This is a genomic window from Pseudoxanthomonas composti, from assembly GCF_004122095.1.
GTDB classification, from domain to species: domain Bacteria; phylum Pseudomonadota; class Gammaproteobacteria; order Xanthomonadales; family Xanthomonadaceae; genus Pseudoxanthomonas_A; species Pseudoxanthomonas_A composti.
The window spans coordinates 1-114603 of the sequence record NZ_SAWZ01000006.1 but is presented as its reverse complement, the minus strand read 5'-3'; the positions used below and the strand labels follow the sequence as shown (position 1 = coordinate 114603).

General features: G+C 69.2%; 94 protein-coding genes, 1 other RNA gene and 1 pseudogene. 40 read left to right on the top strand and 56 right to left on the bottom strand.

All coding sequences use genetic code 11. The annotated features are described in order from the left end of the window. Nucleotides 1–274 precede the first annotated feature (274 nt). The 3 genes from EPA99_RS12495 to ybaL all read left to right on the top strand — a co-directional run bounded on the left by EPA99_RS12495 (nucleotide 275) and on the right by ybaL (nucleotide 4118). Nucleotides 275–1102, top strand: a complete 828-nt coding sequence (locus EPA99_RS12495; RefSeq protein ID WP_129471565.1) for an AraC family transcriptional regulator — start codon at nucleotides 275–277, stop codon at nucleotides 1100–1102. 110 nt (nucleotides 1103–1212) lie between these two features. After that, a complete protein-coding gene (locus EPA99_RS12490; protein WP_129471564.1) occupies nucleotides 1213–2160 on the top strand; it encodes a DMT family transporter in 948 nt (315 codons plus the stop codon). 224 nt (nucleotides 2161–2384) lie between these two features. Further along, nucleotides 2385–4118 (top strand): YbaL family putative K(+) efflux transporter, encoded by a 1734-nt coding sequence (gene ybaL, locus EPA99_RS12485; RefSeq protein WP_129471702.1) that lies wholly within the window; start codon nucleotides 2385–2387, stop codon nucleotides 4116–4118. A 515-nt stretch (nucleotides 4119–4633) separates the two neighbouring features. Here the strand turns inward: ybaL and EPA99_RS12480 are convergent. Beyond that, nucleotides 4634–5509 (bottom strand): AraC family transcriptional regulator, encoded by an 876-nt coding sequence (locus EPA99_RS12480; protein WP_129471563.1) that lies wholly within the window; start codon nucleotides 5507–5509, stop codon nucleotides 4634–4636. A 101-nt stretch (nucleotides 5510–5610) separates the two neighbouring features. Continuing rightward, a complete protein-coding gene (clpB, locus tag EPA99_RS12475) occupies nucleotides 5611–8196 on the bottom strand; it encodes an ATP-dependent chaperone ClpB (RefSeq protein WP_129471562.1) in 2586 nt (861 codons plus the stop codon). 167 nt (nucleotides 8197–8363) lie between these two features. Here clpB and EPA99_RS12470 point away from each other — a divergent pair. After that, nucleotides 8364–8624, top strand: a pseudogene (locus EPA99_RS12470) (GIY-YIG nuclease family protein); the annotation flags it as partial. Between the two features lie 91 nt (nucleotides 8625–8715). On the opposite strand, the gene EPA99_RS12465 reads toward EPA99_RS12470, so the two are convergent. From EPA99_RS12465 to EPA99_RS12455, 3 genes are all read right to left on the bottom strand, one after another. Then, nucleotides 8716–8934, bottom strand: coding sequence for a polyprenyl synthetase (locus EPA99_RS12465; RefSeq protein WP_164978647.1), 219 nt, complete (start codon nucleotides 8932–8934; stop codon nucleotides 8716–8718). A 115-nt stretch (nucleotides 8935–9049) separates the two neighbouring features. Continuing rightward, a complete protein-coding gene (locus EPA99_RS12460) occupies nucleotides 9050–10117 on the bottom strand; it encodes a zinc-binding metallopeptidase family protein (protein ID WP_129471560.1) in 1068 nt (355 codons plus the stop codon). Nucleotides 10118–10126: 9 nt separating this feature from the next. Continuing rightward, nucleotides 10127–10924, bottom strand: coding sequence for a transglutaminase domain-containing protein (locus tag EPA99_RS12455; RefSeq protein WP_129471559.1), 798 nt, complete (start codon nucleotides 10922–10924; stop codon nucleotides 10127–10129). Between the two features lie 164 nt (nucleotides 10925–11088). On the opposite strand from EPA99_RS12455, the gene EPA99_RS12450 reads away from it, so the two are divergent. Beyond that, a complete protein-coding gene (locus EPA99_RS12450; protein ID WP_129471558.1) occupies nucleotides 11089–11796 on the top strand; it encodes a glutathione S-transferase in 708 nt (235 codons plus the stop codon). An 8-nt stretch (nucleotides 11797–11804) separates the two neighbouring features. Here the strand turns inward: EPA99_RS12450 and EPA99_RS12445 are convergent, their stop codons facing one another. Then, entirely contained in the window at nucleotides 11805–12617 is an 813-nt protein-coding gene (locus EPA99_RS12445) for a DUF3014 domain-containing protein (protein ID WP_129471557.1), read from the bottom strand. Nucleotides 12618–12788: 171 nt separating this feature from the next. On the opposite strand from EPA99_RS12445, the gene ilvA reads away from it, so the two are divergent. The 3 genes from ilvA to EPA99_RS12430 all read left to right on the top strand — a co-directional run bounded on the left by ilvA (nucleotide 12789) and on the right by EPA99_RS12430 (nucleotide 15753). Beyond that, nucleotides 12789–14333, top strand: coding sequence for a threonine ammonia-lyase, biosynthetic (ilvA, locus tag EPA99_RS12440; protein WP_129471556.1), 1545 nt, complete (start codon nucleotides 12789–12791; stop codon nucleotides 14331–14333). Nucleotides 14334–14446: 113 nt separating this feature from the next. Next, complete coding sequence (locus EPA99_RS12435; RefSeq protein WP_129471555.1) at nucleotides 14447–15142, top strand: response regulator transcription factor; 696 nt, start codon at nucleotides 14447–14449, stop codon at nucleotides 15140–15142. A 131-nt stretch (nucleotides 15143–15273) separates the two neighbouring features. Beyond that, nucleotides 15274–15753: a hypothetical protein gene (locus EPA99_RS12430; RefSeq protein ID WP_129471554.1), complete on the top strand. Its 480-nt coding sequence runs from the start codon at nucleotides 15274–15276 to the stop codon at nucleotides 15751–15753. Between the two features lie 185 nt (nucleotides 15754–15938). On the opposite strand, the gene tkt is transcribed toward EPA99_RS12430, so the two are convergent. The 13 genes from tkt to EPA99_RS12365 all read right to left on the bottom strand — a co-directional run bounded on the left by tkt (nucleotide 15939) and on the right by EPA99_RS12365 (nucleotide 31504). Then, nucleotides 15939–17948, bottom strand: a complete 2010-nt coding sequence (gene tkt, locus EPA99_RS12425) for a transketolase (RefSeq protein ID WP_129471553.1) — start codon at nucleotides 17946–17948, stop codon at nucleotides 15939–15941. A gap of 113 nt (nucleotides 17949–18061) precedes the next feature. Beyond that, on the bottom strand, nucleotides 18062–19381 hold the full coding sequence (locus EPA99_RS12420) for a dicarboxylate/amino acid:cation symporter (RefSeq protein WP_129471552.1): 1320 nt from the start codon (nucleotides 19379–19381) through the stop codon (nucleotides 18062–18064). A 90-nt stretch (nucleotides 19382–19471) separates the two neighbouring features. After that, nucleotides 19472–21181, bottom strand: a complete 1710-nt coding sequence (locus EPA99_RS12415) for a BatD family protein (protein WP_129471551.1) — start codon at nucleotides 21179–21181, stop codon at nucleotides 19472–19474. 2 nt (nucleotides 21182–21183) lie between these two features. Next, nucleotides 21184–22917, bottom strand: a complete 1734-nt coding sequence (locus tag EPA99_RS12410; protein WP_129471550.1) for a tetratricopeptide repeat protein — start codon at nucleotides 22915–22917, stop codon at nucleotides 21184–21186. After that, nucleotides 22914–23999, bottom strand: coding sequence for a vWA domain-containing protein (locus EPA99_RS12405; RefSeq protein WP_129471549.1), 1086 nt, complete (start codon nucleotides 23997–23999; stop codon nucleotides 22914–22916). The genes EPA99_RS12410 and EPA99_RS12405 overlap by 4 nt, the downstream gene beginning before the upstream one ends. Next, entirely contained in the window at nucleotides 23996–24454 is a 459-nt protein-coding gene (locus EPA99_RS12400; protein ID WP_129471548.1) for a DUF4381 domain-containing protein, read from the bottom strand. The genes EPA99_RS12405 and EPA99_RS12400 overlap by 4 nt, the downstream gene beginning before the upstream one ends. Next, nucleotides 24451–25314, bottom strand: coding sequence for a DUF58 domain-containing protein (locus EPA99_RS12395; protein WP_338325389.1), 864 nt, complete (start codon nucleotides 25312–25314; stop codon nucleotides 24451–24453). Before EPA99_RS12395 ends, EPA99_RS12400 begins: the two co-directional genes overlap by 4 nt. Nucleotides 25315–25505: 191 nt before the next feature. After that, the gene (locus EPA99_RS12390; RefSeq protein ID WP_129471547.1) at nucleotides 25506–26510 is read right to left on the bottom strand and encodes an AAA family ATPase; all 1005 of its coding nucleotides are present in this window, start codon (nucleotides 26508–26510) and stop codon (nucleotides 25506–25508) included. A 135-nt stretch (nucleotides 26511–26645) separates the two neighbouring features. After that, entirely contained in the window at nucleotides 26646–28520 is a 1875-nt protein-coding gene (locus EPA99_RS12385) for a type IV pilus secretin PilQ (RefSeq protein ID WP_241688378.1), read from the bottom strand. Between the two features lie 14 nt (nucleotides 28521–28534). After that, on the bottom strand, nucleotides 28535–29041 hold the full coding sequence (locus EPA99_RS12380; protein ID WP_425479206.1) for a pilus assembly protein PilP: 507 nt from the start codon (nucleotides 29039–29041) through the stop codon (nucleotides 28535–28537). A gap of 32 nt (nucleotides 29042–29073) precedes the next feature. Continuing rightward, the gene (locus EPA99_RS12375) at nucleotides 29074–29742 is read right to left on the bottom strand and encodes a type IV pilus inner membrane component PilO (protein ID WP_129471544.1); all 669 of its coding nucleotides are present in this window, start codon (nucleotides 29740–29742) and stop codon (nucleotides 29074–29076) included. After that, entirely contained in the window at nucleotides 29739–30446 is a 708-nt protein-coding gene (locus EPA99_RS12370; RefSeq protein ID WP_129471543.1) for a PilN domain-containing protein, read from the bottom strand. Before EPA99_RS12370 ends, EPA99_RS12375 begins: the two co-directional genes overlap by 4 nt. Then, a complete protein-coding gene (locus EPA99_RS12365) occupies nucleotides 30446–31504 on the bottom strand; it encodes a pilus assembly protein PilM (RefSeq protein WP_129471542.1) in 1059 nt (352 codons plus the stop codon). The genes EPA99_RS12370 and EPA99_RS12365 overlap by 1 nt, the downstream gene beginning before the upstream one ends. 228 nt (nucleotides 31505–31732) lie before the next feature. Between EPA99_RS12365 and EPA99_RS12360 the strand changes: the two genes are divergently transcribed. The 6 genes from EPA99_RS12360 (at nucleotide 31733) to EPA99_RS12335 (ending at nucleotide 38948) form a co-directional block, all read left to right on the top strand. Further along, nucleotides 31733–34150, top strand: coding sequence for a penicillin-binding protein 1A (locus EPA99_RS12360; RefSeq protein ID WP_129471541.1), 2418 nt, complete (start codon nucleotides 31733–31735; stop codon nucleotides 34148–34150). Between the two features lie 204 nt (nucleotides 34151–34354). Further along, nucleotides 34355–34999 carry a hypothetical protein gene (locus tag EPA99_RS12355; RefSeq protein ID WP_129471540.1) on the top strand — a complete coding sequence of 215 codons (645 nt, stop codon included), beginning with the start codon at nucleotides 34355–34357 and terminating at the stop codon, nucleotides 34997–34999. A gap of 89 nt (nucleotides 35000–35088) precedes the next feature. After that, a complete protein-coding gene (locus EPA99_RS12350) occupies nucleotides 35089–35586 on the top strand; it encodes a MarR family winged helix-turn-helix transcriptional regulator (protein ID WP_129471539.1) in 498 nt (165 codons plus the stop codon). Then, nucleotides 35586–37745 (top strand): FUSC family protein, encoded by a 2160-nt coding sequence (locus tag EPA99_RS12345; protein ID WP_129471538.1) that lies wholly within the window; start codon nucleotides 35586–35588, stop codon nucleotides 37743–37745. The genes EPA99_RS12350 and EPA99_RS12345 overlap by 1 nt, the downstream gene beginning before the upstream one ends. After that, nucleotides 37732–37935: a DUF1656 domain-containing protein gene (locus tag EPA99_RS12340; RefSeq protein WP_129471537.1), complete on the top strand. Its 204-nt coding sequence runs from the start codon at nucleotides 37732–37734 to the stop codon at nucleotides 37933–37935. The genes EPA99_RS12345 and EPA99_RS12340 overlap by 14 nt, the downstream gene beginning before the upstream one ends. 8 nt (nucleotides 37936–37943) lie before the next feature. After that, nucleotides 37944–38948: an HlyD family secretion protein gene (locus tag EPA99_RS12335; RefSeq protein ID WP_129471536.1), complete on the top strand. Its 1005-nt coding sequence runs from the start codon at nucleotides 37944–37946 to the stop codon at nucleotides 38946–38948. Nucleotides 38949–39026: 78 nt separating this feature from the next. Here the strand turns inward: EPA99_RS12335 and EPA99_RS12330 are convergent, their stop codons facing one another. The 10 genes from EPA99_RS12330 to gmk form a co-directional block, all read right to left on the bottom strand. Continuing rightward, nucleotides 39027–40445, bottom strand: a complete 1419-nt coding sequence (locus EPA99_RS12330; RefSeq protein ID WP_206733753.1) for a M16 family metallopeptidase — start codon at nucleotides 40443–40445, stop codon at nucleotides 39027–39029. An 11-nt stretch (nucleotides 40446–40456) separates the two neighbouring features. After that, nucleotides 40457–41845, bottom strand: a complete 1389-nt coding sequence (locus tag EPA99_RS12325; protein ID WP_129471535.1) for a M16 family metallopeptidase — start codon at nucleotides 41843–41845, stop codon at nucleotides 40457–40459. A gap of 159 nt (nucleotides 41846–42004) precedes the next feature. Beyond that, on the bottom strand, nucleotides 42005–43285 hold the full coding sequence (locus EPA99_RS12320) for a citrate synthase (RefSeq protein ID WP_129471534.1): 1281 nt from the start codon (nucleotides 43283–43285) through the stop codon (nucleotides 42005–42007). A gap of 266 nt (nucleotides 43286–43551) precedes the next feature. Then, nucleotides 43552–43794 (bottom strand): type B 50S ribosomal protein L31, encoded by a 243-nt coding sequence (locus tag EPA99_RS12315; protein ID WP_129471533.1) that lies wholly within the window; start codon nucleotides 43792–43794, stop codon nucleotides 43552–43554. Between the two features lie 85 nt (nucleotides 43795–43879). Beyond that, a complete protein-coding gene (locus EPA99_RS12310; RefSeq protein WP_129471532.1) occupies nucleotides 43880–44815 on the bottom strand; it encodes a nucleoside hydrolase in 936 nt (311 codons plus the stop codon). Between the two features lie 141 nt (nucleotides 44816–44956). Continuing rightward, nucleotides 44957–47059 carry an ATP-dependent DNA helicase RecG gene (recG, locus tag EPA99_RS12305; protein ID WP_129471531.1) on the bottom strand — a complete coding sequence of 701 codons (2103 nt, stop codon included), beginning with the start codon at nucleotides 47057–47059 and terminating at the stop codon, nucleotides 44957–44959. Between the two features lie 94 nt (nucleotides 47060–47153). Then, complete coding sequence (locus EPA99_RS12300; RefSeq protein ID WP_129471530.1) at nucleotides 47154–47534, bottom strand: RidA family protein; 381 nt, start codon at nucleotides 47532–47534, stop codon at nucleotides 47154–47156. A 63-nt stretch (nucleotides 47535–47597) separates the two neighbouring features. Beyond that, a complete protein-coding gene (locus EPA99_RS12295; protein ID WP_129471529.1) occupies nucleotides 47598–49766 on the bottom strand; it encodes a RelA/SpoT family protein in 2169 nt (722 codons plus the stop codon). A 163-nt stretch (nucleotides 49767–49929) separates the two neighbouring features. After that, a complete protein-coding gene (rpoZ, locus tag EPA99_RS12290) occupies nucleotides 49930–50229 on the bottom strand; it encodes a DNA-directed RNA polymerase subunit omega (RefSeq protein ID WP_129471528.1) in 300 nt (99 codons plus the stop codon). A gap of 186 nt (nucleotides 50230–50415) precedes the next feature. Further along, the gene (gene gmk, locus EPA99_RS12285; protein ID WP_129471527.1) at nucleotides 50416–51030 is read right to left on the bottom strand and encodes a guanylate kinase; all 615 of its coding nucleotides are present in this window, start codon (nucleotides 51028–51030) and stop codon (nucleotides 50416–50418) included. Between the two features lie 210 nt (nucleotides 51031–51240). On the opposite strand from gmk, the gene EPA99_RS12280 reads away from it, so the two are divergent. Next, nucleotides 51241–51951, top strand: coding sequence for a response regulator transcription factor (locus EPA99_RS12280; protein ID WP_129471526.1), 711 nt, complete (start codon nucleotides 51241–51243; stop codon nucleotides 51949–51951). A 45-nt stretch (nucleotides 51952–51996) separates the two neighbouring features. Here the strand turns inward: EPA99_RS12280 and EPA99_RS12275 are convergent, their stop codons facing one another. Continuing rightward, nucleotides 51997–53346, bottom strand: coding sequence for a sensor histidine kinase (locus EPA99_RS12275; protein WP_129471525.1), 1350 nt, complete (start codon nucleotides 53344–53346; stop codon nucleotides 51997–51999). A gap of 210 nt (nucleotides 53347–53556) precedes the next feature. On the opposite strand from EPA99_RS12275, the gene EPA99_RS12270 reads away from it, so the two are divergent. From EPA99_RS12270 to EPA99_RS12255, 4 genes are all read left to right on the top strand, one after another. Beyond that, entirely contained in the window at nucleotides 53557–55881 is a 2325-nt protein-coding gene (locus EPA99_RS12270; RefSeq protein WP_129471524.1) for a YadA family autotransporter adhesin, read from the top strand. 65 nt (nucleotides 55882–55946) lie between these two features. Next, nucleotides 55947–57836 (top strand): S8 family peptidase, encoded by a 1890-nt coding sequence (locus EPA99_RS12265; RefSeq protein WP_129471523.1) that lies wholly within the window; start codon nucleotides 55947–55949, stop codon nucleotides 57834–57836. A gap of 509 nt (nucleotides 57837–58345) precedes the next feature. Next, on the top strand, nucleotides 58346–60859 hold the full coding sequence (locus EPA99_RS12260; protein ID WP_129471522.1) for a TonB-dependent receptor: 2514 nt from the start codon (nucleotides 58346–58348) through the stop codon (nucleotides 60857–60859). A gap of 102 nt (nucleotides 60860–60961) precedes the next feature. Beyond that, a complete protein-coding gene (locus EPA99_RS12255) occupies nucleotides 60962–63034 on the top strand; it encodes a hypothetical protein (RefSeq protein WP_241688377.1) in 2073 nt (690 codons plus the stop codon). A gap of 99 nt (nucleotides 63035–63133) precedes the next feature. Here EPA99_RS12255 and EPA99_RS12250 read toward each other — a convergent pair whose 3' ends face one another. Further along, on the bottom strand, nucleotides 63134–63994 hold the full coding sequence (locus EPA99_RS12250; protein ID WP_129471521.1) for a YicC/YloC family endoribonuclease: 861 nt from the start codon (nucleotides 63992–63994) through the stop codon (nucleotides 63134–63136). Between the two features lie 110 nt (nucleotides 63995–64104). Here EPA99_RS12250 and rph point away from each other — a divergent pair, with 110 nt between their 5' ends. The 7 genes from rph to pepQ all read left to right on the top strand — a co-directional run bounded on the left by rph (nucleotide 64105) and on the right by pepQ (nucleotide 71250). Continuing rightward, nucleotides 64105–64830, top strand: coding sequence for a ribonuclease PH (rph, locus tag EPA99_RS12245; RefSeq protein ID WP_129471520.1), 726 nt, complete (start codon nucleotides 64105–64107; stop codon nucleotides 64828–64830). A gap of 6 nt (nucleotides 64831–64836) precedes the next feature. Further along, on the top strand, nucleotides 64837–65232 hold the full coding sequence (locus EPA99_RS12240; RefSeq protein ID WP_129471519.1) for a VOC family protein: 396 nt from the start codon (nucleotides 64837–64839) through the stop codon (nucleotides 65230–65232). Beyond that, nucleotides 65229–65843 carry an RdgB/HAM1 family non-canonical purine NTP pyrophosphatase gene (gene rdgB / locus EPA99_RS12235; protein WP_129471518.1) on the top strand — a complete coding sequence of 205 codons (615 nt, stop codon included), beginning with the start codon at nucleotides 65229–65231 and terminating at the stop codon, nucleotides 65841–65843. Before EPA99_RS12240 ends, rdgB begins: the two co-directional genes overlap by 4 nt. 35 nt (nucleotides 65844–65878) lie before the next feature. Further along, nucleotides 65879–67123 carry a radical SAM family heme chaperone HemW gene (gene hemW / locus EPA99_RS12230; RefSeq protein WP_129471517.1) on the top strand — a complete coding sequence of 415 codons (1245 nt, stop codon included), beginning with the start codon at nucleotides 65879–65881 and terminating at the stop codon, nucleotides 67121–67123. Nucleotides 67124–67228: 105 nt separating this feature from the next. Then, on the top strand, nucleotides 67229–69514 hold the full coding sequence (locus EPA99_RS12225; RefSeq protein ID WP_241688376.1) for a DUF1631 domain-containing protein: 2286 nt from the start codon (nucleotides 67229–67231) through the stop codon (nucleotides 69512–69514). Next, a complete protein-coding gene (locus tag EPA99_RS12220) occupies nucleotides 69511–69858 on the top strand; it encodes a PilZ domain-containing protein (RefSeq protein WP_129471516.1) in 348 nt (115 codons plus the stop codon). Before EPA99_RS12225 ends, EPA99_RS12220 begins: the two co-directional genes overlap by 4 nt. A 66-nt stretch (nucleotides 69859–69924) precedes the next feature. Then, entirely contained in the window at nucleotides 69925–71250 is a 1326-nt protein-coding gene (gene pepQ, locus EPA99_RS12215) for a Xaa-Pro dipeptidase (RefSeq protein WP_164978646.1), read from the top strand. 106 nt (nucleotides 71251–71356) lie between these two features. On the opposite strand, the gene EPA99_RS12210 is transcribed toward pepQ, so the two are convergent. Together EPA99_RS12210 and EPA99_RS12205 are read right to left on the bottom strand one after the other, a co-directional pair. Further along, nucleotides 71357–72688 carry an aminopeptidase P N-terminal domain-containing protein gene (locus tag EPA99_RS12210; protein WP_129471515.1) on the bottom strand — a complete coding sequence of 444 codons (1332 nt, stop codon included), beginning with the start codon at nucleotides 72686–72688 and terminating at the stop codon, nucleotides 71357–71359. Continuing rightward, the gene (locus tag EPA99_RS12205; RefSeq protein WP_129471514.1) at nucleotides 72688–73230 is read right to left on the bottom strand and encodes a UPF0149 family protein; all 543 of its coding nucleotides are present in this window, start codon (nucleotides 73228–73230) and stop codon (nucleotides 72688–72690) included. Before EPA99_RS12205 ends, EPA99_RS12210 begins: the two co-directional genes overlap by 1 nt. A gap of 137 nt (nucleotides 73231–73367) precedes the next feature. On the opposite strand from EPA99_RS12205, the gene EPA99_RS12200 reads away from it, so the two are divergent. The 7 genes from EPA99_RS12200 (at nucleotide 73368) to rpiA (ending at nucleotide 78323) form a co-directional block, all read left to right on the top strand. Then, the gene (locus EPA99_RS12200) at nucleotides 73368–75638 is read left to right on the top strand and encodes a putative bifunctional diguanylate cyclase/phosphodiesterase (RefSeq protein WP_129471513.1); all 2271 of its coding nucleotides are present in this window, start codon (nucleotides 73368–73370) and stop codon (nucleotides 75636–75638) included. 5 nt (nucleotides 75639–75643) lie between these two features. After that, the gene (locus EPA99_RS12195) at nucleotides 75644–75865 is read left to right on the top strand and encodes a TIGR02449 family protein (protein WP_129471512.1); all 222 of its coding nucleotides are present in this window, start codon (nucleotides 75644–75646) and stop codon (nucleotides 75863–75865) included. After that, nucleotides 75862–76161, top strand: a complete 300-nt coding sequence (locus EPA99_RS12190) for a cell division protein ZapA (protein WP_129471511.1) — start codon at nucleotides 75862–75864, stop codon at nucleotides 76159–76161. Before EPA99_RS12195 ends, EPA99_RS12190 begins: the two co-directional genes overlap by 4 nt. A gap of 109 nt (nucleotides 76162–76270) precedes the next feature. Continuing rightward, nucleotides 76271–76454: non-coding RNA, 6S RNA (ssrS, locus tag EPA99_RS12185), on the top strand. A 54-nt stretch (nucleotides 76455–76508) separates the two neighbouring features. Next, the gene (locus EPA99_RS12180) at nucleotides 76509–77096 is read left to right on the top strand and encodes a 5-formyltetrahydrofolate cyclo-ligase (RefSeq protein ID WP_129471510.1); all 588 of its coding nucleotides are present in this window, start codon (nucleotides 76509–76511) and stop codon (nucleotides 77094–77096) included. Further along, entirely contained in the window at nucleotides 77093–77572 is a 480-nt protein-coding gene (locus EPA99_RS12175) for an EVE domain-containing protein (RefSeq protein ID WP_129471509.1), read from the top strand. Before EPA99_RS12180 ends, EPA99_RS12175 begins: the two co-directional genes overlap by 4 nt. A gap of 103 nt (nucleotides 77573–77675) precedes the next feature. Then, on the top strand, nucleotides 77676–78323 hold the full coding sequence (gene rpiA / locus EPA99_RS12170; protein ID WP_129471508.1) for a ribose-5-phosphate isomerase RpiA: 648 nt from the start codon (nucleotides 77676–77678) through the stop codon (nucleotides 78321–78323). A gap of 201 nt (nucleotides 78324–78524) precedes the next feature. Here rpiA and EPA99_RS12165 read toward each other — a convergent pair whose 3' ends face one another. After that, nucleotides 78525–78908, bottom strand: coding sequence for a helix-turn-helix domain-containing protein (locus EPA99_RS12165; protein WP_129471507.1), 384 nt, complete (start codon nucleotides 78906–78908; stop codon nucleotides 78525–78527). Between the two features lie 82 nt (nucleotides 78909–78990). Here EPA99_RS12165 and EPA99_RS12160 point away from each other — a divergent pair, with 82 nt between their 5' ends. From EPA99_RS12160 to EPA99_RS12145, 4 genes are all read left to right on the top strand, one after another. Then, the gene (locus EPA99_RS12160) at nucleotides 78991–80889 is read left to right on the top strand and encodes a DNA methyltransferase (RefSeq protein ID WP_129471506.1); all 1899 of its coding nucleotides are present in this window, start codon (nucleotides 78991–78993) and stop codon (nucleotides 80887–80889) included. Next, nucleotides 80886–83834: a DEAD/DEAH box helicase gene (locus EPA99_RS12155; protein ID WP_129471505.1), complete on the top strand. Its 2949-nt coding sequence runs from the start codon at nucleotides 80886–80888 to the stop codon at nucleotides 83832–83834. Before EPA99_RS12160 ends, EPA99_RS12155 begins: the two co-directional genes overlap by 4 nt. Nucleotides 83835–83916: 82 nt before the next feature. Next, entirely contained in the window at nucleotides 83917–84363 is a 447-nt protein-coding gene (locus tag EPA99_RS12150; RefSeq protein ID WP_129471504.1) for a DUF192 domain-containing protein, read from the top strand. Nucleotides 84364–84411: 48 nt separating this feature from the next. After that, nucleotides 84412–85257, top strand: a complete 846-nt coding sequence (locus EPA99_RS12145; protein ID WP_129471503.1) for a SirB1 family protein — start codon at nucleotides 84412–84414, stop codon at nucleotides 85255–85257. A 34-nt stretch (nucleotides 85258–85291) separates the two neighbouring features. Here the strand turns inward: EPA99_RS12145 and waaA are convergent, their stop codons facing one another. Next, a complete protein-coding gene (gene waaA, locus EPA99_RS12140; RefSeq protein WP_129471502.1) occupies nucleotides 85292–86581 on the bottom strand; it encodes a lipid IV(A) 3-deoxy-D-manno-octulosonic acid transferase in 1290 nt (429 codons plus the stop codon). Nucleotides 86582–86639: 58 nt separating this feature from the next. On the opposite strand from waaA, the gene lpxL reads away from it, so the two are divergent. Next, nucleotides 86640–87575: an LpxL/LpxP family Kdo(2)-lipid IV(A) lauroyl/palmitoleoyl acyltransferase gene (lpxL, locus tag EPA99_RS12135; protein ID WP_129471501.1), complete on the top strand. Its 936-nt coding sequence runs from the start codon at nucleotides 86640–86642 to the stop codon at nucleotides 87573–87575. A gap of 467 nt (nucleotides 87576–88042) precedes the next feature. Here the strand turns inward: lpxL and EPA99_RS12130 are convergent, their stop codons facing one another. The 6 genes from EPA99_RS12130 to EPA99_RS12105 form a co-directional block, all read right to left on the bottom strand. Continuing rightward, nucleotides 88043–88942 (bottom strand): lysophospholipid acyltransferase family protein, encoded by a 900-nt coding sequence (locus EPA99_RS12130; protein WP_129471500.1) that lies wholly within the window; start codon nucleotides 88940–88942, stop codon nucleotides 88043–88045. Next, nucleotides 88929–90263 carry an O-antigen ligase family protein gene (locus EPA99_RS12125; protein ID WP_425479201.1) on the bottom strand — a complete coding sequence of 445 codons (1335 nt, stop codon included), beginning with the start codon at nucleotides 90261–90263 and terminating at the stop codon, nucleotides 88929–88931. The genes EPA99_RS12130 and EPA99_RS12125 overlap by 14 nt, the downstream gene beginning before the upstream one ends. Next, nucleotides 90244–91365, bottom strand: a complete 1122-nt coding sequence (locus EPA99_RS12120) for a glycosyltransferase (RefSeq protein ID WP_129471498.1) — start codon at nucleotides 91363–91365, stop codon at nucleotides 90244–90246. Before EPA99_RS12120 ends, EPA99_RS12125 begins: the two co-directional genes overlap by 20 nt. A 27-nt stretch (nucleotides 91366–91392) precedes the next feature. Beyond that, the gene (locus EPA99_RS12115; RefSeq protein WP_129471497.1) at nucleotides 91393–91587 is read right to left on the bottom strand and encodes a zinc-finger domain-containing protein; all 195 of its coding nucleotides are present in this window, start codon (nucleotides 91585–91587) and stop codon (nucleotides 91393–91395) included. 502 nt (nucleotides 91588–92089) lie between these two features. Next, nucleotides 92090–92809 carry a YceI family protein gene (locus tag EPA99_RS12110; RefSeq protein WP_129471496.1) on the bottom strand — a complete coding sequence of 240 codons (720 nt, stop codon included), beginning with the start codon at nucleotides 92807–92809 and terminating at the stop codon, nucleotides 92090–92092. A gap of 61 nt (nucleotides 92810–92870) precedes the next feature. Then, nucleotides 92871–93461, bottom strand: coding sequence for a malonic semialdehyde reductase (locus EPA99_RS12105; protein WP_129471495.1), 591 nt, complete (start codon nucleotides 93459–93461; stop codon nucleotides 92871–92873). 68 nt (nucleotides 93462–93529) lie between these two features. On the opposite strand from EPA99_RS12105, the gene EPA99_RS12100 reads away from it, so the two are divergent. Beyond that, nucleotides 93530–94537, top strand: a complete 1008-nt coding sequence (locus tag EPA99_RS12100) for a mitochondrial fission ELM1 family protein (protein WP_129471494.1) — start codon at nucleotides 93530–93532, stop codon at nucleotides 94535–94537. Nucleotides 94538–94555: 18 nt separating this feature from the next. Here the strand turns inward: EPA99_RS12100 and glnE are convergent, their stop codons facing one another. The 12 genes from glnE to EPA99_RS12040 form a co-directional block, all read right to left on the bottom strand. Continuing rightward, nucleotides 94556–97375, bottom strand: a complete 2820-nt coding sequence (glnE, locus tag EPA99_RS12095) for a bifunctional [glutamate--ammonia ligase]-adenylyl-L-tyrosine phosphorylase/[glutamate--ammonia-ligase] adenylyltransferase (RefSeq protein WP_241688375.1) — start codon at nucleotides 97373–97375, stop codon at nucleotides 94556–94558. A 140-nt stretch (nucleotides 97376–97515) separates the two neighbouring features. Next, nucleotides 97516–98340, bottom strand: coding sequence for a DUF4349 domain-containing protein (locus EPA99_RS12090; protein ID WP_241688374.1), 825 nt, complete (start codon nucleotides 98338–98340; stop codon nucleotides 97516–97518). A 292-nt stretch (nucleotides 98341–98632) separates the two neighbouring features. Beyond that, nucleotides 98633–99349: a lipoyl(octanoyl) transferase LipB gene (gene lipB / locus EPA99_RS12085; protein WP_129471491.1), complete on the bottom strand. Its 717-nt coding sequence runs from the start codon at nucleotides 99347–99349 to the stop codon at nucleotides 98633–98635. Further along, nucleotides 99337–99615 carry a DUF493 family protein gene (locus EPA99_RS12080; protein ID WP_129471490.1) on the bottom strand — a complete coding sequence of 93 codons (279 nt, stop codon included), beginning with the start codon at nucleotides 99613–99615 and terminating at the stop codon, nucleotides 99337–99339. Before EPA99_RS12080 ends, lipB begins: the two co-directional genes overlap by 13 nt. Nucleotides 99616–99722: 107 nt before the next feature. Beyond that, nucleotides 99723–100922: a D-alanyl-D-alanine carboxypeptidase family protein gene (locus tag EPA99_RS12075; RefSeq protein WP_129471489.1), complete on the bottom strand. Its 1200-nt coding sequence runs from the start codon at nucleotides 100920–100922 to the stop codon at nucleotides 99723–99725. A gap of 171 nt (nucleotides 100923–101093) precedes the next feature. Next, a complete protein-coding gene (locus EPA99_RS12070) occupies nucleotides 101094–102458 on the bottom strand; it encodes a septal ring lytic transglycosylase RlpA family protein (RefSeq protein ID WP_129471488.1) in 1365 nt (454 codons plus the stop codon). After that, nucleotides 102455–103612: a lytic murein transglycosylase B gene (gene mltB / locus EPA99_RS12065; RefSeq protein WP_129471487.1), complete on the bottom strand. Its 1158-nt coding sequence runs from the start codon at nucleotides 103610–103612 to the stop codon at nucleotides 102455–102457. The genes EPA99_RS12070 and mltB overlap by 4 nt, the downstream gene beginning before the upstream one ends. Before the next feature lie 249 nt (nucleotides 103613–103861). Then, nucleotides 103862–104968, bottom strand: a complete 1107-nt coding sequence (gene rodA / locus EPA99_RS12060; protein ID WP_129471486.1) for a rod shape-determining protein RodA — start codon at nucleotides 104966–104968, stop codon at nucleotides 103862–103864. Next, the gene (gene mrdA / locus EPA99_RS12055; RefSeq protein WP_129471485.1) at nucleotides 104965–106971 is read right to left on the bottom strand and encodes a penicillin-binding protein 2; all 2007 of its coding nucleotides are present in this window, start codon (nucleotides 106969–106971) and stop codon (nucleotides 104965–104967) included. Before mrdA ends, rodA begins: the two co-directional genes overlap by 4 nt. Nucleotides 106972–106977: 6 nt before the next feature. Further along, nucleotides 106978–107457: a rod shape-determining protein MreD gene (gene mreD, locus EPA99_RS12050; protein ID WP_129471484.1), complete on the bottom strand. Its 480-nt coding sequence runs from the start codon at nucleotides 107455–107457 to the stop codon at nucleotides 106978–106980. Further along, nucleotides 107454–108458: a rod shape-determining protein MreC gene (gene mreC, locus EPA99_RS12045; RefSeq protein ID WP_129471483.1), complete on the bottom strand. Its 1005-nt coding sequence runs from the start codon at nucleotides 108456–108458 to the stop codon at nucleotides 107454–107456. The genes mreD and mreC overlap by 4 nt, the downstream gene beginning before the upstream one ends. A gap of 140 nt (nucleotides 108459–108598) precedes the next feature. Next, on the bottom strand, nucleotides 108599–109645 hold the full coding sequence (locus EPA99_RS12040; RefSeq protein WP_129471482.1) for a rod shape-determining protein: 1047 nt from the start codon (nucleotides 109643–109645) through the stop codon (nucleotides 108599–108601). Between the two features lie 276 nt (nucleotides 109646–109921). Here EPA99_RS12040 and EPA99_RS12035 point away from each other — a divergent pair, with 276 nt between their 5' ends. After that, nucleotides 109922–110854 carry a carbohydrate kinase family protein gene (locus EPA99_RS12035; RefSeq protein ID WP_129471481.1) on the top strand — a complete coding sequence of 311 codons (933 nt, stop codon included), beginning with the start codon at nucleotides 109922–109924 and terminating at the stop codon, nucleotides 110852–110854. A gap of 137 nt (nucleotides 110855–110991) precedes the next feature. Here EPA99_RS12035 and EPA99_RS12030 read toward each other — a convergent pair whose 3' ends face one another. The 3 genes from EPA99_RS12030 to EPA99_RS12020 all read right to left on the bottom strand — a co-directional run bounded on the left by EPA99_RS12030 (nucleotide 110992) and on the right by EPA99_RS12020 (nucleotide 114421). After that, complete coding sequence (locus tag EPA99_RS12030; RefSeq protein WP_129471695.1) at nucleotides 110992–111555, bottom strand: HAD family hydrolase; 564 nt, start codon at nucleotides 111553–111555, stop codon at nucleotides 110992–110994. Nucleotides 111556–111608: 53 nt separating this feature from the next. Then, on the bottom strand, nucleotides 111609–112325 hold the full coding sequence (locus EPA99_RS12025; RefSeq protein ID WP_129471480.1) for a hypothetical protein: 717 nt from the start codon (nucleotides 112323–112325) through the stop codon (nucleotides 111609–111611). 143 nt (nucleotides 112326–112468) lie between these two features. After that, nucleotides 112469–114421, bottom strand: a complete 1953-nt coding sequence (locus EPA99_RS12020; protein ID WP_129471479.1) for a M1 family metallopeptidase — start codon at nucleotides 114419–114421, stop codon at nucleotides 112469–112471. Between the last annotated feature and the right edge of the window lie 182 nt (nucleotides 114422–114603).

Genomic DNA, 114603 nt, shown 5'->3' with positions numbered 1-114603 from the left:
CCCGGGTTGTCCGTGTCACGGTGGCGGTGGATGGAAAAGCGCCACCGCACGTAGGGTGGACAACGCGAAGCTTGTCCACCGAGTCCCACCCTGCGGCGTGCCGATCCGTCGCCATGCCCATGTCGTCACCACCGCGGCGATGGTGGATGGAAGAGCGTCATCCACCCTACGGAGGGTGGACCACGCAAAGCTTGTCCATCGGGGCGGCCGTTGGATTGCGGCGCGCCGGTTCGGTCACTGCCAAAGCGGCGCGCGCCGCTCTTAGACTGGGGGCATGCCAGAGATGCCGGATCCGTCGCTGACCTCCGCCGACCACGCCGAGTTTCGCGGCGTGGCAGGCCATTCGGGCGCGGAACTGTATCGCGCGCACATCGTGCAGCATGCCTTCGAGCCGCACACCCACCAGGCCTATGGGCTGGGCATCATCGAAGCCGGTGTCGAACGCTTCCGCTACCGTGGCGCCGATCACCTGGCCACGCCGCAGTCCATCGTGACGATGCATCCGGACGTGCCGCACACCGGGCGCTCGGAAACCACCGGCGGCTGGCGCTACCGCATGCTGTATCTGGATCCGGCCCTGGTCGGCGCGCTCAGCGGTGAGCCGCACTGGTGGTTCGCAGACGTGGTGGCCTCGGGCCATCCCGCCCTGGCCCAGCACCTTGTGCGGCTGCACGTCCAGCTCTGGCGATGCGTCGATGCCCTGCAGGCCGATGGGCTGTTGCTGGAGTTCATCGCAGGCCTGCGTCCGCTGGCGCGTACGGCCCCGGGCGAGCTGCGCGACGGGGCCGCCGCGCGCCTTGAACCGGTGATCGCCTGCATGCACGACTTGCTGCACGAGCCGCTCGTGCTGGCCGACCTGGCGGCCGTGGCCGGGCTGAGCCCGTTCCATTTCCTGCGCAAGTTCAAGGCGCAATACCACCTCACACCCCACCAGATGCTGATGGCCCTGCGGTTGGCCAAGGCCAAGCAGTTGCTGGCGCGCGGCATGCGACCGGCAGAAGTGGCCGCGGCCACCGGGCTGACCGACCAGGCACACCTGACCCGTGCCTTCGCGCGCCGATATGGCACCACCCCGGCGCGCTACCAGCGGCAGGTGCGCTGAGCCCCCTCGCCCCTCACGCGAGCGCAAGCTGGTACAAGACGGCCGCCGCACCCTGGCGCCACTCTGCAGGCCGGCACGACGGCATCCGATTGCAGGGGAAGGACGTACCGATGGGCGCAGGTGTACTACTGGCCTTGATGGCCGGGTTGATGTGGGGCTTGGTCTTCGTGGGGCCGCTGCTGCTGCCCGAGTATCCCCCCGTGCTGCACACCCTGGGCCGCTACCTGGCCTTCGGCATGATCACGCTGCCACTGGCCTGGTGGGACCGCGCCGAGCTGCGAAAGCTCACGCGCGCCGATTGGACCGAGGCGCTCAAGCTCTCGATGGTGGGCAATTTCCTGTACTACCTGTTCCTCGCCAGCGCGATCCAACGCGCCGGTGCGCCCCTGCCGACCATGATCATCGGCACGTTGCCGGCAGTCATCGCCATTGCCGCCAACCTGCGTAATCCGGCGCGCGATGGACATCTGCCCTGGCACCGCCTGGGCCCGGCCCTGGTGGTGATCCTAGCCGGCATCGCCTGCGTCAATGAAGCCGAAATGGCAGCGCTTCCCCCGGCCGGGGCCGCGCAGCGGAGCGGCCACTTCTGGGGCGCGGCCCTGGCCCTCGGCGCTGTTGCCTGCTGGACCTGGTATCCCCTGCGCAACGGCGACTGGATGCGCGCCAACCCGAACCGCAAGGCCCGCGCCTGGGCCACGGCCCAGGGCCTGGCGACCCTGCCGCTGGCGCTGTTGGGCTACGCGGCCTATCTGGCCTGGCGATTGGCGTGGGCGCAGGAGGTGGCACCGTTGGGCCCACGGCCCTGGGCCTTCCTGGGCCTGATGGCGACCATCGGGCTGCTGTCTTCCTGGGTCGGAACCCTGTGCTGGAACGCGGCCAGCCAGCGCCTGCCCACTGCATTGGCGGGCCAGCTGATCGTGTTCGAGACGCTGGCTGCGTTGCTCTACGCCTTCCTGTTGCGAGGCGTCTGGCCAGGTGGCGTCACCCTGCTCGGGATCGCGTTCCTGGTCGCCGGGGTGCTGGTTGCCGTGCGTATCCGCCCCGAGCCGCATGCCTAGCAGCCGGGTGCGGCGGGCATGGTCGACGCGCGTGGCATCGTCCCGCCTGGGCATGCGCACGCGCCTGACAAGGCGCGCGGTTCGATCGGCGTATGGTGGGGGCGTCGCCTGTCGGTTCGGTCAGAATCGATAGACTGCATAAACCGTTCGGTCATTTTCGATTTGCCTGGCCTGTTCATGCTGGGCGAAACTTGAGCAAGGACCGCGCGCAACACGAGGACGCCATGCATCACGACACCAGCCTGATCGACATCATCGCCGTGGGCCTGGCCCTGGCGTTCGTGCTGGGCGCGCTCGCCAACAAGCTCAAGTTCTCGCCGCTGGTGGGCTATCTGGTGGCCGGCGTGCTGGTCGGGCCGTTCACGCCGGGCTTCGTGGCCGACCAGCATCTGGCGATGCAGCTGTCCGAGCTGGGCGTGATGCTGCTGATGTTCGGCGTGGGCCTGCATTTCTCGCTGGACGACCTGATGGAGGTCAAGGCCATCGCCGTGCCCGGCGCGATCGTGCAGATCGCCGTGGCCACACTGCTGGGCTGGGGGCTGGCCTGGTACATGGGCTGGACGCCGCTGGAGGGCTTCGTGTTCGGCCTGGCGCTGTCGGTGGCCAGCACCGTGGTGCTGCTGCGGGCGATGGAAGACCGGCGCATGCTGGACACCAGCAAGGGCCGCATCGCGGTGGGCTGGCTGATCGTGGAAGACCTGGTGATGGTGCTGGCGCTGGTGCTGCTGCCGGCCCTGGCCGGTGCGCTGGGCCAGGGCGATGCCGCCACCGCGACCACCGGCGAATCCACCGGCGTGATCATCGCCAAGGCCATCGGCTTCACCCTGCTGCAGGTCGTGGCCTTTGTGGCGGTGATGCTGATCGTCGGCCGCCGCGTCATCCCCTGGGTGCTGGAGAAGGTCGCCGCCACCGGCTCGCGCGAGCTGTTCACCCTGTCGGTGCTGGCCATTGCCCTGGGCGTGGCCTTCGGTTCGGCCAAGCTCTTCGGCGTGAGCTTCGCGCTGGGCGCCTTCTTCGCCGGCATGCTGCTCAACGAGTCCGAGCTCAGCCACAAGGCGGCCAACGATTCGCTGCCACTGCGCGATGCCTTCGCGGTGCTGTTCTTCGTCTCGGTCGGCATGTTGTTCGACCCCAGCATCGTCATGAAGTATCCCCTGCACGTGCTGGCGACTTTCCTGATCATCGTGGTGGGCAAGTCGCTGGCGGCCTTCGCCATCGTGCGCGCCTTCGGCCATCCGCGCGACACCGCGCTGACCATCTCGGCCAGCCTGGCGCAGATCGGCGAGTTCTCCTTCATCCTGGCCGGCCTGGGCTGGCAGCTGAAGATCCTGCCGCAGGTCGGCCACGACATGATCCTGGCCGGGGCTTTGCTGTCCATTGTCGCCAACCCGTTCCTGTTCGCATGGCTTGACCGACGCACGCGCGCGGCCGAGGCCGAACAGGCCAAGCCGGTGGAAGAGCCGCTGCCCGGCCCGCCGCTCATCGCCAACGACCATGCCATCGTTATCGGCTATGGCCGCGTCGGCAGCGCCTTGGCCCAGGTGCTCAAGGACCGCGGCATCCCGGTGGTGATCATCGACGACAACAAGGAACACGTGGAGCGCGCGCATGCGGCCGGCATCTCCGGCATCCGCGGCAGCGCGGCGGCCGATGCGGTGCTGGCCGAGGCGCAGCCGGGCAAGGCCAAGATCGCCGTGCTGGCCATCCCGCAGCCGCTGGAAGCCGGCGAAGCCATCGCCAAGCTGCGCGCGCTCAACCCCGAGCTCACCGTGCTGGCCCGCGCGCACAGCGATGCCGAGGTCAAGCATCTGCTGGAGCACGGCGCCGATGGCGCGGTGCTGGCCGAGCGCGAACTGGCCTTTTCGCTGGCCGAGATGGTCATGGCCACCCCGCCCTATCGCGCCCTGCGCCCCGGCGCGCCGCCACCGCCGACCGTGGACACGCCGGCGATGCGCTGAGGATCGGGGCGACCGCCCCGGCGTTGATGGTGAGGGACGGTGGTCCGAGGCAAGCTTTCGGTTGGCTTTCCGCATGGCCTGCCGTCGCAGGCGTCCTGGTGGACAAGCTTCGCGTTGTCCTACGTAGGGTGGATGGCGCTGTTCCATCCACCATCGCCGCGAATCAAACACCATGGCGCTGCGGCGTGTCGGGCACCGTCGCAGCCGACGCATCGGTGGACAAGCTTCGCGTTGTCCACCCTACGTAGGGTGGATGGCGCTGTTCCATCCACCACTCGCCGCGAATCAAACACCATGGCGCTGCGGCGTGTCGGGCACTCCCGCCGCGGACGCATCGGTGGACAAGCTTCGCGTTGTCCACCCTACGTAGGGTGGATGGCGCTGTTCCATCCACCATCGACGCAAGTCAAAGGCAATGGCGCGGAGGCGTCTTGCGGCCAGCCGCGCGTATGTTCGCCGTGGCGCGCGGCCACCGCGCGAACCGCACACGCCCGTGCAGGGCGTCGCGTTTCGGGTCAGGCCAATGGCACCAGGATGTCGGTCCGCAGCAGCGCTTCGGGGACCTGTTCGGGGTCGTCCAGGTAGCGGTACAGCACCGGCGCCTCGCGCAGTTGCTCGCCACTGCCGGGCAACCAGCCGGCCAGCAGCTGGTCGGTGCTGTCCTCCAGCCCCAGGAAACTGCCGGTGTGACGCAGGCAGGCATGGCGCCCGCCGGGCCAGGTCTGTCGCTGCATCGGTGGGGGCGGGTCCAGCCCGGCCACCGCGATCGCGCTGGTGAAGGCCAGCGCGGCGCGCGGCACCTCGCGCAGGTCGTCCCAGGCGATGCCATACAGCGCTTCGATCCGCTCGACGGCCCCGCGCTCGGCGGCCACGCCGAACAGCTCGGTGTACACAGTATCCAGCGTGTCGTACTGGCCGAGCGTGCGCAGCGCGATCACCTCGAACGGCTCCAGGCTGACGACGCTGACCTGCAGGGCCACGGCCGCGTCAACGGCGGTGCCTGCGGGCTGGCGCAGGCGCGCCAGGGCCGCCAGCCGCGCCGATCCGTCCGCGCGCAGGCCGCTGGCGGTCTGTCCCAGCCAGTCGCGCAGCACCCGCGCCAAGGCCTGGGAACTCCCGAAGCCGGCCTGCATCGCTACCTCGGTCACGCTGCGTGCCGGATCGCCAAGCAGATGCAGCGCACGCGACAGTCGCAGGCGACTCACGCTGCGCCCCAGGCTCTCCCCGGTCAGCGCCCGATAGATGCGATGGAAGTGGTACGGCGAGAAGTGGCTCAGCGCCGCCAGCGTGTGCAGGTCCGGTGGTTCGGCACCGGACTCGATGGCCTGCTGGACGTGCGCCAGGACGTGGTCGATGCGCTGCTGGTAGTCGTTCTGCGATCCGGGCTTCATGGCGGCGTCCTGGCGCGGGTGGGTGCCGACAGCATCGCGACCGGAAGTCCCGGCCGCGTGCCCGATCTTGCGCGATTCGCGCGTCCCTTGCGCGACCGGCATCAACCCTTGGCGAACACCAACTGCCCGCCTTCGGCATCGACCTTGACCATGTCGCCGCTGGCGAAGGCGCCGGACAGGATCCGGGACGCCAGCGGATTCTCCAGCTGCTGCTGGATTGCACGCTTGAGCGGACGCGCGCCGTAGACCGGGTCGAAGCCGACATTGCCCAGCAGGTCGAACGCCGCATCGGCCACTTCCAGCGCGATGCCGCGCTCGCGCAGGCGCGATTCCAGCCCGCGCAGCTGGATCCTGGCGATCTGCCGGATCTGCGCCTTGTCCAGCGGGTGAAAGACGACGATGTCATCCAGCCGGTTGACGAATTCCGGACGGAAGTGCGCCTGCACCACGCCCATTACCGAGGACTTCATCTGCAGGTAGGCCTCCGGCGAGTCGTCCCCGCTCATCTCCTGGATCAGCTGGCTGCCCAGGTTGGAGGTCATGACGATGACGGTGTTGCGGAAGTCCACCGTGCGGCCCTGGCCATCGGTCAGGCGGCCATCGTCCAGCACCTGCAGCAGGATGTTGAAGACATCGCCGTGGGCTTTTTCAACCTCATCCAGCAGGATCAGCGAGTACGGGCGACGGCGCACCGCCTCGGTCAGGTAACCACCCTCCTCGTAGCCGACATAGCCCGGGGGCGCGCCGATCAGGCGCGCGACCGAATGCTTCTCCATGAACTCACTCATGTCGATGCGGATCATCGCGTCGCTGGAATCGAACAGGAACTCGGCCAGCGCCTTGCACAGCTCGGTCTTGCCCACGCCGGTGGGGCCCAGGAACAGGAACGAGCCGCCCGGACGATTCGGGTCCGCCAGGCCGGCGCGCGAGCGGCGCACCGCATCGGACACCACCTTGATCGCCTCCTCCTGCCCGACCACGCGCGTGTGCAGCTGCTGCTCCATCTGCAGCAGCTTCTCGCGTTCGCCTTCCAGCATCTTGTTGACGGGAATGCCGGTCCAGCGCGAGACCACTTCGGCGATCTCTTCGGCCGTCACGCGGTCCTGTACCAGGCGGAAGTCCTGCTGCTCAGCGGCCTGCGCGGCGGCCAGCTGCTTTTCCAGCTGCGGCAGCTGGCCGTACTGGATCTCGCTCATGCGCGCATAGTCCTGGCGACGCTGCGCGCCTTCCAGCTCCACCCGCGCCGCCTCGATCTGCTCCTTGATCCTGGTCGCGCCCTGCAGCGCGGCCTTCTCGGACTTCCAGATTTCGTTGAGGTCGGAGAACTCGCGTTCCAGGGTGGCGATGTCGGCCTCCAGGTCGGCCAGGCGCTTGGCCGACTCGGCATCCTTCTCTTTCTTCAGCATCTCGCGCTGGATCTTGAGCTGGATCAGGCGCCGCTCCTTGCGGTCCAGCTCCTCCGGCTTGGAGTCGATCTCCATGCGGATGCGCGAGGCCGCCTCGTCCATGAGGTCGATGGCCTTGTCCGGCAGCTGGCGGTCAGCGATGTAGCGGTTGGACAGGGTGGCGGCCGCGACGATGGCCGGGTCGGTGATCTCCACGCCGTGATGCACGGCATAGCGCTCCTTCAGGCCGCGCAGGATGGCGATGGTGTCCTCCACCGAGGGCTCGCCGACATAGACCTTCTGGAAGCGACGCTCCAGCGCGGCGTCCTTCTCCACGTACTTGCGGTACTCATCCAGCGTGGTGGCGCCGATGCAGTGCAGCTCGCCGCGCGCCAGCGCCGGCTTGAGCATGTTGCCGGCGTCCATGGCGCCATCGGCCTTGCCGGCGCCGACCATGGTGTGCAGCTCGTCGATGAACAGGATGATCTGACCCTCGCTCTTGGCCAGGTCGTTGAGCACGCCCTTCAGGCGCTCCTCGAACTCGCCGCGGAACTTGGCGCCGGCGATCAACGCGCCCATGTCCAGCGACAGCACGCGCTTGTTCTTGAGGTTCTCCGGCACCTCGCCATTGACGATGCGCTGGGCCAGGCCTTCGACGATGGCGGTCTTGCCCACGCCGGGTTCGCCGATCAGCACCGGGTTGTTCTTGGTGCGACGCTGCAGCACCTGCACGGTGCGGCGCACCTCCTCGTCGCGGCCAATCACCGGGTCCAGCTTGCCGCTCTCGGCGCGCGCGGTCAGGTCGATGGTGTACTTCTCCAGCGCCTGGCGCTGGTCCTCGGCGTTCTCGCTCTGCACGCTCTGGCCACCGCGCAGCTTGTCGATGGCGGCCTCGATCTTCTTCTTGTCGCCCCCGGCCGCACGCAGCGCCACGCCCAGCGGGCCGCTGTCGTCGGCCGCGGCCAGCACGAACCACTCGCTGGCGATGAAGGCATCGCCATGCTGCTGGGCCAGCTTGTCGGTGACGTTGAGCAGGCGGTTGAGGTCGTTGCCCACCGACAGGTTGCCGGCCTGGCCGGTGACCTTGGGCAGGGCCTCCAGCGACTCGCCCAGGCGCTCGCGCAGCACCGGCACGTTGACGCCGGACTGCTGCAGCAAGGGCTTGGTGGAACCGCCGGACTGGTCCATCAGGGCGACCAGCAGGTGCACCGGCTCGATCATGTTGTGGTCGCGGCCCACGGCCAGCGATTGCGCATCCGCCAGGGCTTGCTGGAAGCGCGAGGTGAGCTTGTCCATCCGCATGGAGAGGTCCTCGAAGTGGTGGCCGGCGTGGCCGGCAATGTCGATCAGATGGCGTTCAAGCCGCGTGTTTCAAGAGCCCCTGAGATGGGGGTTCAGGCCGCGAACGCCTGCCCTCGGGCCGGGCGGCGCCCGCCCTGCACACCGGGGCCCCACGGCATAATCGCCTCATGCCCGCCGCCTCGCCCTGGTTCGTGTACCTGCTGGAATGCCGCAACGGCAGCTACTACTGCGGCATCACCAACGACCTGCAGGCCCGCTTCGAGGCGCACGTGGCTGGCAGGGGCGCGCGCTACACGCGGGCCAATCCGCCGCTGCGGGTAGTGGGCAGCCGCGCCTTCGCCGATCGCGCGGCCGCCTCACGCGCAGAATGGCAGCTCAAGCAGCTGCCGCGGGCGTCCAAGCTGCCGTGGCTGCTGGCGCCGGAACCGGGCCACGCAGGTGCTCCGCCGAGCCAGGCCGATCCTCCAGCGCCGCGCCCGGACGGGCCAGGCCTTGCCTCTCGCCCAGCTGGGCGCGGGCCTACTGCTTCAGGCCGGCCACGACCTCGGGCACGCTGAGCCCCAGCTCCAGCTGCAGGCGCACGTACTCGCGCTCCTTGCGGGAGAGCTTGCGGCCGATCTCGATCCGTACGTCCTCGGCCTGCAGGATGCGCAGGATCCGCGGCATCGCCGAGCCGATCGCATCCGGGCCGTAGCCGGCCTGGCGCAGGGCGTCTTGCAGGAGGGCTTGAAGATCCATGGTGCGTCCAATCGGTAGCGGGCGCGGCATTTTGCACCAGCCGGCGCCGGTGCAACGCCTGAGCGCCGCTCAGCCCACGCCCACCGATCTGCCATTTGAGCGATGGATCAAACGCTCAAGCATCCCCCGCCGCGCGCCTGACCAGCGCGTGGATGTAGGCCAGCTTTTCCTTGACCGCCGCGGTGATCACGAAGGGATACAGGTCGGGCAGGCCCATCGCGCGGTTGATGCTGTTGACCGCGTAGGTCAGGGGCAACCAAGCGTCGATGATGCGGTGGATGTCCTCCACGCAATGGGGATCGAAATCGATCTGCGCCTCCATCGCGCCCCCGGCCAGGTCCGGCGCTACCCGCAGGCCGAACGCGCCGGCCATCTCCAGGGTGTCGACCATGTGGAAATAGTGCGCCCAGGTCTCGGCCCAGTCCTCCCACGGATGCATGGTGGCGTAGGCACTGACGTGGCAGCGCTGCCAGTCCTGCGGCGCGCCGTGGTCGTAGTACGCCTGCAGCGCCTGCGCATAATCGCGGCGCTCGTCGCCGAACAGCGCACGGCAGCGCGTGAGTTCCTCCTGGCCGGCATCGCGCACCAGCCGGGCCCAGTAGTAGTGCCCGACCTCGTGGCGGAAATGGCCCAGCAGGGTGCGGTACGGCTCGCCCAGGCGGATGCGCGTGCTTTCGCGCTTGGCATCGTCGGCTTCGTCCAGCGACAGGGTGATCAACCCCTTGTCGTGGCCGGTCATCACCTTCGGCCCATGCGGCGGCTCGGCCAGGAAATCGAACACCAGCGCTTCGGCGCCCGGGGTGCCCGGCGGCGGTGCAGGCAGGCGCAAGCGCAGGATGGTGTAGAACAGCCGCTTCTTGGCCACCTCGATGCGGCGCCAGGCGTCCAGGTGCGGGCCGTAGCTCAGGTCTGGAATCGTGCGGTTATGCCGACAGGCCCGGCACAGGCTGCCGGTGTCTGCGTGATCGAGCAGCCAGTTGCAGGCATCGTGCTCGGCATTGGCGCACAGCTTCAAGCGACGGGTGCCCTCGCGCAGGTCGATCAGCCGCTGATCGTCCACCACGGCCACCGCCACCATCCGCGCCTGGCCCGGGTCGAACCCCAGCCGTGCGCTGCAACGCAGGCAACGCGAATTCTCGAAATAGATCACCTGGCCGCAGGCGTCGCACGTGAACAGCTTCATGGCGTGCCGTCAGCCCGATGCCTGTTCGCGCCCGACCCAGACCTGCAGGGTCAGCGAATCCAGCGGGCTGTAGTTCATCAGGAAGGCGACATCGGCCGCGTCGCGACCATGGCCGATCACGATGCGTCCGCCTCTGGGCTGGTCCTGCGTCGCATCGAAGGCGTACCAGGCATCGCCCACGTAGGCCTCGAACCAGGCATGCAGATCCATCGGCTTCAAGCCATGCAGCCACCCGACCACCATGCGCGCCGGGATATCCAGGGTGCGGCACAGGGCGATGCCGACATGGGCGAAGTCGCGACAAATGCCGGCACGCTGGGCCAGCGTATCCATGGCGTCGCTGTGGGTGTCGCTGGCGCCGGGCTGGTATGTGATGTTCTGGCGGATCCAGGTCGCGATCGCCTCCACCTGCGCGTACCCGGGCGGCGCGTCGTGGACGATGGCCAAGGCCTGCGTCTGCAGGGCCGGCCGGTCGGAGGGGCAGTAGCGGCTCGGCAGGGTGAACTGCAGCGCCTCGGCGAGCAGGCTGCACGGCGGAATCAGGCCGGCGGAGTAGTCGACCGGCAGCGCCTCGGGCACTTCGGCCACGCATTCCACGCGCACGCGGGTGCTGCCCGGGGGCACGGTGAAGCGCTGGCAGCCGTTGCCGAAGGAATCGCGGTACTCAGTGAAGCCAAACTGGGCCGGGAAGCCCGGCGCTCCGTTCACCCACCAATCGCATGGGTGCTCGCGCGGCTGCAACATGGTCACGACCGGACAAGGCGTACTGGCTTCCAGCAGCAACTCACAGCCAGCACGCACTTTCATGGACGCGATCTCTTCAAGGTCGGGGATAGTGTGTCGGCGCCAGCGTGCACCAGGCGTCGAGACGCGATGCCGCGCACCATCATGACTCCTGCAGGACGTACCCGCATCACATCGCCCTTTCGGTCTCCAGCCTAGCGTTTGCTTTTTCGTTGCGGGAGAGGGCCATGCACTACCAGCTCTATTACTGGACCGGGCTGCAGGGACGCGGCGAATTCGTGCGCCTGGCCCTGGAAGACGCCGGCGCCGATTACACCGACGTCGCCCGGGAACAGGGCGATGAGGTGATGCAGTCCTTTCTCGAGGGCCAGCAGGCAGGTGCGCGACCCTTCGCGCCGCCCTTCCTCAAGGCGGGCCGGCTGGTGATTGCGCAGGTGGCCAACATCCTGCATTACCTCGGGCCGCCGCTGGCCCTGGTGCCCGAGAGCGAATCGCGCCGCTGGCAGGCCCTGCAGCTGCAGATGACCCTCACCGATCTGGTGGCGGAAGTGCACGACACCCATCACCCGGTGGCCAGCGCGCTGTACTACGAAGACCAGCAGGCCGAAGCCAAGCGCCGTGCCGAGGACCTGCGCGCCAACCGGCTGCCCAAGTTCCTGGGCTACTTCGAACAGGTGATCGAACAGGCCGGCGGGCGCCACCCGCTGCGCGAACACAGCTACGTGGATCTGTCGCTGTTCCAGGTCATGACCGGCCTGGAGTACATGTTCCCCAAGCGCATGCGCACGCTCTCCAAGGACCTGCCGTTGCTCCAGGGCCTGAAGGAGCGCGTCGCCCAACGCCCCAACATCGCGGCCTATCTGGCCTCCGAGCGCCGCGTCGCCTTCAACACCAACGGTATCTTCCGGCACTACCCGGAGCTAGACGCTGCCTGATCGGGCGGCTAGCGCGTCAACGCCGCACGCAGGTCGCGGAGCTGCGCCATCACCTGCTGTTGCTGCTGCGGCCCAAGACGCACCAGCGCCTTCTGCCCAATGGACAAGCCTTCCAGCCGCGGGTCGACGAAGCGGTACTGCCCCTGCGCATCGCGCTGCACCTCGGGTGCGGCCGGCGCCTGTGGCGCCTGCAACAGGTGGTCCAGCACCTTCACCAGCCGATCGTTGAAGTAGCCGTTCGGATAGCCCAGTTCCACATAGGCCTGCTGGAACAGTGGATAGAAGCGTCGATAGGCCGCGACCAGGGTGTCGGCATTGGCGCTGGTGAAGGCGGCCACGTACGGCGCATAGCGGTCCGCATTGGCCGCGGCGATCCGGCTGTGCCCGTCGGTCTCCTCGACGGCGAAGCTGCCGGGGATCGGCTGCAAGGCCAGCGCGCGGCGAGTGATGCTGGGCTTGGTGAGGTTATCGACCATCACCACGATGCGCTGGATGAGATGATCGCGCAGCACGATGGCCAGCGCATCGCCCTGCCCCACCACGCCCGCCAGCGCATCCCAGGCCACCGCATCGCTGTCGGCCAGCGCCGGCAATGCCGGGTCGGCCGCGTCCTGATCCACCGGGTGTGCGATCGCCGGTGCGGGTTGGGCGGCTTGTGGCGGCGGCGTTTCAGGCGGGGTTTGAGGACTCGCCGATCTCGCGGGCAAGGCCCCGGATGGCGCCTGGCCCTGGGGCCACTGATCCTTGAACAGGAACCAGCCGGCGCCGGCGACCACCACGATCACCAGCAGCCAAGGCCAACGCGCTGTCTTTGCCTGCATCTGCCTCATCCTTTTCGATCTGGAACAAGAAGGTCCGACAACGGCGATCCGCGCAGGTTCCCCGCGCGAGGGCAATGGTTGCAAATGATCGCTTTTTCAGCGGAAAAACCCGCATAAAAGCGCGGCTTCCTGGTTAAAACATTGGCAGCGACGTGTAGCATTCCCGCCACCATGACCAAGCCGCTCAAGCCCGCCGATTACCTGAAGAAGATCCTCACCGCGCGCGTCTACGACGTGGCGGTGGAGTCGCCGCTGGAACCGGCGCGCACATTGAGCAAGCGCCTGCACAACAAGGTGCTGCTCAAGCGCGAGGACCAGCAGCCGGTCTTCAGCTTCAAGCTGCGCGGTGCCTACAACAAGATGGCGCACCTGAGCCAGGAACAGCTCAGGCGCGGGGTGATCTGCGCCTCGGCCGGCAACCACGCGCAGGGTGTGGCCCTTGGCGCGCACAAGCTGGGCACGCGCGCGGTCATCGTCATGCCGGTCACCACGCCACAGCTGAAGATCGATGCGGTCAAGGCTCTGGGCGGTCAGGTGGTGCTGCACGGCGAGAGCTATTCCGATGCTTACGAGCACGCCGTGGCGCTGGAGCAGCAGCAGGGCCTGACCTTCGTGCATCCCTTCGACGATCCTGACGTGATCGCCGGGCAAGGCACGATCGCCATGGAGATGCTGCGCCAGCACCAGGGGCCGCTGGATGCGGTGTTCGTCGCCATCGGCGGTGGCGGGCTGATCTCCGGCGTGGCCAACTACATCAAGGCCGTGCGCCCGGAGGTCAAGGTGATCGGCGTGCAGATGGCCGACTCCGACGCCATGGTGCGCTCCATCGCCGCGCGCAAGCGCGTGGCGCTGAGCGATGTGGGCCTGTTCGCCGATGGCACCGCGGTCAAGCTGGTGGGCCAGGAGACCTTTCGCATCGCCCGCGGGCTGGTGGATGACTTCATCATCGTCGATACCGACGCGGTGTGCGCGGCGATCAAGGATGTCTTCGTCGATACCCGCAGCATCGTCGAGCCCTCCGGAGCGATGGCGGTGGCGGCGATCAAGCAATACGTGGCCACGCACAAGACCAAGGGCGCCACCTATGCGGCGATCCTGTGCGGGGCGAACATGAACTTCGACCGCCTGCGTTTCGTGGCCGAGCGGGCAGAGGTCGGCGAGGAGCGCGAGGCCCTGTTCGCTGTCACCATTCCCGAAGAGCGCGGCAGTTTCCGTCGCTTCTGCGAGCTGGTCGGCAACCTGCCCGGCGGCACCCGCAACGTCACCGAGTTCAACTACCGCATCAGCGACGCGCACCAGGCGCATGTCTTCGTCGGCCTGACCACCCATGGCAAGGGCGAGTCGGCCAGGATTACCGCCAACTTCATCCGCCAGGGCTTCGCCACGCTGGACCTGACCCACGACGAGCTGGCCAAGGAGCACGTGCGCCACATGGTCGGCGGGCATTCGGCCCTGGCCCAGGACGAGCGCCTGCTGCGCTTCGTGTTTCCCGAGCGGCCCGGCGCGCTGCTCAAGTTCCTCAACCTGATGCGCCCGACCTGGAACATCAGCCTGTTCCACTACCGCAACCAGGGCGCCGATTACGGCCGCACCCTGGTCGGCCTGCAGGTGCCCAGGCAGGACGACAAGGCCTTCCGGCAGTTCCTGGACACGCTGGGCTACCCCTACGTGGAAGAGACCGACAACCCGGTGTATCGCCTGTTCCTGCAGAAGTAGGGATCGACGGTCGCCTGAGGCCTACGACGACGGCGACCCGGGTCATCGCCGAGTGCGCCCCTTCCGGGCGCGAACCGGCGATACTGCGCGCACCGCCACCGACGCGTTCTGCCATGCGCCTGCTGGTCATCGAAGACAATCGCGACCTGGTCTCCAACCTCTTCGGCTACTTCGAAGCGCGGGGTCACACGCTGGATGCCGCGCCCGATGGCGCCACTGGCCTGCACCTGGCCGTGACGCAGCAATACGACGCACTGATCCTGGACTGGATGCTGCCGCGCCTGGATGGGCCCTCGGTGTTGAAGGCGCTGCGCGAACATCGTCCGGACCTGCCGGTGATCATGCTGACCGCCCGCGACGACCTGCCCGACAAGATCGCCGGCTTTCGTGCCGGCGCGGACGATTACCTCACCAAGCCCTTCGCCCTGCAGGAGCTGGAGGTGAGATTGGACGCGCTGATCCTGCGCGCCAGCGGCCGCGGCCATCGCAAGGTGCTGGAGATCCAGGACCTGCGCCTGGACCTGTCCACCCTGGAGGCCACGCGCGCCGGCAAGCCCCTGCACCTCTACCCGGCCTGCCGCAAGCTGCTGGAGATCCTGATGCGCGCAAGCCCGGCCACCGTCACCCGCGAAAGGCTCGAACAGGCGCTCTGGGGCGACCATCCCCCGGACGGCGACATGCTGCGCTCGCATATCTACGAGCTGCGACGCAGCGTGGACGGACCGTTCGAGACCAAGCTGATCCATACGCTGCCGCGGGTGGGGTATCGGCTGGCGGCGCTGGCTGCGGGGACTGTCGCCGATGACTAACGCCTGCGCGGCCGCCGTTTCGCTGGATGTGTAGCCGATACGGACCCGCTTTCAGCCCCGTCTCTGACCCAAGTCGCTGCACATTGCTAGGCTGCTGTACTCATCTCTAGCCATCAGGATCTGGCTGCCTCATGAAGCTCGGCGCATTTCCGGTTGCTGTCCTCATTGCCTTCGCTGCGGGTCCAGCTTCGGTGCAGGCATGTACTTTCGACCAGAAAGGCGTCGCCTCCGAGCTGGAACGCATCGCACGCCGCAATCCCGGCTATCGGGCGTTACCGGGGGAATCCGCGGTCGAATGGAAGACACCAACCTACAAGGTCAGGCTCTCTTTGGGCGGATGCGAGGACCTTGGAGCCGAGGTTCGTGTCGTCCGCACCAGCGCCTCCGTACCCTTGACGACCGAGCAGCTGATCGCGGCTGTCGCACGTTATCGATCTGCTGATCGTGCATCCGCCGTCCGAGCTGCACTGGCATCGGGAAAGCTCGTGCGGAGCGTGGACGGCACAACGACTTATCTCGAAGCTTCCGAGTTTGCCTCCCCTGCTTTTCCGCTCGGCTTCACCATCGAGCAAGGACCTGATGAGATCGCGTTGTCCTGGCAGGAGCTATGAACATCGTTGCGCTCGGTGGTCTCCCGAACCGACATTCACTATGCCTAGGAAGCGCTCGGCGGTCGGTGCCTGACTGAGGGTAAGCCTGCAAATAACCTCGCGACCGACGAAAGCCGAAGCAGACAAGACGAGTGAAAAGGCCGGGCAATGCCCGGCCTTGTTATCGCCTCAAGCTGGCAGGGCCATCAGCCCTTGACCACGCCCTGCGCCACCTCGACCACGTGCTCGACGGTGAAACCAAAGTACGGGAACAGCTTCTCGGCCGGGGCCGATTCGCCGAAGCGGGTCATGCCGACCACCGCACCGTCCAGGCCGACATACTTGAGCCAGAAGTCGCTGGTCGCCGCTTCCACCGCCACGCGCGCGCGCAGCGCCTTGGGCAGCACTGACTCACGGTAGGCCTCGTCCTGGCGGTCGAACACGTCGGTGCAGGGCATGGACACCAGACGCGTCGGAATGCCCGCGGCCTGCAGTTTCAGGCGCGCTTCCGAGGCCAGGCCGACTTCCGAGCCGGTGGCGATCAGGATCAGCTGCGGCGCGCCGCCCTCGGCCTCGATCAGCACGTAGCCGCCACGGTAGATGTTGGCCACCTGCTCGGCGGTGCGGGCCTGGTGCTTGAGGTTCTGGCGGCTGAAGATCAGGCAGCTCGGGCCATCCTGGCGCGTGATCGCCGCCTTCCACGAGGCCGCAGATTCCACCGCATCGCAGGGGCGCCACACGTCGTTGTGCGGGATGTAGCGCAGCGAGGCCAGGTGCTCGACCGGCTGGTGGGTCGGGCCGTCCTCGCCCAGGCCAATGGAGTCGTGGGTATACACGTGGATGGCGTGCGCGCCCATCAGCGCGCTCATGCGCACCGCGTTGCGGGCGTAGTCGCTGAACACCAGGAAGGTGGCATCGAACGGAATGAAGCCGCCATGGCGCGCCAGACCGTTGCTGATGGCGGTCATGCCGAACTCGCGCACGCCGTAGTAGACGTAGTTGGCGTCCGGGTCGTGGCCGACGGCGGTCTTGCTGCTCTTCCAGGTGGTGAGGTTGGAATGGGCCAGGTCGGCCGAGCCGCCGATGATTTCCGGCAGCAGCGGGGCGAACACCTCGATGGTGTTCTGCGAGGCCTTGCGCGAGGCGATCTCCAGGCCCTCGGCCTGCAGCTTGGCGACGTAGGCATCGGCAGCGGCCTCGAAGCCTTCGGGCAATTCGGCATGCGAGCGGCGGCTCAGCTCGGCCGCTTCCTTCGGATACTGCTTGGCGTACTTGTCGAACAGCTGTTCCCACTCGGCCTGGCGCAAGGTGCCGGCGCCGTTGGCGCGCCAGCCCTCGTAGATCTCCTGCGGAATCTCGAACGGACCGTAGTTCCACTCCAGCTCCTTGCGCGTGGCTTCCAGCTCTTCCTTGCCCAGCGCGGCGCCGTGGCTGGATTCCTTGCCGGCCTTGTTCGGCGAACCGAAGCCGATGACGGTCCTGCAGCAGATCAGCGTCGGCTTGTCGCTGGACTTCAGCGCGGTCTCGATGGCGGTCTTGATCTCCACCGCGTCGTGGCCGTTGACGTTGCGGATCACCTGCCAGCCGTAGGCCTCGAAGCGCGCCGGGGTGTCGTCGGTGAACCAGCCGGTGGTGGTGCCGTCGATGGAAATCCGGTTGTCGTCCCAGAACGCGACCAGCTTGCCCAGGCCCAGCGTGCCGGCCAGGGAGGCGGCCTCGTGGGAGATGCCTTCCATCATGCAGCCATCGCCCATGAAGACCCAGGTGCGGTGGTCCACGACCTCGAACTCAGGACGGTTGTAGCGCTGCGCCAGCAGCTTCTCGGCCAGCGCGAAACCCACCGAGTTGGCAAAACCCTGGCCCAGCGGACCGGTGGTGGTTTCAACGCCCGGGGTGAGATGGCTCTCCGGGTGGCCGGCGGTCTTGGAGTGCAGCTGACGGAACTGCTTCAGCTCCTCGATCGGCAGGTCGTAGCCGGACAGGTGCAGCAGCGCGTACTGCAGCATCGAGCCATGGCCGTTGGACAACACGAAACGGTCGCGGTTGAACCAACCCGGGTTGTTCGGGTTGTGGCTGAGGAAATCGTTCCACAGCACTTCGGCGATATCGGCCATGCCCATCGGCATGCCTGGGTGACCGGAGTTGGCGGCCTGCACCGCATCGGCGGCGAGGAAGCGGATGGCGTTGGCGAGCTGACGGCGGGTAGGCGTAGACATGGGATCGGCAGGTAGCGGAAAGGTGCCCGGCGTGCACCGGGACGCCTATTGTCCCACCCTGCCCTGCCGCTGTCGCCCCGCGGCGTTCACGCCTGCGGGAAACTTCAACCCAATCAGGTACCTAGCGCATCCGGATCGGGCGCATCGTGCTCGCCCTTGGACACCAGCGTGGCCAGCACCAGGTCGCCGGTGGTGTTGAGCGTGGTGCGGCACATGTCCAGGAAGCGGTCCACGCCCAGGATGATGCCGATGCCTTCCGGCGGCACGCCGACCATGCCGCAGATCAGCGCCACCACCGGCAGCGAGCCCCCGGGCACGCCGGCGGTGCCGACGCCGCCGAGGATGCACACGAACATCACCGTCAGCTGCTGCAACAGGTCCAGCTCCACGCCGAAGAACTGCGCCAGGAACAGCACCGTCACGCCTTCGAACAACGCCGTGCCGTTCTGGTTGGCGGTGGCGCCGATGGTCAGCACGAAGCGCGAGACCTTGTTGGGCAGCTTGAGCTTTTCCTCGGCCACGCGCAGCGAGGTCGGCAGCGTGGCATTGCTGGAAGAGGTGGAGAAGGACATCACCATCACCTCCTGCACGCCCTTGAACCAGGCCAGCGGCGAGTAGCCGGCGAACTTCACCGCCGCCGAATACACCACGAACATGTGGATGCCCAGCGCCAGCACGACCACGCCCACATAGGCACCCAGCTTGGCCAGCAGGTCCCAGCCGAACAGCGCGGCCAGGTTGAACATGAAGCAGAACACCGCATACGGCGCCAGGCGGATCACCAGCCCGATCAGGGTCATGGAAATCTCGAACAGGCCCTCGACCGCGCGCTTGAACACGTCGGTCTTCTCGCTCTGGGTCAGCACCACGCCCACCCCGACCATCAGCGCGAAGAACATCACGCCGAGGATCTCGTTCTCGGCCGCCGCGCCCACCACGTTGTCCGGCACCATCGACAGCAGCAGGCCAAGCCCGCTGGGCGATTCGGCCTGCGCGTTGCGGCTGACGATGGCCTGCGCGCGGTCGGCACTGGCCGCCAGCATCTGCTGGGCCACGCCCTGGTCCATGCCGCCCCCGGGCTTGAGCACGTTGACCAGGACCAGGCCGATCACCACGGCGATCGTGGACACCAGCACGGTGTAGCCCAGGGTCTTCCAGCCGATGCGGCCCAGCGCGCGCACGTCGCCCATCTCCGACACGCCCACCACCAGCGCCGAGAACAGCAGCGGCAGCACCAGCATGAAGATCAGGCGCAGGAACAGCGAGCCGGCCGGCTGTGTGAGGTTGTTGGTGACCCACACCACCCCAGGCGCCTCGGCCCCGACCGTGCCGTGGACGATGAGTCCCAGGATCAGGCCGGCGGCAAAGCCGATGGCCATTTTCCAGTGCAGCGGCATTTTCTTGGACGGGGACGAGGTTTCGGGCTGGCTCATGCGGCGCTTCCAATACAGTCAGTCGCCGAGCTTAACCGTTACACCCCAGCGGGCGAAGCGCCCCCCACCCCTGCTGCGGGTAGGCCGCCCTCAGCGGTGTGGGTACAGCGGCTCCAGCGCCGGGGCCTCGACGGTCGCCGGCTGTCGCCACTGCGGGCCACCGGAGAAGGCCTGGCGCAGGCGCTGGCGCGCCTGGGTGCCATCGCCATCGGCCCAGCGCGCGCGCCGCAGCGCGTCCAGCGCCTGCTGTTGCTCCGGCACGACCAGGGCAGCGCCCACCGCATCGAGATCGCGCAGCGGCGTCGGCGCCATGCCGCGCAAGGTCTCTGCGACCTCGTCCAGGGTGCCGGTGTCCAGCGCGCGTCGCAGATCGGCCTGGGTTCGCGTGGGTCGGTACGCCCCCTGCCGCCCCGCCGGTGCGGGCGCAATCGCTCCCGTCGCGCCCGCGCCTCGACGCCGCGCCAGCAACAGCGCCAGGGTCAGCAGCCACAGCAGGCAGAACGCCAGCGCCAGCCAGAACCACAGGCCACCGGCTGCCAGCCCCGCCATCGACGGAATCGCCGCGTCGGTGGCGCTGGATGGGGCCGTCTCGGGCGCCGTCACGGGCTGCTCGGCCACCGGTGCAGGCAGCGTGCGGTTGGCAAAGCCCCCCGAGCCGGCCGCGACCTGCAGCGTCAGCGCCGGCAGCACCGCCTCGGCCGCGCGTCCCTCGCCCACGTTCCACCAGGCCAGGGCGGTGCGCGGCACGGTGAGCTTGCCGGCGCCCTCGGGCACCAGCGAGAAACGCCGGGTGACCGTCAGCTGCGGCTGGCCATCGACGAAGCGCTCGGTGGTTTCGGCCGGCTCGGGAAATACCTGCGCACCGGGCACGCTGGGCACCGGCAGGTCCGGCAGCTGCGCGGCGGTGGCGCCGACGGCCACGGCCTCAATGGTGAAGGTGGCGGCCTCGCCGGCGCGACCGCTGGAGGGGGCAGCGCTGTAGCGCATGCGCAGGCTGCGCAGCGGCAGCCAGGGCTGCGGCGCGTCGGCCGGCTGCGGCTGCACCTGCAGCACCTGCGGCGTGCCGCTGGCCTGCAGGCTGCGCGGGCCATCGCCGAACAGGTCGTTCATCCAGTTGCGCACGTCTTGGCCGCGGAAGCGCGCCGGGGGCAGGGTCAGGGTGCCGCTACGGTCCGGCACCAGCAGGTAGTGACGCTCCACCACCGAATACTGGCGCCCGCCCACCTCACGGGTGTAGCTGGTGTCCTCGCCCACGGTCTGCAGCGCACCGGCCTGAGGGGCAGGCTGCTCCAGCCGGCCGGTGGCCATGGGCGGATAGAACAACCGCACCGTCACGCCCACCGACTGCTGCACGTAGGGCGTGGCGTCGTCGACCTCGGTTTCGATGAAGGCCGGCGACTGCCCCGGCACGGCGGCCGCGGCCTGGCGCACGGCCAGGGACAAGGGCGAGGTGCGCTCGCCGCCGACCTGCAATGCGGGGATCACCAGCGCCCCGGCGCGCGTGGGCGAAAGCGTCACCGCAAACAGGTTGCGGCGGCTGACGCTGCCGTTGGACATCTGCATCTGCTGGCTGCTGGAAGTCTGGCCCAGCTCGAAATCGCCCTGCAGCGCCGAGAAATCCGGCTCGGCACCGCGCTGATCGGTCTCCACGTTGAGCACCACCGGCTCGCCCACGGTGGCCTGCGGGCGGTCCAGCCAGGCGCGCGTGAGCGCATGGGCGTCGGCGACGGTGCACACCAGCGCCAGCAGCATGAGTGCCCGCGGGCGCAGTCGCCAGAACCGTCGATGGCTTGCAGGCATGTTCAACGTCCCCCTTGTTGCCGGCGCTGGTATTCGCGTTCGAACTTGGCCCGCAGCAGGCCTCCCGGATCGTCCGGCACGCGCCGCAGCCAGGCCTCCACGGCCTGACGTTGTTCGCGCTGCTGAGACGTTTCGGCGGCCATGGCCTGCTCACGGCGCTGCTGGTCCGCCTTGTCCTGTCCGTCCTTGCCCTGCTGTGCCATCGCCTGTTGCATCCGCTGCTTCTGCGCCTCGTCGGCAGCCTTCTGGGCTTCGGCGTCGGACGCGGCCGGCGGCGGATCCTGCGATGGCTTGTCCTGCTCGCCCTGCGTCTGGCCCTGCGGTGGTGACTGGCCATATTGCGGCGGGCCGGACTGTCCCTGCTGCTTGTCGCCGGGATCGGCTTGACCCTGCCGCGAGGCGTCCTTGCTGTTGCCCTGGCCGCGCTTGTCCTGCTGGCCGGACTGCTGGCGCTTGCGCGCGGCCTCGACGGCGGCGCGGTTGGCGATGGCGTCCTCCATCCCCGGCGACTGACGCAAGGCACGGTCGTAGGCGGCGATGGCCTCGTCGTAGCGGCCCTGCTTGGCCAGCGCGTTGCCGAGGTTGTACTGCGCCTGAGCCCCGGACTGCGCCTTGAAGACCTGCTCGGCCGCGGCGAAATCGCCGCCACGGTAGGCCTTGGCGCCGTCGCTCAGCTGCTCGTGCTGGCGCTGGTCGGCGCGCTGCCACCAGTCGATGCCGGCGGCCTGCGCGGGCCGGATCGGCAGCACCAGGCAGAGCACCAGCACCGACAGCGCACCCGCGCCGCGGCGGAATACCAGCAGCGCCAGCAGCATCACCGCAGGCAGCGCCCAATAGCCCTGGTCCTCCCAGTCGCGGGTGCCGTCCTGATCCACCGAGCCCGCATCGGCCTGACCGGGGTCCAGCACGCCCAGCGCGCGCAGGTCCGTCGTCTCGCGGGTGAGCGTGGCGTAGCGCCCACCACCGTTGGACGCCAAGCGCTGCAGGCTGCCTGCATCCAGGGCCGCCCGCTCGAAACGTCCGGTGCCGTCGCGGAAGGTCGCGCCGGCCGCCGTCCCCAGCCCGAGCGCGGAAACCTGGAACCCGAGTTCCCTGGCGCGGCTTGCGGCCATCTGCGCGGCGCCATCGGCCTCATCGCTCATCAACAGGATCTGTCCATGCGTGAAGCCGGCCTGTTGCAGCAGCTCCGCACCGCGCTCGATGGCCAGGTCCGCGCGCTGTCCCGACACCGGCACGATGGCCGGCGACAGCGCATCCAGGAACAAGGCGACATTGGCCGAGTCCGGGGTCAGCGGCGCCACGGTGAAGGCATCGCCGGCGTACACCAGCAGCGCCACCTGCCCGCCCTGGCGCTCGCGCAGCAGCGTGGCCAGCTTGGCGCGCGCCTGCAGCAGACGCGAAGGCGGCAGATCGCTGGCCAGCACACGGTCGGACAGGTCCAGCGCCACCACCAGCGGCGCGCGCGTCTGCCATGTGGGCTGGGCCACCTTGCGCCAGCTCGGCCCGGCCAGCGCCAACACGGCCAGGCCGTATCCCAGCAGCAGGGCCAACACCCCCCAGCCTGTGCCACGCCCGCGCCCCACCAGCAGATGCGGCAGCAGGTGCGGATCGACCAGCCCGCGCCAGACATCGGCGCGACGGCGGCGACGCCACCACAGCCAGGCCAGCACCGGCATGCCCAGCAGCAGCCACAGGGCCTGTGGGCGCAGCAGATGCGGCAGCAGATCCGCGCTCATCCGGCCTCCCCGCCCGCGCTGGACCGACGCGGTTCGCCCGCGCCCGGATGCAGGGCCCGCGCGGCCAGGCGCTGCAAGACGCGACGCGGCCACAGCAGGGACAGCAACGCAACGCACAACGCGGCCAGCAGCGGGTCGGCATAGCGCTCGATGCGCGGGCGCACGGCCTGGCCGGCCTGCTCCACCGGCTCGATGCGGTCCAGCTCGCTGTAGATGCCGGCCAGCTCGGCGGTATCGCGGGCGCGGAAGAAACGTCCGCCGGTCTTCTCCGCGATTGCCCGCAGGGTCTTCTCGTCGATGGCGTCCTCGTTGCCGGCGCTGGGGAGCTTGAGGCCGAACAAGGACAGCGTGCCGCCCTCGCTGCCAAAGGCGACCGTATGCACCCGCACGTGCTCGGCGGCGGCCAGCTCGGCGGCCTTGGCCGGGGTCAGCAGGCCGGCCGTGTTGACCCCGTCGGTCAGCAGGATCAGCACGCGTTGTCCTTCGCGCTGCTGGCGCAGCCGCTTCACCGCAAGGCCGATGGCATCGCCAATGGCGGTCTCCTGCCCGGCCAGGCCGCTGACGGTGTCGGCCAATTGCTCGCGCACGCTCTCGCGGTCCTGCGTCAGCGGCGACAGCGCATAGGCGCGCTGCCCGAACACCAGCAGGCCGACGCGGTCGCCCTCGCGGCGGTCCAGGAAGTCGGCCAGCACCGCCTTGGCGGCGGTGAGGCGATCGACCACGCGCGAGCCCAGCTGCATGTCGGCCTCACGCATGCTGCCGGACAGGTCCAGCGCCAGCATCAGGTTGCGCCCACTCTGCGGGGGCACCACCGCCTCGCCCAGTTCCTGCGGACGCGCCAGCGCGACACACAGCAACCACCAGGCCAGCACCGCCAGCCACGGCATTCGCCAGGCAGCGGCACGGCCGCCTTGCGCCAGGCCGGGCAATGCATCGGCGAAAGGCACCTTCAGGGCGGCGGTGGCGGCACGTCGCGGCGGTAACAGCCATGCCGCCAGCCAGGGCAGCGGCAACAGCGCGAACGCCCATGGCCAGGCGAACCCGGCAAAACTCGGCCACCATTGGCTGATCAGCGTGGTCACTTGCGCCCCGCCATCAATTGCAGGAAGCGCGCGCGTGCCACGGGCAGCAGCTGGGCCACCGCCTGCGGATCCACCGAACGGGCGAACGCCCCTTCCAATAGCAGGCGCCCGGGGCCCTGCGTGAACTGTGTGCCCTTGCGGCCGTCAAGCCAGCGCAGCCAGGCCTGTCCGCTCAGGCGATCGGCCTGCGGGTCGAGCCGGCGCGCGGCCCGGCGCAGCAGCGAGGACACCGCGGCCACCTGCTCGGCGGGCGTGGGCTGCGCCGCGGCTTCATCGAACAGGCGGCGCCAGCTTGCCTGCCGGCGCTGGCGCCGCACGCCGAGCGCGCAGCTCCACAGCAGCACGGCGACCACTACGCCGATCACGATCCACCAGCCCGGCGCAGGCGGCCACAGGCCAGGCGCGGCCGGGACGTGGACGTCGCGCAGGACCAGCGTGTCGGCCGCAGGACTCATGCCGCGCGCACCGGGGCCCGCCCCAACACCGACAGGCATTGCTCGACTGGCGCATCCGTCGCCAGGGCCATCGTGGCGATGCCACGCCGCGGCAGGTGCTCAAGCGCTTGCGCCACCGGCGCTGCAAACCGTGCGCGCCACTGCTGGCGTGGACCGGCGCTGTCCAGATCGACGTCCACCGCCGCGCGCCCGTTCCAGAACGGCAAACTGGACCTGGGCGGCTGCTGTTCCAGTGCATCGGTCAACAGCACCAGCCCGACCTGGTGATAGGCAGCCAGCGCGTCCCAGCGCGCCTGGCTGACCTGGTCGAGACTGCCCGCATCGGCCAGGACCAGCAGACGCCCGCCGGGCCGCAACATGCGGAACGCCCGATCCATCGCCAGCCCGAGGCCAGTGTCGTCAGAAGGCGGCCCGGAATACCAGCGGCGCAAGGCATCCAGCACCCGCAATGCGCCGCGCGCGCCCTGTGCCGGCGGCACCGGCGCCTCGGCGGCGCTGCCGCGCAAGGCCGCGACCCGGTCTCCCTCGGCCACCGCCGCCCAGGCCATGACTGCGGCCGCGCGCGCGGCCTGCACCGACTTGAAGCGCGCCCGGGTGCCGAAGTACACGTGCGGCGAGGTATCGGCCACCAGCAGGGTCAGCCGCTCGCGCTCGGCCTGGAAGAGCTTGGTATGCGTGCGGCCACTGCGCGCGGTCAGCCGCCAGTCGATATGCCGGGCATCATCGCCGGTCACGTATTCGCGCGACTCGGCGTACTCCATGCCGCGCCCGCGCAGGGTCGAGGGGGCCGGCCCACTCATGCCGACGCGGCCGACCTTGGCCGTGGCGCGACGCTGCGCGAGGCCGCGCAGGGCCACCAGGTCGGCGAGATCGGGGACGATGCCGGGGCTGGGGACGATGCCGGGACCGGGGACCGGGGACCCGGGACCCGGGAAGCCAGCGGCATGTAGACGGGCTTCCGCGCTGGACGCACGCCGAGAAGGGCTGACTCTGTTGCCCTCCGCTCGCGGAGCTTCCCCGGGTCCCCGGTCCCCGGTCCCTGGTCCCGGCTTCACGGCAGCGGCACCCGCTCCAGGAGCGCCTTGACCAGCCGATCGCCGTCCCAGCCCTCGGCGGTTGCCTCGTAACTGGGCAGCACGCGGTGACGCAGGACATCCGGGGCCACGGCCTGCACGTCCTCGGGCGTCACGTAGTCGCGTCCGGCCAGCCACGCCCGGGCGCGGGCGCAGCGTTCCAGTGCGATCGAGCCGCGCGGGCTGGCGCCCCAGGCGATGCGCCGGGCCAGCTCGGCGTCGTAGCGCCCGGCATCGCGCGAAGCCAGCACCAGCTCGATCAGGTAACGCTCCAGGCTGGGCGAGACGTGCACGTCCAGCACCGACTGCCGAGCGGCCAGGACATCCTCGATCGGCATGCGCGCTGCGGGGGCGGCCTCGACCTGTAGCGCGCTACGTGCGCGCTCGCGCGCCAGCCGCAGGATCTCGGCCTCCGCGTCCGCCTGCGGGTAACCGATGCGCACATGCATCAAGAACCGGTCCAGCTGCGCCTCGGGCAGCGGGAAGGTGCCTTCCTGCTCGATCGGGTTCTGCGTGGCCATCACCAGGAACAGCGCCGGCAATGGATAGGTGTGCCGGCCCACCGTCACCTGGCGCTCGCCCATGGCTTCCAGCAGCGCCGATTGCACCTTGGCGGGGGCGCGATTGATTTCATCGGCCAGCAGGATGGGGTGGAAGATCGGCCCGGCCTGGAATTCGAAGCGACCATCCTGCGGGCGCCAGACCTCGGTCCCGGTCAAATCGGCGGGGAGCAGGTCAGGAGTGAACTGCACACGCGCGAAATCGGCCTGCAGACGCGAGGCCAGGGCCCGGATCGCCGTGGTCTTGGCAAGGCCAGGAGCCCCCTCCACCAGCAGATGGCCATCGGCCAACAGGGCGATCAACAGACGCTCGATCAGGGCTTCCTGTCCGACGATGGCCTCACCCAGGCCCTGCCTCAAGGCCTGGATATCGGCATGCAACCGCGCCACTTCGGGCGGCTGCGTCTCCAACGATGCGGTCATGGGGGATCCGATGGTGAACTCGCCCCGATTCTGACCGATCCCGGCTGAATTGGTTCAGACAGCAATTCACCATTGCTTCAAATGCAAACAGGCCACCCGGAGGTGGCCTGTTGCATGACAGCCCCAGCCGACGACTCAGCGCTTGGGCACGGCCATCACCTTGGGGGTGACGAAGATCAGCAGTTCGGCCTTGTTCTTCTGGCGACCACGCTGCTTGAACAGATTGCCCAGGAACGGAATGTCGCCCAGGAACGGAACCTTGGCCACGCTCTCGCGGTCGGTGAACTCGTACACGCCACCGATCACGACGGTCTGGCCGTCGTCGACCAGCACGGCGGTATTGATCTCGCGCTTGGCCAGGATCGGCACCGAGCCATAGCCGGCCAGGGTGATGTACTCCTGCACCTCATCCTTCTTGACGTTGAGGTTGAGGAACACGCGACCGTCGTCGGTGATGGTCGGGGTGACCTTCAGCTCCAGCAGCGCTTCCTTGAACTGCACGTTCGGCGTGGCGGCGGCACCGCCTGTGCCGCCAGTGATGGTGACGTAACCGATCTCCTGGCCCTGGCGGATGAACGCCTCGCGCTGGTTGGAGGTGATCAGGCGGGGGTTGGACAGGACCTCGCCGCGCCCCTCTTCCTGCATCGCGGACAGTTCCAGATCGATCGCGAAATTGGCGCCCAGCAAGGTGTAGGCCAGCGAGCCGGGTGTCGCATCGGTGTAAGTGCCCGCAGCCAGATCCACGTTGAGGCCGCCTGGGATGGTGACTTCGGCATCGTTGATGATGGACTGGTTACCGGCCAAGGTGCCGCTGATCGCTCCGGTGTTGTTCCCGAGGCGACGCCCCTGCAGGCCGAACCGGGCGCCTAGATCGCGTGCAAAGGTGTCAGTGGCTACAACGACGCGCCCTTCGATCAACACCTGATCGACTGGCTTGTCGATCACGTTGATCAGCTCGCGCATCTGCGCGACCTTCTTGGGGATATCGCTGATCATCAGCGTGTTGGTGCGCTCATCGGCCACCAGGCGCCCCCTGGGTGACAGAAACCCGCTGTCGTTCTGCGCAGTACCACCCGCGCCGCCACCACCACCGCCCCCCGCGCCACCGATCCCCTTGGCCTCCGTCAGCGCCTTGTAGATGGCCGAAGCGCTGTGATAGTTGATCTGCACGTAATCGGTGATCGTGTCCTCGCGGTTCTCGATGGCTATACGCGCGTCTTCCTTGTCCTGCTCGTACTTGGCCAGCTCGGACTGCGGGGCGACCCAGATCACCGCGCCGTCGCGGCGCTTGTCCAGGCCCTTGGCGCGCAGCACGATCTCCAGCGCCTGATCCCAGGGCACGTTGACCAGGCGCAGGGTCACATTGCCCTGCACGGTGTCCGAGGCGACGATGTTGAGGTTGGATTCCTCGGCGATCAGCTGCAGGACGGTGCGCACCGGCACGTCCTGGAAGTTGAAGGTCACCGGGCGACCGCCATAGGTCTTGGCACCGGCGGCTGCCGTAGAGGAGGCCGGTCTGGCCTGTGCCGCGCCGGTCGCCGCCTTGGCGCTGCGTGGCGCGATTTCGACGACGTACTCGTTGCCGGTCTGGTATGCCAGCGATTCGAACTCGCCCTTGGTCTCCAGCACGAACTGCGTGCCGCGCCCCAGCGCGTGCGCATCCACGCGCTGGACCGGGGTGGCGAAATCCACCACGTTGAGCGGGCGCTGCAGGTTGGCCGGCAACGAGGCATTGCCCACGTCCACGATCACCTGATTGCCGTTGTTCTTCAGGTCAGGCACGGCGCCCTGGCCATCGAACTGCAGCACAAGGCGGCCCGCGCCATCGGTGCCGCGCTTGAAATCGACCTTGGACACCTGGACGGTCGAGACAACCGCAGCCTTGTCCCCGGCCGCGGGCGAAGCCATCGCGCTGCCCATGGACACGGCGATCGCCAGTCCCAGCAGGCAGGCGCGGACGTAGTTCTGCCGCATGGCAGGGTGCGAAGCGCGCACTTTGAAAACACTCATCGTGTATCCCCTAATCATTGTTCATTCAGCGCGATCGCCGCGGGCCGTTCCAACCAGCCACCCGCACCGTCCGGAACCAGCTCCACCAGCTCGATGCGGTCCTGGCTGATGCCAGTGATGCGACCGTCGCTCTGCCCCACATACGCCCCCACCCTCACCCGGTAGGTCACCTTGTCCGGCGCCATGACCAGCGCGACCAAGCCTGCGCCGCTGCCGATCGTGCCCACCATGTCCAGGCTGTCCAGCGGATACTGCTCCAGCGTTTCCTTGCGCCGGTTCGGGTCGGGCCGCAGGCCGCCGGCATCGCTCACCGCCCAGGCGTCGCTGAAGGGATCGCGCAAGCCCTGCGCCGAGTACTCGAACGTCTCGAACTGCTGCATCACCGGCAACGGCTCCAGCGGCGGTGCCGGACGCGCCCGCACATCGTTGACCCACTTTTCCAGATTCGGTGCATCGCCCGGCGTGCTGGTGATGCTGCGCCCGCAACCGGCCAGCGCCAGCATGGCGACAGCGGCCACCATGGCCCGAGAAACAACAAGCATGAAACGTGCCATCACTGCCCCCCCGCCGTGGCCGCCTTGGCCGCCTCAGCCGCCTTCTTCTCCTGCTCCGCGGTTTCTTCTTCGTCCAGGTAGCGGTAGGTCCGCACCGTGCCGGACAGCTCCAGGGCGCCGCTGCTGATGCCGTTGGCACCCGGCTTGGGCTGCAGGGAAATGTCGTGCATGGTCAGGATGACCACGCGCGGCAGCGAGGCCACGCCGCTGACAAAGGCGCCGAACTGGTGGTAACTGCCCACCATACGCAGGGCGATCGGCTTCTCGGCGTAGAACTCCTTGGGCGACTCTGGTCCGGGCTGGAACAGCTCGTTGGACAGGCCGCTGGACAGCGCGGTCTGCGAGATGTCCACGATCAGGTCCGGCATTTCGGTTTTGCTGGGCAGCTGGCGCAGCATCTGCTGGAGCACCTGCTCCATCTGCTTCAACTGCTGGCGCAGCGGCTCCAGGTTGGCGGCGCGGCCGGCCTTGGTCTCGAAATCCGCGCGCAGCTGGGATTCCTGACTTTCCAGGCCCTCCAGTTCCTCCTTGCGGCCGCTGATCATCAGGAACCAGGCCAGCAGCAGGATCAGCACGCCCACCAGCACGCAGAAGCCGATTTTGGCGTTCTGCGGCCAGCCGCCGATGTTGTTGAAGTCCAGCTCGTTGAGTTTGACTTTCTTGCTCATGACGCCGGGGTCCCCTGGGGCGCGGGCTGTGCAGCCGGTGGCGACGGCGCGGCGGGGGCCGCCGCAGGAGGATTAGCGGCCGGCGCGGCGCCATCTACAGGCGTTGCCTCGGGCGAAGACGCACCTGGCTCGGCCAGCTGCACGGTCAGGGTGAACGCGTACGGCAAGGCGCGCGAGGTCGGCACGACCGGCTTGGGGGCGCCGGCGGCATCATCGGCCTGCTTGGCCTCGATGATGGACAGGTCCGGTTTGCTCATCCAGCCCGAGCCTTCCAGGTTGCGCATGTAGGTGCTGACGCGGGCATTGGACTGGGAGCGTCCCTGCAGGGTCAGGATGTTGCCGTCCTGCTTGATGCTGGTCAGGATCACGCCGTCGGGAATCGTGCGCACCAGCGAATCGAACAGATGGACCATCTGCGAGCGGTTGGCCTGCAGCTCCTCGATCACCTTCTTGCGGGCCAGCAGCCGATCGCGCTGCTTGTCCAGCTCATCGATCTGGGTGATCTGCGCCTCGACCTCCTGGATCTGGCCCTGCAAAAAGGTGTTGCGCTCCTGCTGTCCGTCGATCTGGGCGCCGTAATACATGTAAATCAGCACCGACAGGCCCACAGCGATGGCGGCGGCCACGCCGAGCATCCCGTAGAACTCTTTCTGGCGCTGGGCGCGGCGTTCCGCGCGCCAGGGCAGAAGATTGATCTTTGCCATCAGTCGAAGCTCCTCAGGGCCAGCCCGGTGGCGATCATCAGCGCCGGCGCATCCTGGGCCAGCGCCTGCGCCTGCACCTTCGGGCCCAGGGTCATCTGCGCCAGCGGATTGGCCACGATGGTCGGCACGCCCAGCTGCTCCTCGACCATCTCCGGCAGGCCGACCAGGGCCGCGCAACCACCGGCCAGCACGATCTGGTCGACGCGATTGAACTCGCTGCCGGCGTAGAAGAACTGCAGCAGGCGGCTGATCTGCTGGACCGTGGCCTCCTTGAACGGCTCCAGGACCTCGATCTCGTAGCTCTCCGGCAGCCCGCCCTGGCGCTTGGCCAGACCGGCCTCCTCGTAGGTCAGGCCATAGCGGCGCATGACCTCGTCGGTCAGCTGCTTGCCGCCGAAGACCTGCTCGCGGCTGTAGAGGCTGCGGCCCGAGCGCAGGACGTTGAGCGTGGTCATCGTCGCGCCGATGTCCACCAGCGCCACCACGCCATCGTGCGGAACCGGCAGGTCGGCCGCGATCAGCGCAAAGGCGTTCTCCACGGCGAAGGCTTCCACGTCCATGACCTTGGCGGTCAGGCCGCCAAGCTCAAGGGCGGACTGGCGGACCTCGACGTTCTCCGAACGCGAGGCGGCCAGCAGCACCTGGACCATCTCCGGGTTGTTCGGCATGGGGCCGAGCACCTCGAAGTCCAGGTTCACTTCCTCGATCGGATAGGGGATGTAGTTGACCGCTTCCAGCTCGATCTGGGCTTCCAGGTCGGACTCGTCCAGCTCGGCCGGCATCGGGATCGTCTTGGTGATCACCGCCGACCCCGCCACGGCGGCGGCGGCGTTCTTCACCTTGGTGCCGGCGCGGGTCACGGCCCGGCGGATAGCCTCGCCCACCGCCTCGACCTCGACGATGTTCTTCTCGACCACGGCGTTGGGCGGCAGCGGCTCGACCGCGTAGTGCTCCACGCGGAAGCGGTTGCCCGCACGCGAGAGCTGAAGCAGCTTGACGGCTGTCGAGCTGATGTCGACGCCGATCAGCGTCGCCTGAGCTTTAGGTAAGAACCCCACGGCATCTCCCCTTCCGATGGGCGGAACACCCCAACGTCCCCGATGTGGAGCCGCCCAAAAATTTAACGTTCATTTTACATACGTGACCCGTCTCACGCGGCGTGATCGAGTCGTCACTTTCCGCGAAAGATTTCCCCCAAGCCACTGTTTCGGCGACAGAAAACACCCCTCAAGGCGGTTGCATCTATACTCCTGCGCCAGAATTTGTGCAATCGGAATTTGAACTGGATGCCACTTTTCCGCCGTCTTCTGCGCTGGGCGATCGTCCTTGGCCTGGCCCTCGCGGTCGTGGCCGCCGTTGGCTTGGGCGTCCTGTACCGCTCGGTTTCGGCCAAGCTGCCCGACATCAGCTCCCTGCGCAACATCGAGATGCAGGAGCCGCTCTACGTGTACTCCAGCGACGGCCGCCTGATCGGCCTGTTCGGTGAGACCCGGCGCTATCCGGTCAATATTGCCGCGGTGCCGCAACAGGTGAAGGAGGCCTTCGTCTCGGCCGAGGACGCCAGCTTCTACAAGCACAACGGCATCGACCCCACCGGCATCAGCCGTGCGGTCTGGCAGACCCTGACCAAGGAAGGCCGCGTGGCCGGCGGCAGCACCATCACCCAGCAGGTGGCGCGCCAATTCTTCCTGAGTTCGGAATACAGCTATACCCGCAAGCTGGCCGAGATGATGCTGGCGCTGCGCATCGAGAAGATGCTGTCCAAGGACGAGATCCTGGAGCTGTATCTCAACAAGAGCTTCTTCGGCAATCGCTCCTACGGGATCGCGGCCGCCGCCGAGTACTACTACGGCAAGCCGCTCAAGGAGCTGAGCCTGCTGGAGACGGCGACCCTGGTCAGCACGGTCAAGTTTCCCTCCAGCGGCAATCCCATCAGCAATCCCGAGCGCAACAAGCAGCGCAGCGGCTATGTCATCGACCGCATGGTGGAGGAAGGCTACCTGTCGGCGCAGGCCGGGGCGGCCGCCAAGTCCGAGCAGATGCATGCCACGCCGCACGAGCGCCCGGTGGAGGTCTATGCGCCCTACGTGGCGGAAATGGTGCGCCAGGAAATGATCGCCCGCTTCGGTGGCGACGTGCTGACCAAGGGCTACCACGTCACCACCACCGTCGATGGGCAGATGCAGGCCGCGGCCGACAAGGCCGTGCGCGATGGCCTGAGCCTGTACGACCGCCGCCACGGATGGCGCGGGGCCGAGGACCATTTCGAGATCGGCACCGAGACCGATCCGCAGGCCATCGCCAAGTTCCTGCGCGGCAAGGTCGCCCAGGGCGGCCTGATCCCGACGGTCATGCTCAAGGCCGAATCCGATGGCGGGGCCACGGTCATCGCTGCCGATGGACGCAGCATCGTGCTGCCGGCCTCGGCCAGCAAATGGGTCGGGCGGCCGCCGGCCAAGCTTTTCCAGCCCGGCGATCTGGTCCGGCTGAGCGTCAACGACAAGGACGCCTACGAGGTCGACCAGCTGCCGCGCGCGCAGTCGGCGCTGGTCTCGCTGGACGCCAGTACCGGTGCGATCAAGGCGATCATCGGCGGCTACAGCTTCGCGGCCAATAAGTTCAACCGCGCCACCCAGGCGCGTCGCCAGCCGGGCTCGAGCTTCAAGCCCTTCCTGTACTCGGCCGCGTTCGACCGCGGCTTCAACCCGGCCTCGATCGTGCTGGATGCGCCGGTGGTGTTCCGCGACCGCCGCGGCCACATGTGGCGCCCGCAGAACGACGGCGGCGGCTTCGCCGGCCCGATGCGTCTGCGCGAAGCCTTGGTGAAGTCCAAGAACCTGGTCTCGGTGCGCCTGTTGGACAGCATTGGCGTGGACTACGCGCGCAAGTACATCAGCCAGTTCGGCTTCAATGAATCCGAGCTGCCGCCCAACCTGTCCATGTCTCTGGGCACCGCCTCGCTGACGCCGCTGTCCGTGGCGCGCGGCTATGCAACCTTCGTCAACGGCGGCTCGCTGGTGACGCCCTGGTTCATCGACGAGGTCAAGGACCGCCAGGGCAATGTGATCTACAAGGAAAAGCCGGCCACGGCCTGCCGCAGCTGCATCGGCACCTCCGGACAGGGCGGCCCCGTGAACAACGTGGTCGATGGCTTCAACTTCGGCCCGGCGCAGGCCGCGCAGGCAGCCGCGCAGCCCAAGCCCGAGGAACAGGCCAAGGCCGCCGAGGCGCCGCCGGCCGATGTGCTCAACGCACCGCGCGCGATCGACCCGCGCACCGCCTATCAGCTGGTGTCGATGATGCGCGACGTGGTCCAGCGCGGCACCGGCACGGCGGCCAAGGTGCTGGGCCGGGAGGATGTGGGCGGCAAGACCGGCTCGACCAACGACCATCGCGATGCCTGGTTCTCCGGCTTCGGCGGCAACACCGTCACCACCGTCTGGGTCGGCCGCGATGACTTCCGCTCCCTCGGCTATCGCGAGTACGGCGGCAAGGCCGCCCTGCCGATCTGGATCGACTACATGCGCGTGGCACTGAAGGACCAGCCGATCGCGGCCAACGATCCGCCTGAAGGCATGGTGCAGGCCACGCTCAACGGCGCCACCGAGTGGGTCAAGGTCGAGGACCTGGACAAGCTGCAGAGCGAGGACCTGTACGGACCTGAGGATTCGGCCGGCAACGAGGCGGCGTTCGATATCTTTTAAGGCAGGAGTGAGGAGTGAGAAGTGAGAAGTGAGAAGTGAGTAAGGGCAAGAGCGAAACCCAGAGGCCCGCCGCAATCCGACTGCGCTCTAGCGCTTTTGCTCACTCCTCACTCCTCTCCACTCACTCCTCGCCTTCGCTCACTCCTCACTCCTCTTCACTCACCCCTCGTATAAAGTCCTGGGCGACTCTCGCGGAGGTCTGCCATGCACCACGCCCGTCAGCACGCCGAGACCAGGACCCGCGAGCGCCGACGACGCCTGGCGCATGAGGCCGCCCGGCTTATCGCCGAAGGCGGGTTCCGCGACTACCACCAGGCCAAGCTCAAGGCGGCCGCGCGGTTGGGGATCCACGACGATGCCTCGCTGCCGCGCAACCGTGAGATCGAGGACGCGCTGCGCGAGTACCAGCGGCTGTTCGACCGCGACCAGCAACCCGCCGCGCTGCGGGCACGTCGCGAAGGCGCGCTGCAGGCCATGAAGTTTTTCGCGGTGTTCGAGCCGCGCCTGGTGGGGCCGGTCCTGGAGGGTACGGCCGATCACAGCAGCCCGGTGCAATTGCACCTGCACTGCGACGATGCCGATGAGCTCACCCGATTCCTGGAGCAGCACGGGATCCCGGCGGTGCCGCGCACCCGGCGGCTGCGGCGCGATCGCCACCTGACCCAGGAGTACCCAGGCTGGTCGTTCGTGGCCGAGGAAGTGGCGTTCGAACTGACTGTCCTGCCGTTTGACCTGCTGCGGCAGGCCCCGCTGGCGGCGGTGGACGAAAAGCCCATGCGTCGCGCCTCTAGCTCCCAGCTCCAGCAGCTCCTGCTGGAAGACGACCTGGACCTGTTCGCCGCCCTATGAGCTAGCGCCATTCAAGGTCGTGAAGCGCTGTTTCGATGCCATTTATTTCATTAATGTAATATACGCATCTGAAATAAAGGCGCATAACCGTGAGTCGATTCCAAGCCACTGAAGCGCTGCTCGCGGCCATGGCCAGGCAGCACCCGCAGTTTCCGCCGCAGGCCAGCGCGATCGTGCGCATGGTCAAGCTGCTCCACAAGCTGACCCAAGACCAGGGCAACGAGCTGCTGCGCCGCTATGGGCTGACCTATCCCGAGTACAACGCGCTGATGATGCTCAGCGCCAGCAGCGATGGCGTGCTCAGCCCCTCGCAGCTGGGCGATGCCATCGCCGAGAAGTCGGCCAACATCACCCGGCTGACCACGCAACTGGTGGACAAGCAGCTGATCGAGCGCGCGCCCAGCGCGCAGGACCGGCGGATGTGGCGGCTGCGGCTCACCCCCAAGGGCCAGGCGCTGATCGCCAGCTTTATGCCGGAGATCAGCGCACAGCTGGCCGGCTATGCCAGCGCGCTGGATGCGGGCGAGCAGGCGCAGCTGCTGTCCCTGCTCAAGCGCCTGCTGGCCGGCGTGGAACAGTCCGCCTGATGTCCGTCCCGGCCGCCACTTCGCCAGCGCCCAGCCGCGCGCAAGCCGCCTGGGCGCTGGTGCGCGAGAGCCTGCGCGGGGAAGGCAGCGCCTGGCTGTTCGTGTTCAAGGTGCTGCTGTCGGTCTACCTGGCCGGCATGATCGCCATGCGGCTGGGGCTGGCCTCGCCATCCACGGCGATGATTACCGTGTTCGTGGTGATGCACCGCCAAAGCGGCATGGTGCTGGCCAAGGCCTTCTACCGCGCGCTCGGTACCGGCGTGGGCAGCATCGCCGCGGTGACCATGGTGGCGCTGTTCCCGCAGCAGCCGCTGCCCTTCCTGCTGGTGCTCTCGCTGTGGGTGGGGCTGTGCGCCGGCGGCGCGCTGATGTTCCGCAACTTCCGCTCCTACGGCTTCGTCCTGTCCGGGTACACGGTGGCGATCATCGCGCTGCCGGCGATCAACACACCGACGCTGCTGTTCGACCTGGCCGTGGCGCGCGTGACCGAGGTGATGCTGGGCCTGCTGGTCAGCACGGCGGTATTCGACGTGGTGTTCCCGGTGCGCCTGCGCGCCAGCCTGCGCACGGCGGCCACGGCGCTGCTCGATGGCTTCCTGGACTTCGTCCGCGACGGCACCCGCGGCGCATTGCCACGCAAGGCCATGGAGCAGGCGCACCTGCGCTTTGTGCGCCAGAGCATGGCGCTGGAGGACCTGCGTGCCTCGGTGGTGTTCGAGGACCCGGAAGCGCGCGTGCGCAGCCGGCGCATGCGCCTGCTCAACCAGCGCTTCATGGCCAGCTCCACGCGCTTCCAGTCGCTGCATCACCTGATCAATCGCCTGCTGCGCGAGCGCCAGGACGACGCCGTGGCCCAGGCGCTGATCCAGCTGTATGCGCCTTTGGGACAGGCCCTGGCCCAGCGCGCGGCTGGGCAGTTCGAGGGCATGACCCGGCACCTGGATCGCGTGCTGGAGCAACTGCCGGCGCGTGGCGCGGCCTTGCGCGCCAGCCTGCCGAGCGAGCGTTGGGAGGATTTCGACAGTGGCGCCTCGCTGCTGCAGCGCTTCATCGAGGAACTGCGCGACCTCTGCCATACCGCGGCCGCCATGCAGCAGCCGGGCATCGGCGGCAAGCTGGCGCGCGCGGACGAGCGAGTGAGTTTCCGCTACGCCACCGACCGCGCCGCCGTGGCGGTGACCGTGTTGCGCAGCTTCCTGGTCTCCCTGGGGCTGGGCCTGGCCTGGCTGCAGAGCGGCTGGGTCAGCGGTGCCGGCGCCATGGCCAACGTGATCGCCTTCACCGCCATCCTCGCGGCCATCCCCAACCCCGCGGTGACGGCGGCCCAGATCACCAAGGGCTTTGCGCTCGGCGCCCTGCAGGCCTTCGTCTGCGTGGCCCTGGTAATGCCGCAGTTGAACGGCTACCTGATGCTGGTGGCCGGCACCCTGCCCTTCCTGATGGTGCCGGTGTACCTGTCCACCCGGCCGCCGCTGTTCGGGCTCAGCCTGGGCATGTGCCTGGGCACGCTGGTGCCGATGAGCCTCGGGCTGTCGCCGAGCTTCGATATCGCCAGCTTCCTCAACAACGCCGTGGCCTTCGTGATCGGCGCCATCCTGGCGCTGCTGGCCTTCCAGCTGATCCCATCGGTGATCGGCACGCGCTGGCAACGCCAACGCCTGCAGCGCGAGCTGCGCCGCCAGGTGACCCTGGCCGCCAAGGCGCCGCTGGAGGGGCTGGCGCCGCGCTTCGAGAGTGTCAGCCGCGACCTGTTCCTGCAGGTCATCAATCACACCGAACCCAACAGCGACGAATCGCGCCTGCTGCTGGCCTGGGCGCTGTCGGTGCACGAGACCGGGCGCACCCTGATCGAACTGCGCCACGACAGCGTGGATGCGGCGCTGCCACCGACGCTGGAGGCGCACATCGATGCGGCCGCTGCGGCCATTGCGCGACTCTACGAGGCGCCCTCCCCGGCCGAGCATGCCCGCGCGCTTTCGCACCTGGACGCGGCGCTGGCGCTGACCGGCGGCGACGGTGCGGTGCCGAGCACGCTGCAACCGGTGCGCCAGCACCTGCACCTGCTGCGAAGCGCCCTGCGCGATGCCGACTCGGTGCTGGCCATGACCGACTCAGACCTGCCCTCCCCGCCCGGAGCCCTTGACCATGCTGCCCGCTGAAATCTCCCTCGGTGGCGTCTACGTGCCCGGCCTGCTGGTGCTGGCCGCCGGCCTGTTCGTGCTGTTCTGGCTGCTCGACGGCCTGGCCGGCCGGCTCGGCCTGTACCGCTACGCCTGGCACCCGCCGCTTTTCCGCCTTGGCCTGTACGTCTGCGTGTTCGGACTGATGGGCCTGGCCCTGTTGAACTGAGAATCGCCATGAAGACCCAATCCCTGATCCGCGCCAGCCTGACTGTCGTGGTCGTGCTGGCCGCCGCGCTCATCGCCCATGCGCTGTGGCGCCATTCCATGTATTCGCCCTGGACACGCGATGGCCGGGTGCGTGCGGAGATCGTCCGCGTCGCCCCGGATGTGTCCGGACTGGTCGGCGCGGTGGAGGTGCGCGACAACCAGCAGGTGAAGGCGGGCGATGTGCTGTTCCGCATCGACGCGCGCCGTTTCGAGCTGGCCGTGGCGCAGGCGCAGGCCGACCTGTCCGCCGCGCAGGCCGCGGCGCGCGCGGCCGGCGCCAGCATCTCCGCGGCCAACGCCGGCACCGCGGCCAGCGAGGCGGATTACCAGAAGTACGCGTCGCAGTCCGAGCGCCGGCAGCGCGCGGCCGCGGTGATCTCGGCCGAAGCCCGCGCCGATGCGGTGGCCACCGCGCGCGCCGCGCAGGCGGCCGTGCGCCAGGCCCAGGCCAATCGCAGCGCGGCCACGGCCTCGCAGGCGCAGGCGCTGGCCGCCGTCGAGCAGGCCCAGGCCGCGCTCGACCTGGCCCGGCTCAACCTGGAGCGCGCCACCGTGCGCGCCACCGCCGCCGGCTACATCACCAATCTGGATGTCCGCGTGGGCGACTACGCCAGCGCCGGCGCCGCGCGCATGGCCCTGGTGCGCAACGACAGCCTGTGGATCTACGGCTACTTCGAGGAAACCAAGTTGCCGATGATCCACCCCGGCGATGCCGCCGACATCCGCCTGATGAGCGGCGGCCGGGTCCTGCGTGGGACCGTGGAAGGCATCGCCCACGGCATCACCGATGCCGACAACCCCACCAGCAGCCAGGACCTGCTGGCCGACGTCAGCCCCACCTTCAACTGGATCCGCTTGGCCCAGCGCGTCCCGGTGCGCGTGCGCATCGATCCGGCCAGCGTGCCGGCCGATACGGTGCTGGCCGCGGGCATGACCGCCTCGATCACCGTGCATCCACGCAAGCGCGGTTGATCTGCTGCAGCGCCAGACGCGAACGCCCCGCTGAGCGGGGCGTTCGTGTTCGAGCAGGCGCCAGGTCCGCGCCTGCGCTCAGCGCTCGATCTTGAACGTCCCGAACGGCTTGAGCTGCTCGGCCACCTGCGCCGCATCGCCCACCACCACCACGCTCTGCTGGGCCGGGTCCCAGTAACGCTTGGCCACCTGCTGCAGGGTGGCCGCATCGACCTGGCGGATCTTGGGCACGTACTGGCCCAGGAATTCCGCCGGCAGTCCCACCGCCCAGTTGCGCGCCAGGCTCAGGGCCACCGATCCCTGCAACTGGTTGGTGATCAGATAACCGCCAGCGACATAGCGCTTGACCGCATCCAGTTCCTTCGCCGGCACCGGCTCCTGCCCCAGCCGCTGGAACTCGTGGAAGAACTCCTTGAGCGAGGCGCCGGTGACCTCGTTGCGCACATCGGCCTGGGCGATGACGTTGCCGCCTTCGCGCGCGGCGGCCAGTCCCGCGCCGGCGCCATAGGTGTAGCCCTTTTCCTCGCGCAGGTTCTGGTTGAGGCGGCTGCTGATGCCGCTGCCGAGCACGGTGCTGGCCAGCTGCATCGGCACGTAGTCGACATCTGTAGCGGCAATGGCCGGGCGACCGATGCGGAAGGTGGATTGCACACTGCCATCGCGCTGCAGCACCACGCGCGTGGGCGCCACGTCGGACAGCGCCTTCGGCGTGGCGGCCACGGCCTTGCCCTCGGCTTTCCAGTCGCCGAAGGCACGTTCGGCCTCGGCAAAGGCCTGGGCCGGCGTCACCCGCCCGGTGATCACCAGCAGCGCACGCTTGGGCTGGAAGCGCGCCTGGTGGGCAGCTTCCAGCGCGCCATGGGTCAGGGCCGGGATGGTGGATTCGGCCAGTTGCGTACGCGCGTATGGGTGCTCGCCATAGACCGCCTTGAGCAGCGCGCGCGAAGCCCGGAACGAGGGCTGCGACTCGGAGGCCTTCAGCTGCTGGGCGGCGTTGGCCTGCGCCAGGCGCACCTCGTTTTCCGGAAAGGTCGGCTGGCGGGCGACTTCGGCCAGCAACTGCAGCATCGGCGTGCCGTGCGAGGCCAGCGCATGGGCGCTGAGGAACACCGCATCGTTGCTGGCCGTGGCCGACAGGCCGCCGCCCATGCCCTGCGCCAGCTCGGCAATCTGGCGGGCATCGTGCTGCCCGGTGCCCTCGGTCAGCAGGCCGGCGAACAGGCTGGCAAAGCCCGGCGCATTGGCCGGGTCGGCGGCCAGGCCGGCTTCGCGCAGCGCCAGCACGTAGTCCACGCGCGGAACGCCCTGGCGCGGCACGACCCAGACCTCCAGGCCGTTGGCGAGGGTCTTCTTCTCGATCGCCGGGACCGGCAGCGGTTTGTCGGCGCCGTAGGCCGGCAGCGCGGCCGGCAAGGCGGCCTTTTCGGCGGCGTGCAGGCCGGGGCTCAAGGCCAGGGCAAGGGCCAGCGACAAGGGAATGATGCGCATCATGCTCATGGCGTGCTCCTTCAGGGCTGGGTCTTGGCGGCGGGCGCGGTGGATGGCTGCAACATGGCCGCCGGCTTGCGGTCGATGACCGTGCGGTTGGCCTGGGTCAGGTAGGTCTTGGCCACGCGCTGCACGTCGGCGGCGGTGACCTGCTCGATCCAGCCCGGGATCTGGTTGGCGACCTTGGCATCGCCCCACAGCGTCTGCAGCTTGGCCAGCGTATCGGCGCGGTCCAGGAACATCTCCATGCCGTCGTACCACTCGGCCAGCAGCTGGGTCTTGACCCGCGCCAGGGTCGGCGCGTCCACGCCCTCGCTGGCGATCCTGGCCACTTCTTCGTCGATGCCCTTGAGCACCGCCTCGGCGCTGCTATCGGGCTTGTACAGCGCGAACACGGTGAACAAGGTCGGGCCGTCGTATTCCCAGGCGCTGGTCAAACCATAGAGGCTGTCCACGTTCAGCGCCAACTCGCGGCCCTTGACCAGCCCCTGGTACAGCCGCGAGGCATCGCCGCCGGCCAGCAGCGCGCCCAGCACCGCCATCGGCGCCTGGTCCTTGCTGCCGCGGTCGGGCATCTTCCAGGCCGCGGCGATCGCCGGCACCTGCGCCAGCGCATCGGACTGCACGACGCGCTTCTCGGCGGTGTTCAGGCCCTCGCGGTAATCGGGCTTGGCCGGCGTCTCGCGCGCGGGGATCGCGCCGAAGTACTTCTGCGCCAGGGCGAAACCCTGCTCCGGGGTGACGTCGCCGGCGATGGCCAGCACCGCGTTGTTGGGGCCGTAGTAATCGCGATGGAAGGCGCGCACGTCCTCCAGGCTGGCGTTCTCCAGGTCCTGGAAGCTGCCGTAGCCGTCGTGGTTGTTCTCCCATTTCTGGAAGGCCTGCTGGCCGATGTCGATCCACATGAAGCCGCCATAGGGCTGGTTCTTCACGTTGTTGCGGATCTCCTCCTTCACCACGTCCTGCTGGTTCTTCAGCGTGGTCGGGTTGAAGTCCAGAGTCTTCATGCGGTCCGCTTCCAGCCACAGCATCGGCTCCAGCGCCGATCTGGGCGCGGTCTCGATGTAGTTGGTGAAGTCCGCGCGCGTGGAACCGTTGTTGCGGCCGCCGCCGCCGGTGATGACGCTGTCGAACACGCCCTTCTTCGACTCCGGCGTGCCCTGGAACATCAGGTGCTCGAACAGGTGCGCGAAGCCGGTGCGGTTGCGCGGCTCCAGCCGCATGCCCACGTGGTAGACCACGCTGATGCCGACCACCGGTGCGCTGTGGTCTTCGGAGACCACCACGGTCAGTCCGTTGGATAGCTGCTTGGTCGCCACCGGGAGTTCCCAGCGGTCCGGTGTTGCGGCCGTGGCGGACACGGCAAGGCTCAGCCCGGCGGCCAGCACGGCCAGTCGGAACACACGCATGGCAAGACTCCCTTCCCCATCGATAGGTGCGGCGACGATAGCGCGGCTGATGGCCTGTCCGGTATCCGTCGATGGTCATGCCCGCAAGCCGCCCGCGGGGCGTCAAACGCGAACGCCCCGCGCGAGGCGGGGCGTCCAGGACTGCGCAGGCGCGAAGGCTCAGGCCTTGGCGTAGTCGCGCTTGGGCGAGCCGGTGTAGATCTGGCGCGGACGGCCGATGCGGGCGTCCGGGTCGACCTGCTGTTCCAGCCAATGCGACACCCAGCCCGGGGTGCGACCGATGGCGAACAGCACCGTGAACATCTCGGTCGGGATCTTCAGCGCCTTGTAGATGATGCCGCTGTAGAAATCCACGTTCGGATACAGCTTGCGCTCGACGAAGTAGTCGTCCTTCAGCGCGAACTCTTCCAGCTTCATCGCCACATCCAGCAGCGGGTCGTTCACGCCCAGCTCGCCGAGCACCTTGTGGGTCATCTCGCGGATGATCTTGGCGCGCGGGTCGAAGTTCTTGTAGACGCGGTGGCCGAAGCCCATCAGGCGGAACGGGTCGTTCTTGTCCTTGGCGCGTTCGACGGCCTTGGCCACGTTCTTGGCATCGCCGATCTCGGCCAGCTGCTTGAGCACGGCCTCGTTGGCGCCGCCATGGGCCGGACCCCACAGCGCGGTGATGCCGGCGGCGACCGAGGCGTAGGGGTTGGCACCGGTGGAGCCGACCAGGCGCACGGTGGAGGTGGAGGCGTTCTGCTCGTGATCGGCGTGCAGGATGAACAGCAGATCCATCGCCTTGGCGATCACCGGGCTCAGCTCGAGTTCCTCGCTGGGCACTTCGAACATCATGTGCAGGAAGCGCTCAGTGTAGCCCAGGCTGTTGCGCGGGTAGCGGATCGGGTGGCCGATCGAATAGCGATAGGCGGCAGCGGCCAGCGTGGGCATCTTGGCGATCAGGCGGATCGCGGCCAGGCGGCGCTGCTCGGGGTCCTGCAGGTCCAGGGTGTCATGGTAGAACGCCGACATCGAGGCCACCGAGGCGGCCAGCATGGCCATCGGGTGCGCGTCGTGGCGGAAGCCCTGCAGGAAGGCCTTGAGCGACTCGTGCATCATCGTGTGATGCGTCACCTCGTCCTCGAACTTGGCCAGCTCGGCGGCGCTGGGCAGCTCGCCGTTCATCAGCAGGTAGGAGACTTCGGTGAAGCTGGACTTCTCGGCCAGCTGGTCGATCGGGTAGCCGCGATACAGCAGCACGCCCTGGTCGCCATCGATGTAGGTGATGGCCGACTTGCAGCTGGCGGTGGCGCCGAAGCCCGGGTCGTAGGTGAAGAGACCGGTTTCCTTGGTCAGCTTGGAAATGTCGACACAGTCGTTGCCAAGCGTCGGTTTCAAGACAGGCAGGGCGACGGCTTTGTCGCCGGCGTTCAGCGTGACCTTGTCAAGTTCGGACACAGTGCGCTCCTTACGTGGGGTGCTTCTCCCGGAGCGATCCGGGATTGCGTTGTGGGACATCCGCGGCGATTGCCGAAGAATCCCCAAATTATCGCACAGCCACCCAAATCCGACCCCTGGCTGCTGCAACGCACCAGACCAAAGGATGAGACCCTGCGCGCCTGGGCAGGACCTGTCCGGGGTGTCATCGCGCCCCTTCACCACGCGCAAATGAAAACGGCCGCTTGCGCGGCCGTTTCATGCAAACGTTACTGCGGCAGGGCCGCTTACTTCTGGTAACGCTTCTGGAACTTGTCGATGCGGCCGCCGGTGTCCACGACCTTGTGCTTGCCCGTGTAGAACGGGTGCGAGGCCGAGGAGATTTCCACCTTCAGCAGCGGGTATTCGTTGCCGTCTTCCCACTTGATCGTTTCCTTGCTGGCAAGGGTCGAGCGGGTCAGGATCTTGAAATCGGAGGTGACATCGTGGAAGACGACGTCGCGGTACTGGGGGTGGATGTCGGCCTTCATGAGGGAACCATTAGTGACAGGCAGGTGAGCCGCGCATTATAACGGCCCTACCCCGGCCGGCGCAAGCCACCTACGCCTACCCGGCTCAGGCCGCCAATGCCGCCCGCACCCGCGCCTCGAACCTTGCCTGATCGTAACGCAGCAGGATCCGCGCATTGTCGGGCGCCCCGGTCTGCCGGTTCCAGTCGGTCACGGTCGCGCCGCGGGTCAGGGTGCCGGCCAGCTCCACGCCCAGCGGGCGCTCGGCGATCTCCAGGGCCCCTTCCGGGTCCAGGGCGAAGGCCATGGCCAGCGAGTCGGCGCTGTGCCAATGGTCGCCACGCCGGTCCTCGGACCACAGCCGGGTGTTGCGGGAGATGGCCTCGTAGAAGCGGGCGCGCTCGCTGGCGGCCTGGAGCCACTGCTCCACTTCCCGATGCAGGAAGCCGTGGGCAAGCGTGGCCTCCCAGTCGGCCAGGTCGAACTTCGGAAAGGCGCGCAGCACCAGGTGCGCGGCCTCAGGGTCGAAGGCCACGTTGAACTCCGCTGCCGGGGTGATGTTGCCGTGCGCGCTCACCGCGCCGGCCATCACCACCAGGCGCTTGATGCGGGTGGGCAGCGTGGGGTCCAGCTTGAGCGCCAGGGCGACATTGGTCAGCGGGCCCAGGGTCACCAGCACCAGCTCGCCGGCGTACTGGTGCGAGAGCCGCAGCAGCGCCAGGGCGGCATGTTCGTCCTGGACCTGGGTGCGGGCTTCGGGGAATCCGACATCGCCGAAGCCATCCTGCCCGTGGACCTCGGCCGCATCCGGCGAGGGATGCAGCAGCGGTTCGGCGCAGCCGGCGAACACCGGGATGTCCGGACGGCCGGCCACTTCGCACAGCTTGAGCGCATTGCGCACGGTGTAGCGCAGCCCGACGTTGCCGGCGGCGATGGTCAGCCCCACCACCTCGTGCTGCGGGCAATGCAGGGCCATCAGCAGCGCCAGGGCGTCATCCACGCCGGGATCGGTATCGATGAGAAGCGGGATCTTGTCGGTCATGCCCGGCGGGCCTTGATGGAACGGCCGCCGAGTCTGCCATAGGCAGGAACGAGAGATGAGGAACGAGGAACGAGTAAGGCCCCGGCAGTCATGGCGCCCAGCTCCTCTCGTTCCTCGTTCCTCTCCACTCGTTTCTTGCCTTCAAGCATTCGCATACCGGTCCGCGCTGCCGATCCAGCGGGCGATCACCTGGTCGGCGCGCTCGGGGGCCTCGCGCAGCAGGCGCTCGGCCAGGGCGTGGACCTGGGGCAACAGGCCGGCATCGCGGGCCAGGTCGGCCACGCGGAAGCTGGCCAGGCCGGTCTGGCGCGTGCCCAGCAATTCGCCCGGTCCGCGCAGCGACAGGTCCTTTTCGGCGATGACGAAGCCATCGTTGGTCTCGCGCAGGGTCGCCAGCCGCTGCTTGGCCATCATCGACAGCGGCGGCTGGTACAGCAGCACGCAGGTGGAAGCGGCCGCGCCGCGCCCCACCCGCCCGCGCAACTGGTGCAGCTGCGACAGGCCCAGGCGCTCGGCGTTCTCGATGATCATCAGCGAGGCATTGGGCACGTCGACCCCGACCTCGATCACTGTGGTCGCCACCAGCAGGCCGACCTGTCCGTCCTTGAAGGCCTGCATCGTCGCCTGCTTCTCGGCGGCCTTCATTCGCCCGTGCACCAGGGCCACGCGCGTGTCCGGCAGGGCCGCGGCCAGCGCCTCGTAGGTGCTCTGCGCGGCCTGGGCGATGACCTCGTCGCTGTCGTCGATCAGGGTGCAGACCCAGTACGCCTGCCGGCCTTCGGCGCAGGCCGCGCGGATGCGCTCGATCAGCTCGGGACGCCGCTCGCCACTGAGCGCCACGGTCTGCACCGGCGTGCGGCCCGGCGGCAGCTCGTCGATCGCCGATACGTCCAGATCGGCATAGGCGGCCATGGCCAGGGTGCGCGGGATCGGCGTGGCGGTCATCACCAGCTGGTGCGGCATCCACTGCCCGCCCCGGCCCTTGTCGCGCAGGGCCAGGCGCTGGTGCACGCCGAAGCGATGCTGTTCGTCGACGATCGCCAGCCCCAGGTCCTGGAAGCGCACCTGCTCCTGCATCAGCGCATGCGTGCCCACCACGACCTGGGCCTGGCCGTTGGCGATGGCCTCCAGCGCACGGGCCCGCGCCTTGCCGGTGACCTTGCCGGCTAGCCACGCCACCTCCACGCCCAGTGGCGCCAGCCAATGACGGAGGTTGCGGTAATGCTGCTCGGCCAGCAGCTCGGTCGGTGCGGCCAGCGCGGCCTGCTTGCCGCTGCCCACGGCCAGCATCGCCGCCATCGCCGCGACCACGGTCTTGCCGCTGCCGACATCGCCCTGCACCAGCCGCAGCATGGGCTCGCCGCTGCACAGGTCGCGCTGGATTTCCTCGAAGACGCGCTGCTGGGCGCCGGTCAGCTTGAACGGCAGTTGCTCGGTCAGGCGCGCGGCCAGGGCGCGCCCGGCCTCCAGCCGGTGCGCGCGATGCCGACGGATCACCAGGCGCTGCCGTTGCAGGCTGAGGTGATGCGCCAGCAGTTCCTCAAGCGCCAGGCGCTGCTGGGCCGGATGGCGCCCTGCCGCCAGGCCGGCCAGGTCCGCCCCTGGCGCTGGGGTATGCATGGTCAGCAGCGCCTCACGCAGCGACGGCAGGCCCAGGTCGCTGAGCCAGTCCGGCGGCAGCAGCTCCAGCGCGTGCGCTTCGGGCAACTGGGCCAGGGCCTGCAGCACGAACTTGCGCAGGCTGGCCGGGCCGACGCCCTCCACGGCTGGATAGATGGGATCCAGCGCCTCCTGTAGCGCCTCCTCCTCGCCCTCCAGCAGCCGATAGCTGGGGTGGACCATCTCCAGCCCCTGCTGGCCGGCGCGCGCGGTGCCGTAGGCCCGCACCCGCGCCCCGATGGCGAACTGCGCGACCTGCGCGGCGCGGAAATGGAAAAAGCGCAGGGTCAGGGTCACCGGCGAGCCATCGCCCAGCGCCACGCGCAGCAGCGGGCGATAGCGGAAGCCGCGCTCGACCGCTTCCACGCGCCCTTCGACCTGGGCGGTCTGCCCGGGTTGCAGGGCGAACAGCGGGGTCAGGCTGGTGCGGTCCTCGTAACGCAGCGGCAGGTGCAGCCACAGGTCCTGGAAGGTCACCAGGCCCCGGGCAGCGAGTTTCTCGGCCACGCGCGGGCCCACGCCGGCCAGGCGGCCGGCGATGGGTTGCTGAAACACGGGAGCGTTGCCGGATGGTGCGAGCGCCATGGCAGTCAGCGTGCGCGCCGCGGCCGCCGCGCGCCAGCGGCGCAACGGCCATCGCTGCGTCGGAAAAACACCCCGCGCGCCCGCGCGATGCGGATCAGTCGACCATCACCGCGTCGACCTCGAACAGCGCGCCCTTGGGCAGGGCCGAGACCTCGATGGTCGAACGGGCCGGGAACGGCGCGGAGAAATAGCGCTGCATCACCTCGTTGACCTTGGCGAACTGCCCCAGGTCGGTCAGGTACAGGCCCAGGCGGACCATCTTGTCCAGCGAGCCGCCTGCGGCTTCGGCCACGGCCTTGAGGTTGTCGAAGGCGCGCACGGCCTGGGCCTCGATGTCGCCTTCCACCAGATTGCCGGTGGCCGGGTCCAGCGGAATCTGGCCGGAGAAATACACGGTGTTGCCGGCACGCACGGCCTGCGAGTACGGGCCGATGGCGGCCGGCGCGGTGTCGGTCTGGATGATCTGGCGGGTCATGTGCGATCCATGGGTCGAAGGGAAGCGGCCAATTGTAGGCGCTCGCCTTCCCGCGGGCAGGCCCTACTGCCGGCGAACCGCCAGCACCGAACTGACCCGGCGCAGGCGACGCATCACCTCGGCCAGGTGCGTGCGGTCGCGGACCTGGATGGAAAAGCGCATGACCGCCGCGTTGATGTCGCGCTCCAGGTACTCCACGCGCTCGATGTTGGACTGGCTCTGCGCGATCGCCGCGGCCACCTGCGCCAGCACGCCGGTACGGTTTTCCACGTCGATGAGCAGCGCCGCGTCGTAGTCGCCGGTGACCTGGCTGTCCCAGTCGATCGGGATCCAGCGGTCGGGCGACTTGCGGAACTCGGCCACGTTGGGACAGTCCAGGCGGTGCACCACCACGCCCTTGCCGGCGGTGTGGAAGCCCATGATGTCGTCGCCCGGGATCGGCAGGCAGCAGTTGGCGAAGCTGATCACCCCGCGCTCGTGCCCAGTGATCAGGATCTTCTCGTGCGAATGCTTGGAGGCCGCGCCGCTGCGCAGCTCGGCGAAGGCCATCAGCGCCTTGGCCGCCTGCGCCGGCATCCAGTTGCCCAGGGCCACATCGGCCAGCAGGGCTTCCAGGCGCGGATACTTGTGCTCGATCAGGAACGCTTCCAGGCGCTGCGTCGGCAGGCGCTCCAGCGAGCTGTTGAGGTCCTCCAGCGCGCGGTCGAGCATGCGGTGGCCCAGCTGCACAGCGTCCTCGTGCTCCAGCTGCTTGAGCTGGTGGCGGATGGCGGTGCGCGCCTTGCTGGTGACCACGAACTCCAGCCATTGCGGCTTGGGCATGGCCGACTTGGCGGTGATGATCTCCAGCGTCTGCCCGCTGGTGAGCTTGGTGCGCAGCGGCGAGAGCTTGCGGTCCACACGCGAGGCCACGGCCTGGTTGCCCACGTCGGTATGCACCGCATAGGCGAAATCCAACGCGGTGGAATTGCGCGGCAGCGACAGGATCTTGCCCTTGGGCGTGAACACGTAGACCTCGTCCGGGAACAGGTCGACCTTGACGTTGTCCAGGAACTCCAGCGAGGAGCCGGCCGAGCGCTGGTTCTCGATCAGCTCGCTGATCCAGGTCTGCGCGCGGCTCTGCGCGCTGTTGGGCGAGTCGCTGCCGAACTTGTAGGTCCAGTGCGCGGCGATGCCGCGCTCGGCCACCAGGTCCATCTCCTCGGTGCGGATCTGCACCTCGATCGGCGAACCATACGGGCCGAACAGCACCGTGTGCAGCGACTGATAGCCATTGGCCTTGGGGATGGCCACGAAGTCGCGGAAGCGTCCGTCCAGCGGCTTGTACTGCGAGTGCGCCGTGCCCAGCGCCAGGTAACAGGCCGGCACCGACTCGACCACCACGCGGAAGCCGAACACGTCCATCACCTGGTCGAAGCTTTTCCCCTCCGAGCGCATCTTGGTGTAGATGCTCCACGGCGTCTTGACCCGGCTGACCAGGCGGTGGGCGATGCCGTCGCGGGTGAGCTTCTGCGAGATCTGCGCCTCGATCTGCGCCATCGACTCGCGGCGCATCACCGGCTGGCTGCGGATGTGCTTCTGGATGATGGCGTGGCGCCAGGGATACATCGCGCGGAAGGACAGGTCCTGCAGCTCGGACTTGACCAGGCTCATGCCCAGGCGCTGGGCGATGGGCGCATAGATGTCCAGCGTCTCGCGGGCAATGCGGCCGCGCGCCTCGGCGCTCTGTGCGCCCAGCGTGCGCATGTTGTGCAGGCGGTCGGCCAGCTTGATCATGATCACGCGCAGGTCGCGCGACATGGCCAGCAGCATCTTGCGGAATGACTCGGCCGCCGCCTCCTTGCGGTCGCGGAACTTCAGCTTGTCCAGCTTGGTCACGCCATCGACCAGCTCGGCCACCGGCTCGCCGAACTCGGCGGCGATCTCCGCGCGCGTCAGCGGCGTGTCCTCGATGGTGTCGTGCAGGATCGCCGCGATCAGCGTCTCGGCGTCCATCTTCAGGTCCGCCAGCACCCCCGCCACGGCCACCGGGTGGGTGATGTAGGGCTCACCGGACTTGCGCGTCTGCCCGCGATGCGCCGCGGCGCCCACTTCCCAGGCGCGGCGCAGCAACGGCAGCTGCTCCGGCGGCAGGTAGGCCGCATTGGCTTCGAACTGCAGCACGTAGTCGGGCGCGATCGAATCGGCCGAGGGCGCGGCATGCAGGACATTGGCGGACGAAGCGGATGTCATTGCCAAAGCCTACTGCCGCCACCTGCGCGCGGCAATGCGCCGGTGTACGGTCGGTGCAAACGCAGACAGCCCGCGAGGTCGCGGGCTGTCTACAGGTGCATCCTTGTGGCCGTGCACGCACGCCGATCCACGGCGGCGCGACGCGGCGGGGACGATCGATGGATCAGTCGTCGCCCTTGGACATGTCCTCGTCGGCCACCACTTCGGCCGCGGCCCACTCCAGGGCTTCGCGCTCGGCGCGCTCGCGCTCGGCCTTCTCGACCTGGTCGATCAGCGCGTTGTCGATCTTGCGGGCGGCGATTTCGCGCAGCGCCAGCACGGTCGGCTTGTCGTCGTCCTCGCTGTTGTCGATGGTCGGCTGCACGCCGTTGGCCAGCTGGCGGGCGCGCTTGGAGGCCATGATGACCAGCTCAAAGCGGTTGTCGACGACTTCCAGGCAATCTTCTACGGTGATGCGGGCCATGTGGGCTCCTGACGGCCAGCCACCGCGGGCCGGGTGCGGCCGCGTGACGGGCGAAAATGGGACCGGCAATTCTAGGCCCAGGCGGGACGCTTTGCAATCCACCCTTTACGAATCAAACGGTTAAGCTTGATTGGCGCCGAATCTGGCATCCGGATGGCCACCGAACCGCCGGCTGCGCTACCCGCGCTACTCCACCAGCAAGGCGGTGATCAGACGGCTGTGGCGGGCCACCTGGCGCTCCTTGCGCAGGCGGCTGGCGGTGAAGATGGCGCACATCTCGTCCACCGCGGTGTCGAAGACCTCGTTGACGATGACGTAGTCGAACTCGCCGTAGTGCGACATCTCCTCGCGTGCGGCGGCCAGGCGCTGGGCGATGACCGCGTCGCTGTCCTGGCCACGATGGCGCATGCGCTGCTCCAGCGCATCGCGCGAGGGCGGCAGGATGAACACGCTGACCGCATCGGGCACCTTGGCGCGCACCTGGCGCGCGCCCTGCCAGTCGATTTCCAGCAGCACGTCCTGGCCGGCCGCCAGCTGCGGCTCCACCGACTGCCGGGCGCTGCCCTTCCAGTCGCCGTGCACGAGCGCGTGCTCGAAGAAATCGCCCGCCTCGATCATGCGCTGGAACTCCTCGGCGCTGACGAAGTGGTAGTGCTGGGCGTGGCGTTCGCCCGGCCGCGCGGCGCGCGAGGTGAAGGAGATGGACAGGCTGATCTGCGGATCGCGCGCCAGCACGGCGTTGACGATGCTGCTTTTGCCGGCGCCCGACGGGGCCGCCACGATGTACAGGGTGCCGCGCATGGCGATGGCCTTTGCTGCCGCGCGGGGACGCGGCGGTCTTGAGAAGGCGCGCAAGTCTAGCAAATACCCCGGGCCCGGCAGCGGCACGCATTACCAGGCCGGTGGAAGCCGGGCGCTAAGGAGCCGCCGGCAGGATCGTCCCAGGGCGGGCCCGCATGGCGCCGTCCAGGCAGGCGCGGGCGCCCGCCTGCGGCTAAACTGCGCCCGCGCATGACTTCCGATCCCGCTGCCGCCCCTTTGCGCACGTTGCTCCTGGAGGACGATCCGGTCCTGCGCGAGCGCATCCTGGTCCCCGGCCTGCGTCGCTTCGGCTTCGCCGTCGACGGCTGCGGCACCGGCGCGGAACTGCAACAACGGCTCGAACGCGAGGGCGCCGAGATCGTGGTGCTGGACGTGGGCCTGCCCGATACCGACGGCTTCACCCTGGCCGGCACGCTGCGCCAGCGGTACCCGGAGATCGGCATCGTCATGCTGACCAGCCTGGGCCAGACCGAGGATCGCATCCGCGGGCTGACCGGCGGCGCCGATGCCTACCTGGCAAAGCCCGTGGAACTGGATCTGCTGGCCGCCACCCTGCACAGCCTGGCCCGACGCGTGAGCGGGCGCCGGCCCGCGCCCCCGACGCGCGCGCGCTGGCAGCTGAGCGAGGACGGCTGGTGCCTGCTGTCCCCGTCCGGCGCCGCCGCGGCGCTGACCGGCAGCGAACGCCGCCTGTGCCAGCGCCTGCTGGAGCAGCCCGGCCTGCTGGTGGCGCGCGAGGCGCTGATCGCGGCGCTGACCGAGCGCGTGTACGACTTCGATGCGCACCGCCTGGATTCGATGGTGCACCGCCTGCGCAGCAAGGTGCAGCGCCGCTGCGGCGAGCCCCTGCCGCTGTCCGCCGTGCACGGCCAGGGCTACATCTTCGATCCGGCCGCCTAGGGTGCAGCGCGCACCGCGTCGCGGCGCCCAGGCAGGGACCAGGCGCTAAGCCGGGGCCGTCTTGGCGTGCGGCAGCACGATGCGAAAGCGCGTGCCCTGCCCCTGCGTGCTGTGCACCTGGATGCGCCCGCCGGCGCGCACCACCAGGTCGCGCACCACCGCCAGGCCCAGGCCGGTGCCGCGGTCGGCCGGCTTGGTGCTGTAGAACGGTTCGAACGCCTGCGCGGCCACCTCGGCCGGCATGCCATGGCCGTCGTCGGCGATCTCGATGACCACACCCTGCTCCGTCGTGGAGACGTCGATGTCGAAGTGGCCGCGCTCGGCGATGGCATCGCGGCTGTTGGAGGCCAGGTTGAGCAGCATCAGGTCGAACTGGCTGCGCTCGAAACGGATCGGCGCCGGCGCGGCCGGCAGCGTGCAACGCAGCACGATCCGCGCCTCCAGCAGCTGCCGCAGCATCGGCTGCAAGGCCTCCACCGCAGCGGCCGCGTCGAAACGCTCGACATGCTCGGCCTCGCGCCGGCTGAAACGCAGCAGCCGCCGCACGATGGTCATGCCGCGCTCGGCCGAGGCCTCCACCTCGGCCAGGCTGTCCTCCAGCTGCGCGATGCGCTCGCCGTCGCTGCCGGTGTCGTCGTCATGGCGCGTGGCGGCAAAGCCGGACATCACCGCCAGGATGTTGTTGAAGTCGTGGGCCAGGCCGCTGGCCATGCGCTCGGTGATCTCGCGCTTCTGCGCGTGGATCAGCTGGGTCTGCGCGCGTTCGCGCTCCTGCATTTCCTGCTGCAGGCGCTGACCGCGGGCGTTGGATTCTCGCAGGCTCTCGCGCAGCGCCTGGGTGGTGCGGTCCAGCAGCAGCGCCACCAGCAGATAACTGAACAACACCGGCACCACGTTGAACAGCGAGCGCGCATCGGCCGGCAGCAGCGCGCTGTCGCGGACCACGCCGACGCACAGCGTCAGCAACAGGCCGACCAGCGTCATCCACAGCGCGCGGCGCCCCAGCACCAGGCCAGCCAGGATCAGCGCCAGCATCTGCGCCAGCTGATCCGGCAGCTGCCGCTGGAAGCCGTGGATGGCGGCGTTGACCAGCAGCGAGCCGAGCATGGCCCCGAGCAGCAGCTGCACGCCGCCGCGCAAGGCGCCACGGCGCACGCGCACGAAACCGATCGCCGCGCTCACCCCGATCAGCAGGCTCATGCTCAAGGAGATCACCAACCCGGGCTGCAGCGGCTGCGCGCGCAGCTGCGGCCACGCCAGCACCAGTGCGACCACCAGCGTGGCGGGGATGGTCACCGCCAGGAACAGCAGCAACAGCTGGATCACGCGCGCGTTGCGTCGATCCACCTCGTCCACCAGCGGCGCGCGGCCCAGCCAGTCCCAGAACGCCTTCATGCCGCCGTGCCGAACCCGTTCAGTGAGAATCCGGTGATGATCCTGCGAGAACTTGCGGGTGACAAGGCGATGACGGCGCCCCTAAGTTCACATGACAGAGCGCGCCCGGGGACGACGGCGCGGTGTCCAGACCACTGCCGACCGAGGCGGAGGCGCAGCTGCGCCGCCGACGTCGCCTTCTGCCTTGTCCATTCCCAGCCAGAGATCGCCATGAACGACTGCACTTCCCTGCGCGGCGTCGCCGCCCGTCATCCGCATCCCCGTCGCTACAGCGCCCTGGCCCTGGCCTGCGCGTTGTGCCTGGCAGCGCCGGCCATGGCGCAGACGCCGCGCGCGACCACCGCCATGCCTGCCGGCGGCGCCTCGCAGACTGCGGCCAGCGACGCCACGGCCGGCCCCAGCGCGACAGCCTACGACCCCAGCGTCTACTTCCAGGCCACCGGCAGCGCCGAGAGCGAGGCCGGGGCCTATGCCGACGGCGAAGAAGCGCTGGCCGCCGGCGAAGCGGCCTCGGCGGTCGGCACCGGCACCATCGCCCTGGGTGCCGGTGCAGTCAGCTATGCCAGTCACGCCCTGGCAGCAGGCCACAACAGCCTGGCCACCGAAATCTCCACCACCGCCGTGGGCGGCATGCTCGACCTGGATTTTTCCTACCAGTCCAACGGCGTGGTGATCCTGCAGCAGACCTCGGCCACGGGCGCGGCCGCGACCGCGCTGGGTGCCGGCGCGCAGGCCAGCGGCCAGTACAACGTGGCCGCCGGTGCCGGGGCGATCGCCAGCGACCGCTCCAGCGTCGCGGTGGGCGGCATCGTCGATGTGGGCATCGAGGGCTTCGGCGTTGAGGGGGTGCAGTTGCAGGCCACCCAGGCCACCGGCCCGCTGTCCACCGCGCTGGGCGGCGGGGCTCTGGCCACCGCCTACAGCTCGACCGCGGTCGGCGCCCTGGCCGAGGCCAGCGCCAACCGCACCGTCGCCGTGGGCGCCACCGCGGTGGCCAATCAGTACGCCGCCGTGGCAGTGGGCGCGCAGAGCCAGGCCATCGCCGAGTGGGCCACCGCCTTCGGCAATGGCGCACGCGCCTGGGGCCTCCACAGCGTGGCCATCGGTCCCAGCGCGTTCGCGCAGAGCGACGACGCCACCGCGGTCGGCCCGGCCGCGCTCGCCCTGGGCGTCGGCGCCACCGCGCTCGGCAACGGCGCCTGGGCCGGCGGCACCCGCAGCCTGGCCCTGGGCGGGGGAATGGTGTGGAACGGAGAATTCTTCCGCGACATCCCCGTGCTGTTCTACGACAGCATTGCCGTGGGCACCGGCGCGGACGTGTTTGGCGACCGCTCCATCGCGATCGGCCCCGGCGCCCGCGTCGGCAACTCGCAGTTCGTCAACGACCAGACGACCATCACCAACAACAGCGTGGCGCTGGGCGCTGGCTCGATCACCGAGCGCGACAACACCGTGTCCATCGGCGCGGTCGGCAGTGAGCGCCAGCTCACCAACCTGGCCGCCGGTACCCTGGACACCGATGCGGTGAACCTGGGACAGATGCGCAAGGTGGCCGCGGCGTTCGGCGCCGGCAGCATGATCGACGCCAACGGCAACCTGGTCGGCGGCCGCTATCTGGTGCAGGGCACGCAGTACACCGACCTGGGCTCGGCGATGGGCGCCATCGATACCGCGCTGACCGGCTTCGGCAGCCGGCTGGAGGCCATCGGCGGCTCCGGCGGCATCAGTGTCGGCGGCGGCGGTGCCGCACCCAGCGCGCCGAGCATTGGGGCAGGCACCAATGCGGTGGCCGTGGGCTCAGGTGCCACCGCCAATGGCGAGAACGGACTGGCCCTGGGCGCCGAGTCGCTGGCCTACGGACCCAACGACACCGCCGTGGGCGCCAACGCGCGCGTCAACGCCGATGGCAGCACCGCCGTGGGTGCCAACGCCCGTGTTGCGGCGGTGGCGACCAATGCGGTGGCGGTGGGCGAAAGCGCCAGCGCGATGGCGGCCTCGTCCACCGCGCTGGGCCAGGGCGCCTCGGCCAGCGCCGGCAATGCGGTGGCGTTGGGCCAGGGCGCGGTCGCCGACCGTGCCAACACCGTGTCGGTGGGAAGCACCGGCAACGAGCGCCAGATCGCCAATGTTGCCGCCGGCAGCGCCGGTACCGATGCGGCCAACGTGTCGCAGATGCGCGCGGGCGACAGCGCCACGCTGAGCAGCGCCAATGCCTACACCAATACCCGCATCACCGCGCTGGACGACAGCTTCAGCCAGTTGCGCGCCGAGACCGAGCGCCGTTTCGACGGCATGGAGCAGCGCATGGACCGGCTGGGCGCGATGAGCGCGGCGATGCTGAACATGGCGATCAACGCCGCCGGCACGCAGAGCCCGCGCGGACGCATCTCGGTCGGCGCCGGCGTCCAGGGCGGCGAGCAGGCGGTATCGATCGGCTACGGCCGCAAGTTGGGGCCGCGCACCTCCTTCAGCCTGGGCGGCGCCTTCAGTGGCGGCGAGTCCTCGGCCGGCGTCGGCTTCGGCGTGGACCTGTGATGCATCGCGGCGGTGCACGCGCCGCCGCGTTTCCTCCTTTTGACTTCTCTCTCCAGGATACGAAGATGAGCTCTTCCAACACCCTCGCCGCCGCCCTGGCCGCCGTGCTGTTCGCCGGCAGCGCGCAGGCCGCCTCTCCCTCCATCGCCCAGGGCGACGTGCGCGGCCCCGTACCGCAAGCGGCCACCACCGCCGAGCTGGGCCAGCGCTTCATCGTCAAGACCCGCGCCACCGGCACGCAGGCGCGCAGCCAGCTGAGCACGACGCTGAGCAGCGCCGTGGCGCGCAGCGGCATGCAGCGGGCCAGGGCGGCCAGCGCCAACGCGCCGGCGCGCAGCGCAGTTAGCGCCAAGGTACTGCGCGACATGGCGGTGCCGGGCTGGCACGTCGTGCAGACCTCACGCCGTCTCAGCGACAGCGAGCGCGCGATCTTCGTCGACGAACTCAAGGCCGATCCGTCGGTGGAGTCGGTGCAGGTCGATCGCCTGTACCAGCGCCTGGACGAGGCCAGCGTGCGCGGGCCCGCGTTCGCCGCCGCCGCTGCTTCCACCACGCCCAACGACCCGGCTTACGCCCGGCTGCAGTGGAACTTCCACAACCCGGTCGGCGGGGTGAGCGCCGAGCAGGGCTGGAGCCGCTCCACCGGCCAGGGCGTGGTGGTGGCGGTGATCGACACCGGCGTGGTCAAGGACAACCCCGACCTTGCGGCCAACGTGCTGCCGGGCTACGACATGATCACCGACCGCCGGGTGTCGCGCCGCGACAGCGACGGCCGTGCGCCGGGCGGCTACGACCTGGGCGACTGGGTGGAAGCGGACTACTGCACTGCGCTGGGCGCACCCGGTAACGCGCCTGAACCCAGCTCATGGCATGGCAGCCACGTCGCCGGCACCATCGCCCAGGTCACCAACAACAACCTGGCCACCGCTGGCCTGGCCTACGAGGCCAAGGTCCTGCCGGTGCGCGTGCTTGGATCCTGCGGCGGCTTCGGCAGCGACATCGCCGACGGCATGCTGTGGGCTGCGGGCCTGCCGGTGGCCGGCCTGCCGACCAATCCGAACCCGGCCGAGGTGATCAACATGAGCCTGGGCAGCGGCGGCCCGGACACCTGCCCGCAGATGTACCAGGACGCCATCGACCAGATCAACGCCAAGGGCAGCATCATCGTGGTGGCCGCCGGCAACTCCAACGCCAACGCCGGCACCTACACCATGTCCTCGTGCAACGGCGTCATCAGCGTGGGCGCCTCGCGCATCAATGGTGGTCGCGCCAGCTACTCCAACTACGGCAGCCGTGTGGACATCGCCGCGCCGGGCGGTGGCGGCGACATCGACGGCAACCCCGGCGGCTACATCTTCCAGGTCGTCAACGCCAGCGCCACCGCGCCCACCGGCGAGTGGCAGATCGGCGGGCTGGCCGGCACCTCGATGGCCTCGCCCCACGTCGCCGCGGCCGTGGCGATGGTGCAGAGCGTGGCCACCACCCCGTTCACTTGGAGCGGCATGCGTGAGCTGCTGCGCAGCAGCGCGCGGCCGTTCCCGGTGGCGATCCCCAGCACCACGCCGATCGGCGCGGGCATCCTGGATGTGGACATGCTGCTGCAGATGGCGACCACCCCGCCGTGCGCGCCAACGGACAGCAGCTGCGTGCCGCCGACCAAGACACTGACCAACAAGGTGGAGATGCGCGGCCTGGGCAGCCAGGGCGGCGATGCGCTGTACAGCTTCCAGGCCGCGGCCGGCAAGCCGGTCAGCTTCATGACCTTCGGCGGCACTGGCAACGTGGCGATGTACGTGGCGGCAGGCCGTGTGCCGACCAGCAGCAGCTACGACGTTCGCTCCAGCCGTGCCGGCAGCACCACGCAGACGGTGCGCGTGACGCCTTCCGGCACCACGACCTACTACGTGCGGCTGAGCGGTAGTTACAGCGGCCTGACCGTGGTCGCGCGGCAGTAACCGACTGCGCGGCGCGGTCGCCACCGTTGCCGCGCAGGTAGGCGCGAAGAGGCCGTCAGCCGCCGATGGCGACAGCCGCAGCAGGCTGCCTCAGTGGAGAATGAATCGAGCGTGCACAAGGCGAGCGCTCTGCTGACGCGCTGGACCGCGTTGTTCCGGGGTCCGGCGCCAGCGGGAAATCGCATGCCGCGCCTGCGCCACGGCGTGCTGCGTCGCAATGCTCGTCGCGCCCGTCCCTGCCAGCCTGCTCGATCGCAATCAGGGCAAAAAACGCCGGAATCGGCGGAGATCCGCGCGTTTCGCGCACATGACAGTGCAAGGCCTCGCAGCGCGGACCGCGTGCGCGACGCGCTGAAGTTGACACATTTGTAATGTCGTCCCTACCGTGCCGCGCATCGCATGCGCGAGGCCATTGCCGGCCGCGAGAAGCAAGGGGGCAAGCATCGCTGCGCGTGGGTGTCCGTGCTGTTCTTGAACGACGTGGAACCACATCTCCTGGGAGGAGAACCATGCAACGCATCTGGTTGACGCGCTATGCGCTGTCGGCGGCGATCGCCGCCAGCCTCAATGTCACCGCCTTCGCACAGGAAGCCGCAACCGCTCCAGCACAGAACCAGGCGAGCAGTGCGTCGGCGTCCAAGGACAACGCCACCACGCTGGACACGGTGGTGGTCTCGGGCACCGCCCAGGCCGGCGGCGTGAAGAAGCTGGAAGCCAGCTTCAACATCGTCACGGCCAATGCCGAGCAGATCAAGCAGGCCAATCCCAGAAGCACGGCCGATCTGCTGAAGATCTCGCCGGGCATGTGGCCCGAAACCAGCGGTGGCCAGACCGGCGCCAACATCGAGATCGCCGGCTTCCCCGGCGGCGGCGATGCGCCCTACTTCTCCACGCTGCTGATGGGCTCGCCGCTGTACGGCATGCCGACGCTGTCGTTCTTCGAGACCACCTCAATGTTCCGCCTGGACGATACGATCGAGGCCGTTGAGATCCTGCAGGGCGGCCCGTCGGTGGTGTTCGCCGATGGGCAGATGGGCGCGTCGGCCAACTTCTTCCTCAAGACCGGCACCGACGTGCCGTCAGGCAGCGTCGGGCTGACCTACGGCGACGAGGGGCTGTGGCGGCTGGATGGCTTTGCCGGCTTCAAACTGGCCGAGGGCTGGTATGGCAGCGTGGGCGGCTTCTGGCGCGAATCCGACGGCGTGCGCGACCCGCAGTTCAAGGCCGACAAGGGCGGCCAGCTGACCGCCACGCTGTCGCACGAGACCGACGCGGGCAAGTTCACCCTGTACAGCCGCTACCTCAACGACAAGAACCAGTTCATCACCCCGATCCCGCTGATCCAGCGCGGCACCGACAGCTTCAGCGCCTATCCGGGCTTCGACCCGCTCAAGGACACGTACTACAGCAAGGCCATGCAGCGCGTGTACCTGCCCAGCTATCCCAACGGCGGCACCAATGCCGACCTGGCCGATGGGCGTGGCGCCAAGATGCTCTTCCTGGGCGGCAACTTCGACTATCAGCTGGAGAACGGCTGGGCGATCAGCGATCGCTTCCTGTTCGATGAAGGCGACATGGACACCAATGCGCTGTTCTCGGGCAACAACCCGGCCAGTCTGGCGGACATGCTCTACAACCCGGACACGCCCGGAGGCTTCGAGCTGCCGGCCGGTTCGGCCACCGCCACCTACACCACCGGTGGCGCGGTGCCGCTGGACCAGAGCGTGATCCAGCAGGGCTGGTGGTACATCCACAAGCAACTGAAGAGCTTCAACAACGACTTCCGCCTGAGCCGCGAACTGTTCGAGGGCAACACGCTGACGGTCGGCCTGTACTACGCGCACTACTCGATGTCCGACAAGTGGTCGCTGGGCAACCAGATGCTCATGACCAACACGCCCAACGCCACGCCGATCGCGGTCACCTACGTCGATGGCGGGCAGACCTACTACCGCACCGACGGCCAGGGCTTCGCCGATTTCAGCGGCTACCACATCGTCCAACGCGGCAGCGCCACCAACAAGGCGATCTACCTGTCCGACTCGTGGCGGGTGGGCAACTGGCTGCTGGACCTGTCGGGGCGTCTTGAGAACCAGGACGCCGAGAGCGATGTGTGCAACATGACCAACCAAGATCTGGACGGCAATCCGCTCACGCTGTACGACAACGCCGTGCCGGTGTGCGACGGCACCTACGCGCACAACAAGTACGACAAGACCCATCCCTCGTGGACGGCCGGCGCCAACTACAGCTTCAACGAGCACACCTCGGCCTACGGACGCGTCAACACCGGCGGCCACTTCCTGGACTTCGACAACGGCATCCGCGGCACCACCAACGACAACTTCCCGCCGCTGCAGAAGATCCGCAACTACGAAGTCGGCTTCAAGTACCAGTCGCCGCTGGTGTACGTGGATCTGAGCGCCTACCACCGCGTCTTCACCGGTCTGCAGTACCAGCCGACCGATGGGCTGGGCACGCCGTTGGGCAGCCCGCAGATCTATGGCTCCAAGTCCAATGGCGTGAACCTGATGGGCGCGCTGACCCCGGTGGAGAACCTGCGACTGCAGGTGGTGGCCAATTACCTGGACGGCGAGTACACCGATTACGACGCCTGCTTCCGCTACACCAACATCAACGGCGTGGAAGATTGTGCTCCGATCGAGGGCAAGCAGCTGCAGCGTCAGCCGAAGTTCCGCGGCATGTTCACGCCCAGCTACCGCTTCGTGACCGCCTGGGGCGACATCCTGCCGTACGTCACCTACACCTATGTCGGCGATCACACCCAGGACCAGTCGGGCCTGCAGCAGCTGGGCTCGTACCACACGGTGGACTTCGGCGTGACCAGCAACATCGGCGATCACTGGCAGCTGAACCTGCGCGGCACCAACATGACCAACGAGCTGGGGCTGACCGAGTCGAACTCGCGCATCTTCGGCAATGCGGCCAGCGCCGGCGGCGTGCTGCTGGCCCGTCCGCTGGAAGGCCGCGAGGTCAACTTCCAGGCCAAGTACCTGTGGTGAATCGCGGGCGCGGCTGCTCATGACGCGACAGGCGACACGCACGACGACGCCCGGGCAGGTCCCGGGCGTCGTCGTTGATGACCCAGGACAAGGAACGATCGGATGAACCAGATCCCACCCCCGACCGGTGCGCGCCTGCCGGCCGCGCTCGGCCGCTCCCTGCGCCGCCTCGCCCTCGCCGCGCTGCTGGCCACGCTCGTGCCTGCCACGGCCGGCGCGCAGGCGCTGCAGTTCCGTATCGACGAAGGCGCCACCACCAACGCCTTCTACCAGGACGGTCCCGTGGCGGCGCACGTGCTGGCCACCAGCGGCACGCGGCCGCGCCTGCTGGTCGCGTTCCCGGCCGGCAACAGCGGCGTGGCGGTGTGGTTCGCGCAGACCGCCGCGCCCGTGCAGTGGACGCTGAAGTCAGTGCGGGCGCAGACACCGAGCGACGACAAGGCGATGCACGGCATCGTGGCCGAACTCGAACTGCGCGGCGGTCCGCTGACGGTGGACAAGGCGGCGCTGGGCAGCATCCGCGTGCTGCGCGATGTGCAGCTGGGCCAGCCCATGCCGGCGCAGGTGGTGACCGAGGCGAAGGTCGAGGCGCAGCGCATCGGATGGGCGCGGCGCCGGCTCGATGGCGCACCCGGTTATCGCATCGCGCTGGAGGTTACCCAGGGCCGCCTCATATCGCAGGCGGGCACGATCACGCTGGCGCCCGAGCGCCCTGACGGCAGCGTCCGCCTGCGCCTGCTCGCCGCGACCGGCGAGGCACCGTTGACGCCACTCAGCGCTGGACAGCTGCTCAACGAGAAGGCCGCGTCCGATGCACGCATGCGCAGCGCGCTGCAGTTCCTGAGCTATCGCGAGAAGTTCCTCGCCGGCTCATGGCGTTTCGATACCTACTTCGGCCGCGACACCCTGATGTCCACGCGCCTGCTGATGCCGGTACTGCAGCCCGAGGCGGTGGAGGCCGGCCTGGGCGCGGTGCTGGCGCGCCTGTCGCCGCGGGGCAAAGTCGCGCATGAGGAGGACATCGGCGAGTTCGCCATCCTGCGCCACCTGGCCAGCGACGGCGCGCGCTCGGATGCGCCGGTCTACGACTACGGCATGATCGACGGCGACTACATGCTGGCGCCGGTGATGGCGGCCTGGCTGGTCGAGGACACGCGCGGCCAGGCCCGCGCACGTGCGTTCCTGGCCGCCCGCAACGACCTGCAGCGCAGCAGCAACGGCCAGGCGCTGCTGCGCAACCTGCTGCACGTCGCGCGCAGCAGCGAGGCCTTCGCCGCGGCGCCGACCTTCGACCACCTGCTGGCGCTCAAGCCCGGGCGCATGACCGGCCAGTGGCGCGACAGCGAAGAAGGCCTGGGCCGCGGCCGCTACCCCTTCGACGTCAACGTGGTCTGGATGCCGGCTGCCCTGCGCGCGATCGGCGCCTTCGTCGACAGCGGCCTGCTGGACGATGTCGCCAGCGATGCGCAGCGCCAGACCCTGCGTGCGGCGGCCGCACGCGCCGACGCATGGGAGCGCCAGGCACGCGCGCTGTTCGAAGTGCGCCTGGATTCGGCCAACGCGGGTGCCGCGCTGCGCGACTATGCGCAACAGCTCGGCGTGCCGGTGGCGCCTGCCCTGGACTCGCTCGCCGGCGATGGGCTGACTTTTCCGGCCCTTTCGCTGGACGCGGGCGGGCGCGCGGTGCCGGTGCTGCATTCGGACGCGGGCTTCGACCTGCTGTTCGGCCGCCCGGATCCGGACACGCTGGCACGCGAGGTGGCCGCGGTGATGCGACCCTTCCCCGCCGGGCTGGTCACCGAGGTGGGCATGGTGGTCGCCAACCCGGTCTTCGCCGATCGCGCCACCTGGGGCCGCCTCGGTCCGCAGGCCTACCACGGCACCGTGGTCTGGGCCTGGCAGCAGGCGGTGATGCTGGCCGGCCTGCGCCGCCAACTGGCACGCGGCGACCTGCCCGCGCCCGTGCGAACGCAACTCGAACAGGCGCAGACGCGGCTGCTGGGCCTGGTCAAGGCCGCCGGCCAGGTGCGCACCTCCGAGCTCTGGTCCTGGCGCTGGGCGCAGGGCCGCTATCGCATCGAACCGTTCGGCGCGCAGGGCGCGCACGAGGACGAATCCAACGCCGCGCAACTATGGAGCACGGTGTTCCTGGCCGACCCCGCCACGCACGAGTGAGCGGGTCGCGCGGCAGCCATTCCGCTCAGCCTTGCTGAGCCTGGCCATGAACAACCTCTTTGAGAAGACCCATCGGGTGGCATGACACCCGATGAGACCCTACTCCAGGTTCTGCACCTGCTCGCGGATCTGATCGATCAGCACCTTCAGCTCGACGGCGATGTTGGTGGTGCGCACGTCCACCGACTTGGAGCCCAGGGTATTGGCTTCGCGGTTGAACTCCTGCAGCAGGAAATCCAGGCGGCGTCCGACCGGGTCCTTCTGCCTGAGCACGCGGCGGATCTCCTTGACGTGGCTGTCCAGGCGGTCGAGTTCCTCGTCCACGTCCAGTTTCTGCAGCCACAGCACCAGTTCCTGCTCCACGCGGCCGGGGTCGGCCGGCTGGGACAGCTCGGCCAGGCGCGCCTGCAGCTTCTGCCGCTGGCCGGCGCGGATCTGTGGAATCAGCTCGCGCGCCTGCGCCGCCAGGGCCACGACCGCGTCCACGCGCTCGACGATGGCCTGGGCCAGCTTTTCGCCCTCGCGCTCGCGCGCGGCGAGGAAATCGTCCAGCACCGCTTCCATCAGCTCCAGGGCCTCGGCCTGCAGGGTGGCCGGGTCGATCGCGCGGTTGCGCAGCACGCCGGGGAACTGCAGCAGCTCGGTCAGGCTGGTGCGCAGGCCGGGGAAGCTGACGGCCAGCGAGGCATTGGCCTGCGCCAGGGACAGCACGCGCTCCTGGTCCAGGTGCAGCCCGCCCTCGCCTTCGGCCGCGCGCAGGCGCAGCACCAGGTCCAGCTTGCCGCGCGAGACCCGGGCCGCCACGCGCTCGCGCAGGGCCGGTTCCAGTGCCCGCAACTCCTCCGGCAGGCGCAGCCCCAGCTCCAGGAAGCGATGGTTGACCGCGCGCAGCTCAGCGCCCAGCGTGGCCCCCTCGAAACTGCGTTCTGCGGTGGCGAAGGCGGTCATGCTGCGAATCATGCGAAGTCCGTGGCGGGCCGGGAAAAAGGACGCGAATGGTACCCTAGCGCGCCTCGCCGCCCGGGCACGCCCCGCCGCGCCGGCCCATCCCAAGCTCTGGACCTCCCTGCATGACCTTCGCCCGCCCCAGTGGTCGCACCGCCGACCAGCTCCGCCCCGTTTCCATCCAGCGCGGTTTCACCCGCCATGCCGAGGGCTCGGTGCTGATCAGCTTCGGCGAGACCCGGGTGCTGTGCACGGCCAGCGTGGACAACAAGGTGCCGGGCTTCCTGCGCGGCAAGGGCGAGGGCTGGGTGACCGCCGAGTACGGCATGCTGCCGCGCGCGACCCATACCCGCAGCGATCGCGAGGCCTCGCGCGGCAAGCAGGGTGGCCGCACGCTGGAGATCCAGCGCCTGATCGGCCGCAGCCTGCGCGCCTGCGTGGACCGCGGCGCCCTGGGCGAGCGCACCATCACCCTGGACTGCGACGTGCTGCAGGCCGACGGCGGCACCCGCACCGCGGCCATCACCGGCGCCTACGTGGCCCTGGTGGATGCGGTCAACGGACTGAAGGCGCGCCGCGAGATCAAGCGCGACCCGATCTTCGGCGCGATCGCCGCGGTGTCGGTGGGCATCTACAAGGGCGTGCCGGTGCTGGACCTGGACTATGCCGAGGACAGCGACTGCGACACTGACATGAACGTGGTGATGAACGACGGCGGCGGCTTCATCGAGGTGCAGGGCACGGCCGAGGGCCATGCGTTCCGGCGCGAGGAAATGAATGCCCTGCTGCAGCTGGCCGAGGCCGGCATCGCCCAGCTGGTGCAGGCCCAGCGCGACGCGCTGGCTGGCTGAGCCGACATGGCCACGCGCTTCCTGGCACTGGTGACCGTGGTGGTGGACGACTACGACACGGCGATCGCCCATTATGTGGACGATCTTGGCTTCACCCTGCTGGAGGACACGCCGCTGGGCGCCGACAAGCGCTGGGTGCGGGTGGCGCCTTCGGCCGGGGCGCAGACCGCCTTGCTGCTGGCCCGCGCCAGCGATGCGGCGCAGCAGGCACGCATCGGCGACCAGACCGGCGGCCGGGTCGGCTTCTTCCTGTACACCGACGACCTGGCGCGCGACCACGCGGCGATGGGCGCGCGCGGCGTGCGCTTCCAGGAAGCCCCGCGCAGCGAGCCCTACGGCAAGGTCGTCGTGTTCGCCGACCGCTACGGCAACCTGTGGGACCTGCTGGAGCCGGCGGCATGAGCATCGGCAAGCGCTGGGTACTGGCCACCTCCAACGCCGGCAAGCTGTCCGAACTGAACGACCTGCTGGGCGACAGCGGCATCGGCCTGGTCACGCAAGGGTCGCTGGGCGTGATCGATGCCGAGGAAACCGGGCTGACCTTCGTGGAGAACGCCCTGATCAAGGCGCGCCATGCCGCCGCGGCGACTGGCCTGCCGGCGCTGGCCGACGATTCGGGCATTTGCGTGGATGCGCTCGATGGCGCCCCCGGCCTGTACTCGGCGCGCTATGCCGGCACGCATGGCGATGCGCAGGCCAACATCGACAAGCTGCTGGAGGCCTTGCGCGATGTGCCGGACGCGCAGCGCAGCGCGCGCTTCTACTGCGTGCTGGTGCTGCTGCGCCACGCCAACGATCCGCAGCCGCTGATCGCCGAGGGCGTGTGGGAAGGCCGCATCCTGCACGCACGCCAGGGCCAGGGCGGGTTCGGCTACGACCCGGTGTTCCTGGACCTGGCGCGCGGCCAGTCCGCCGCCGAGCTGCCGGCCGCGCTGAAGAACCGCATCAGCCACCGCGGCCAGGCGCTGGCGACCCTGCAGGCGCGCCTGGCCGCTTTGGCCGGCAGGCCGTGAGCCAAGCGCATCGCGCTTTGACCCCGATGTCTTCCATGGCTCCCTCTTCCAGCACTGACGGCCCCGGCGCGGGGCTTCCCGCATCGGCCGAGCCGCCGCGGGAGGAGCAGCATGCCGGGCAGCCGCAGCTGATCCCGCCGCCGCTGTCGCTGTATGTGCACCTGCCCTGGTGCGTGCGCAAATGCCCGTACTGCGATTTCAACTCGCACCAGGGCAAGGGCGCGCTGCCCTTCGAGGCCTATGTCGATGCCCTGATCCGCGACCTGGACCTGGACCTGCCGCTGGTCTGGGGCCGTGGCATCCACAGCGTGTTCTTCGGTGGCGGCACGCCCAGCCTGTTCCCGCCCGAGGCCATCGAGCGCTTCCTGCAGGCGGCCAGCGCGCGGCTGCGCTTCGCGCCGGGCTGCGAGATCACCCTGGAGACCAACCCGGGCACGGCCGAGCACGGGCGCTTCGACCAGTACCTGCGCGCCGGGGTGAACCGGCTCAGCTTCGGCATCCAGAGCTTCGATGACGGCTGCCTGCAGCGGCTGGGCCGCATCCATGACAGCGCCCAGGCGGCGGCCGCGGTGAAGCTGGCGCAGGACGCCGGCTTTGACAACATCAACCTGGACCTGATGTATGCCCTGCCCGGGCAGGACCTGGAGATGGCGCTGAACGACCTGGAGCGCGCCTTCGCGCTGGATCCGGCCCATGTCTCGCACTACCAGCTGACCCTGGAGCCCAACACGGTGTTCTTCGCGCGGCCGCCGGCCGGCATTCCCGAAGAGGACGACGCCTGGGACATCCAGGAAGCCTGCCAGGCCGCGCTGGCGCAGGCCGGCTACGCGCATTACGAGGTCAGCGCCTACGCGCGCCCGGACCGCCAGTGCGCGCACAACCTCAACTACTGGCGCTACGGCGACTACCTGGGCATCGGTGCCGGCGCGCACGGCAAGATCACCCTGGGCGCCGAACAGACCATCCTGCGCCGCTGGAAGCACAAGCATCCGGTCACCTACCTGCAAACCGCCGGCACCGCGGCCGCCATCGGCGGCGATGACCGCATCGCCCCCAAGCGCAGGCCGTTCGAGTACATGCTCAACCTGCTGCGCCTGCGCGAGGGGTTTGCGCTGCGGGATTTCAGCGCCCGCACCGGCCTTGCGCCCGAATTCATCGCACCGGCGCTGCAGCAGGCCTTGGCGCGCGGTTGGCTGGAGCAGCAGGACGGGCGCATCGTGCCCACCGAGCTGGGCCGGCGCTTCACCAACGATGTGGTGGAGTTGTTCCTTGGCAGCTGACGGCCGGTCCGCGCCGCGGTTTTCGTCCTTTGTTCCGAGGGACGTGCTACAAGGCGCTTCGGAGAAAACAACCAGATGTTCTCAGCGATGACCGCCAGGACGCCCGTGTCGCCTGTGTCCAAGGACACCCTCGCCTCGGCGGCCCTGCCGCCCCGGGTCCATCGCATCCTCGATGCGCTGCTGTCGGAGATCACCATTTCGCTGACCGAGCGGATGGACGTCCTGCTGACCGACCTGGAACAGCAGCTGTTCCGCCTGGCCGAGCGCTCGCGCAACAACGACGTGCAGTCCGACCACCTGGCCAACCTGCATGGCCTGCGCCAGCACCGCGCCGACCTGCTGCCGCTGTTCATGGCAGAACTGGAAGGCGATATCGCCCGGATTCGCGCGCGGCAGCGCAGCAATGAGCCGGCCGACGCGCCGCAGATCGAATTCAATGCGCTGACCCTGGTGGCCACCGAAGCGATGGACCAGGACGTGGTGCTGCGCGACATCGCGCGCCGCCACGAGTACCGCAACCAGGAAGCGCTGTTCACGCTGGGCCAGCGCTTCGGCGTGCTGGCCGCGCGGCCCGCGCTGGACGTGGAAGAAGTGCCGCTGGGCCCGCAATCGCTGTGCGAGGCCCTGCGCAAGGCGGTGACCTCCCTGCCGGTGGACCTGGAAACCAAGTTGCTCCTGTTCCGCACCTTCGACCAGAAGGCGCTGGCCGACTACGAGGGCTGGCTGGCCAACGTCAATGCGCGGCTGGCCGAGCACGGCGTGTTGCCGGGCCTGGTGTTCGACCCGACCCATGCGCGGCCGCGCGGCACCCCAGCCCCGCGCCCACGGCCGGAGGATGCCTCCGCCAAGCGCGCGCCGGCGCCGCCGGCGCCCGGCCAGCCACCGGCCACGCCAGGCGCGCCACCTCGGCCTCCGGCCGCTGCCAGCCTGCCCGACTTCGGGACGCTGCAGCGGCTGCTGTCGGGCCGCCGCCAAGCTGTGGCCGCAGGCAGTGGCCCGACCCTGGCACGCATCGGTGGCGCACCGCCGGCGGCCATGCAGGCGCCCGGCCAGGCCGGATCGACCGACACCCCTGCGCCCGGCCTGCGGCGCCCGGTGCCGATGGCCACGCCGGACGTGCTGGGCAGCCTGTCGCATCTGCAGGCCGCGCCTGTCGCGCCGCGACAGGGCCAGCGCAGGCGCAGCATGCTCGACATCCGCGACGCGGTGCTGACGCAGATGCGCCTGCTGCACGGCCCGGAAGCGGCGCTGGCCCCGGCCGAGTCGGACACCTTCGAGCTGCTGGACCTGTTCTACAACCAGATCGAGCGCGAGGTGAAGACCGACGCGCCGGCGGTGGACCTGCTGACCCAGCTGCAGGTGCCGGTGGCGCGCGCGGCGGTGCAGGACCGCGAGTTCTTCACCCACTCCCAGCACCCTGCCCGAGAGCTGTTGAACACCGTCGCCGAGTCCGGCGCACGCTGGCTGGGCGAGGAAGAAGTGGACCCGCAGCTGCTGCAGAAGCTGCAGCAGGCCGTGTCCGCCGTGCTGGCCCAGTACCAGGGCGATAACGCCGTCTTCGCCAAGGCTAACGAGGAGGTGCAGGAGCACTTCCGCCTGGCCGCCCGTCGCGCCGAGGTGGCCGAGCGCCGCCACGTGGAAGCCGCGCGCGGCCGCGACCGCATGGAGGTGGCCAAGCAGCAGGCCGCCGATACCATCGCCGAGGCCTTCGTGGCCGAACCGCCGCAGAAGTTCGTGCAGGCCCTGCTCAAGCAGGCCTGGGCCGACGTGCTGACCCTGACCCTGCTGCGCCAGGGCGAGGAGTCGCAGGGCTGGCAGGACGCGCGCGCCCTGACCCACCGCATCGCCCAGACCCTGGCCCGCCACGACGCCCTGCCCGACCGTGAGCTGGGGCAGCAGATCGAGGACGCCCTGACCCGCGTGGGCTACCACGATGACGAGGCCGCGGCGATCGCGCGCCGCTTGTCCTGCAACGCCGAGGACGAGGTCGGCTCCCGCACCGAGCTGGCCGCCCGCCTGAAGGCGCGCACCCAGCTCGGCGGCGGCGCCCCTGCCCCGCGCAAGCGCGCGCGGGCGCCGCGCAGCGAGGCCGAGGAGGCCTGCTACGGCCAGCTGCGCACCACGCCGTTCGGCACCTGGTTCGAGTTCGTGGTGAACCAGCAGGGCGATGCGCAGCGCAAGCGCCTGTCCTGGTTCAGCCCGCTCACCGACAACGCCTTGTTCGTGAACCAGCGCGGCCAGAAGGTCGGCGAATACGTGCTGGACGAGCTGGCCAGGCTGATGGCGATCCAGCAGGTGCGGGTACTGCCCGAACAGCGCGAGACCCTCATCGACCGCGCCTGGCGCGCCACGGTCGGCGCCCTGCGGTCCCTGGCCGGAGCCACGCCATGATCCACGACCTGCGCCGTGCCCCGCGCCAGCCGGTGCGCGAGACCATGACCGTCACCGACGCCATGACCGATGTGCCGATGGGGCAGGTGGGCAACCTGTCCGAGACCGGCATGCTGCTGATCGCGCACGTGCCGGTGGGCGAGAACGTGCTGTACCAGCTGCAGTTCCCGGTGAGCGGCATCCACGGCAGCGAGACCATCGATGTCGGCGCCCAGGTGCTATGGCACGGCATGGCCAACACGCCCGGGCGGGTGTGGGCGGGCCTGCGTTTCCTGACGGTGTCCGAGGCGCACCTGCAGGCGCTTCGGGCCTGGATCGCGCGCGCGGCGACCCAGCCGCGCTGAGCGTTGGCGCTGCGCGCATCGGCCCGATGCGGCAAAATCGCGGACTTTCCGCAGTGAGCCGCCACCATGTCCGTGACCGATCCCGCCCCGCTCTACGCCGATCATCTGCGCGTGCTCATGCAGCGCGCCGGAACCGCGCTGGAGCGTGGCGGATTGGATCACCTGGTCATCCCCAGCGGCACCCAGCACGCCAAGCTGTTCGACGACCAGGCCTATCCGTTCTTCGTCAATCCGCAGTTCAAGGCGTGGCTGCCGCTGCTGCGCGTGCCGCATAGCTGGATCGTCTACACGCCCGGGCAGCGGCCCAAGCTGATCTTCCTGCAGCCCTTCGACTACTGGCACGCCGTGCCCGATGCGCCCAGCGGCTGGTGGGTGGCGCACTTCGACATCCACATCATCCGCACGCCCGACCAGGCCCTGCCGCTGCTGCCCGGCGATGCCGCACGCTGCGCGATCCTGGGCGAGCCGCAGAGCACGCTGGGCGCCTTTGCGCCCAACAACCCCGAAGCGGTCGTGCAGTACCTGGAATACCACCGCAGCTACAAGACGCCCTACGAGGTTGCGCTGATGCGCCAGGCGCAGCAGCTGGCCGTGCGTGGCCACCGCGCCGCCGAGGCGGCCTTCCGCGCCGGCGCCAGCGAGTTCGCCATCCACATGGCCTACTGCGCCGCGGTCGGCCAGGACGCCAACGACCTGCCCTACGGCAACATCATCGCCCTCAACGAGCACTGCGCGGTGCTGCACTACACCGAGCTGGGCCGCACCGCGCCTGCGCCATCGCGCAGCTTCCTCATCGACGCCGGCGCCGATGCCGGCGGCTATGCGGCCGACATCACCCGCACCTACGCGACCGACACCGGCAGCGAGTTCCAGGCGCTGATCGATGCGGTGGACCAGGCGCAACAGGGCATGTGCCGGGCCGTGCGCGCCGGCACCGACTACCGCCAGCTGCACATCGACGCGCACCTGACCCTGGCCGGCATCCTGCGCGATTTCGATGTCCTGAAGGTCTCGCCGGAAGCGGCCCTGGCCAGCGGCGTCAGCGCTGCCTTCTTCCCGCACGGGCTGGGCCATCCGATCGGCCTGCAGGTGCACGACGTGGCCGGCTTCGCCGCCTCGGACCACGGCGGCCGCATCGAGCGCCCGCAGGGCCATCCCTACCTGCGCATGACCCGCGTGCTGGAGCCGGGCATGGTGGTGACGATCGAGCCGGGGCTGTACTTCGTGGACATGCTGCTGGAGGAACTGCGCGGCAATGGCCACGCCGACGCGGTGAACTGGTCGCGCGTGGACGCCTTCCGTCCCTACGGCGGCATCCGCATCGAGGACGAGGTGCTGTGCACCGAAGGCGAGGCCGACAACCTCACCAGGCCGGTATTCGCGGCGGCCTGAGCCGGACGCGTAAGTCGCACCATCACGATTTCCCTGTGGGAGCGGCTCTAGGTGGCCTCGGGCCATCAGCCGCTCCCACAGATGCTTTTGTGGGGCGACGATCTCTTCAGGCCACGCGCGCGGCCATGACGGCCTCGATTTCCTCGGCGCTGCGGGCCAGGGCGGCGGTCAGCACCTCGTGGCCGTTGGCGGTGATCACCACATTGTCCTCGGTGCGAATCCCGATGCCACGCCATTTCGCCGCCACCGAGGTGTCGTCCGGGGCGATGTAGAGCCCGGGTTCGATGGTGAACACCATGCCCGGCTCCAGCAGGCGCGACTGCCCATCGATGCGGTAATCGCCCACATCGTGCGTATCCAGGCCCAGCCAGTGGCCGGTCTTGTGCCGGTAGAAGCGCTTGTAACTCGCTTCGGCCAGGTTCTCTTCCAACGTGCCGCTCAGCAGGCCCAGCTGCAGCAGGCCCTCGGTCAGGGTCTCCACCGCGGCCTGGTGGCCGGCCTCGTAGGGCACGCCCGGCCGCGCCTGGGCCATGGCCGCCTGCTGCGCCTGGGTGACCAGGTCGTGCAGGGCCCGCTGTTCCGGGGTGAAGCGGCCGTTGACCGGGAAGGTGCGGGTGATGTCGCTGGCGTAGCCGCGGTACTCGGCCCCTGCATCGATCAGCACCAGCTCGCCATCGCGCGCGGCGGCGTTGTTGGCCACGTAGTGCAGCACGCAGCCGTTGGCACCGGCGCCGACGATGCTGCCGTAGGCCGGCCAGGCGTCGCTGGCGCGGAACACGCATTCGATCACCGCCTGCAGCTGGTACTCGTGCACGCCGGCATGGGCCCCGTGCATGGCCGCAAGATGCGCCTGCACGCTGATGTCGGCCGCGCGCTGCATCAGCCGCAGCTCGTCCTTGGACTTGAACAGCCGCTGCTCGTGCAGCAGGTGTCCCAGCTCCAGGAACTCGTGGGGCGGCTGCGCGCCATGGCGCACCTGCGCGCGCACCTGGTTGACCCAGCTGATCAGCGTGCGGTCGAACTCCGGCTCGCGCCCGAAGTGGTAATACACGCGCGAGCGGCCTTCCAGCAGCCCGGGCAGGATCTCGTCCATATCCTCGATCGGATAGGCATCGTCCATGCCGTAGCGCTCCACCGCGCCTTCCTGGCCGGCACGCGGACCATCCCAGCTTTCGCGCTCGGGATCGCGCGGGCGGCAGAACAGCACCACCTCGCCATGGCGGCGGCCGGGGATCAGCGCCAGCACCGCCTCGGGCTCGGGGAAGCCGGTCAGGTACCAGAAGTCCGAATCCTGCCGGTAGGGGTAATGGGTATCGAGGCTGCGCACTCGCTCGGGGGCGGCCGGCAGGATGAGGATCGCGTCCTCGCCGGCCATCTGCATGAGCTGCTTGCGGCGGCGCGCGAACTCGGCCGCAGTGATCCCGGAGGCTGCCTTCATCAGTTCAGGCGCTGGCGGTGGCGGGTGGCCAGCACGCAGTCGCTGTGCAGCAGCAGGGCGGCCACGCGCACGAATTCCTCGATCTCGGCCAGCGCGTCCTGGTCTTCCTCCTCCTCGCCGGTTTCCGGCGCGGCCTGCGCCAGGCGCGCCAGGTCGCCCAACGCCTCCTGGCCTTCCTCGGACAGCGGCGGCTTGGCCCCGGCGGCCAGGCCGAAGCCGCCAAGGAAGCCGCGGCACCAGTCGAACAGCGCGGCGGCGCGCTCGGTCGTGCCCTGGTCGGACGGGGGCAGCAGCAGCTCGAAGCCGAAGCTGCGGTCCTCCAGCTGCTGGGCGCTGGTCTCCTGCAGCGTTTCCAGCACGCTGCCGGCGGGTACCGGCGCCAGGGCATCGTCGGCCAGCACCTTGGACGGCCACTGCGCGCTGGCCTGGCCACCCCCGGCCAGCCAACCGCACAAACCGCCGTGCAGCTCGCTCGCACTGGCGCCCAGCGACAGCCGCTGCGCCGCCTGTTCCACTTCCTGCACGCTCGGCAGTCCGGTCATTGCATCTCTCGCTTCTGTTTCTGCATGCGCATTGCGGAAGTTTAACAAGAACCCCCTGATTCAAGGCTTGTTACCGGTTCCAGCGCTGCCTACACTCGATGGGTCATCCGGCGCCTCTTCCGATCTCCGCGGACGCAATGCTTCCAGCGCCTTTCCTGGCTACAAGCCTCATCCAGACCGGCCGCCTGCCGTGGCTGCTCCTATCGTTGCTGATCCTGATCTTCTCCCTGGTCATCGGCATCCACTCGTACCTGCGCACCCGCCGCGAGCAGTCGGCGTCCTCGGTCATCCCTGAGCTGCCGCAGGATCGCCGCGACGAATACCTCAAGCAGGCGCTGTGGGCCTCCGGCGAACACTTCTGGGATTACGACCTGGTGCATCGCCGCTTGCATCGCATGCACGCCGGCGAGCGTCCACGCAGCGGCGCGATCACGGTCCTGGAAGACGAACAGGACCTGCCCCCCATCCACGAGCAGGACCTGCCGCTGGTGATGGAACGCCTGCGCGCGCACCTGCAGGGCGACACGCCGGTCTTCGCCTCGGAACATCGCATGCGGCTGGGCCAGGACCCGACCTGGGTCTGGATCCGCGCACGCGGCCGGGTGGTGGAGCACGGCGCCGACGGCAGCCCGGTGCGCCTGGCCGGGGTGGCGCGCGATGTCACCAACAGCCGCCGCGCCGCCTACGAGCACCGCATCGCCAGCGAGGTGATGCGCAGCATGGGCGAGGCGGTGGCGGTGCTGGACTGGGAGTTCAACTTCGTCACGGTCAACCCGTCCTTCACTCGCATCACCGGCTACAGCGAGGCCGAGGTGCGCGGGCAACCGGTCACCGTCATCGGCAGCCCGCAGAACGCCGAGGACCTGCGCGCGCGGATCCAGCTGCCCCTGACCCGCGACGGACGCTGGTCGGGCGATGTCTGGAACGCGCGCAAGGACGGCGACGAGGTGCTGTGCCGGATCGACGCCAACGAGGTTCTGGACGCCGATGGCGAGCGCCACCTCTACGTGCTGATCTTCAACGACATCACCGACCAGAAGCGCGCCGAACAGGAGCTGCGCTACCTGGCCAACTACGACACCCTCACCGGCCTGCCCAACCGCGCCCTGCTGTCCGAGCGGCTGTCGCGGGCGGTGGTGCGCGCGCGCCGCGAGGGCGGGCGGGTGGCGGTGCTGTTCGTGGACCTGGACCGTTTCAAGGACATCAACGACTCGCTGGGCCATGCCACCGGCGACCGCATCCTGCGCGCGGCGGCCGCCCGCGTGCAGCAGGCCGTGGGCGCCCAGCACACCGTGGCCCGCCTCAGTGGCGATGAGTTCACTGTCATCGTCGAAGGCATCGCCTCGCATCAGCAGGCCGAAGCGGTGGGGGCGCGGGTGATCGAGGCCTTCCACGCCCCGCTGGCCTTCGGCGAGCGGCTGGAGATGGCGGTCTCGCCGTCCATCGGCATCAGCCTGTATCCCGACCATGCGCAGGTGCCCTCGGACCTGCTCAAGCATGCCGATACGGCCATGTACCAGGCCAAGGCCGCCGGTCGTCACACCTACCAGCTGTACTCGGTGGCGATGGACGAGAAGACCAAGCACCGCGCGATCCTGGCCAGCGGCCTGCGGCGGGCGCTGGAGCGCGAGGAGCTGTATCTGGTCTACCAGCCGCGCATGGGCCTGGCCTCCCAGCAGATCGTCGGCGCCGAGGCCCTGCTGCGCTGGGAGAGCCGCGAGTTCGGCAGCGTGGCGCCCAGCGAGTTCATCCCGCTGGCCGAGGAGACCGGGCTGATCCTGGAGATCGGCACCTGGACCCTGCGCCAGGCCTGCCAGACCCTGGTGGACTGGCATGCGCAGGGCCGCAGCGACCTGTCGGTCTCGGTCAATGTCTCGGCCCTGCAGCTGCAGCGCGGCGACCTGAGCCGGGTGCTGGAGACGGTGATCGCCGAGACCGGCGTGGACCCGCGCCGGCTGGAGCTGGAGCTGACCGAATCGACCATCATGGCCAATCCGGCCAAGAACGCCGACACCCTGCGCGCCTGCCGCCAGCTCGGCGTGGCCCTGGCCATCGACGACTTCGGCACGGGCTACTCCTCCCTGTCCTACCTCAAGCGGCTGCCGCTGACGACGCTGAAGATCGACCAGGAGTTCGTCCGCGACCTGACCCACAACGCCGACGACCAGGCGCTGACCCAGATCATCATCAACATGAGCCGCTCGCTGGGCCTGAACGTGGTGGCCGAGGGCGTGGAACATGCCGGCCAGCTGGCGTTGCTGCAGGCCAACGGCTGCGATGAGGTCCAGGGCCACTACATCTCCCGCGCCCTGCCCGGGCCGGAGTGCCTGGCCTTCATCCTGGAGTATTCCCCCGGCACCGGGCACGGCGCGCTTCCCTTGACGCCGCCTGCGCGCACGCTATCGTGAGCCCCATGTCCTCCGACGACACCCTCGAACAGCTCCGTGCCCTGGCCTCGCGCGTGCATGAGCTGGCCGACCGCTGCCAGCGCCTGGGCGAGGAGAACCGCAGCCTGCGCCAGCAGCAGGAACAGCTGATGAGCGAGCGCTCGCAGCTGATCGCCAAGAACGATGCGGTGCGCTCGCGCGTGGAAGCGATGATCACGCGCCTGCGCTCCCTGGAGCAGCACACGTGAACAACGAAGCGGTCAACGTCCACATCCTCGACCGCGAGTACACCATCGGGGTCGAGCCCGGCGAGCGCGGCAGCCTGATGGCCGCCGCCAAGCTGCTGGACACGCGCATGCGCGAGGTGCGCGGCAGCAACAAAATGACCGCCGTGGACCGCATCGCCGTGCTGGCCGCGCTCAACCTGGCCCACGAGCTGCAGCAGATGCGCGATGAGCAGCACCAGCGCCAGCGCGAGTTCACGCGCATCATCGACGACCTGCAGCATCGCCTGGACCAGTTGCCCGACGGCACTGCGCGCTAGGCGCAAAAAAACCGCCTGCCATCACACGATGTCGATACAACGCAGCGCGCGCTGAACCGGACCGACGAACGGGGTGTGCAAGCGGGGGCACGGGGCTATACTGCGCCTGCATCCTCTGCTGTGTGCGACAGCGTCAAAACATTCGCCTTGTCCCTTAATAACGACACCGGGGCAGCGACGGAAGCCGGGAGCGCAAGTCCGCCTTGTAGCGGGAAGCCCGATGGCGCTAGAGCTGTCCCACTTGGACCTCGGGTTCAAGGTCGTTTCGAAGCATCGCCATTGGCGGAGGATGTATTGAATCTTCTAGAATGCCGCGCCCTGCACCAGGACGCGGCATTCTTTTTTCCATGACCGAAAGCGATGCCCTGCCTGCCCTGCGCCGCACGCTGCGCGAGCGGCGCCGCGCCCTGCCGGCCGCGCAGCGCATCGCGGGTGCCGAGGCGCTTGCGGCCAGGCTGCTGGCCCTGCCCTTCCTGCCCGATCGCGGCTATGTCGCCGGCTATTGGGCGACCGACGGCGAGATCGGCCTGCATGCCTTCCAGCTCAAGCTGCCGCCGGGCCTGGTGTACTGCCTGCCGGTGCTGTACGGCGAGGAACTGCGCTTTGCGCCCTGGCGCCCGGGCGATGCGCTGGTGACCAACCGCTTCGGCATCCCCGAGCCCGACCTGGCGCCGTCCTCGGCGCTGGAGCCTGCGCAGATGGCGCTGGTGGTGATGCCGCTGGTGGGATTCGACGAGGCCGGCCACCGGCTCGGCATGGGCGGTGGCTGGTACGACCGCAGCTTCGCCGCGCGCGCCCACGCCCCCGCCCCGCCCTGGCTGGTGGGCGCGGCCTTCGAAGCCCAGCGCGTCGCCCTGCCCCCGCCCCGGCCGTGGGACGTGCGTCCCGATGCGATCTGCACCGAATCGGCCACCCTCATCCCGGAGTCCCGATGACCGCGCGCAAACGCTACTGGCTGATGAAGTCCGAGCCGGACGATTTTTCCATCGACGATCTCAAGCGCGTGGGCACCGAGCCCTGGACCGGGGTGCGCAACTACCAGGCCCGCAACTTCATGAAGGCCATGCAGGTCGGCGACGGCGTGCTGTTCTACCACTCCAATGCCGAGGTCCCGGGCATTTACGGCATCGCCGAAGTGGCCTGCACCGCCTATCCGGACCCCAGCCAGTTCGACAGGAAGTCCAAGTACTTCGACGAGAAATCCAACCCCGAGCAACCGCGCTGGGAGCTGGTGGACGTCAAGTACGTACGCCACCTCAAGCACGGCATCAGCCTGAACCAGATCCGCGAGCATGCCGAGCAGCTGGGCGAGGACTTCGCCCTGATTCGCAAGGGCACGCGGCTGTCGGTGCTGCCGGTGAGCGCGGCGCAGTGGAAGCTGCTGCTGTCGCTGGAAGGCAGAAACGAGTGAGGAGGAACGAGGAACGAGTGACCACTCGCCTCCGCTCCTCCGCTCAGCTCGCGCCTGCCTTCCACTCGTTTCTCGTTCCTCTCCACTCGTTCCTCAAAACCCCATGACCGAAGCAAAGCGCCTGGCTGGCGAAAAAGCCATCGACTACGTCCAGGACGGCATGATCGTCGGGGTGGGAACGGGTTCGACCGTGGCCTACTTCATCGATGCGCTGGGGGCGATCAAGGATCGCATCAAGGGCGCGGTGTCCAGCTCCGAGCAGAGCACGCAGCGCCTGAAGGCGCATGGTATCGAGGTGCTGGACCTGAATCACACCGGGACCCTGTCGCTGTACGTGGACGGGGCCGACGAGTGCGATGCCAACAAGTGCCTGATCAAGGGCGGCGGGGCGGCGCTGACGCGCGAGAAGATCATCGCCCAGGCCAGCCAGCAGTTCGTCTGCATCATCGACCCGGCCAAGCAGGTCAACACGCTGGGCAAGTTCCCGCTGCCGGTGGAGGTCGTTCCGATGGCGCGCAGCCTGGTCGCCCGCGAAATCCTGGCCATGACCGGCGGCCAGCCTGTCTGGCGCGATGGCGTGGTCACCGACAACGGCAACGTGGTGCTGGACATCCACAACCTCACCATCAGCGATCCGGTGGCGATGGAAAAGGCGATCAACCAGATCCCGGGCGTGGTCTGCGTGGGCCTGTTCGCCCAGCGCCGCGCCGATGTGGTGATCGTCGGCGGCCAGCCGCCGCAGGTGCTGTAGGAGCCTGTCCACGGACTGTCGACCGTGCGGGTGGCAAGCGCGGGCCGGTGCAAGCTTGTGTGGGAGCGGCTTCAGCCGCGAAGAGGCCTTATCGGTTAAGCCTCATCGCGGCTGAAGCCGCTCCCCCAAGTCGCTCCCGCAGCTGCGAGCGCAGGGAGACCAGGCTCAAAGCCGCTCGTGACGGCCATCCCGCAGATCGGGCTAGCGGCCCGGCTCTGCCAGCAGGTCGATCAACTCACGCACCACCTTCCGGCGCTCGGCCGGCAAGGCCAGGTAGGCGTCGATGGCATGCTGGTCGCGCGCATTGGTCGTCCAGCCCAGGCGCTCCTCGGCCACCCGCCCGGCGCGCCGGGTCTCGCCATACAGCTGACCCGCTTCCAGCTTCAGGGCCTTGGCCAGGGCGCGCACGTTCTGCGGCTTGGGCATGGCCTTGCCACGGATCCAGTTGTGCACGGCTTGCGGCGTGACCGCCTCGCCGCCGTAGGAGGACACCAGATCGGCCAGCTCCTTGCTGCCCTCGCCCAGTCCGGCATCGCGCAAGGCCTTGCGCAATCGTTCCCCGAACTCGGCCTGCTCTTTCTTCATGCCGCCACGGTAGGGCGGGCGGTCGTCACGACTGTCAATTAATGCTTTATCCTTTCATCAATCAATGATTGATGGAGCCTGGATGGCGCGCTCGCTGCTGGAAGAACTGCCCAGGATCGTCAGCGAGGGACGACAGGCGGCCGAGCGCATCCTGGAAGGGCTGGAGCGCCGCCACCGCGTGCGCCTGCAGACCCGGGAATGGGTGCTGCCCGCCAGGGATGCCGCCGCGGCTGACTGGATCGCCCAGGTGCAGCGCCAGGACGCCCTGCAGGCGGCCGCCACCGGCACGCAGGGGTGGTGCAACCGCCTGATCTACGGCGACAACCTGCTGGCGATGGCGGCCCTGCTGGCCGGCGATGCCGACACGCCTTCGCTGCGGGGCGCGGTGGACCTGATCTACATCGATCCGCCGTTCGACTCCAAGGCCGATTACCGCACCCGCATCACCCTGCCCGGTGTCGAGCTGGAACAGCGCCCGACGGTGATCGAGCAGTTCGCCTACTCGGACACCTGGTCCGATGGCACCGCCTCCTACCTGCGGATGATCGTGCCGCGGCTGGTGCTGATGCGCGAGCTGCTGGCGGACACCGGCTCGATCTACGTGCACCTGGATGGCCACGTCAGCCACTACGTGAAGATCGCGCTGGACGAGGTCCTGGGCAAGCCGCAGTTCCGCAACGAGATCGCCTACTGCTACAGCGGCGGCGGCGTGCCGCGCCAGGAGATGCCGCGCAAGCACGACACGATCTTCTGGTACTCCAAGGGCGCCCACTGGACCTTCAACACCCAGTACCGCCCCTATTCGGAAGGCACCCTGCAAAGGGGGCGCACCGCGGTCAAGGGCGCCGATGCCCAGCTTCGAACCGAAGGCACGCCCATCAACGACTGGTGGCCCGACGTGAAGAAGATCACCAGCCCCACCGACCCGGAGAAGCTCTACTACGACACGCAGAAGTCCGAGGACCTGCTGCGCCGGATCATCGAGATGGCGACCAATCCCGGCGATCTCGTGCTGGACCTGTTTGGCGGCAGCGGCACCACCGCGGCCGTGGCCGAAAAGCTGGGCCGCCGCTGGATCACCTCGGACCTGGGCAAGCCGGCCTGCATGATCATGCGCAAGCGCCTGATCGACCAGGGCGCCAGGCCCTTCCTCTACCAGGCCATCGGCGACTACCAGGTCGAGGCCGCCAAGTCCCACCTGGGCCGCAGCTTCCGCATCGGCGACCTGTCGGAGATCGTGCTGTCCCTGTACGGCGCGCAGCCGCTTCCGGCCGAGGAAAATCCGCTGCGTAACCTGGGCCAGATCGGCTTCGGTGGCCGCAAGACCCTGGTGCTGGCCGACTCGCCGAACAAGCTGACCGGTGATGCCACGCTGCGCAGGGCGATCGCCCAGCGCGACCACCTGATGGGCGGCTGGGATCGGGTGGTGGTGCTGGGCTGGAACTTCGAGCCATCCATTGGCCAGAGCCTGGCGGCGCTGAAGGACCCGAACCTGGAAGTGCTGGTGATTCCGCCGGACCTGCTGGACCGCCTGCGCAAGAAGGGCGGCATCGAGAAGCTGCGCGGCCAGGTGCGCTTTTCCAGCCTGCAGTACCTCACCCTCAAGCCAAGCCAACGCGCGCCCACCGCCCATGGCGAGCGGCTGACTGTGACGCTGGACAACTACGTGCTGCTCTCGCCCGAGGCGATCAACCTGGACGAAGACCATCGCCTGCGCCTGCACAAGGTGCTGGCCGCCGAGCCGCTGGCGATGATCGAGTACTGGGCGGTGGATCCGGACTACGACGGCCAGGTGTTCCGCTCGGTCTGGCAGGACTATCGCGGCAACACCGACAGCGACGGCGACCCGCTGCGCGTGATCGCCCAGGCCCGCTTCGACGTGCCGGCGCGCAGCGGCGCGCGCCGGGTCTGCGTGCGCGCGGTGGATGTGTTCGGCTTCGAGTCGGAAGTGGTGCAGGACGTGCCGGAGCCGACGGCATGAGTTCGAACCCCGAGGGCCTGCTTCCGTTGGCCGGCGCGCTGACCGCCCGCACCAATCAACTCTCACTGGGCCTGGACAGCGTCGATGCCGAGCTGCTGGAGCTGGTCACGCCGACCACCGCGGTCCTGCTCCGCTGGTGGTTTTCGCACGAGGCGATCAGCAGCCGCACGTTCAACTTCCACGCGGGCCAGCGCCAGGCCATCCTCAACACCATCGTCGCCCACGAGGTGCTGGATGCACACAGTTTGGCCGACCTCTACGACAAGGCCTGCCCCGAGGCACTGCTGGAAGACCGCTGCGCGCTGCTGACCGAGCTCAACCAGCCCAGGCACGCCCACCCCAAGTACTGCCTGAAGATGGCTACCGGCACCGGCAAGACCTGGGTGCTGCAGGCGCTGATGGCGTGGCAGATGCTCAACCGCACCGCGGCGCTGGAAGAAGGCCGGCAGGATCCACGCTTTACCCGCCACTTCCTGGTAGTCGCCCCGGGCCTGATCGTCTACGAGCGCCTCCTCGATGCCTTCCTGGGCAAGCTGCGCGCGGACGGCAGCCGCGATTTTTCCAGCTCCGACGTGGCCGCCCATGCCGAGCTGTTCGTCCCGCCGGCCTGGCGCGAGCGCTTTGCCCAGTTCGTGCGGGGCAACGTCTGCACCAAGACAGAGATCGGCCTGAAGGCCACCGGCAACGGCCTGATCGCCATCACCAACTGGCACCTGCTGTCCGAGGCCGGCGAGCAGGCGCTGGCGCAGGATGAGGACGACCAGACTGCCACCGGCGGCATGCGCGCCGAGGCGCATATGGTCGCCAACGCGGCGCTGCCGTTGGCGCCGGGCCGCACGACGGGCAACAGCCTGGACGTGCTGGACCGACGCTGGACCCGCGGCAACGTCCTGTCGTTCCTGTCCGGGCTGTCCGAGTTGATGGTCTTCAACGACGAGGCCCATCACATCCACGCGCTCAAGCGCGAGGGCGAAGCGGACGAGGTGGAATGGCAGAAGAGCCTCAGTCGCATCGCCCAGGGCAAGGGGCGCGGCTTCGTGCAGGTCGACTTCTCGGCCACGCCCTACAACGAGCGCGGCGGCGGCAAGGACAAGGTGTGGTTCCCGCACATCGTGGTGGATTTCGACCTGCGCAAGGCCATGCGTGCCGGCCTGGTGAAGTCGCTGGTGCTGGACAAGCGCAAGGAACTGGGCGCCCTGCCGCTGGAGTTCAAGGCCGAACGCGACGAGACCGGCCAGCCGGTCCTGGCCGAAGGGCAGCGGGTGATGCTGCGTGCCGGCCTGCAGAAGCTGCGCAAGCTCGAAGCCGAGTTCGCCACGCTCGACCCGCTGCGCCGCCCCAAGATGCTGGTGGTCTGCGAGGACACCGCCGTCAGCCCGCTTGTCGTCGCCTTCCTGCAGGACGAAGGCCTGCACGCGCAGGACGTGCTGAGCGTGGATTCGGGCAGGAAGGCCGAGCTGGGCGAAAAGGACTGGGCGCCGCTGCGGCAGCGCCTGTTCGAGCTGGACCGGCACGCCCAGCCACGGGTGATCGTCAGCGTGCTGATGCTGCGCGAGGGCTTCGACGTCAACAACATCTGCGTGATCGTGCCGCTGCGCTCCAGCCAGGCGCAGATCCTGCTGGAGCAGACCGTCGGGCGTGGACTGCGCCTGATGTGGCGCGAGCCCGAGTTCGCCGACCTCAAGCGCGAGAACCGCGAGCGTATCGACCGCGGCCAGGAGCCGGGCAACCTGATCGACGTGCTGTCCATCGTCGAGCATCCGGCCTTCGAGCGCTTCTACGACGACCTGCTGGCCGACGGCCTTGCAGGGACGCTCACCGATCCGGACGGCGCCAGCAGCATCGGCGACCTGCTGCAGGCCGGCCTGCGCCAGGACCACGCCCGCTACGATTTCGCCCTGCCCTTCATCCTGCGCGATGCCGAGGAGACGGTGGAGCACGCGCCGATCCCGGTGCAGGCGCTGGCCCCGTTCACGCAGATGGGGCGCGCGCAGCTGGAAGCGCTGCTGGGCAAGGGCGAGACCTTCGTGTCCCAGGACCTGCAGAGCAGCACCCTGTTCGGCGATTACCGCGTGGACGGGATGCCGATGCAGGTCGGCGGCTACAACGAGTTGCTCTCGCGCCTGACCCGGCGCATCGGCCAGGCGCTGAGCCACCCGCTTCCCGGCGGCAACCGCATCGCCGAGCGCATGCCCACGCCTTATCTGCAGGTCGGCACGGTCGCCCTGGCCGGCGCGCTGGACGACTACATCCGCGAGCGCCTGTTCGGCGAGCCTTTCGAGCCCTTCGCGCACGAAGGCTGGCGGCTGTTGCTGCTGCAGCCGGTGATCGATCACATCGTCAAGGTGTTCGGCCTGGCCTTGGTGCGTGCCGAGCAACGCGGTCTGGTCGGCGAAGTCGAGGTACGCCATCGCCGCCTGTCCGAGGTCGAACGCATCCCGGTGCGCGCAAGCGCGTCGATGGAAGTCGGCAAATGCATCTACACCCACCAGGGCTGGCCCTCGCGCAGCGGCGGACTGGAACGGGCCTTCATCGAGTGGGCGCAGCGCGATGCCAGCGTGCTGGCCTTCTGCAAGATCAGCGAGCACCGTCACGATTTCGCCCGCCTGCGCTATGTGCGCGAAGACGGCCTGCCCGGCTTCTACATCCCGGACTTCTTCGTGCGCACCGCCGAGACGATTTATCTGGTCGAAACCAAGGCGCAGGGACAGCTGGGCCATCCCAACGTGCAGCGCAAGCTCAGGGCGGCCGTGGCCTGGTGCGAGCGGATCAACGCACTGGCCCCGGCCGCGCGCGATGACCGGCAATGGGCGTATGCGCTGGTGGGCGAGTCGGTGTTCTGGGACTGGAAGCACAAGCACGCCGGCATGGACGCGCTGCTGTCGTTCTCGCAAGTCCGGCAGACGCTGGACACCGCCGCACAGGCAAGCCTGCCGCTGGACTGAGCGCGCGCGCGACGGTGGCCCCACCCTTGACGCCCATGGCCGGGGCTGCGACAAAGCACGCACACTCGCCGAGCGTTGTTGCATGCCGCTGTCGCGTTTCGCATCGATCATCCTGCTGTTGTGCCTGGGCGCCTGCGCCCGCGGCGGCCACTGGGTGGAGCTGGCCGGCCACCGCTACCAGGTGGAGATCGCCGACGAGGAGGGCGAACGCGCGCGTGGGCTGATGTTCCGCGATGCGATGGACGCCGACCACGGCATGTTGTTCATCCACCCGACCCAGCAGCCGCTGGCGTACTGGATGAAGAACACCCACCTCCCGCTGGACATCCTGTACTTCGACCGCGACCTCAAGCTCATCGCCCAGCGCCGCAACGTGCCGCCCTGTTCGGCCGGCGATGCCTGCCCCTCCTACCCCAGCCGGGCGCCGGCGCAATACGTGCTGGAACTGAACGCCGGCAAGGCGGCGGAGATCGGCGTCCAGGACGGCGCGGTGCTGCTGCTGTCGCCTGACATCCAACGGGCCAAATAACGGACGAGCGGTCTTGATGTTTCGCCCGCGCTGCCGAATATAGAAGGCATGGGGGAACATCTGACATTGCCGGACTGGAACGCGCTGTCATCGCATGGCGATGAGACCTTGCCGCTGCTGGGCACGGCGCTGTTGATCGCACGCGACGAGTATCCGCAGCTGGACGCGGATCTCTACGACACGCTGGTGCAGAGCCACGCCGAGCATCTGCGGCACGAGGTGGACAGCATCACGCCCTGGCCGCTGAAGATGGCGGCGATCAACCGCCACCTGTTCGAGGAGCTCGGTTACAGCGGCAACCACGACGAGTACTACGACCCGCGCAACAGCTATCTCAACGAGGTCTTCGAACGACGGCTGGGCAATCCGATCTCGCTGGCGCTGGTGCAGATCGAGGTGGCCCATCGCCTGGGCGTGCCGCTGGACGGGGTCTCCTTCCCGGGCCACTTCCTGGTGCGGCTACCGGTGGACGATGGCCTGCTGGTGATGGATCCGTTCAACGGCGGTCGCCCGCTGGGCGCCGACGAACTGCGCGAACGCGCCCGCCCGCACCTGGGCGGGGATGTGCCCGACGACAACGCCCTGCTGCAGATCCTGGACCCGGCATCCAACCGCGCCATCCTGGTGCGCATGCTGCGCAACCTGCATGGTGTCTATGCCGAACGCGGGGAATGGGACCGCGCCGCGCGTAGCGCCGACCGGGTCCTGAAGCTGATCCCGGACCAGCCCGAGGCCACGCGCGACCGCGGCCTGGCGTACCTCAAGCTGGACTACCACAAGGGCGCGCGCGCAGACCTGTCGCGCTACCTACACCTGTCGCCGAGCGCCAACGATGCCCACGCCATGCGTGAACGCCTGATCGAGCTGGGCATGTCGCGCGGGCGCACGCACTGACCCGGCCAGGCCTTCAGGCCGAGCCGGCGGTCGATTACTGGGGCAGGTCCGGGGCCACCATCGCCAGGGTCTTCTCCAGCGCGCCACGCCCGGCTTCGACCAGCGCGCAGCCGGCCTTCACCATGGCCATGCGCCGCTGGGTATCGGCCAGCAGGCGCTCCAGCAGGGTGATCAGCTCCTGGGCATCGGCGCAGATGTCCAGCGCCCCGGCCTCCTGCAGCCGCCGCGCGATCTCGGTGAAGTTGTGCAGGTGCGGGCCGGTCACCGTGGCCGTGCCCACCGCCGCCGGCTCCAGCAGGTTGTGCCCGCCGATGGCCTGCAGGCTGCCGCCGACGAAGGCCACGTCGGCGCAGCCGTAGAAGGCCATCAGCTCGCCCAGCGTGTCCAGCACGAAGACGTCATCGCCCGCGGCAGGCCAGGTATCGGCACGGCGGCTGCCGACGTGGAAGCCGGCCTCGCGCGCCAGCTCGGCCGCGCGCCCGAAGCGCTCGGGATGGCGCGGCGCCCACAGCAGCAGCAGGTCCGGCCAGCGTCGACGCAGGGCGCGGTGGGCCTCGATCACCGCGGCTTCTTCGTCCTCGTGGGTGCTGGCGGCGATCCACACCGGGCGCTCGGGCTGGTGGGCGTGGAAGGCCGCGCGAATGGCCTGGGTCTTGTCCGGTACGGCGATGTCGAACTTCAGGTTGCCGGTGTCCACCACCTGCTCGCGACAGGCACCGAGTTGGATGAAGCGCTCGCCATCATCGTGCGACTGCGCGCCGACCTTGCGCACCACCCCGAGCACGCGGCGGATCAGCGCCGACATCACCCGATAGCCCTTGAGCGAACGCGCCGACAGGCGCGCGTTGAGGATGTACACCGGCACGCCGGCATCGCGGCAGCCGAACAGCAGGTTGGGCCACAGCTCGGTCTCCATCACCAGGCCCACCGCCGGCCGGTGCTGGTGCAGGAAACGCCGCACCGCGCCGGGGATGTCGTAGGGCACGTAGACGTGCTCGACCGCCTCGCCCCACAGCGCGCGCACGCGCTCGGACCCGGTGGGGGTGATGGTGGTGACCAGCAGCTTCAGGTGCGGGTGGCGCTTGCGCAGGGCGTTGACCACCGGCGCGGCGGCATTGACCTCGCCCACCGAGACCGCGTGCACCCACACGTCCACCGGGCGCGGGCGGCCCTCGTAGGAGGCATAGCGCTCGTTCCAGCGCTGGAAGTACTCGCGCGAGCGGAAGCCGCGCCAGATCAGGTGGTACAGCGTCACCGGCAGCAGCGCGTACAGCAGTGCCGAATACAGGCCGCGCAGCAGGCGCTCGGTGAAGTCCTTCCTCATCGGCGGAAGGATACCCGGCCCGGTCGCGGCGCAGGAGGCGCCCGCTACAATGGCCAGCATGGCTGAAGCACGACCGGACCCCTCCCCGCGCGACCCAGGACCTGCGCCGCTGGCGCCCAGCCAATGGGGGGTGTGGCTGGGCGTGGGCGCGGCCGCACTGGCCGCGCGCCTGCCCTGGCGCCTGCAGCGCTGGCTGGGCGCGGGCGTGGGGCGTCTGCTGGCGGTCCTGCTGCCCAGCCGCTACAAGGTGGCCGCGCGCAACCTGGAGCTGTGTTTCCCCGAGATGAGCCCGCTGCAGCGCCAGGCCCTGCTGCGCGAGAACTTCCGCGCCTTCGGCATCGGCCTGTTCGAGTTCGCCCGCGCCTGGTGGGGCTCGGTGGAGCCCATGCGCAAGGGCCTGAAGGTCGAGGGCCTGGAACACCTGGAAGCAGCGCTGAAGCCGGGCAAGGGCGTGATCGTCATCTCCGGCCACTTCACCACGCTGGAGATCTCCGCCCGGCTGATGTGCGACTACGCGCCGCTGGCCGGCATGTACCGGCCGCACGACACCGGCGCGATGGAGTGGGCGGTCAAGCGCGGGCGCCTGCGCTATGCCCAGGCGATGTTCACCCGCGACGAGCTGCGCCCGGCGCTCAAGCACCTCAAGCAGGGCGGCCTGCTGTGGTTCGCGCCGGACCAGGACACCCGTCGCGGCGAGAGCGTATTCGTGCCCTTCTTCGGGCATCCGGCCTACAGCCTGACTTCCACCCACCAGCTGGCGCGGCTGTCGGGCGCGGCGGTGATCGCCTTCGCCCACGAGCGACGCGCCGATGGCGGCTACACGCTGCGGCTGTCGCCGCCCTTCGCCGATTTCCCGTCCAAGGACGCCACCGCCGATACCGCGCGGGTGATCGGGGCGATCGAGGCCATGGTGCGCGCGGTGCCTTCGCAGTACCTGTGGCTGCACCGGCGCTTCAAGCGCCAGCCCGACGGCCAGGGCGCGCTGTACGAGTGAGCGCGGCGGCGGGCGATGCCCGGCGAAGCATTGCGAGTTGGGTGTTCCTGCAACGTAGGGTGGACAACGCGAAGCTTGTCCACCACGGACCAGGCGATGCATCGCTCAAGCGTGAGTCGCTGCGCCCAACGCCCAGCTCGTCCAGGCGCACGCGGGCGGACGCGCTCGATGCGATCTCGCTGCATCTCGTGATGGTGGATGGTGGAGCGTCATCCACCCTACTCGGGGCATTGAGATTTGGGTGTTCCTGCAAACGTAGGGTGGACAACGCGAAGCTTGTCCACCTGCATCAGGCGACGCATCGCCCTCTTCAGGCGATCGTCCATGCTGCATGGCGGCGCTTGCCGAGCGCGCCCGCGCCAACTGGTGGATGGTGGATGGTGGGGCGTCATCCACCCTACCTCGGGCTTTTGGCGGCGCCTGTTCCGCATGTCCACGGACCAGCCTACGGCGGCCGCGCCAGGAGCTCAACGATAGAACGGCTCGGTCTCGGCTGGCGGGCGTGTCTTGAAGCGCCGATGGACCCACAGGTACTGCTCCGGGTGCTGGCGCACGAAGGCCTCCAGCTCGGCCATGTAGCGCGCCGCATCGGCGCTGGCATCGCCGCTGGGCCAGCCGTCCCAGGTGGCGGTCAGGCGGATGTGGTAGCCGCCATCGTCGCGGCGATGGAAGAAGATCGGGATCACCATCGCGTTGCCGCGACGCGCCAGCTCCGGCGTGGTGGTCAGGGTCGCGGCGGGGATGCCGAAGAACGGCACGAAGGCATGCTGGTAGTTGAAGTTCTGGTCGGCCAGGTAGGCCACCACCGCGCCACGATTGAGCGCGCGCAGCAGCCCGCGCACGTCCTTCTTGGCGATGACCCCGGCAAAGACGCGGTGGCGGGCGGCATCGACCATCGCTTCGATGCAGCGGTTGTTGTAGCGGCGCGCCATGACCTCCAGCGGGTGTTGCAGGTGGAGGGACAGCAGGCGGGCGGCCAGTTCGGTCTGCACGTAATGCCCGCCCAGCAGCAGCACGCCCCGACCCTGCGCCAGCGCCGCCTGCAGGTGCTCGCCACCCTCCAGCGTGGACAGCCCGCGCAGGCGGCGCATGGGCGCGTACCAGGCGCGCAGCAACTCCAGCGCCCCGGTCACGGTGGCCTGCAGGTTGCGCGCGAGCAGGCGCTTGCGCGCCGCGGTGTCCAGCTCCGGGAAGCACGCCTGCAGGTTGCGCGCGGCCACCCGGCGCCGACGCCCCAGCCAAGGCCAGGCCAGCCAGGTCAGCGCCGCGCCCAGCGCCAGCAGCATCGGCTGCGGCAGCCGGGCGATGAGCTGGCCCAGCCATACCACCGGCACCAGCAGCGGGCAATGCGGCTCAGCCCTGGCCATCGCCCGTGCCGAGCAGGCTGCCCACGTACAGCGCCGCCAGCAGCAGCGTCACCCCGCCCCAGAATGTGGAATAGAACGCCAGGTGGGTGTTGAGCGGGAACACGGTCACCGCCAGCGCCAGCATCGCCGGCCGCGCCTGCGCGCGCGCTGCCGGCTCGGCGTAGCGCCAGGCGCGGATCGCCAGGGCGGCGCCCGCGCACCACAGCAGCAGCCCGAGCACGCCGGTCTCGCTGAGGATCTCCAGCACCAGCTGATGCGCGTGCAAGGCCGGGCCCTGGCCCCAGGCCGGCGCGCTTTGCGGGGCCGGATCGCAGGCCGGGAAGGCCTCGCGGAAGCCGCGCACGCCGATGCCATTGATCGGCGAACTGGCCACCATGCAGCCAGCCGCCTGCCAGATGCGCGCGCGCCCGGACAGCGCATTGTCCACCCCGGCCTCATCGCCCGACATCGCCGCGGCGGTGCGCTGCAGACGCTGCTGCAGCTGCGGCGACAGCGCCGCGGCGCCGGCGGCGGCGAACACGCCGAGCAAGGCGATCAACGCCAGGCGCCGCACGCCCAGCAGCTGCCAGCCGGTGACCGCCGCCACCAGGGCGAAGGTGATCCAACCGGCACGAGCCCCTCCCATCAGCACCACCAGCCCGACCGCGGCCGTGGCCAGCAGCCAGCCGGCAACACCGAAGCGGCGCGCAGCGGCAATCAGCAGGAACGGCGACATGCTGGCCATCACCAGGCCGAGCTTGGCATTGCACGGACCCAGCACGCCGCTGAGCCGGTCGCCCGCGGCGATGTCCTCCATCGCGCACATGCCGTGGCCACTGAACTGCCACTTGAGCTGGTCCAGCGACCAGAACAGCGGGCTGATGCCGGTGGCGATCTGCACCAGCGCATCCAGAGTCCAGGCCGCGACGATGATCGCCAGGCCATCGAAGGTGCGCTGACGGCCCGTGGGCGTGGCCACCGCCGCGGCGACCAGCCACAGGAACGGCAGGTAGCGCAGGTCCGCAGCCGACTCGCCCAGCGCCCGGCCCACGTCCACCGCGCCGGGCGCGGACAGCAGCTCCGGCGCCCAGTACGCGGCGAACAGCGCGCTGCTCAGGGCCCAGGCCGGGCCGCTGAGCAGCCGCCCCTGCCCACGCATGCGCACCACCAGCACGCGCCCCAGACCGGCCAGCGCGCCCAGCGCCAGCACGGCCTCGGCATAGCCCGGCATCGGCCACAGCGCGACGAAGGCCAGCACGAAGGCCGGCGCCCAGCGCCAGCCGGTGACCGGCAGCGCAGCCGTGCGCGAGGACAAGGACGCCTCAGCGGCGCTCATCGGCAAGTTCCTGATAGAGGGACAAGGTGGCGTCCTGCATGGCCTGCAGGGTGAAGGGCATCGTACCCGGCGCCGGCGCGGCCGCGGTGAGCAGCTGGCGCGTGGCGGCCAGCAGGGCGGCGCGGTCGAAGGCCGGCACGGCGCCGGCCGGTTGCAGCTCGGCCAGCAGTTCCCCCACCCCGCCATGGGCCCAGCCCACGACATGGCGCCCGCAGGACAAGGCCTCGATCACCGTGCGGCCGAAGGATTCGGGCTTGCGTGAGAGCTGCAGGACCAGATCGCTGGCGGCGTAGGCCTGGGCCATGTCCGCAGTGGCCGGGCTGCAGACCATGGCCTGGGCCACCCCGAGCGCCTGCGCCTGCTGCTGCAGTTCGGCCAGGTAGGCCTCGCGCCCGGGCTGGACGATGCCGGGCATCCACAGCCGCGCCGGCACCTCCTGCCCGCGCAGATCGGCCAGCAGCTGGATGGCATCGGCATGGCCCTTGAGCCGGGTGCCGCGCCCGGGCAGCAGCAGCAGCGGACCGTCGCTAGCCAGTCCGGGATGACGCGCGGCGACCGCGCTACGTGCTGCCGCATCCGGCCAGGGGCGGTACGGGAAGCTCGCCGGGTCCAGCCCGCGGGGGATCACCCGCAGGCGCGCCTGTGGCACCTTCGGATAGTGCGTGGCGACGAAGGCGCGCACGGTCTCGGACACGCAGATCACCCGCTCGCCGCTGGCCATCACCGCGCTGTAGCGGCCGGGCGTGTTGAGGCCGTGCACGGTGGTGACCCAGCGCGGCCGCGTCGCGGCGGGCAGCCGGGCCAGGGCCAGTCGACCGATCCAGGCCGGCAGCCGCGAGCGCGCATGCACGATGTCAGCGCCGACCTCGCGCAGCAGCCGCGCCAGGGCGCCGATCCGCAGCAGGGTCATCGGCGACTTGCGGCCGATGTCCAGTTGGACGTGGCGCGCGCCGGCGCGCTCCAGCTGCGGCACCAGCCGGCCACCGGCGGAGACCACGACCGCGGTATGGCCGGCCTGGACCAGCGCCTGGGCGATTTCAAGGGTGGAGCGCTCCACGCCGCCGGATTCCAGGGCCGGCAACAGCTGGACGATGGTCAGGGGGCGCATCGGCAGCGGCGCGGGACGCGCCGGCGATCAGTCCTGCAGCACGAAGTGCGAGCCGCAGTACGGGCACTGGGCCTCGTGGTTGGGCTCGCTCTCGATCGGCAGGTACACGCGCGGATGCGAGTTCCACAGCGCCATCGACGGCAGCGGGCAGCTCAGCGGCAGGTCGGCGCGCTGGACGGTGTAGCGCTTCTCGGCATTGGCGGGCGCGGCGGTCTGGCTCATGGCGTGGGCGGTCGTAGGCGTGAAGGCGGCGAGTTTAGCAGCGGTGGGCAAATATCAACGAGAAGGTCCTCACCAGCCAAGCGAAGGATTGCGGCGTTGGGCCTTTCAGCTTCAGGAGGGCAGCTGTCCAGTCGCCCGTGGCCGCAGCGCGTCGGGTGGACAACGCGAAGCTTGTCCACCAAGTCGCTCGCGGCGGCTGGGTCGCCCAAAAACCCTACCAGGCTGTTCCGCGGTTCACTTGAGCAGCCGTGCCAGCCATCAGGCAGACCCGCGGCGGAGATTGGCAGATCGCCGCGCCCACTTCATCCGGTCCAGGGCGATGGTGGATGAAAAAAGCGTCATCCACCCTACGGCGCTGTGCTGAGGGCGCGCCATCTCGATGGCGAGGACAGCGATGGAAAAGGGCCGGCACCGCACGCAGGCGGGGCCGGCCCTCGACGAGACACATCTGCCGCGCCGCACGCGTGCCGATTGGCCACGCGGCGGCGGGTGTATCGCTGGCTTACTTGGCCGCTTCGGCAGCGCCTTCCGCCGCCGGAATCGTGCCTTCGGTGGTGATGCGGACCTTGACCTCGTCGCTGACGTTCGGGGCGTAGGCGCCCACGCCGAAGTCGCTGCGCTTGAGCGTGGTGGTGGCATCGAAACCGATCGCCGGCACCTTCTTCATCGGGTGGTCGCCACCGTTGTTCAGCGTGACATCCAGGGTGACCGGCTTGGTCTGGTCCTTGATGGTCAGATCGCCAGTGACGGTCAGCTTGTTGGTGCCGGCCGACTCGACCTTGGTGCTCTTGAAGGTGGCGGTGGGGAACTTGGCCGCGTCGAAGAAGTCGGCGCTCTTGAGGTGCTCATCGAACTTGGCGGTGAAGCTGTTCAGGCCGCTCAGCGGCAGGGTCACCTCGACGCTGGACTTGGTCACGTCGGCCGCGTCGTACACCAGCTTGCCCTCGACATTGCCGAAGTGCGCGCTGGGATTGGAGAAGCCGAAGTGGCTCCACTGGGCCAGCACGTCGGTGTGCGACGGATCCAGCACGTAGGTGCCGGAGGCGGCCTGGACCGCGGTGGCGGCCGGGGCGGCCTCGGTGGCGGGCGCTTCGGCGGCCGGTGCGGCGGCGGCCGGGGTCTCGGCGGCAGCGGCCGGCTGGGTCTCTTCGGCCGGCTTGGAGCAGGCGGCAATGGCCAGGGTCAGCGCCAGCGGAAGCAGCAGTTTCTGGGTGGTACGCATGGAAGGCGACTCCGTGTAGTGGTTGGGTGGGACAGCGGACAGCAACAGCTGCGTGAAGCGCTTACTCGATCCGCGCCGCTTCCTCGAAGCTCAGGCGCGGCAGACGGGGGAACAGGCCTTGCGGATCGCCATAGCCCAGGTTGACCAGGAAGTTGGACTTGACCGAGGTGCCGGCGAAGAACGCCGCATCCACCTTGGCCGCGTCGAAGCCGGACATCGGCCCGGCATCCAGCCCCAGCGCGCGCGCGGCCAGGATCAGGTAGGCACCCTGAAGCGAACCATTGCGCAGGGCCGGCTCGGCGCGGGATTCCTGCGGGCCCTCGAACCAGGCCTTGGCGTCGGTGTGCGGGAACAGCTTGGGCAGCTGCTCGTGGAAATCCAGGTCGAAGCCGACGATCACCGTCACCGGCGCGGACATGGTCTTGTCCACGTTGTTCTCCGACAGGGCCGGCTTGAGCTTGGCCTTGGCCTGCGGCGAGGTCACGAACACGAAGCGCGCCGGGGTGCCGTTGGCGGCCGTCGGGCCCCATTTGAGCAGGTCGTAGAGCGCATGCAGCTGCGCGGGCTCGACCGGCTTGGGCAGGAAGGCGTTGTGCGTGCGCGCGGTGCGGAACAGCTGGTCCAGCGCAACATCATCCAAGGGTGCGGACATCCAGATTCCATGAGCGAAGCGGCGGCAACTACCCGCCGCGGAAGGCGCAGTGTAGTGTTGCGCCCATCATGGAGCACGCCGACAGCCCGGAACGGATTGTTTTGATCCGTGAAACAACCGGGCCGCGTCTGCCAACCTGGCTGCTGGACGACGGCCACGCCGGCAACCTGCGCCAGGCCCAGGCCCTGGCCCATGCCCTGGGCATCGCGCCGCAGCATCACTGGACCCTGCAGCGCCGCGCACCCTGGTGCTGGGCCGCCCCGCGCCTGCTGCCCGCATCGACCCAGGCCTTTGGCGCCGCGTTCGCGCAGGCGCTGCAGCGGCCACCGGCGTTGGCCATCGGCTGTGGCCGCCAGGCCGCCCTGGCCACGCGGCTGCTGCGCCGCCGCGGCGCGCGCGTGGCGCAGATCCTGGACCCCAGGGTGGATCCCCGGCATTGGGATGTGGTCATCGCGCCCGAGCACGATGGCCTGCGCGGGGAGAACGTGATCTCCCTGATCGGCAGCCTGCATCCGGTCGACGCTTCCTGGCTGGCCAACGGCCGCGCCGCCTTCCCGCACCTGCAACAGCTGCCCGGGCCGCGCACGGCGTTGCTGATCGGCGGCCCCAGCGCGCACTTCGCCATGGATACCCAGGCCTTGGCTCACTGGCTGGACGCGCTGGTGGCATCGGTGGCGCGGCAAGGCGGCAGCCTGATGGTCACCACTTCGCGCCGCACCCCAGGTGGGGTCGGCGCACTGCTCGCCGAGAGGCTGCGCGCGGTGCCGCATGCACGGTGGGACGGTGCCGACGCCAACCCCTACGCCGGCTTCCTGGGCTGGGCCGAGCGCATCGTCTGCACGCCGGACTCGGTGAACATGCTCTCCGAGGCCTGCGCGACCGAGGTGCCGGTGGAGGTGTTCGCACCGGAGCGGGTCGGCGGCCGCCCGGCACAGTTCCTGGAGCAGCTGATGGCGCTGAGTCGCATCCGCCGTTTCGCACCGGAACAACCCGCATGGCCGGTCACGCCACTGCGCGAAACGGCGCGGGTGGCGGCGCTGGTGCACCAGCGCCTGGGCCTGCCGACGCTGGCCTGAGGCCGGCAGGCCACTTGCTCAGCCGGCTTGCGGGGAGAAGTGCAACCCCTGCTGGCGCGCAACCTCGCCGATGCCGTCACGCGCCTGCTCGATGGCGGCGTTGCGCGTGGCCACCCGTGGCCGGCGATCCAGCGTGCAGGCCAGGCCCTCCTGCAGCAGCACCGCGTGCGCGGCACCCAGGCACGCGGCGGCCTCGGTGCTCACCAGCGACTGTGCCTGTGCGGTCGCGATCAGCGCTTCGGTGTTGGTGCTCTCCAGCAGCGCCGGGTGCTGGTCGGCGTGGGCCAGCACCATCCACTGCAGCAGGAATTCCAGGTCCACCAGGCCGCCGGCGCCCTGCTTGAGGTCGAAGCGCGCCGCATCGCTGCGGTCCAGTTCGGCGCGCATGCGTGCGCGCATCTGCACCACGTCCTGGCGCAGCGTGTCGGCCTGGCGCGGCGTGGCCAGCACCTGCGCGCGCAGCGCCTGGAACTGCGCGCACAGGCCAGCATCGCCTGCGATCGCGCGTGCGCGCACCAGTGCCTGGTGCTCCCAGGTCCAGGCGCGCTTGGCCTGGTAGTCGCGGTAGCTGGCAAGCGAGGACACCAGCGCGCCCTGGCTGCCTTCCGGACGCAGCCGCACATCGATGTCGTACAGGCGGCCGGCCGCGGTCACCGTGCCCAGCAAGGCCATGACCTTCTGCGCCAGCCGCGGGTACCAGCGCTCGGCCTCCAGCGCACGCGCGCCGTCGGAAGCCGCACCGGCGGGTGCGTCGAACAGGAACACCAGGTCCAGGTCCGAGCCGAAGCCCAGCTCCAGGCCGCCCAGGCTGCCGTAGCCGATGATGGCAAAGCCCCCCTTGCGCATGCGGCCATGCGCGCGCTCCAGGTCGCGCTGGGCCAGGGCCAGCACCACCTTGACCACCTCATCGGCCAGCCAGGCCAGCTGGCGCGCGCTGTCCTCGGCAGGCTGCCGCGCGTCCAGCGTGGCCAGGGCGATGCGGAAGCTCAGCGCCAGCCGCGTCTCGTTGAGCTGGCGCAGGGCGATTTCCGGGTCGTCCTCTCCCAGCGCCGCTTGGCAGGCGCGCGCCATGTCCGCCTGGGTCGGCATGGGCCCTGCGATGCGCGCATCCAGCAGCTCATCCAGCAGCAGCGGATACTGCGTCAGGCGCTCGGCCAGCCAGGCGCTGCGCGAAACCACATCCACCAGCCGCGCCAGCGCGCTGGGCGCTTCATCCAGCAAGGCCAGGTAACTGGCACGGCGCAGCACCGATTTGAGCAGGGCCAACGCGCGCCGGGCGGCCGCATCGGGCTGCGCCGAATCCACCGCCGCGTGCAGCAACGCCGGCAGGACCCGGTCCAGGCGCGCGCGTGCGGCATCGGACAGATCGCGCACGCCCTGCGAGCGGGCGAAATCGCGCAGCAGCCCGTGCATGCCCTGGGCATCGTCGAATCCGGAGGCCTGCGGCGGCGCGGCGTCGCCACCTTCGGCCAGCTGCATCCAGTAGGCCACCAGCGCATCGGCCGGCGGCGCTTCCTCACGCTGGGCCAGCAGCTGCACGAACTCGTCGTTGACCACCTGCTTGTGCGCGTCCAGCGCGCGCTGCAGCGCCTCCCAGTCCGGGTAATCCAGGCCCTGGGCCATGCGTGACCGCAGCTGCGCATCGGGCGGCGGCGCATGCACCTGGGCATCGGCCATCATCTGCAGGCGGTTCTCCAGCTTGCGCAGGAAGCCATAGGCCTGGGCCAGGGCCTGCGCATCCTCGTCCTGGATCAGCCGCGCCTGGGCCAGCTTACGCAGCGCCGGCAGCAGGCGTCGTTCGCGCAGCGCCGCCTCGCGCCCGCCGTGCACCAGCTGCAGGGCCTGGGCCAGGAATTCGATCTCGCGGATGCCGCCGCTGCCGCGCTTGATGTCCTCGGACAGCTCGCGCCGCGCCACCTCCGCGGCGATGGCCGCCTTCATGCTGCGCAGGCCGTCGAGCGCGGTGAAATCCAGGTAGCGCCGATACACGAATGGCCGCAGGCTCTCCAGCCACGCCTCGCCGGCGGCGATGTCGCCGGCCACCGCACGCGCCTTCAGCCAGGCGTAGCGCTCCCAGTCGCGGCCCTCGCGCTGGAAGTAGTGATCCATGGCGGCGAAGGACAGCGCCACGCGCCCGGCGCTGCCGAACGGGCGCAGGCGCAGGTCCACGCGGTGGCAGAAGCCATCGGCGGTGACCGCATCCAGCAACACCGCCAGGCGCTGGCCCAGCCGCGCGAAGTAATCCTCGGCCGCCAGCGCACGCGCGCCATCGGACTGCCCCGATTGCGGATAGGCGTACACCAGGTCGATGTCCGAGGAAAAATTCAGCTCGCCACCGCCCAGCTTGCCCAGGCCGAACACCACCAGCCGCTGCACGCTGCCATCGCCGGCGCGCACCACGCCGTGGCGTTGGGCGAAGGTCTCTTCCAGCGCCGCAAGGCCCAGGCGCAGACAGGTCTCGGCCAGGGCCGTGGTTCCGGCGAGGATCTCCTCCACCGGCGCCTGCTCGATGACATCGCGCCAGATCAGGCGGGTGGATTCGGCCGTACGGTAGCGACGCAGCTTGGCCTGCCAGGCTTCGAAGGCCTCACCGTCCTGCAGGGTCGGAGCAGGCCATGGCGCCGAGGCATCGCTCAGCAGGGCCGGCAACAGCGCGGGCTGGCGCACACAGGTGTCGATGGCGAAATCGCTGGCCAGTGCCAGGCGTTCGATGCGCTGGCGCGCCGGCGTCGAATCCAGCATGGCCTGCGATGAAGGAAGCGCCGCGGCAAGTCGCTGCAGTGCACGCGCGCCGGGATCTGAGGGACTATGCATGGGCGCCAAGTGTGCACGAGCCATGCAAGGGTGAGGTCAAGCCGCCGGGCGTGCGCGCAAGCTGCGTACCGCCGTTGCGTTGCCGCCAGCACGACCGCGCTGCGCAAGGACACTAGCGCCGGCGCCTGTGCGCCAGAGCCGGGGCCACGCCGCTGGCCTGTACGTCAGCGCTTGCGACGGCGCCAACGCATGAGGGCGCTCACGATCCACACCAGCAGTCCCATGGTCACCACGATCGGCAGCAGGGCCGCCACGGCGCTGATCATGAAGGCCGCACTGCCGCTGAGGGTTTCGCCGAAGTTCGCCCACGCCTGCCCGATCTGGCTGCGTCCACGCTGGCTGGCGGACGTTTCCAGTTGCACGGTGACACGTTGCGTATCGATGCGGCGCCGCTGCTGCGCCGCGTCGCGCTCGGCCTGCTCCATCGCAGCTTCGATCTCGGCCAGACGCTTGGACACCGCCAACAGGTCGGCCACCTTCATGTCGCTGCGCTGCTGGTAAGCGGTGAGCTGCGCGTGCTCGCGTTGCAGCCGCGCTTGCGTGAGCCGGGTATCGGCCACCTGCTGGGCGAGGTCTTCGGCATGGCTTTCGCGCTCGGCCACCTCGCCATCCTGGCCTGCCAGGGCGATGAAGGGTTCCACGCCCTTGGGCGCCAGGCGGACCTGGATCTTCGCCGAGGCTCGCTCCCCACCCTGCCGCGACAGCTTAAGAACGGCGCAGTCGCCAAACCTGCCGCGCTGGCAGGCCTGCTGCAGCGCATCGATGCGCGCGGACAACTTGGCCTGGTCCAGCTCGACCGTGGCGGTGTGCTCGTAGGCCAGATAGGTGCCGGCCGGCGCGGCCAAGGGAGGGGCGGCAGCGGCGAAGCCGTCGGCGGCCGCGGTTTCCGCCGATTGCTTGCTGCATGCGGCAAGCGCGATCAGGACACCGAGCAGGACGCTGCCGCGCTGGGCGAATACACCGGCACGGCACACAGCGAATGTCCTCACGCGCAGCTCCTTTGTCGTGGTGGGTCCACCTCGGGGCGAGACGGGCCGGTGGGGCCGCCGCAGCGGGCCGCCGCCATCTTCCATGATCCTGTCAGGCGTGGATATCCCCGCCATGACACGGGTTACGGGAAGCTAAAGCAATCCCGAATGCATCGCGTGGGAGCCGCTTCGGTGCGAGAGCGGCTTCAGCCGCGAAGCGGCCTTTCCCGGTAAATCCCCTTCGCGGCTGAAGCCGCTCCCACAGGTCTTTCGCGCGGCTTGATCGTGGCGAAGTGCGGTGAATCGAAGGCGCTTACGCCAGCGCCAGCGCCCCGTCCGAAGTCGACAACGCCAGGCCGAACTGCGTGGCGATCTTCTCCAGCAGCACGGCCTTGACCGTGTCCATGGACGCAGGACCGCCCAGGTCGCTCAGCGCGACCGTGCGCAGGCCCTCGTAGCCGCAGGGGTTGATGCGGTGGAAGGGCTCCAGGTCCATGGCGATATTGAAACTCAGGCCGTGGAAGGTGCAGCCGCGGCGCACGCGGATGCCCAGCGCGCCGATCTTGGCGCCGGCCACGTACACGCCAGGGGCGCCGTCCTTGCGCTCGGCCTGGATGTTCCACTCGGCGCAGGTGTCGATGATGGCCTGCTCGATGTGGCACACGTAGTCGCGCACGCCGATCTGCAGGCGCTTGAGGTCCAGCAACGGATACAGCACCAGCTGGCCGGGGCCGTGATAGGTCACCTGGCCGCCGCGGTCCACCTGCAGGACGGGGATCTCCCCCGGTGCCAGCACATGCTCGGGCTTGCCGGCCTGGCCCAGGGTGAACACCGGGTCGTGCTCGACCAGCCACAGCTCATCGACGGTCTCGGCCTGGCGCGCATCAGTGAAGCGCTGCATCGCCCGCCACACCGGCTCGTAGGGCTGGCGCCCCAGGTCGCGCACCCGGGCCGGCAGCACGGCGCGGCCGCCGGTGGCATCGGCGACGGCGGTGGCGATGGCGCAGCTCTCGCCGCTTACAGCGTCCATTTCACTTCGGGGTGCCCGCGCAGGACTTCATGGGCGGCGTCGTACTGCTGGCGGTTCTCGGCCTTGAAGGCGATGCGCACGGACACGTACTTGCGGTTGGTGGAGTGCTTCCAGCTGATGCGCTCTTCCAGGACCTCCACGCCCGCGCCGGTCAGCAGCGCGGGCAGCAGGCTTTCCAGGTCGCGTCCGGCCGTGCCCATGGCGCTGAGCTCGAAGACGCCGGGAAACTGGAAGCCGTGTTCGGGGTTGTCGGATTTGATTTCCATGGCCGCCATTATCGGGGCGGGGGCGGCCGAACCCAAGCGCGCCCGGGGCGGATGCGAAAACGCCGGCAGATGCCGGCGTTTTCTGGGGGATTGGCTGCGCTGGGCGCTTACTCGGCTTCCCACCACATCCAGAAGGCATCCCACAGGCGGCGGAAGAAGCCACCCTCTTCCACCGCGTTGATCGCCACCAGCGGCGCCTGCGCCACCACCTTGCCGTCCAGGGTGACCTTCACCGTGCCGATGGCCTGGCCCTTGGTGATCGGCGCCACCAGCTGCTTGGGCACGTCCATGGTCGGCTTGAGCTGGTCGTACTTGCCGCGCGGCACGCTCACCAGCATCGGCTGGGCCACGCCCAGCTGCACTTCGCGGGTGGCGCCCTTCCAGACCTTCTGCTGGGCGATGACCTTGCCCGGCTCGTAGAGGCTGTGGGTCTCGAAGAAGCGGAAGCCCCAGTTGAGCAGGGCCAGGCTGTCATCGGCGCGCTGCTTCTCCGAGGTGGAGCCCATGACCACGGCGATCAGGCGCTGGTCGCCGCGCTTGGCCGAGCTCATCAGGCAGTAGCCGGCGCCGGAATGGTGGCCGGTCTTGATGCCGTCCACCGCCTGGTCGCGCCACAGCAGCAGGTTGCGGTTGGGCTGGGTGATGCCGTTGACCGTGAACTCGCGGATCTTGTTGTACGCGTAGGTCTCCGGGTAGTCGCGCACGAAGGCGCGGCCCAGCAGCGCCAGGTCGTGCGCGGTGGAGTAGTGCTCCGGCGCGGACAGGCCATGGGCGTTGGCGAAGTGCGAGCCCTTCATGCCGATGCGCTGGGCGTAGCTGTTCATCAGCGAGGCGAAGGCCTCCTGGCTGCCGGCCACGTGCTCGGCCAGGGCGATGGCCGCGTCGTTGCCCGACTGCACCGCCATGCCTTTTTCCATGTCTTCCAGGCGCGCGGTCTTGTTGACCGGGAAACCGCTGTAGCTGCCGTCGGTACCGGCACCGCCCTCGCGCCAGGCGCGCTCGCTCATCATGACCTGGTCGTCGGCCTTGACCTTGCCGTTCTTCTGCTCGGCGGCGATCACGTAGGAGGTCATCACCTTGGTGATGCTGGCCGGTTCCACGCGCTGGTCGTAGTTCTCGCCCGCCAGGACCTGGCCGGTGGCGTAGTCCAGCAGCACCCAGGCCGTCCCCACCGGCTTGGGCGGCGGCGGAACTTCGATGGCGGGCGCAGCCGGGGCATCGGCCGCCGGCGCGGGGGCCGGGGTCTGGGCCACGGCCAGACCGAACGCGGCGGTGGCCAGCGCGGCAAGGGCAAAGCGGAACTTCATGGGAATCGGACTCCTGCGGGACCGGGCGTCGGGGAAAGGGAGACGGAAAGTTTAGAGCCTTAGGCGAGAAACGCCGAGCGAGAAACGAGTGAGGAGGAACGAGGAACGAGAGAAGGACGCATCACGCCGCCTGCTTTACTCGTTCCTCGTTCCTCTCCACTCGTTCCTGTCTCAGTCCCTGACCGCCTTGGGCGCGCCGAAGCCCAGGCCGGCGATCCGGCTGGAGAGCATCTGCGCGGCGGTCGCGTCGGCGGCGGCCACGCGCAGCCGCCACAGCGTGCGGCCGTTGCTGCTGGTGTCGCTCAGGCTGGCGCCGTCGATGCCTGCCGCGGCCAGTTGCGCCAGCGCGCGGTCGGCGTTGGCGCGGCTGGAGAAGCTGGCCACCTGCAGCAGCACCGCGGCCGGACCAGTGGCGCCGACCGCAGCGCCGGTCAGCGCCGCCTGCGCCGCACGGCGCTCCTGCGTGGATGCTTCCGGGCGCGGTGCGGGGGCGGCCCTGGTCGGGGCCGCGGAGGCGACCTCGCGCGCCACCGGCGTGCCTGGCTTGCCGGTGGCCACGTGCACGCCACGGGACTTCATCCACGCCTCGAACTGCTCCGGGCTGGGCTTGCGTTCGGTGTCCGGGATGACGTGGTAGCGCCAGGGCTGGTCGGGTGTGGACCCGCCTGCCGCCACGCTCGTGCCGGCAGCGGCGGCGCCTGCCGCCGCGACGGTGGCCGTGGCGGGTTTGGGCTCGGCCGGCAAAGTGCTGACCAGCTCGTCGATGGCACTGGCCTTGGCCGGTGCCGGCTTGCCGGTGGCGATGCGCGTGGGCACGCCGGTGGCGATGGTGGTCGGCACCGCGCGCGGCGGGGTCTTGCGGTCGGCCAGGATGCGCTCGGCGGTCTTCGGGGTCAGCGCGCGCACTTCCACCCGGCCGGTGCCGCGCTGGACGATGCCCAGCTTGACCGCCGCCGCGTAGCTCAGGTCGATCACCCGGCCATCGTGGAACGGGCCGCGGTCGTTGACCCGCACCACCACCGACTGGTCGTTGTCCAGGTTGGTCACCAACGCGAAGCTGGGCAGCGGCAAGGTCTTGTGGGCCGCGGTGAACTGGTACATGTCGTAGACCTCATGGTTGGAGGTCTTGCGGCCATGGAACTTGTTGCCGTAGTACGAGGCGGTACCGCGCTCGGCGTAGCCGTCCACGCGGTCCATCACCACGTATTCCTTGCCCAGCACGTTGTAGGGCGAGCGGTTGCCGTAGGCGCTGGGGGATTCGGCCGTCACCCGCGGCTCGGCGATGCAGTCCACGTCCGGCACGTCGGTGGGCGTGGTGTCGCGCACGCCGGGCTTGTACAGCCCGCCGGCGGTGTAGTCACCGCGCGTGCTCGGGTCTTCCACCGCCGCGATGTACTTGCCGTAGCAGTTGCCGTCGCTGCCGGCCTGGGCCGCACTCACCGGACTGCCCTTGCGCGGCGGTGCACCGGCCTTCTTCGGCGCCGTGCCGCAGGCGGCCAGCAGCAGGACCAGCGGCAGCGCAGCCCACCACCTCATGCCGGCGGCAGCTCGCGGCCGGCGATGGCTTCGGACAACTGGAAGACGGCCATGGCGTACATCTTGGAGTTGTTGTAGCGGGTGATGGCGTAGTAGTTGCGGAAGCCCAGCCAGTACTGCGGGCCATCGCTGGCGGCCAGGGTCACCGGCGTGGCGGTGAGGCCGGCCGGCACCGGGGCCTTGGGCGTGTAGCCGCGCGCGGCCAGGTCGGACATGGTCCAGGTCGGGGTCCAGTCGTCGGGATTGAACGCCTCGCGCCCGGGCGCCAGCGTGGCCATCACCGCCACCGGGCCGCCGCGCTCCCAGCCGTAGGCCCCACCCTTCTTGACGAAGTAATTGGCCACCGAGGAGAAGATGTCGTCGAAGTCGGTCATCAGGTTGATGCGGCCGTCGCCATCGCCATCCACGCCGAACTGGCGATACGAGGACGGCATGAACTGCCCCATGCCCATCGCCCCGGCGTAGCTGCCGGTCTGGCTGAGCAGGTCGATGCCCTGCTCCTTGCCCAGCGCGAACAGCTGGGCCAGCTCGTCGCGGAAGAACTGCTCGCGCTTGTGCTCGTACAGCGCGCGGTCCGGGTTGCCGCTGCGCGGGTAGCGGAAGGCCAGCGTGTACAGCGCATCCAACACACGGTGCTTGCCGGTATAGCCGCCGTAGCTGGTTTCCACGCCAAGGATGGAGACGATGATCTCGGCCGGCACACCGGTGCGCTCCTGCACCCGCATCAGCTCGGCGCGGTGGGTCTCCAGGAAGGCCTTGCCGCCGTTGATGCGGGCCGCGGTGATGAAGCGCGGGCGGTACTCGCTCCAGCCGATGGTGCGTTCGGCCGGCTTGGACATCAGCGCGACCACGTCATCGCGGAAGTTGGCCTGCGACAACACCGCCTCGATGCTGGCCGGATCCAGCGCGAAGCGGGCAGCGGTGTCGCGGATGAAATTGGCGCGGGCGACCTCGAAGGGCACAGGCGTCAGGTCGATCGAGGCATCGGGCTTGACCGCTTCGACCGAGGTCTCGGCCGGGGCCGGCGTCGGCCCGGACGGGGTCCTGGGCGGCGGCGCGGAGCGGGCCTGTGGCGGCGGGGTCGGAGACTTCGGCTGGGTCGCACAAGCGACCAAACCAAGCGTAAGCAGGCAGGCAAGAACGCGTCGGGTCATCGGCGCGAAGGTTAGCACAGGGGTTGCGCCTCACTCCCCCTCTGCGACATGAATGGCAAGAACGACATGCGCGGGGAAGTTGAGGGTTTGCGTTAAGTGCGAGGAACGAGTGGAGAGGAACGAGAAACGAGTGAAAGCAACAGCTGTGCCCTCTGGCCTTTCGCTTGTCGTTCGGCAAAGGAACGGGGAACGAGTAAAGCGGCGGCGTTGCCCTCTCGTTCCTCGTTCCTCCCCACTCGTTCCTCGCTCCTAGTACCCATGCACCGGCCGGTGCCCGCGCACGGCCATTACCAGGCCCATGCCGGCCAGCAGGGACACCGCCGAGGTGCCGCCGTAGCTGATCAGAGGCATGGGCACGCCCACCACCGGCAGCAGGCCGGAGATCATGCCGCCGTTGACCAGCACGTAGACGAAGAAGGCCAGCCCCAGCGAGCCGGCCAGCACCCGCGAGTAGGTGTCGCGCGCCTCGATGGCGATCCACAGGCAGCGCCCGATCACCACCAGGTACAGGGCCAACACGGTGGCCACGCCGATCCAGCCGAATTCCTCGCTGAGCACGGAGAAGGCGAAATCGGTGGTCTGCTCGGGAATGAAGTTCAGGTGCGACTGGCTACCCTCGCCCCAGCCCTTGCCCGACCAGCCGCCGGAACCGATCGCGATCTTGGACTGGATGATGTTCCAGCCCGCGCCCAGGGCATCGGCCTCCGGGTCCAGGAACATCATGATGCGGTCCTTCTGGTAGGGCCGCAGCAGGAAGAACCAGGCGATCGGCGCGGCCGAGGCCACGCCGGCCACCGCCACGCCCACCCACCACCACGGCAGGCCGGCCAGCAGCAGCGCGAAGGCGCCGGAGGCGGCGATCAGCACGCCGGTGCCGAAATCCGGCTGCAGCATGATCAGCGAGGTGGGCAGGCCGATGATCAGCGCCGCCACCAGGGTGGTGTTGATCCGCGGCGGCAGCGGGATGCGGTGCAGGTACCAGGCCACCATCATCGGCAGGCTGATCTTCAGCAGCTCGGCCGGCTGCAGGTAGAACACCTTCAGGTCCAGCCATTGCCGCCCGTATTTGCCGGTGCCGACCATGAACACCGCCAGCAGCGGCAGCATCGACAAGGCATAGGTCATCGGCGTCCAGGCGCGCAGCCGCAGCGGCGAGATCCGCGACAGGCCCCACATCGCCGCCAGGCCCACGGCGAAACGCGCGCCCTGGGCGATCACCAGGCCATCGCCACCGGCGCTCTTGAGCACCGCCAGGCCGATCAGCATCAGCCCGCCCAGGGCCAGGCACAGCACCCAGTCCAGCGTCCGCAGGAAACGGCCGGCCAGCTCGGCCAACCAGCGCAGGATGTCCCTCACGGCCGCACCGGCTGCGGCGGGCGTCCCACCGAGATCGCCGCGGGCACCACCGCCGGTTCCGGCGCGGGCGCAGGCGGGGCCGGGGCCGGTGTGGCGGGCGCAGCCGGCTTGGGCGCAGCCGCCAGCCCGACCGAAACGACCGTGTCGTCGGGCACCGCGTCCATGCCCTCGGGCATTTTGCCCAGCAGGTACGCGTCCAACAGCTTGCGGGCGATCGGGCCGGCGGTGCTGCCGCCGTAGCCGCCGCCTTCCACCGCCACGGCCAGGGCGATCACCGGCGCCTCCACCGGGGCGAAGCCGGTGAACAGCGAGCGGTGGCGCAGGTGCATGGGCAGGCTGCGCGGATCCACCGCGGCCACGCCCTTGCGGCTGACCACCTGGGCCGTGCCGGTCTTGCCGGCGATGCTGTAGGGCGCGCCCCGGGCCATCGAGCCGCCGGTGCCGCCTGGCAGCATGGTCGCCATCATGCCTTCGCGCACGGCCTGCAGGTGCGCCGGGTTGGGGCTGATCGGGGTGCCTTCGGGCTGCGGCAGCGGGCTCCAGTCGGCATCGAAGTTGGTGCGTTCGGCCACCGCCAGGTGCGGCCGGCGCAGCTGGCCATCGGCGATCCCGCCGACCCCGCGCACCAACTGAAGCGGCGTGACCTTCCAGTCGCCCTGGCCGATGGCGATGTTGACCGTATCGCCTGGATACCAGCGCTCCTTGCGGCTGCTCATCTTGTAGGCCGGCGACGGCACGATGCCGCCGATCTCCCCGACCAGGTCGATCCCGGTCGGCTTGCCCAGCCCGTACCGCTGCATGTAGTCGTCGACCTGGTTGATGCCCATGTCCAGGGCGAGCTTGTAGTAGTAGGTGTTGACCGACTCGGCGATGGATTTGCGCAGGTCGGTCCAGCCGTGGCCACCGCGGTGCGAGTCGCCCCAGCCGCGGCTGACGCCGGGCAGGTAGAACATGCCGGTGGACAGCACCCGGTCCTCGGGCCGGCGGGTGCCGCTGTCCAGCCCGGCCAGGCCCATCAGCGGCTTGATCGTGGACCCAGGCGCCACCCCGCCCAGCACCAGGCGGTTGAACTGCGGCCGCGAGGGGTTGTCGTTGAGTGCCTTGAAGTCGGCGTGGGAGATGCCGTTGACGAACAGGTTGGGGTCGTAGGACGGCAGGCTGACCATGGCCAGGATCTCGCCCGTGCGCGGGTCCATGGCCACCGCGGCGCCCTCGTAATCGCCGAAGGCGGCCACCATCGCCCGCTGCAGGTCCACGTCCAGGGACAGCTTCAGGTCGGCGCCGGCCTTAGCCGGCACCCGGCCGATGGTCCGGATCGCCCGCCCCTGCACGTTGGTCTCGACCTGTTCGTAGCCGACCTTGCCGCGCAGGACGTTCTCGTAATACCGCTCCAGGCCGCTCTTGCCCGAATGGGTGATGGCGGCATTGATGTCTCCGGCCTGCAGGTCGGCCTCATCGACGCGGCCGACGTAGCCGATGACATGGGCGAACAGGTCACCATAGGGGTAATACCGGTTCAGGTACGGCACCACGTCCACGCCGGGGAAGCGCCAGCGGTTGACCGCGAACTGCGCCGTCTCGGTCTCGTTGAGCCGCGCCTTCAGGGTGATGGGGCGGAAGCCGCGGGTCGCCTTGCGCTCCTTGCGGAAGTGCTCGATGTCCTCCGGCGACAGCGCGATCACCTGGCCCAGCTGGCCCAGCATGGTGTCGATGTCCTTGACCTTCTCCGGCAGCACGTCCAGGCGGAAGGCCAGCACGTTCTCGGCCAGCACCCGCCCCTTGCGGTCGTAGATGGTGCCGCGCGCGGGCACCACCGGACGCGGCTTGATGCGATTGGCGTCAGAGCGGGTGATGTACTCGTCGTGGTCGACCACCTGCAGCTTGAAGTACCACGCGCCCAGCCCGATCAGGCACAGCGCTACCACCACGAAGCCCAGCACCGCGCGGCGGCGGAACTGCTCGGCTTCGGCATGGGGATTCTTGACGGCGCGGCGAGGTCTCATGGCGTGTCAGCGACGGCGTCCGTGGTGCATGCCGTCGATCAGCAGGAACAGCGGTGGCCATAGCAGCATGCCCACCAGCGGCGCCCACCAGTAGGACCAGGGCAGCAGCGGCCGGCCGAGTGCGGCGTGGATAGCCATGTCGATGATGCGATCGTTCAGCAGCAACCCGCCCAGCGCCAGCGCCTGCTGGGACAGCGGGAAAAACCGCAGGCGCGCCCGGAACCGCTGCAGGATGAAGGCCATGACGGTCAGGCGCAACGCCTGCTCGCCCAGCACGCCGCCCATCACCAGGTCCGCCACCACGCCAATGGCGAACACCGTGCCCAGGCCGACCGAATCGGGCAGCTCGATCACCCAGTACGTCATGACCAGCGCCAGCCAGAACGGGCGCAGCGGCTGCACCACTTCCGGCAGCGGCACCACGGCCAGCAGCAGGGCCAGCAGGATGCTCACCGGCATCGCCCAGCGGTTGCGGGGACGGCTCACAGGTCCGGCTCCGCGTCGGCCGGCTCGGGCGGCTTGACCGGCGGCTTGATCCCGGCCGGGGTGGGCGCCTGCACCGGCGGCGGCGGGGCCTGCAGCTCGGTGCCGATCACCACCGGCACCGGGCCAGTCTCGGCCGGAGTGACCGGCAGCGGCGCGGCGGCCTGCCCCGAGCGCAGCAGCAGCACGCTGCGGCCGCGATCAAGCTGGGCGGCGGGCTTGAGCTCGCCGATCAGGAAGGCGCGGCTGTCGTCCTGGTGCAGCTCCACCACCTTGCCCACCGGAAAACCGGCCGGAAAGCGCCCGCCCATGCCGGAGGTGACGACCTCATCGCCCTCCTGGATATCGCTGTTGAGCGGGATGTTGACCAGCTGCAGCTGGTCGCTGCGGCCGTTGCCGTAGGCCACCAGCCGCACGCCGTTGCGCGCCAGCATCACCGGCACGGCATGGTCCGGGTCGGTGATCAGCAGGGCGATGGAAAAGCCCGGCATCACCTCGGTGATCTGTCCCAGCAGGCCGCCGGCGTCGATCACCGGCTGGCCGACCTGCACACCCTGGCGGCTGCCGGCATCCAGCACCAGGCGCTGGCGGGTCGGGTCCAGATCCACGTTCAGGATCGGCGCCAGTTGCACATCCAGGCCACGGCTGCGGGCCACGCCCAGCAGCGCGCGCAGCTGGGCGTTGTCGCTGATGGCCGTCTGCAGGCGCGTCAGGCGCGCGTTGGCGATCAGCAGCTCATTGCGCAGCCGGTCGTTCTCCTCGGTCAGGCGCACGCGGGTCAGCGCATCGTCCTGCACCGTGGTGCTCAGCCGGCCCGGCAGGCCGGCGACCCACCACAGCGGCTGCACCAGGGTGCCGACCTGGGTGCGCACCGCGTGCATCCAGCCGCCGCGGTGGTCCAGGAAGATCAGGCCCAGGCCCAGCGCCAGATAGGCCAGCAGCTTGAGCGTGCTGGCCACTTCCCCTGGACGGTTGGTGACGGGAGGTCCGGCGTAGACAGGCACGGGGGAGCGGGAGCTAGGAGTGAGTGGAGAGGAGTGAGGAGTGAGTGGGCGGCAGCGGCAAGCGAGGAAAACAAGGGGCGAAGCGCTGGCGCAGGCTCTCGCTCACTCCTCACTCCTCTGCGCTCACTCCTGCCTCAGCCTCATTCCGGTGCGAAGAACTCATTGCCATGCATGTCCACCAGCTCCAGCGCGCGGCCGCCACCGCGGGCCACGCAGGTCAGCGGGTCCTCGGCCACCTGCACGTGCAGGCCGGTCTCCTCGGAGATCAAGCGGTCCAGCTCGCGCAGCAGGGCGCCGCCGCCGGTCAGCACGATGCCGCGCTCGGCCACGTCCGCGCACAGCTCCGGCGGGGTCTGCTCCAGGGCCAGCTTGACCGCCGAGACGATGCCCGACAGCGGCTCGTGCAGCGCCTCGAGCACCTCGTTGGAGTTGATCTTGATCATCTTGGGCACGCCCTCGGCCAGGTTACGGCCGGAGATTTCCATCTCCTCCACTTCCGCCGGCGGATAGGCGCAGCCGATTTCCAGCTTGATGCGCTCGGCGGTGGCCTCGCCGATCAGCATGCCGTGGTTGCGGCGCACGTAGTTGGTGATGGACTCATCGAAGCGGTCGCCACCCACGCGCACGGACTGGGAGTAGACGATGCCGTTCAGCGAGATGACGGCCACCTCGGTGGTGCCGCCGCCGATATCGATGACCATCGAGCCGCGCGCCTCGGTCACCGGCAGGCCGGCGCCGATCGCCGCGGCCATGGGCTCCTCGATCAGGTAGACATCGCGCGCGCCGGCCTCTTCGGCCGATTCCTTGATCGCGCGGCGCTCCACCTGGGTGCTGCCGGCCGGCACGCAGACCAGCACGCGCGGGCTGGGGCGCAGGAAGCGCGACTTGTGCACCTTCTTGATGAAGTACTTGAGCATTGCCTCGGTGTAGGTGAAATCGGCGATGACGCCGTCCTTCATCGGGCGAATGGTGGTGATGTGGCCCGGGGTGCGGCCCAGCATCTGCTTGGCTTCGGCGCCGACGGCGGCCACCGAGCGCGCCCCGCCGATGGCGCGGTCCTGGCGCACGGCCACCACCGACGGCTCGTTCAGCACGATGCCCTGTCCACGCACGTAGATGAGGGTGTTGGCCGTGCCCAGATCGATGGACAGGTCGTTGGAGAACATGCCGCGAAGCTTCTTGAACATCGGGGGATTGGGTCCTGGAAGAGACGGTGCCCGCAGCGCCAGACTGGCGAAAAAATGGGCAGAAATCGAGGTCGGCTAGCCTAGCAACACCCCCCTGCTCGCACAAGGAAAATCCCGGGCCCGCGGCCGTTTCGCGCCGCCGGCGGCCGTGCGCGTGCGCGACCGGCGACTGGCCCTGTCCAGCGTCAGCCGGTAACCTTCGCACCCTGGCCGGGGCTTTCCGGTCCGCCCACGGCCGGACCGCGGGCGTTTTCGCCTCCCCATCAAGGTTCGCCGATGTCCGCTCTGATCTGTGGTTCCCTTGCCTACGACACCATCATGGTGTTCCCGGACCAGTTCAAGAACCACATCCTGCCGGACAAGGTGCACATCCTGAACGTGTCCTTCCTGGTGCCGCGCATGCGCCGCGAGTTCGGCGGCTGCGCGGGCAATATCGCGTACAACCTGCACCTGCTGGGCGGCCAGCCGATCCCGATGGGCACGGTGGGCCAGGATTTCGGCCCGTACCGCGAGCATTTCGAGACCCTGGGGATCGACCTGTCGCGGGTGAAGGTGATCGACGAGCTGTTCACCCCGCAGGCCTTCATCACCACCGATCACGACAACAACCAGATCACCGCCTTCCACCCCGGCGCGATGATGCGCAGCTACGAGAACCACGTGAAGGACGTGCCCGGCGTGACCATCGGCCTGGTGGGTCCGGACGGGCGCGAGGGTATGATCCAGAACGCGATCGAGTTCAAGGAGATGGGCACGCCCTTCATCTTCGACCCGGGCCAGGCCATGCCGCTGTTCAACGGCCAGGAGCTGCGCGAGTTCATCGAGCAGGCCGACTACGTGGTGGTCAACGACTACGAGTCCAACCTGCTGCAGGAACGCACCGGCTGGAACGAGCAGGAGATCGTCTCGCGCGTGCAGGCCTACATCACCACCCAGGGCCCCAAGGGCGCGCTGGTGCACACGCCGGACAAGACCTTCGACATCCCGCCGGCGCACGAGCGTCGGGTGGTCGACCCCACCGGCTGCGGCGACGCCTTCCGCGCCGGCCTGATCTTCGGCATCGAGCGCGGCTGCGACTGGCTGACCATCGGCCGCATGGGCAACCTGATGGGCGCGCTGAAGGTCGAGCACCCCGGTACCCAGAACCAGCGCTTCGACTTCGACGAGTTCAACGACCAGTTCAAGCAGCAGTTCGGCTACGCGCTGTAGCGCGTGCGCCGCCTGGGGCGGCGAGGAACGAGCGCAGAGGAACGAGTACAGAGGAACGAGCGGAGAGGAACGAGGAACGAGTGCGCTCAAGCTAACTCGTCACGCATCCGCCCGCCTTCACTCGTTCCTCGTTCCTCTCAACTCGTTCCTCGCTCTACCCGCTCTAGCAATGCATCGCAATCAACCACATGCACATCGGCCAGGTCAGGCCAAAGGTTCCCCGGCCCGACCAGCACCGTGAGCGCGCCGGCCGCGCGGCCGCACTGCAGGTCGTGCGCGTGATCGCCTACCATGACCAGTTGCTCGGGCGCGACCTGCCAGCGCGCGGCCAGCTGTAGCAACCCATCCGGGCGCGGCTTGGGCGGTGCGCTCTCGCGGCCCAGCACGTCTTCGGCCGGAAACACCTCGCCCAGGCCGATGCAATCCAGCGTCAGCGTGGCCAGTTCCCGCGCATTGCGGGTCAGGATGGCGATGCGGTCCCCGCGCGCATGCAGCACGCGAACCAGTGCGCACGCACCGGGCGCGGCCACGGCGCGGCAGGCCAGCTCGCGCTCATGCGCCATCAGCCAGGCGTGCTTGGGCGCGGCCTCCGCCGCCGGCAGCGCCGCCAAGTGGCCCAGGATGTCCTCCTGCGGCGCAATGCCCAGCGCGCGGCGGATCAGCGCGAAATCGTGCACCGCCACGGTCAGCGTGCCGTCCATGTCGAAGACCCAGTGGCGGCGTTCGGGCAGCCCGGCGCCGGCCTGCAGCAGGTTCAATCCCAACCCGGCATCTGGTTGCCGTCCAGGCCGCCGACTTCGTAGACGGCCGTGCGCGTGCCGCCGGCCTTGACCGGGAACTCGATCTCGAAGGTCTTGGCCTTGCGCAGCGCCTTCCACAGGGCGTTTTCGTTGCGGATGAACATGGCGATGGCCTCGTCGGTGTTCGGGCGATAGCCGGGATAGGTCTTGTCCACGCCGTCGATCTTCACCTTGAGCGTGCAGCCGCCGCTGCAGCGGAAGTCGCCGGACTGCAGCACCAGGTAGGCGCTGCGTTTCCACTCCGGGTGGTCGCGGAAGATCAGCTGCACCGGCTTCTTGCCCGTGCCGTCCACGTCCACGCCGTCCTTGCTGTTGATCATGGCCGAACGCTGGATGCCCTTGCCGGCCTGGGCCTGGGCGTAGTTCCACAGCGCGGCCAGGCGGCGCTGCTCCTGCTCGGCCTGCGCCCGCTGCTGGATCTCCTCGAAGCTGGCCTTGATGCCCTCCGCGGCCGGGGTGCCCGGATACTGATCCAGCAGCGCGGTGCCGTGGATGCGGGCCATGTTCCAGTTCTGCGCGGTGCGCGCCTTCTCGTACTCGGCGGCCAGCTTGGCCGCCTCCGCCTCCTGCTTGGCGGTCTGCGCGGCGGCGGCGGCTTTTTGCTCGGCTTCGCGGTCCCCGCAACCGGCCAATACCAGGGCACACAGCCCAGCCAACAGCAGTTTCTTCATCGCCAGCATCTCCAGCAGCGCGGTCGGCCCGCGTCGATCGAATGGGGCCCTACTCTACCTGCGCCAGTGGCCGGCCCGTAAACGCGCACGGCCTTCTCCCGAAGAAGAAGGCCGCGCGGGGGAACACGCGTGTTCCGAACCGGTCAGGGCTTGGCGGGCGCCGCCTGCGGCTGGGCCCGGGCGGCCTTGTCCAGCACGTCCTGGATGGACTGCGCGGTGATCGGGTGCGAGGCCGGCTTGGCCCGGGCGAACACCTGCTGGGCAAAGGCCAGGCCTTCGGGCGTCTTCACCAGCTCGGCGTAGATCGGCATGATCAGCTTGCGCCGGCCGACGCGCTCGATGAATGCACCGGCCGCTTCCTGCGCATCGGTATAGCCGCTGCGGATGGTCAGTGGATACCAGCGCATGGCGATCTCGCCATTGGCCGTGCCGGTGAAGTGGTAGGCCTCATCCAGCGCCTTGAGCTGCTCCACGCCGAGCTTCTCGCCCAGGCCTTCGATGAAATGCACCCACTGCTGGGTCACCCATTCGTCGGTGGCCTGCTTGGCCGGCAGGGTGCCACTGCCCAGCCAGGCGATGCGTGCGGTATCCACCAGCGCGAAGCCGCGCGACTGCGCCTTGGTGGCGAAGGCCGGGATGCCCGGCTGGTTGAGCCAGGCGTCCAGCTCCGCCGCGGTGACGGCGTTGGGATTCTTCGGCAGCAGCTTGTCCTTCAGATAGGCCACGAACTGGTCGGTGTTCGCGCTCTTGAAGGCATGGTCGTCGAACCAGCCGCGCAGGAAGGGATCGAACACGTCGCGGCCGAAACGCTGCTCCAGGAACTGCAGGAACCAGGCGCCCTTGACGTAGGCCACGCTGCTCAGCGCCTGATCCGGGTCGCGCTCGGTCAGCGGCGGCAGCGCCAGCGCCTGGTCGGCCGGGCTCATGTCCTTGACCTCGGCCAGCAGGTCGGTCTGGTCGATCTGGCGCTCCATCTCGGCCAGCTCCACGCCGTACAAGGCCTCGGTGATGCGGCCCTGCACGTAGGTGGTGAAGCCTTCGTTGAGCCAGATGTCCTTCCAGCTGGCGTTGGTGACCAGGTTGCCCGACCAGCTGTGCGCCAGTTCGTGGGACACCAGCGACACCAGCGACTTGTCGCCGACGATGACCGTCGGCGTGGCGAAGGTCATCGTCGGGTTTTCCATGCCGCCGAAGGGGAAGGACGGCGGCAGCACCAGGATGTCGTAGCGGCCCCAGCGGTAGGGCCCATACAGGCCCTCGGCGGTGGCGATCATCTTCTCGGTGTCCTCGAACTCCTTGGTGGCCTTCTCCGACATGGCAGGCTCGGCCCACACGCCAGCGCGGGCGGAGATCGGCTTGAACACCAGGTCGCCGGCGGCGATGGCCAGCAGGTAGGAGGGGATGGGGTGCTCCATCCTGAAGCTGTAGTCGCCATCGCGCGCGGCCTTGGGGTCGCTGTTGGCGCTCATCAGCACCATCACGTCGGTCGGCGTGGTCACGTGCGCGCTGTAGGTGAAGCGCACCGAGGGGGTGTCCTGCAGTGGCACCCAGCTGCGCGCATGGATGGCCTGGGACTGGCTGAACATGAAGGGCAGCTTCTTGCCCTCGGTCATGGACGGGTCCAGCCACTGCAGGCCCGAGGCGGTCGGCGCGGTGTGGTAGCGGATGCTCAGCTTGGACGGCTGGGTCGGCGTCTCGATGGTCAGCTTGCTGCCGAACACCTTGTCCGCGGGCGCCAGCGCGTACTTCAGCGGGGTCTGGCCGCCCTTGCCGTCATCGGCCGAGACTTGCTCGATGGTCAGATCGCGCGTGTCCAGGACCAGCGCCTTGGCCGCCTTGTCGGTCCAGTCCAGGGTGTAGGTGGCGCTGCCGTCGATCTGCTTCTTGTCGAAGTCCAGCTTCAGGTCCAGCGCCAGGTCGGTGATGCGCACCTGTCCGGGCTGGGCGTAGGAACTTTCATCCTGGCTGCGGTCGGTGGTCACGGCGGCGGCACGCTTGGCGGTGGTGGGCTCGGGTTGGGCGGCAGGCTCGGCATCCTTGGAGCAGGCGGCCATCAGCAGGCAGGCGCAGGACAGCAACAGCGGGGCAAAACGCATTGGATCGATCCGTTGGCACGGGGGAGCGGGCAGTTTACCGCGCCTGCCTGTCCGGGCCGGTCCCGCCGGCCTTGACCGGTCCCGGAGTGCGAGGTGGATGCAAGCGCGTCATCCAGCCTCCGTAGGGTGGACAACGCGAAGCTTGTCCACCCGGGCGCAGGCGGGGCCAAGCCGGAGTCGCC

What these genes read in the sequence shown, in the direction of transcription:
- recG (WP_129471531.1), bottom strand. Translation starts at nt 47,059, where the DNA reads ATGGCGCTCGCACCATCCGGCAACGCTCCCGTGTTTCAGCAACCCATC.
- lpxL (WP_129471501.1), top strand. Translation starts at nt 86,640, where the DNA reads ATGGCTGAAGCACGACCGGACCCCTCCCCGCGCGACCCAGGACCTGCG.
- pepQ (WP_164978646.1), top strand. Translation starts at nt 69,925, where the DNA reads ATGTCCGTGACCGATCCCGCCCCGCTCTACGCCGATCATCTGCGCGTG.
- EPA99_RS12160 (WP_129471506.1), top strand. Translation starts at nt 78,991, where the DNA reads ATGGCGCGCTCGCTGCTGGAAGAACTGCCCAGGATCGTCAGCGAGGGA.
- rph (WP_129471520.1), top strand. Translation starts at nt 64,105, where the DNA reads ATGACCTTCGCCCGCCCCAGTGGTCGCACCGCCGACCAGCTCCGCCCC.
- EPA99_RS12415 (WP_129471551.1), bottom strand. Translation starts at nt 21,181, where the DNA reads ATGCCTGCAAGCCATCGACGGTTCTGGCGACTGCGCCCGCGGGCACTC.
- EPA99_RS12200 (WP_129471513.1), top strand. Translation starts at nt 73,368, where the DNA reads ATGCTTCCAGCGCCTTTCCTGGCTACAAGCCTCATCCAGACCGGCCGC.
- EPA99_RS12315 (WP_129471533.1), bottom strand. Translation starts at nt 43,794, where the DNA reads ATGAAGGCCGACATCCACCCCCAGTACCGCGACGTCGTCTTCCACGAT.
- rdgB (WP_129471518.1), top strand. Translation starts at nt 65,229, where the DNA reads ATGAGCATCGGCAAGCGCTGGGTACTGGCCACCTCCAACGCCGGCAAG.
- EPA99_RS12155 (WP_129471505.1), top strand. Translation starts at nt 80,886, where the DNA reads ATGAGTTCGAACCCCGAGGGCCTGCTTCCGTTGGCCGGCGCGCTGACC.
- clpB (WP_129471562.1), bottom strand. Translation starts at nt 8,196, where the DNA reads ATGCGGATGGACAAGCTCACCTCGCGCTTCCAGCAAGCCCTGGCGGAT.
- EPA99_RS12120 (WP_129471498.1), bottom strand. Translation starts at nt 91,365, where the DNA reads ATGCGCCCCCTGACCATCGTCCAGCTGTTGCCGGCCCTGGAATCCGGC.
- ilvA (WP_129471556.1), top strand. Translation starts at nt 12,789, where the DNA reads ATGACCAAGCCGCTCAAGCCCGCCGATTACCTGAAGAAGATCCTCACC.
- EPA99_RS12295 (WP_129471529.1), bottom strand. Translation starts at nt 49,766, where the DNA reads ATGACATCCGCTTCGTCCGCCAATGTCCTGCATGCCGCGCCCTCGGCC.
- EPA99_RS12375 (WP_129471544.1), bottom strand. Translation starts at nt 29,742, where the DNA reads ATGAGCAAGAAAGTCAAACTCAACGAGCTGGACTTCAACAACATCGGC.
- EPA99_RS12325 (WP_129471535.1), bottom strand. Translation starts at nt 41,845, where the DNA reads ATGCGTGTGTTCCGACTGGCCGTGCTGGCCGCCGGGCTGAGCCTTGCC.
- EPA99_RS12130 (WP_129471500.1), bottom strand. Translation starts at nt 88,942, where the DNA reads ATGGCCAGGGCTGAGCCGCATTGCCCGCTGCTGGTGCCGGTGGTATGG.
- EPA99_RS12455 (WP_129471559.1), bottom strand. Translation starts at nt 10,924, where the DNA reads ATGAAAGTGCGTGCTGGCTGTGAGTTGCTGCTGGAAGCCAGTACGCCT.
- EPA99_RS12270 (WP_129471524.1), top strand. Translation starts at nt 53,557, where the DNA reads ATGAACGACTGCACTTCCCTGCGCGGCGTCGCCGCCCGTCATCCGCAT.
- EPA99_RS12080 (WP_129471490.1), bottom strand. Translation starts at nt 99,615, where the DNA reads ATGGAAATCAAATCCGACAACCCCGAACACGGCTTCCAGTTTCCCGGC.
- EPA99_RS12430 (WP_129471554.1), top strand. Translation starts at nt 15,274, where the DNA reads ATGAAGCTCGGCGCATTTCCGGTTGCTGTCCTCATTGCCTTCGCTGCG.
- mrdA (WP_129471485.1), bottom strand. Translation starts at nt 106,971, where the DNA reads ATGAGACCTCGCCGCGCCGTCAAGAATCCCCATGCCGAAGCCGAGCAG.
- EPA99_RS12400 (WP_129471548.1), bottom strand. Translation starts at nt 24,454, where the DNA reads ATGAGTCCTGCGGCCGACACGCTGGTCCTGCGCGACGTCCACGTCCCG.
- EPA99_RS12145 (WP_129471503.1), top strand. Translation starts at nt 84,412, where the DNA reads ATGGGGGAACATCTGACATTGCCGGACTGGAACGCGCTGTCATCGCAT.
- EPA99_RS12460 (WP_129471560.1), bottom strand. Translation starts at nt 10,117, where the DNA reads ATGAAGCTGTTCACGTGCGACGCCTGCGGCCAGGTGATCTATTTCGAG.
- EPA99_RS12360 (WP_129471541.1), top strand. Translation starts at nt 31,733, where the DNA reads ATGCCACTTTTCCGCCGTCTTCTGCGCTGGGCGATCGTCCTTGGCCTG.
- EPA99_RS12260 (WP_129471522.1), top strand. Translation starts at nt 58,346, where the DNA reads ATGCAACGCATCTGGTTGACGCGCTATGCGCTGTCGGCGGCGATCGCC.
- EPA99_RS12435 (WP_129471555.1), top strand. Translation starts at nt 14,447, where the DNA reads ATGCGCCTGCTGGTCATCGAAGACAATCGCGACCTGGTCTCCAACCTC.
- EPA99_RS12330 (WP_206733753.1), bottom strand. Translation starts at nt 40,445, where the DNA reads ATGAGCATGATGCGCATCATTCCCTTGTCGCTGGCCCTTGCCCTGGCC.
- EPA99_RS12340 (WP_129471537.1), top strand. Translation starts at nt 37,732, where the DNA reads ATGCTGCCCGCTGAAATCTCCCTCGGTGGCGTCTACGTGCCCGGCCTG.
- tkt (WP_129471553.1), bottom strand. Translation starts at nt 17,948, where the DNA reads ATGTCTACGCCTACCCGCCGTCAGCTCGCCAACGCCATCCGCTTCCTC.
- waaA (WP_129471502.1), bottom strand. Translation starts at nt 86,581, where the DNA reads ATGAGGAAGGACTTCACCGAGCGCCTGCTGCGCGGCCTGTATTCGGCA.
- EPA99_RS12250 (WP_129471521.1), bottom strand. Translation starts at nt 63,994, where the DNA reads ATGATTCGCAGCATGACCGCCTTCGCCACCGCAGAACGCAGTTTCGAG.
- EPA99_RS12495 (WP_129471565.1), top strand. Translation starts at nt 275, where the DNA reads ATGCCAGAGATGCCGGATCCGTCGCTGACCTCCGCCGACCACGCCGAG.
- EPA99_RS12465 (WP_164978647.1), bottom strand. Translation starts at nt 8,934, where the DNA reads ATGGATCTTCAAGCCCTCCTGCAAGACGCCCTGCGCCAGGCCGGCTAC.
- EPA99_RS12370 (WP_129471543.1), bottom strand. Translation starts at nt 30,446, where the DNA reads ATGGCAAAGATCAATCTTCTGCCCTGGCGCGCGGAACGCCGCGCCCAG.
- EPA99_RS12035 (WP_129471481.1), top strand. Translation starts at nt 109,922, where the DNA reads ATGTCCGCTCTGATCTGTGGTTCCCTTGCCTACGACACCATCATGGTG.
- EPA99_RS12220 (WP_129471516.1), top strand. Translation starts at nt 69,511, where the DNA reads ATGATCCACGACCTGCGCCGTGCCCCGCGCCAGCCGGTGCGCGAGACC.
- EPA99_RS12310 (WP_129471532.1), bottom strand. Translation starts at nt 44,815, where the DNA reads ATGACCGACAAGATCCCGCTTCTCATCGATACCGATCCCGGCGTGGAT.
- EPA99_RS12480 (WP_129471563.1), bottom strand. Translation starts at nt 5,509, where the DNA reads ATGAAGCCCGGATCGCAGAACGACTACCAGCAGCGCATCGACCACGTC.
- EPA99_RS12205 (WP_129471514.1), bottom strand. Translation starts at nt 73,230, where the DNA reads ATGACCGGACTGCCGAGCGTGCAGGAAGTGGAACAGGCGGCGCAGCGG.
- EPA99_RS12300 (WP_129471530.1), bottom strand. Translation starts at nt 47,534, where the DNA reads ATGACCCGCCAGATCATCCAGACCGACACCGCGCCGGCCGCCATCGGC.
- EPA99_RS12490 (WP_129471564.1), top strand. Translation starts at nt 1,213, where the DNA reads ATGGGCGCAGGTGTACTACTGGCCTTGATGGCCGGGTTGATGTGGGGC.
- EPA99_RS12390 (WP_129471547.1), bottom strand. Translation starts at nt 26,510, where the DNA reads ATGACCGCATCGTTGGAGACGCAGCCGCCCGAAGTGGCGCGGTTGCAT.
- EPA99_RS12150 (WP_129471504.1), top strand. Translation starts at nt 83,917, where the DNA reads ATGCCGCTGTCGCGTTTCGCATCGATCATCCTGCTGTTGTGCCTGGGC.
- EPA99_RS12450 (WP_129471558.1), top strand. Translation starts at nt 11,089, where the DNA reads ATGCACTACCAGCTCTATTACTGGACCGGGCTGCAGGGACGCGGCGAA.
- EPA99_RS12410 (WP_129471550.1), bottom strand. Translation starts at nt 22,917, where the DNA reads ATGAGCGCGGATCTGCTGCCGCATCTGCTGCGCCCACAGGCCCTGTGG.
- EPA99_RS12020 (WP_129471479.1), bottom strand. Translation starts at nt 114,421, where the DNA reads ATGCGTTTTGCCCCGCTGTTGCTGTCCTGCGCCTGCCTGCTGATGGCC.
- hemW (WP_129471517.1), top strand. Translation starts at nt 65,879, where the DNA reads ATGGCTCCCTCTTCCAGCACTGACGGCCCCGGCGCGGGGCTTCCCGCA.
- EPA99_RS12255 (WP_241688377.1), top strand. Translation starts at nt 60,962, where the DNA reads ATGAACCAGATCCCACCCCCGACCGGTGCGCGCCTGCCGGCCGCGCTC.
- lipB (WP_129471491.1), bottom strand. Translation starts at nt 99,349, where the DNA reads ATGGACGCTGTAAGCGGCGAGAGCTGCGCCATCGCCACCGCCGTCGCC.
- EPA99_RS12110 (WP_129471496.1), bottom strand. Translation starts at nt 92,809, where the DNA reads ATGCGTACCACCCAGAAACTGCTGCTTCCGCTGGCGCTGACCCTGGCC.
- mltB (WP_129471487.1), bottom strand. Translation starts at nt 103,612, where the DNA reads ATGACCCGACGCGTTCTTGCCTGCCTGCTTACGCTTGGTTTGGTCGCT.
- EPA99_RS12195 (WP_129471512.1), top strand. Translation starts at nt 75,644, where the DNA reads ATGTCCTCCGACGACACCCTCGAACAGCTCCGTGCCCTGGCCTCGCGC.
- EPA99_RS12070 (WP_129471488.1), bottom strand. Translation starts at nt 102,458, where the DNA reads ATGAGGTGGTGGGCTGCGCTGCCGCTGGTCCTGCTGCTGGCCGCCTGC.
- EPA99_RS12345 (WP_129471538.1), top strand. Translation starts at nt 35,586, where the DNA reads ATGTCCGTCCCGGCCGCCACTTCGCCAGCGCCCAGCCGCGCGCAAGCC.
- EPA99_RS12100 (WP_129471494.1), top strand. Translation starts at nt 93,530, where the DNA reads ATGGAGCACGCCGACAGCCCGGAACGGATTGTTTTGATCCGTGAAACA.
- EPA99_RS12025 (WP_129471480.1), bottom strand. Translation starts at nt 112,325, where the DNA reads ATGAAGAAACTGCTGTTGGCTGGGCTGTGTGCCCTGGTATTGGCCGGT.
- EPA99_RS12175 (WP_129471509.1), top strand. Translation starts at nt 77,093, where the DNA reads ATGACCGCGCGCAAACGCTACTGGCTGATGAAGTCCGAGCCGGACGAT.
- EPA99_RS12075 (WP_129471489.1), bottom strand. Translation starts at nt 100,922, where the DNA reads ATGAAGTTCCGCTTTGCCCTTGCCGCGCTGGCCACCGCCGCGTTCGGT.
- EPA99_RS12280 (WP_129471526.1), top strand. Translation starts at nt 51,241, where the DNA reads ATGACTTCCGATCCCGCTGCCGCCCCTTTGCGCACGTTGCTCCTGGAG.
- gmk (WP_129471527.1), bottom strand. Translation starts at nt 51,030, where the DNA reads ATGCGCGGCACCCTGTACATCGTGGCGGCCCCGTCGGGCGCCGGCAAA.
- glnE (WP_241688375.1), bottom strand. Translation starts at nt 97,375, where the DNA reads ATGGCTCGTGCACACTTGGCGCCCATGCATAGTCCCTCAGATCCCGGC.
- ybaL (WP_129471702.1), top strand. Translation starts at nt 2,385, where the DNA reads ATGCATCACGACACCAGCCTGATCGACATCATCGCCGTGGGCCTGGCC.
- EPA99_RS12420 (WP_129471552.1), bottom strand. Translation starts at nt 19,381, where the DNA reads ATGAGCCAGCCCGAAACCTCGTCCCCGTCCAAGAAAATGCCGCTGCAC.
- EPA99_RS12275 (WP_129471525.1), bottom strand. Translation starts at nt 53,346, where the DNA reads ATGAAGGCGTTCTGGGACTGGCTGGGCCGCGCGCCGCTGGTGGACGAG.
- rpoZ (WP_129471528.1), bottom strand. Translation starts at nt 50,229, where the DNA reads ATGGCCCGCATCACCGTAGAAGATTGCCTGGAAGTCGTCGACAACCGC.
- EPA99_RS12105 (WP_129471495.1), bottom strand. Translation starts at nt 93,461, where the DNA reads ATGTCCGCACCCTTGGATGATGTTGCGCTGGACCAGCTGTTCCGCACC.
- rpiA (WP_129471508.1), top strand. Translation starts at nt 77,676, where the DNA reads ATGACCGAAGCAAAGCGCCTGGCTGGCGAAAAAGCCATCGACTACGTC.
- EPA99_RS12445 (WP_129471557.1), bottom strand. Translation starts at nt 12,617, where the DNA reads ATGCAGGCAAAGACAGCGCGTTGGCCTTGGCTGCTGGTGATCGTGGTG.
- EPA99_RS12180 (WP_129471510.1), top strand. Translation starts at nt 76,509, where the DNA reads ATGACCGAAAGCGATGCCCTGCCTGCCCTGCGCCGCACGCTGCGCGAG.
- EPA99_RS12030 (WP_129471695.1), bottom strand. Translation starts at nt 111,555, where the DNA reads ATGGACGGCACGCTGACCGTGGCGGTGCACGATTTCGCGCTGATCCGC.
- EPA99_RS12240 (WP_129471519.1), top strand. Translation starts at nt 64,837, where the DNA reads ATGGCCACGCGCTTCCTGGCACTGGTGACCGTGGTGGTGGACGACTAC.
- EPA99_RS12210 (WP_129471515.1), bottom strand. Translation starts at nt 72,688, where the DNA reads ATGAAGGCAGCCTCCGGGATCACTGCGGCCGAGTTCGCGCGCCGCCGC.
- EPA99_RS12355 (WP_129471540.1), top strand. Translation starts at nt 34,355, where the DNA reads ATGCACCACGCCCGTCAGCACGCCGAGACCAGGACCCGCGAGCGCCGA.
- EPA99_RS12265 (WP_129471523.1), top strand. Translation starts at nt 55,947, where the DNA reads ATGAGCTCTTCCAACACCCTCGCCGCCGCCCTGGCCGCCGTGCTGTTC.
- EPA99_RS12385 (WP_241688378.1), bottom strand. Translation starts at nt 28,520, where the DNA reads ATGAGTGTTTTCAAAGTGCGCGCTTCGCACCCTGCCATGCGGCAGAAC.
- EPA99_RS12335 (WP_129471536.1), top strand. Translation starts at nt 37,944, where the DNA reads ATGAAGACCCAATCCCTGATCCGCGCCAGCCTGACTGTCGTGGTCGTG.
- EPA99_RS12380 (WP_425479206.1), bottom strand. Translation starts at nt 29,041, where the DNA reads ATGGTGGCCGCTGTCGCCATGCTGGCGCTGGCCGGTTGCGGGCGCAGC.
- EPA99_RS12165 (WP_129471507.1), bottom strand. Translation starts at nt 78,908, where the DNA reads ATGAAGAAAGAGCAGGCCGAGTTCGGGGAACGATTGCGCAAGGCCTTG.
- EPA99_RS12115 (WP_129471497.1), bottom strand. Translation starts at nt 91,587, where the DNA reads ATGAGCCAGACCGCCGCGCCCGCCAATGCCGAGAAGCGCTACACCGTC.
- EPA99_RS12040 (WP_129471482.1), bottom strand. Translation starts at nt 109,645, where the DNA reads ATGTTCAAGAAGCTTCGCGGCATGTTCTCCAACGACCTGTCCATCGAT.